Genomic DNA, 114,291 nt, shown 5'->3' with positions numbered 1-114,291 from the left:
GGTGGGCGGACGCGGCTTCGGCACGATGTTTGTCTTTTTATTAATGGCGGGAGAAATATACACGACCTTCACATTCCTCGGCGGAAGCGGATGGGCTTACGGAAAAGGAGGACCCGCCTTTTACATTATCGCCTACGGCTGCCTTGCCTACATTTTGTCATATTGGCTTCTGCCTGCCGTATGGACATACGCAAAAAAACACAAACTGATGTCACAATCTGATTTTTTTATTTCAAAATACAACAGCCCGCTCCTCGGCATTCTCGTATCGCTCGTCGGCATCGCGTCTCTCATCCCCTATCTCGTCCTTCAGCTGAAAGGGCTCGGTTTAATTGTTTCAGCAACGTCATACGGACAGATTCCGTCAGCAGCCGCAGTCTGGATCGGCGCTGTCTCCATCACGATTTATGTAATGATTTCAGGCATTCACGGTTCAGCGTGGATATCAGTCGTCAAAGATATTATGATTTTAGGCATCGTCCTGTATTTAGGCATTTATTTGCCCATTCATTACTACGGCGGGTTTACGGAGATGTTCAAACAAATCGACGCCGCAAAACCCGGATTCCTCACGCTTTCTGATACCGGGCAGAGCGTTTCGTGGTTCAGCTCAACCGTCCTGCTGACTGCCCTCGGCTTTTATATGTGGCCCCACACCTTTGCCGCGTCTTATTCGGCGGAGCATCCGCGGGTGTTTCGGAAAAACGCGATCATCATGCCTCTTTATCAGCTCGTCCTGCTGTTTGTCATCTTTACCGGATTTGCGGCGATTCTGCAGGTGCCCGGTTTAAAAGGGGCAGACACGGATCTTGCCCTATTAAAGCTGTCTGTGAAAACCTTTGATCCATGGTTTGTCGGACTGATCGGATCGGCGGGCATTCTGACGGCGCTCGTACCCGGCTCAATGATATTAATGGCCTCAAGCACGCTGTTCGCCAAAAATGTGTACAAAGCCATTCTGCCGGGCACGCCTGACGAAAAAGTCTCGCGGCTCGCAAAATACGCCGTACCCGTCATCGCTCTGATTTCCGTATATTTTACGCTGAAAGGCGGAAATACCATCGTCACTCTGCTTTTAATGGGCTACAGCCTTGTCACCCAGCTTTTCCCCGCGCTTTTATTCAGCCTGCCGAAGCGGCGGTTTATCACAAGCCACGGCGCTTTTGCCGGCATAACGGCGGGAGTCGGAACGGTGGCCTTCATCACGCTGACTGACTCAACCATCGGAACCCTCTTTCCGTTTCTTCCGCAGACCGTTAAAGATATGAATACAGGCATCATCGCGCTCGTTTTAAACACTGCCGTCATGTTTGCAGTCAGCGCCGCGGTCAGAAAAAAACAAATCAGTGCAGCCGAAAAAGCGGCTTAAATGGTAAGATAGCGGTAAGACACATGAAAGGGGAAAGCCGTATGATTATGACAACGACTGAAACCGTCGCCGGAAAACAGATTACTGAGGTAAAAGGCTTAGTGACAAGCAGCATCGTCCAGTCCCGTCACATCGGAAAAGACTTGCTCGCAGGCTTAAAATCTGTCGTCGGCGGCGAATTGAAAAGCTATACCGAGATGCTGGAAGACTCCAAAAAAGCGGTAAAAGAGCGGCTGATCAGAGAAGCGGAACAGCTCGGAGCCAACGCCATCGTCGGCCTGCGGTTCGAACTGACCGCCGGACAGAACACATCCGAATTAATCGGATACGGAACCGCCGTCACCGCCGAATCCATTTAAAAAAACAAGCCCTTTTAAGCGGCTTGTTTTTTTATTTTTCACAGGCAATATAGTCTTTATCACGGTCGAGTCTTTTATTTGCATCGTAAAGCGCTTTTGATACATACGGCTTGTACTTCGTTCTGCCGCCCTTGTTTTTCACTTTCGACGACCGGGCCACGCCGCCCTTATACACCTTATTCAGCGCCTTGCAGTTTTGATAGGTTTTCACCTTTGTTTTCGCTTCTGCCGTCTGCCCAGCTCCGTATGAACATCCGAATACCAGACCGAAAGACAAAAGCACAGCTGCCGTCTTTTTCATTCTCTATCAATCCCCTCTCTTGAGTCATGCGGTATTGCTGAACATATCATAGTTCAAATAATCTCCATTTTCAAGATAAATAGGAAAAAAGTTTTAATTTACACCCTGACACATTACTTTTATGGAATTTATTCCAAAACCTTTTATAATATGAATTGATAGCGCTATCTGACTATGATGATAGGAGGAGAAATGATGATGAAAAAAGGGATTCTTGCGGGTGTCCTCACCTCAGCCGTTCTATTCGGGGCTTGTGCGGCGGATATTCCCGGGGTAATCAGCCCCAATACGGCGGAAGCGGCGTCCCAGCTCAGCAAAGGAATCGGCGGAAGAGCCTACCTGAACAGTACGGGTTCTGTGCTCGTCACGAAAATTCAGCTTCCAAGCTCGATTCAGGTGTCAAACGGGACAGCCTATATTTACTCAGGATTCACCGGAGGCACAGAGGCCGATATCGGGCTTCAGTACAGTGAAACTTATCATGTATGGAAACCGATCATGAAAGTCGGTTCAAAGGGACAAAGCCAGGTCCGGTATCTGGAAGGAGAAAGCCAATTCACCTATACGAAAGGTTTCCGTCCCGGCAGCACCGTACAGCTGACCATTTACAAAAATATGAACGGCAATACCCGCGCCACATATTGGGGCACGAATAATGACGGATACACCGGCCGCATCATTTCAGAACTCGCCCAGACAAATGTAGGATCTATCACAAAATGGAAAGCGCTCGCCACTGTCGCGGTCACATCAGAGGATCAGCGCCCTTACATCAAATCAAACTTCTCAACAGCTTTTACAAACATCACGATCGACAATAAAGCAGTCACGCCTGTGATTGATACACAGGATTTTGCCAAATTGACGGTGTCAGGCAGCAGCGTCAGCATGTCTGTCGTCAAATAAAGAACCCGAACGCACGATTCCTGCATCGTGCGTTTCGTTATGTCAATATTGCCGCGGGTGAAAAATTGGAAACACGGCGGGTTTTCATGTACACTTTATGTAAACCATAAAAATGATTGACGTTCAGTCATTATTCATACAGGAGTAACATTTATGAACAGAGAAAAAAGGCTTGAATTAAAGAAAGTCGAACCGAAACATTTGCAGCAATTTAATCAGCTGCTCCGATATGTTTTCCAAGTAACGAACAGCAATCTGCATGAAGTGGGATGGAAGGAACCCGAAATCGCTTCCGCGAAACTCCCCGTATTGGAACAAGCGCATGTATTGGGCTGGTTTGACAATGACAAACTCGTTTCACAGGCAGCTGTTTACCCTTTCCAAGTCCGGATTTTTAATAAAACATTTGAAATGGGCGGCGTGACGGGGGTCGGAACATATCCCGAATACGCCAATATGGGATTAATGGCGAAACTGTTATACAAAGCATTAGTTGACATGCGTGAGCGCGGTCAGTCCGTATCCTATCTGTTCCCCTACTCTATCCCTTACTACAGAAGAAAAGGCTGGGAAATTATCAGTGACAAAATGACGTTTGAGGTAAAAGACTTTCAGCTCCCGAAAATGAGAACCGTTTTGGGCGAAGTGGAACGCGTCGATCCGGAACATGAGGTCATTAAAGAAGTATACAGCCGATTCGCTCATAAAAGCCATGCGGCCATGATCAGAAATGAACTAGCATGGGATGAATATTGGCGCTGGGATTTAGAAGATCTTACGGCTGCCGTGTATTATGATCAATCCAGACAGGCAAACGGTTATGTTCTTTACTGGATTGCAGATGAAGTTTTTCATATTAAAGAAATGGTATATGTAAATGAAGAAGCGCGCAGAGGCCTGTGGAACTTTATCTCGGCGCATTTCTCCATGGTGACAAAAGTCGTCGGCGACAATTATTCTAATGAGCCGATCGCCTTTCTGTTAGAAGATGCCGAAATTAAGGAGACGATTTCTCCTTATTTTATGGCCCGGATTGTCGATATTGAACAATTTATCAATCAGTATCCCTTTAAACCGCAAAAAGAGAAACGGACATGGTCTTTTACACTGGAAGATCCGCTGCTTGAATGGAATCAGGGAGTCTTTACCGCGGAGATTTCGCCTGAAGGAAAAGCCGTTTTAAGCCGGGGCGGTGATGCGGATGCCGCAAAGCTGGATATTCAGACGATGACGGCATTATTATTCGCATACCGGAAACCGGAATACCTTCACCGCACAGGCCGGATCGAATGCGCGCCGGACACATTGGAATTCATTGAGGATCTGCTGGAGACGCAAACCCCTTATTTCTCGGATTACTTTTAATAAAAAAAACAGCCCTGATCAGGGTTGTTTTTTTGTTTATTTCCGCCAAAACCCTGAACAGTCTGCCTTTTCCTTAATATTATACTGAATCATGCTTTCAAGCAGATCATATTGCACCGGATCAGTCCATTGAATTCTGAACAAACGGGAAGTGGCGCTGTAGCCGGCACGGGCGATGTCGTCGGCAAAATGCGCAATACCCGCTTCTTCGGGGGAAACACTTACATGATGCTTCGCTGCTGCAAAGCCGATAATAAACGTGCCATGATCAGTAAACATCGGCGTATTCCACTTGATCTGCGGTTTTAAAATCGGAAATTGACCAGCCGTCCACGACAAGATTTCCTCCATTCGCAGGCGATGATCGGGGTTGTCGATTCCTGATACATATTTTGCAAACACATCCATGGCAATCTCTCCTAAAATAAAATGCAATTACTCTTTACATCATCATAGCCAACAGACGGACACGATACAACTCTGCCCGGGCATGTCAATCGTAAAAAGCCCTTCCCAAAAAGGAAAGGGCCCGTCCCTTCACATCACAGCTTTCTCTAATATCTCTCCCCCAGCTCCCGCAAAATAAAGTCGTAGATCATTTTCGTCCGCTCTTCTTTCGGGTACAGCATGAATTCCTGCCGCTTCGGGATATGGCTGCCCATCCTGTCCTGAAAAGTGGTTCTGAGATAGGCGGTTCTGTAGACTTGGTTTTCAAAAGAATGGTAGGATACTTCCAGCTCCATCGTTTTGCCGTTTGAGAACGTGACCGCCGTGTCATCAAATGCGGTCGGCTGAAAATCTTTAACGTGCACGTGAGATATCCAGCCGCATTGAGGCCGTGCTGAAGAAAGTGTAGGGAATAAAAAGATGTGATTTGAAGGGTCCACCATAATCGGCGGCTTGTGAGAAATTTTAATCGCTTCATACGTTCCCGCTTTTCTCCCGGCATAGCTTGAGCCAAAGTAGCGGCAGCTTCTGTCAATGATGTGAATCGGCTTCATGCTGACATACAGAATGCAGTCTTTTTCAATGACCTTCGACCCCATTTTACCGTCTATTTCCTCAGGCAAAACAGCGATGGTTGAACGATTTACTTCGTAGCTTTCTAAGGGTGCGTGTGTTTTCTGGCACATAATGTGCAGCCTCCAATCCTTTTCTTGAAAATTTATACTAATAATCTATCATCTGTCATTGGAAAACGACAGGTTTTTTTTGAATATAGCTAAAAATCACCTTTTAAAGTTATAAATTAGTCTTAAATTACTACTTAAATATTATTTTTCTCTTTCATTTCACATCATTTATACATGGTTATTTTTCGTTTTTTCGTCAATTTGCAGGATATGTCGATATATTTCCAAGTATTAGTTGTCTAAAAATTATAAAAATTAATTGATTTTTCCGGCGGTTATCCATATACTATAAAAAAGGCATTGGGGGGATTCTTTATGAAAGAGAAAAAATCGTACACTGAGCTCATGAAGTCCCGCAACACGCAAAAAGCAAATGAATTCGATGTGACAATGGCCGATATTTACATTCAAATGGTGCTTGATGAATCCTTGTATAAACGCCGGATCGCCATGCTGACAGAGCAGATTAACAAAGCGCTTGATGATAAAAATAAAGAAGCGTTCCTTACGCTGTCCAAAGAATATGCCGCACTCAAACAGAGTGAATAAGCCAATCCATATGGATTGGCTTTTTTATATTATCCGTTTACGATGGTGCCGCCGTTCACATGTATCGTCTGGCCCGTGACATATGAGGAATCATCGCTTGCTAAGTATAAATAGCTCGGTGCCACTTCAACAGGCTGGCCCGGGCGCTGCATCGGCACGTCTGAGCCAAAGACTTCCACTTCCTTTGCCGAGAAGCTCGCCGGAATCAGCGGCGTCCATATCGGCCCCGGCGCCACTGCGTTTACCCGGATGCCCTGAGTGACAAGAGATTGGGAAAGAGACCTTGTAAACGTGACGATCGCCCCTTTTGTCGCTGAGTAGTCAATCAATGTTTTATGGCCCTTGTAGGCGGTAATGGAGGCCGTATTGATGATTGAACTTCCTTTTTTCAGATGGGGGAGCGCGGCTTTCGTTAAGTAAAACATTGAAAAAATATTCGTCTGAAACGTTCTAATGAGCTGGTGGCTCGTGATTTTCTCAATCCCCGGCTGTACGTGCTGCTCACCCGCATTGTTGACTAAGATGTCAATGGAAGGAAAGGCTTGGCCCGCCTGGCGGATGACATCGTTGCAAAAGGCTTCGTCGCCGACATCACCTGCGATCAGCAGACACTTTGCTCCCTCTTTTTCTACATATTGCTTCGTCTCTTCGGCATCCTGATGCTCATCAAAGTAAACGATGACCACATTTGCGCCTTCCTTCGCGAACAAAACGGATACGGCGCGTCCGATTCCGCTGTCCCCGCCCGTAATAATCGCAGTTTTTCCTTCAAGTTTTTTCGCCGCTTTCGGTTTGTCAAACACAGGGCGCGGGTCCATCACATATTCAAAGCCCGGCTGCCGGTTTTGATGCTGCGGCGGCAAGGTTTTCTTCTTCTGATTAGCCAATTTGATCACTCCTTTACATTAATTACTATATTATGAGTAATTTGAGCATCTTATACGAGTTTCATGTATGAATATAGACTTATTGGAAAAATTAAGAATATACAACAGAGGAGGTAATCTGAATTGACTTCTTTTTCAAACGAGGAACCTGCTTCCTATTGGAGAGCAACAGCTGATATTCCTTCCTTTCCCGCCCTGACTGAAGATACGGAATGCGACGTTGCGGTTATCGGCGGAGGAATTACGGGCCTGACAACGGCATACGAACTGACGAAAAGGGGGTTCCGTGTCGCTGTCATAGAAGCGGACCGGATATTAAACGGGACGACCGCAGGGACGACCGCTAAAATCACTGCCCAGCATGATTTTATCTATGCCGATCTTATTCAGCAGATCGGACTGACCAGCGCAAGGCTGTATTTCGAAGCCCATCTTCGCGCTATGGAAGATATGAAGCAGATCATCAAGGATCTTTCAATTGAATGCAGACTGACTGAACAAGACGCCTATATATACACCAATACGGAATCAGGCGTCAAAAAAATCCGCAGCGAGCAGGAAGCTTACACTAAGCTCGGCATTGAACACGAGCTTGTAAAAGAACTTCCCGTCCCCGTTGATTGCAGGCTCGGCCTCGCCATGAAGAATCAGGCGCAATTCCATCCGCTTTTATATGGCGCGGCGCTCGTGAAAGAGATGGTCAAAAACGGGGCGCAGATTTTTGAACAGACGGCGGCAATTGACATTAAAAAAGAACCGCGGCCGGAAGTGGTCACGAAAAACAGACACGGCATCAAGTGCAGCTACATTGTGTGCTCCTCCCACTTTCCTTTTTATGACGGCGGCGGGCTTTATGCCACGAGAATGTATGCCAGCAGATCCTATGCCCTGGCGGTAAAACCGAAACAAGCGTATCCCGGCGGTATGTTTCTCAGCATAGACGAGCCGTCCAGATCACTGCGCTATACAGAGCTGAACGGTGAAGAACTGGTGCTCGTCGGCGGCGAAAGCCACAAAACAGGCCAAGGAAACGAAATGTCTGAACATTATGAAGCGCTGAAACAATTTGCGGAAGATACAATCGGAGTCGAAAGCATCCCATATCATTGGTCTGCACAAGACCTCGTCACCATTGACAAAATTCCGTTCATCGGCCCGATCTCAGGCGGTGAAGAACATATTTTGGCGGCGACCGGTTTTAAAAAATGGGGCATGACAAGCTCAGCGCTCGCGGCGAAGCTTTTGGCTGATCACATCCAAAACAAAAAGAACCCGTTTTCCGGCCTGTTTATTCCGTCCCGCTTCCACGCAGATCCCGGACTGAAAAAGCTGATTTCCTATAATGCCGACGTAGCCAAACACCTTATCTCGGGCAAACTTGAGAGGCCGGACGCTTCACCTGAGGCTCTTCAGCCCGGAGAAGGAAAAATCGTAACGGTCAACGGCAAACGGGCCGGCGCCTACAAAGACGAAAAAGGCTGTCTGCATCTTGTTGATACGACATGCACCCATTTAGGCTGTGAGGTTTAATGGAATGATGGTGAACGGACGTGGGACTGCCCTTGTCACGGTTCCCGGTTCACACCTAACGGCAAGGTTGCCGAAGGCCCCGCCATCAAGCCGCTGAAACGCATCACCCAAGATTGACGAAACCATTCTGAACGAATGGTTTTATTTTTTTTCGCATTAAAATATTTTCATCAGATTCCTTCATTCAAGTTCCTTCCAAACCGATAAAAAGAAAAAGAGAATATCTGGGGGAACTTATATTGTTATTTAAAAAAGACCGCAAAAAAGAAACAGCTTATTTTTCAGAAGCCGATGGCAAAAAACGCATCGAGCTTTCAAATCAATATGCAGATGTCAAAAAGCAGCTGAAAATGGTCAGGCTGGGAAACGAAGAACTTCATGTGCTTGAAGAGCTGCAGCCTCTAATCAAAGAACATATCTCCACAATCGTCGATTCCTTTTACCGAAATCTGGATCACGAAAAATCGTTAATGACGATTATTAACGACCACAGCACAGTCGAGCGCTTGAAAAAAACATTACGGCGCCATATCCACGAGATGTTCGCCGGTACGATTGATGATGAATTCATTGAGAAAAGACAGCGCATCGCATCCATCCACTTGCGGATCGGCCTTGAACCGAAATGGTATATGGGAGCGTTTCAGGATCTGCTTCTGTCGATGATGAACATATATGAAGCATCAATCCCGGATTTGCATGAGCTGTTAAAAGCGATCAAAGCCACGACGAAAATACTGAATCTTGAACAGCAGCTCGTCCTTGAAGCGTTCCAGACCGAATATAACTGCCAGCGTGACGAACAAGAGGAAAAGAAAGCCCGTCTTCATCAAAAAATTCAGGAAACATCCGGATCGCTCGCTGATCTGTTTTCAGAAACGAGCAGAGCCGTACAGGAGCTCGTCGATAAATCCGAGGACATTTCCGAGGCGTCAAAAGCCGGCACCGTCACTTCCGTCCATGTGGAAGAAAAAAAATCGGCGGAAAAAAAGAGCTTGAAAGCCAGCAAAAGCAAATGAATAAAATCGACGCCAGCCTTCTGCAGATTGAAGAAGAAATGGATAAGCTGAATGACATTGCCCAGCAGATCGAAAAAATCTTCGGCATCGTGACGGGGATCGCCGAGCAAACGAATCTCCTGTCATTAAACGCCTCAATAGAATCCGCGAGAGCCGGAGAGCACGGCAAAGGCTTCGCCGTTGTCGCGACAGAGGTAAGAAAGCTTTCAGAGGATACGAAAAAAATCGTTTCCACCGTATCAGAGCTTGTGAACAATACCAATACGCAAATCAACATCGTCTCTAAACATATTAAAGATGTAAACGGACTCGTAGGTGAAACGAAAGAAAAAATGACGCAGATCAACCGTCTGTTTGATGACATCGTCCAAAGCATGAAAACGAGCAAAGACCAGACAGGTAAAATCGACGTTGATTTACAAGCCTTTCTCGGCGGCCTGCAAGAAGTCAGCCGCGCCGTTTCCCACGTTGCATCATCCGTTGATTCACTTGTTATCCTCACAGAAGAATAAAGTTAGACCGACCGGCCTTTTTCATAAAGGGCCGGTCTTTTTTATGTTAACTTAAAATATAATAAAGTTGACATATATAAAGACTCGCTTTATTGTATAAACATATTTTGATAAGCTGGAGGAATACATAATGAAATTAATAGAAATGATGCATATTGCCGTGTTTGCTGCCATTATGGGACTTTTGGGGCTGCTTCCGCCACTTTTCTTATCCTTTACGCCGGTTCCGATTACGCTCCAGACGATCGGTGTGCTTTTATCAGGAAGCATATTAAAACCGAAAGCGGCGTTTTTAAGCCAATTGCTGTTTTTGCTGATCGTGGCATGCGGAGCGCCTCTCCTTTCAGGGGGAAGAGGCGGGTTCGGGGTTTTTTTCGGGCCGAGCGCCGGATATCTCGTGGCATATCCGCTGGCGGCATTACTGCTGAGCCTCAGTATTCGGGGCCTTCGCTCAGCCAGCGTCCCCCATTTGTTTATCAGACAGTTTTTGTTCGGCGTGCTCCTGTTGTATGCTATCGGCATTCCCGTTCAGGCTGTTATGATGCACATTGACATCATGACTGCCGTAAAGCTCAGCCTCATCTATGTGCCCGGAGATCTGCTTAAAGCGGCCGCAGCCTCATTCGCAGCCGTAAGAATCAGAAAAACACTGCAAGCAAGCCGGCTTTTGCCTACGAAAGGAAGCTGATGAGACATCATGATTACATCAACATATTCAGATATAGCCGGACAAACGCCGGACAAAATCGCAATTCAGACAGAAACAGAACAGATAACCTATCAAACTTGGAATAGACTTATAAACCAGACCGCAAACTGGCTTGGCAGCCTTTCAGTTAAGCCGGAAAACATTGCGATTTTACTGCCGAACGGAATGCCTTTTTTACAGCTATTCGCAGGCGCGGCGCATGCCGGCTGCACGGCAATTCCGTTAGACCCCCGCTCGACAGCGGCGGAATTCGCAGATCAGCTGCACATCAGCAACACCGATGTCGTCATCGCTGACCGCCGGCTGAGCGGCAGGCTGGACGGCGTCAAAACGCCTGTTATCCTGTGGGATGAATGCAAACCTTTAATCGAGGCGGAGAAAGCGGAAGGCGCATTTATAAAAAACGCCGGCCTGCCCTTTTATACCGGGTTCACCTCGGGATCGACCGGAAAGCCGAAAGCCTTCACCCGCTCCCACCGTTCGTGGCTGGAGAGCTTTGCTTGTACGAAACGCGAATTCGGTATTTCCCCTAAAGACAAAGTGCTCGTACCGGGCACGATGCGCTCATCACACTTTTTGTACGGTGCCGTCAGCACTTTATTTATCGGGGGAACCGTCATCCTTCAAAGAAAATTCAATCCGGCCGGAATAAAAGACTGGCTGAGACAAGCTGATGTTTTATATACCGTCCCGACAATGACGGACGCCCTGCTCTCGGCCGAGGCGTTTCCTGATAAACCGCTCAAGGTAATTTCTTCCGGCGCGGACTGGCCCGCTTGGTCTAAACAAGCGCTGTCAGATCGCTATCCTCATTTGCTATTATACGATTTTTACGGAACGTCCGAGCTGAGTTTCGTGGCATTCTTATCGCCTGAAGACAGCGTGAGAAAGCCTGACGCGGCGGGCCGGCCGTTTGATAATGTTAAAATCGAAATCCGCCGTCCAGGAGGAGAACGCTGCCTGCCGGGCGAAACGGGGAAGATTTTTGTGAACAGCCCGATGAAATTTTCCGGATATATCAACGGCGCAAAGCCTGATGATTCCGGGTGGATGACGGTTGATGACATGGGGTATGTCGATAGTGAAGGCTATCTTTATATCGAAGGCCGTGAAAACGGGATGATCGTATCCGGCGGCCTGAATGTGTTCCCTGAAGAGATTGAACGTGTGCTCAACGGCTGTCCGGGTGTCAGAAAAGCGGCCGTAACCGGGGTTCCCGATGATTATTGGGGCAGTATCGCCGTTGCGGTGATCGATGGGCATGCAAATGTAAAGGACCTGAAGAAACGGTGCCGCAAACAGCTGGCGGCATATAAAATCCCGAAAAAATGGCTGTTTTCAGATATACCGGAAACAGCCGGCGGAAAGATCGCCCGTGCCGCCATACAAAAGCAGGCAAAGGACATGATGGAATGGAAGCTGTAATTACGGATGCGAAACGAACGATTTTCGCCCGGGAAAACGGCCTGTTAAAAGATTGTCTTCCTGAAAATTTAGCAGCTCCGCTGATCCGCTATTTGAGCCGGAACATGGCAGAAGACATTGATGAAGTTCTGATCGGAAATGCGACAGGCCGCGGCGGGAACCTCGCCCGGCTATCAGCCTTGACGGCCGGGCTTCCTTTGAGCGTGCCTGGGACGACCATCGACAGACAGTGCGGTTCCGGGCTGGACGCCATGAGAATCGCGTGCCATTTTGTAAAAGCCGGCGCGGGGAGCACGTACATCGCGGGAGGAGCGGAGAGCAGCAGCCGCTCCCCTTTTTCTTCCCGCGCGCGTTTTTCACCTGAACATATCGGCGATCCTGATATGGGCATAGCAGCCGAGTATACGGCACAGGCTTACGCAGTCACGAGAAAAATGCAGGACGAATATGCCCTCCTCAGCTATGAACGGAGCTTCAAAGCGCACGAAGACGGCCTGTACCGACAGGAAATCCTCCCGTGTCACGGATTCGCCGCTGACGAAAACATGCTGAAAAAGCGGAACATGGAACCTCTTATCGCCCGCGCCAAACCCGTCTTTCAGTCCGGCGGCTCTGTCACCGCCGCCAACAGCTGCGGCATTTCTGACGGGGCGGCGGCGGTTTGTGTAATGGAAGAACAAAAAGCGCGGTCCCTCGGTTTAAAACCGAAATTGCGTTTTATCGGAAGCACGGTAAGCGGCGTCCATCCGCATTATCCGTCAGCAGCTCCGGTTTATGCCGTCAAAAAGCTTTTGAAGGAGCAGAACCTGTCACCGGATGATATTGATATATACGAAATCAACGAGGCGTTTGCCGTCAAAATATGCGTCTTTTCACAACAGCTTCAAGTGCCATATTCTAAAATAAATGTCCGGGGCGGCGCTCTAGCCGTCGGGCATCCGTACGGGGCTTCCGGGGCGGCGCTTGTCTCCCGGCTTTTTTATGAAGCAAAAAGACGGCCGGATGCCCGCTACGCAGCAGCAGCGATCGGCAGCGGGGGCGGAGTCGGACTGGCGCTTCTCTTTGAAGTGTTAACGTAACGGCAGTATAATAGATGATATTGATAAAAAATGATCGGAGTGAACACATTATGACTGCCGTTTGTTTAGTAAGACATGGAGAGACTGATTGGAACGCCCAAAAAAAGCTTCAAGGCAAAACGGATATTCCGTTAAATGCGACGGGAGAGCGTCAGGCGAAAGAAACAGGAGAATACTTAAAGGTTTTCGAATGGGATGTCATCGTCTCAAGCCCGATGAAACGGGCCAGAAAAACAGCTGACATTATTAACGGATTTTTGAATCTTCCCGTTGTCGTCATGGAAGATTTCAGAGAACGGAACTACGGTGATGCGGAAGGAATGTCTTTACCGGAACGGTCAGAGTGCTACCCGGATAAAAACTACCCGAACATGGAGACCGCAGAGGAACTGACAGACAGAATGCTGGCCGGTTTAGTAAAAGTTCAGGAACGGTTTCCTGACCAAAAGGTACTGATCGTCGCTCACGGCGCAGCCATCCACGCCCTCTTGTCTGCCATTTCTGACGGTGACACCGACATACAAAATGCAAAGCTTGTCAATGCATGCCTGAGCAATATCGAACGGATTGAAAATAAGTGGCGCGTCAAAGATTACAATGTAAGCAGCCACCTTTCGGAATCATAATAAAAAGGCCCGCACTCAGTGTCGGGCCTTTTTGGCGAGCATTTTTTTCTGAAGATCATGTAATATGGCGTCCGCACCGTCAATACTCCGCCGCTCCGTCCAAACCGCCCTGTCCGCGCGGTAGACGCGTCCATTTTTCACGGCTGTCAGCTGTTTCCAGAGCAGATGTTTTTCGAGTTCTTTCTCTCCGCCCAACAGCACGATGTAATCAGGATCGATACGCAAAAGCTGCCCGGGCGTCATTTTAATATGATCGTTTTTCTTCCCGGAAGCTGTCTGGATTGCATATGTAAACCCCGTGAGCGCCAAAAGCCGGGACGTGAAAAACTGATCATTCTTTACGGAAATGCCGCCATTTGCAGCGTCGATTAATAAAATCGAGCCGCCTTCTGCATCCAGCTTTCTTTTGATTTCATTCAGGTTTTCTTCCTGAGCCGATAATTGTTTCTCGATGATGTCCTTTTTACCGACCGCTTTTTCAATGGTCAAGGCAGCGTCAACCGCATCCTGATAATCCGCATCTTCATTTTTCAAAGCGATTGTCGGAGCGATCTTCGTCAGCTTATTGTATATCCCTCTGTGCAGGCTAGAATCTGCAATGATGAGATCGGGTTTTAAAGAAGCGATCTTTTTCAGGTCGGGATGTGATCGGGTGCCGACAGACTTTGACGGGTCATCGGCCGCAGCCGCCGGCTTTATGCCGAGATCATGGAGGGTATCAATAAAGCCCGGATTCAATACGGCGACGCGCTGCGGGTGCGCTGCCACATGCGCGGTCCCGAGATCATGTCTGATGGCGGTCTCATGTTCCGGTTCTGAACATGCCGGTATGAAGAGGACGGATAAGATCAGCAGCATACTGAAAATCGGTTTCATCAGTTCCCCCTCTTTCGTTTTTCCGCAATTATATCATTGACAATATCAAAATCAATGATATTCATTATCATTATTTTTATAAAATGGTTTCACAGCTTTTCTCGGTCAAGAAAGCCAAAGACTGATTTCGCTTACGTTTCCATCAGTCTTCTGTATTCAACAAAAGATGACATTTATCCTATTTTTGGAACAACCCCCAAAAATGGAAACAAACCGTTCGACCCAGGAAACAAGCGAGTGATTGCTCCTGTGTACATTTACTCATGTCCATCCATCGGTTTTTTCCATTAAAATTTAAATATTTCGAGTTCCTACGAAACGAAAGAGAGATGATATACCTAAATAGAAATAAAATAAACTGAAAAAAATTGGGTCTACTAAAATATTATTCCATACTATACAATTAATCCACAGAATAATCTGTCTATTGGTTATTCTGCAAATGAAAAAAAGGAGAGGATAAAGAGTGAGAGGCAAAAAAGTATGGATCAGTTTGCTGTTTGCTTTAGCGTTAATCTTTACGATGGCGTTCGGCAGCACATCCTCTGCCCAGGCGGCAGGGAAATCAAACGGGGAAAAGAAATATATTGTCGGGTTTAAACAGACAATGAGCACGATGAGCGCCGCTAAGAAGAAAGATGTCATTTCTGAAAAAGGCGGGAAAGTGCAAAAGCAATTCAAATATGTAGACGCAGCTTCAGCTACATTAAACGAAAAAGCTGTAAAAGAATTGAAAAAAGACCCGAGCGTCGCTTACGTTGAAGAAGATCACGTAGCACATGCGTACGCGCAGTCCGTGCCTTACGGCGTATCACAAATTAAAGCCCCTGCTCTGCACTCTCAAGGCTACACTGGATCAAATGTTAAAGTAGCGGTTATCGACAGCGGTATCGATTCTTCTCATCCTGATTTAAAGGTAGCAGGCGGAGCCAGCATGGTTCCTTCTGAAACAAATCCTTTCCAAGACAACAACTCTCACGGAACTCACGTTGCCGGCACAGTTGCGGCTCTTAATAACTCAATCGGTGTATTAGGCGTTGCGCCAAGCGCATCACTTTACGCTGTAAAAGTTCTCGGTGCTGACGGTTCCGGCCAATACAGCTGGATCATTAACGGAATCGAGTGGGCGATCGCAAACAATATGGACGTTATTAACATGAGCCTCGGCGGACCTTCTGGTTCTGCTGCTTTAAAAGCGGCAGTTGATAAAGCCGTTGCATCCGGCGTCGTAGTCGTTGCGGCAGCCGGTAACGAAGGCACTTCCGGCAGCTCAAGCACAGTGGGCTACCCTGGTAAATACCCTTCTGTCATTGCAGTAGGCGCTGTTGACAGCAGCAACCAAAGAGCATCTTTCTCAAGCGTAGGACCTGAGCTTGATGTCATGGCACCTGGCGTATCTATCCAAAGCACGCTTCCTGGAAACAAATACGGGGCGTACAACGGTACGTCAATGGCATCTCCGCACGTTGCCGGAGCGGCTGCTTTGATTCTTTCTAAGCACCCGAACTGGACAAACACTCAAGTCCGCAGCAGTTTAGAAAACACCACTACAAAACTTGGTGATTCTTTCTACTATGGAAAAGGGCTGATCAACGTACAGGCGGCAGCTCAGTAAAACATAAAAAACCGGCGTCGGCCTTGGCCCCGCCGGCTTTTTATTATTTTTCTTCCTCCGCATGTTCAATCCGCTCCATAATCGACGGGTGGCTCCCTCTGAAAATTTTTACGAGAAACGGCGGGTTGACCCGACTCAGTCCCGTAACGGCCAAGTCCTGAAACGTCTCAATCGCCGCTTCCCGGTTTCCGGTCAGCTCAATGCCGTAACGGTCGGCGGCGTTTTCCTGATACCGGGAGACGGCATTCGTAATCGGATCAGAAGCAAAACTGAGCACGGATATAAGCAGCAATAACAGCGGGAGAGCGGCCAGATCTTCAGGCCCCTTTATATGAAGCATTCGGCCAAAGGATTTGGACATCCGCCTGTAAAGCTTGTCAATGATATAGAACCCAGCCAATGACAGCAGCAGATACCCGGCCAGTCCGATGTACACGTGCTTCATGACATAGTGCCCCATCTCATGCCCCATAATGAACAAAATTTCCTGATCCTTCAGTTTGTTAAGCGTCGTATCCCATAAAACGATGCGCTTATTCGAGCCGATGCCCGTCACATACGCATTCAGCGCATTCGTTTTCTCCGACATATTTACTTCATAAACATGGCTAGCCGGAATATCGGCCTTGTCGGCAAGCGACAAAATTTTGCTTTCAAGCTCCTTGTCTTTCAACGGATAGAAATCATTGTATAAAGGATCAATCACGACAGGCTGCAGGAAAAACAAAAACAGGGTGAACGGCACCGTAAGACACCAAGCGTAAAACCACCATTTTTTTGTATGCTTTGTGATCAGCCAGTAAAACACAAGCACACACACGGCGAACAGCGGAAAACTGATCCAGAAATCAATGACATGATCTCTGATCCAGCTGGCTGTTGTCTGCGTCGAAATATGATACGCAAGCGAAACCCGGTATCCGATCCACTCAAGCGGAAGCGAAGCCGCCGTAACGATGAGTGAAATCACAAATACGAAGCTCACGATTTGCAGTACCCGAAAGCGCACCGCTGCTTCCAGCCATTGTTTTATTTTTTTGGCAAGCCCCGTAATCAGCAGCAGAAAAAATAAAAACCAATCTAACGGCGCCCCGATGAAAAACAAAAAATCCTTTACATTTGAATAATTTTCAGCGGCTGCCAGGCGGCCCGGGTCCATAAACGAGGACGGATCAGCTTTCGTTCCCTTTACGGCCTCCGGGACGGCGGAGTCTCCTGTCATAAAGAAATACCAATAGAAAAAAAGGCCGTACAGCACATAGGCAAGTCCCGCTGCCGCTATCCATTTGCGCATGGAAGTCTCCCTCCTTACCCTTATGACTTACTCCTATTGTAAGCATAAATGCAAATAAATAGAACCAAGCCTCCAAAACGGATGTTAATCTTTTCACAACAGAAAAGAATGGAACAACAGGAAGCGGGAAAGACTAAAAGACGGAGTGATGAATATGAAAAAAATAATCGCGTTTATCGTAGTAATCGCCCTTTTGGTTATTGCTTTCTTCTATGTATACAGCCGGACCGGCGATGTATTTACATCAAGCAACGCAGATCTGATTATTCTGTCTGAGCACGGAAAAAAAGAAATTAAAATTAAAGACAGGCAGAATGTAAAAGATATGCTCGATATCTTGAACCAAGGAAAACAAGTCAAACTGACCAAAAGCGTGTCTCCCGATTACGACGGAACGGTCAAATACCATGAAGACCGTTTTGATTCATTCAGCATGTGGCTCGAAAGCGGCAATTATATGTTGTACAAGTATAAAAACACGTATTACAAACTGACCCGGCATGATACGAAGCTTGTGCAAAGCATTATTAAGGAAGAATCGCAGAGCTGACCGGATCAGTTCATGTAAAAGCGAAGCCCCCGGCTTCGCTTTTCGTCTGTCATTTCGGAAGCATGTCCCGTACCGCCCGTCTCAGCAGCTTCCCGGTCGCATTCTTCGGAATCTCCTCAAGAAAAATCACTTCCGCCGGACGCTTATATTTTGCCAAATGCTGCTCACAGTAATCAAAAACGGCCTGTTCTGTCAGTTCACCGTCCGCAGGCACAATATAAGCATGCACCGCTTCACCCGTTTTGGCGTCGGGAACGCCGATGACCACAGCTTCTTTAATCCCCTCATGGCTGTAGAGCACTTCTTCTACTTCGCGGGGATAGACGTTGTAACCGCCGACAAGAATCATATCTTTTTTTCTGTCGACAATATAAAAATAACCATCTTCGTCGCGTTTCGCCAAATCACCCGTGTACAGCCAGCCGTCCTTCAGCGCGTGCTCCGTCTCCTCGGGCATCTTGTAATAGCCCTTCATCACATTCGGCCCTTTCACGATCAATTCCCCCACTTGATGGTCAGGCAGTTCGCGACCGAGCGTATCAACGACTTTATTTTCGACATGCAAAATATTCGTCCCGATCGAGCCGGGCTTTCTCCCCCGGTCAAACGGATTGAAACAAGTAACCGGAGACGCTTCAGAAAGTCCGTATCCCTCCAGAATGGTGACGTCAAAGGTTTGTTCAAATGTCTGCAACAGAGCGACCGGCATGGAAGCGCCGCCTGAAATGCACAGTCTGACGGACGCAAAATCCTCCGCCTTGCCGTGCTCATATTGATACAGATAGTTATACATCGTCGGTACGCCTGCAAAAATGGTTGCCTGCCGGCGTTTAATCAGTTTAAAGACAGATGCCGGGCTGAACTGCGGTTCAATTAATACACACGCTCCGCTCATCAGAGGCGCATTCATACAAACGGTTAAACAAAAAACGTGAAACATCGGCAATGCGGCCACAATTTTATCTTTCTCATTCATTCCTAAGTATCCGGCGACATCATTTGCGTTGGAAAAAAGATTCTGATGGGTGAGCATGGCGCCTTTCGGTTTTCCCGTCGTCCCTGAGGTGTATAAAATGACGGCCGTATCATCTTTGGACAATACCGGATAGGTTCTGCTGCGCTCCGCCGGGCAGAGCATTTTTGTAAACGTTTTCATTTTTAAGCGCAATTGAGGGTCTTCTGTCGATGGAGCGTTCTCTGCGGTCTGACTGATGATGATATGCTCCAGCAGCGGCAGCGAGCCGTGCAGGCTTTCAAATACGGGAATTAAAAGATCAATGCCGGCGATCGCTTTGACATCGCCGTTTTTCAGCATATACGCGATTTCTGAAGGTGTGTATGCCGGATTAACAGGAATGACGACGACTCCCGCTTTCAACGCACCGAAAAACGCAATGACAAAATCAGGCGTATTTCCGAGAAGCAGCGCGAGATGATCCCCTTTTTTCAGTCCCCTGTCCTCCAATCCGTTTGCAAATGCTTCAATTTTACCTGCCAGCTCCTGATACGTCATGTACTGATCTTGAAACAGACAAGCTGGTTTTTCCGGTTTCTGCGATGCCGTTTCTTCCAATTTGGAAACCAGATTCATTTTCCCACCCCTTTAAAAATGTAATGAATGAATAGTCATTCATTTCTCCGGAATAAACGTTCACTTTCATTATAGAAAAATATAGAAAAACACTCAAGGGCAAAAAGCCCCGAGTGCCGTAAAACCGGAAATTATAATTGTTTCAGCGCTTCTCTGACCGGCGTGCTGCCCGCCGTCAGATCGAACGCTTTTTCATACGTATTCGGTTCATCAAGGGATGCGATAACCGTATTGGCGACATCGTCTCTTGAAATAGAGCCTCTTTCTAAATCGGCGGCAGCTTTAATATTGCCCGTGCCCGGATCATTTAATAACCCGCCGGGACGGATAATCGTATACGTCAAACCGCTCGCTTCAAGAATTTTGTCCGCGTAATGCTTTGCAACATAATACGGCTTCAATGCTTCATTCCAATTGGCGCGGTTATGAGCCTGAAGGGCGCTCACCATAATAAACCGCTTGATGCCGGCTTTCTTTGCCGCTTCTACCGCTTTCGCCGCTCCGTCAAGATCAATCAAAAGCGTTTTATCATGTCCGGTGCTTCCTCCTGATCCGGCGGTAAATACTATCGCGTCACAACCCTCAGCGGCTTTCGCGATATCTTCCGCACTTCCTTCCAGATCGGCAAGAACGGCTTCTGTACCCGCCGCTTGAAGCGCTTCTTTCTGCTCTTCTTTCCGGACCATCGCCCGCAAGGTATGCGTGCCGTCTTTTTGAAACAGCCCGGTCAGCCGCTGTCCGATCTGTCCGTTCGCTCCGATGAGAAATACTTTCATCATGATCCCTCCTTATTTATTATGGTTCTATCATTTCACAAGAACGGCCGCCCTTTCAAATCATGCGCCCGGCAAATGTTCTAATAAATCAGTTCAAGGAAATCTTCCATCTCTATTTTGCCGAAATACTGTTTCAGATCAATTCCGTCCAGCGCCTCTCTGATAGCGGTTCTGTCATATTGTTTTCCGGTCAGCGCCTGTTCGATTTCACTCACATCTTTCGCACCGAAGAAGTCCCCGAAAATTTTGCAGTCCTGAATGATTCCTTTTTTCACTTCAAGTCGCAGATCAATCGACCCGACTGGATAACGTTTGGAATGCTGAAGATTAAATGCCGGCGACCTGCCGAAATTCCAGTCCCAGTTTTGATAGCGCTCTTCAGAAATCTTCCGGATCGCTTTCCAGTCTTCATCGGTCAGCTTATATTCCGGCACTTCGGAAAGATCATTTGTATTAAAAATATGGTGAAGCAGGTGTTTTTTGAATTCATCAGCCGTCATTTTGTCATCAAGAAACTCGCTGATGTTGGCGACACGGCTTCTGATTGATTTAATGCCCTTTGATTCGATTTTGTCTTTTTTCACTTTCAGCGCTGATACAACATGGTCAATGGCCGAATCCAGCATTAATGTTCCGTGGCTGAAAATACGCCCTTTCGTCGAAAATTGAGCGTTGCCGGAAATTTTTCTGCCATCGGCGACGATATCGTTTCGGCCGCTTAATTCAGCTTCCACCCCGAGCTGGCGCAGCGCCTGAATGACGGGTTCGGTAAATTTTTTAAAATTGTGAAAGCTGTCTCCGTCATCTTTTGTGATAAAACTGAAATTCAGATTCCCGAGATCGTGATAAACCGCGCCGCCTCCTGACAGTCTGCGGACGACGATGATTCCGTTATCCTCTACGTATTTCGTATTGATTTCTTCTATTGTATTTTGATTCTTCCCGATGATAATCGACGGCTGATTGACATAAAACAGCAGGTATGTCTGTTCAGGGTCGAGATGCTTCACGCAATATTCTTCGATTGCGAGGTTGATCCTCGGGTCGGTTATGTTTTGGTTGTCAATAAATAACATGGTGCTCCTCCTTTATTTCTCCCACTTCAATCCGGAAGCCGCGATCTTCACTTTTCCCCCGAATACGGATTCCGCTTCTTCTTTCAGCTTTAGGTGCTCGCCGAAATGCGGCAGATGCGTGAGAATCAGTTCTCCCGCTCCGGCCTCCCGCGCGATACGTCCGGCTTCCGTGCTGTTCATATGGCCTGCCGGCGCGCCGTCTTGGTGCGCGTAAAAATTGCACTCGCAAATCAGCAGATCGGCATTTTCCGCAAACGGAATGAACGCGTCCTGATAGCTTGAATCAGCCGTATACACAACGGTTGCTGTACCGTCGGTAATACGCATCGCATAACAAGTGACCGGATGCACCGTCTTCAGAAAGGTAATGGTGAACGGCCCGGCAGAAAGCGGGCGGTCCGGCTGATAAGCCACTCCTTTTGTATGCGTTTTATATGTAAGACGCTCAAACTGTTCTATATCAGCATCATGCCCGTAAATCGGCAGCGCATCCGCCCCTTTTCCGAGAAAAGAGCCGACCTGCTTGGCAAATTGAAGCGGCCCGATATCAGCGATGTGATCATGGTGATAATGAGACAAAATGACGGCATCAAGCTCTTCTGCCGGAACATAGGCAAACAGCTTTGATAATACGGCGCTTCCGCAATCGACCAGAAGAGAATAACCGCCGGACTGAAACAGGTAGCCTGAAGTTGCTTCATTTGCGGCCGGAAACCCGCCGCAGCATCCAATAACTGTAACTTTCATATCGTCCTCCGAATGTTTAGGATAAAAAGACTCTTTCCTTCAATATACCTATTTTTCGTACAAATTGCATGTTTTAAACATTGTGTCAAAACAGCCGTTGATTTTCACAAACTGTTATAATACAATGTAAAGACAAAACAATGAAAGAGGGATGGGTATGTTGGATAAAATAACAGAATTTTTTAGAAATCTACCCGGTAAAAAGTGTGCGGAATGCGGCAAAGAAATAGCTGAACAGCATGAATGCTATGGAAATGTTTGTGACAATTGCTTGAAAATAAAGGATATGTAACAAAAGGGCGCTGCACATTCGAAGATGTGCGGCGCCTTTTTTTACGGCCGGTATCATACTTTCTGAATAGGGCGTTATTCACCATTATTAGCAATAATCTGTATGTTTTGAACAATTCAGTATTTTCAATCTATATTTTTCTATAGACGGATTGTTTTCTTTTCTATTATAATTTGTTCTAATAGCTATCTTTTTAGATACTTATTGCACTTTTTTCTTCGGGAGGTAATCTATGAAAAAATTACGTTTTGGATTAGCGACGCAAATTTTCGTCGGACTCATACTAGGGGTTGTAGTCGGTGTCATCTGGTATGGCAATCCCGCTGTTCCAACTTTTTTACAGCCTATTGGCGATTTGTTTTTACGCTTAATCAAAATGATAGTGATTCCAATTGTCGTCTCCAGCTTAATCATCGGCGTTGCCGGCGCGGGAAGCGGAAAACAGGTCGGAAAATTAGGCTTCAGAACGATTTTGTATTTTGAGATCATTACTACTTTTGCCATTATTCTCGGACTCGCTCTGGCGAATCTTTTTCAACCGGGGGCTGGCGTTAATATACATGAAGCTCAAAAAACAGATATCAGTCAATATGTTGAAACAGAAAAAGAACAAAGCGGTAAATCCGTAGCGGACACATTCCTGCATATTGTACCGACAAACTTCTTCCAGTCATTGGCTGAAGGAGATCTGCTTGCCATCATCTGCTTTACCGTGCTTTTTGCACTCGGCATCTCGGCAATCGGAGAAAAAGGAAAGCCTGTACTGGCCTTCTTTGAAGGTGTTTCTAATGCAATGTTCCACGTTGTGAACCTGGTCATGAAAGTTGCTCCGTTTGGCGTTTTTGCATTGATTGGTGTTACCGTTTCCAAATTTGGACTCAGTTCCCTGCTTTCACTCGGTAAACTGGTCGGTTTAGTATATGTAGCTCTGGCTTTCTTTCTCATTGTTGTATTCGGAATCGTCGGAAAGCTTGCTGGGGTTAACATTTTCAAATTCCTTGCCTATATGAAGGATGAAATTTTATTGGCGTTCAGTACGTCAAGCTCCGAAACTGTACTTCCCCGCGTTATGGAGAAAATGGAGAAAATCGGCTGTCCGAAAGGTATTGTTTCCTTTGTTGTGCCGATCGGATATACCTTTAACTTAGACGGTTCTGTGCTGTACCAATCTATCGCCGCTTTATTCCTCGCTCAGGTATACCACATTGACTTGTCCATTTGGCAGCAGCTTACCCTTGTGCTCGTCTTGATGGTCACTTCCAAAGGAATGGCTGCCGTGCCCGGGACTTCTTTCGTCGTCCTGCTTGCGACACTCGGCACAATCGGCGTTCCTGCAGAAGGTCTTGCATTCATCGCCGGTGTTGACCGGATTATGGACATGGCCCGTACGGTCGTCAATCTGACCGGAAACGCGCTGGCATCCGTTGTAATGTCAAAATGGGAAGGCCAGTATGATCCCGTTAAAGGCGCGAAGGTCATGAGCCTCGCCAAAACAGAACAAAACACCACCATTTCAGGTTAAACGAAAAACCTGCACGGAAATTATTCCGCGCAGGTTTTTTTATGCCATCGGAGACAGAACATACCGGTGCAAAAGCTTCGCCGTATTCAGAAGCGATAATTCGTGCGTGCGTTCAAAGGCGTGTGAAGCGTCAATTCCCGGGCCGATCAGTCCGTGGACAATGTCATGGCCCGAACGGATGGCTGCTGAGGCGTCAGAGCCGTAATACGGATAAATATCAAGCTGATAGTCAATGCCATAGCGCTCCGCAAGCCCGGCCAGATGTTTTCTGAGCTGATAATGGTACGGGCCGCTCGCATCCTTCACGCAAATGGAGACGGTATATTCATCCGTAGACTGGCCGTCGCCGATTGCTCCCATATCAACAGCCAAGTATTCGACAGTTTCAGGGGGAATGTTGGAATTGCCGCCGTAGCCGATTTCTTCATTATTAGAGATCAGAAAATGCGTTGTATATGGAAGGTCGATCTTCTCTTCAGTGATGCGGCGGATTAAATCCAGGAGCAGAGCCACACTCGCTTTGTCATCAAGATGACGGGACTTAATAAAACCGCTCGGCGTGATCTGCACGCGCGGGTCAAATGAGATGAAATCGCCGACTCTGATGCCGAGATCGGACGTCTCTTCTTTCGTCCGTACATGCTCATCAAGACGGACTTCCATATTCTCCTGATTCCGCTCTGCCTTGCCGGCATCCTTGTAGACGTGCACTGAAGTCTGATGCATTAAGATGGTGCCTGTATAGGTTTTGCCGGAAGAAGTTTGAATCTCGCAATATTCTCCTTCAATCGAGTTGTATCTAAAACCCCCGATCAAGTCGATCTTCAGCCTGCCGTCCGCCTTTATTTCCTTTACCATTGCGCCGAGCGTATCGACATGCGCCGTCAGCAGTCTGTGTTTCTTGTCATCACGGCCGGGAATTGTGACAAAAAGACCGCCTTTGCGGTTTCTGTAAGATGAGACGCCCCAGTCTTTTAAAAGACTTTCTGTATATGCGATAACCTCGTATGTATTGCCCGTCGGACTCGGAATCGACACCAGTTTCTTAATCAGTTCCATCGTATGTTTCATATTTTCCACAGGTCATTCCTCCTATCAATTTTATTCTTCTTAAAATATACTCTTTTGATCCACAACCCGTCCAATCTTTTCCTTCTCTTTTTTCATAAGATGAAGGGAGCATGGGAATAGGAGGGAAATGTATGATCAGCCGTAAACCGCACAAGCGGAAAAGGTGTCGTAATGATTGGTTTAAGGATTGGTTTGAAGATGATTGGTTTGATGAAGACTCCTTCTGGTGCTGTAAAAAAGAAGAAGAACCATGTAAAAAGAAAAAAGAAGAGGAACATTGTAAAAAGAAAAAAGAAAGAAAGCATCATCATTCATGCCGCCATCACTGCCGTCACTGCTGCCGTCATTGGTAATGTTTCACACAAACCCGTTTCACAAATAGATGTCTCATGCTCCCCAACCAGCGGATGCTGCTTGGGTTTTTTTATTAAAATTAGTACCAAGTAATAATATCTGGTGTTATAATCTGATTATAAAGGAGTGAATCATAATGTCAAAATCTAAAATTACAGCAATCGGTACATATGCTCCGGCACGCCGATTAACAAACGCGGATTTGGAGCGCATCGTCGATACATCTGATGAATGGATCGTCCAGCGCACCGGCATGAAGGAAAGACGCATTGCCGGCGAACATGAATTCACATCGGATTTATGTATTGAAGCGGTGAAAAACCTTGCAGAACGATACAGCGGAACCCTTAATGATGTCGATATGATCCTTGTGGCTACAACGACGGCGGACTATGCGTTTCCAAGCACAGCGGCACGCGTGCAGGCTTACTTCGGCTGGCCGCACACGGGGGCGCTTGATATAAACGCCACATGCGCCGGGCTCACTTACGGCCTTCAGCTCGCAGACGCATTAATTACCGCCGGAACTCATCAAAAAGTGATCGTGATTGCCGGTGAAACATTATCAAAAGTAACGGATTATACTGACAGGTCGACCTGTGTCCTGTTCGGAGACGCTGCTGGCGCCCTATTGGTGGAACGTGATGAAGCAGCTCCGGGCTTTTTGGCAGCCGTGCAAGGAACGGTCGGAAGCGGCGCGGACGTGCTGTATCGGACGGGACTGAGCGCTGAATTAAACGGCCAGCCGCTTAAGGGCGGAGGAAACATGGTGCAAAACGGCCGAGAAGTATATAAATGGGCGGTCAGAACTGTACCAGAGGAATTCAACGTCCTTTTAGAAAAAGCCGGCTTTTCAAAAGACGATCTGGATTGGTTCGTTCCTCACAGCGCCAACATGCGGATGATAGAATCAATCTGTGAAAAACTTCCCTTCCCGGCTGAACGGACACTGACAAGTGTTGAATATTACGGCAACACCTCATCTGTTTCTATTATTCTCGCTTTGGATGAAGCCGTGAAAGCGAAAAAGCTGTCGGAAGGCCAGACCCTGGTATTATTCGGGTTCGGCGGCGGATTGACGTATACCGGACTGTTGGTAAGATGGGGATTTTAATAAACAAAAGCATCACTCTCTATAATGAGAATGATGCTTTTTTCAGATTGATCAATAAAAAACCCGCAAGTCCGGCAAGTGAAACCAGGGCATCGTTTACGTGTAAATGTCATGCTGCCCGCTCCTATGCTGACAGGCGCTGTAACGGGGTTCATCTGTTCGGGACATTCCTCTTTAACGTGTTTAACCGTAAAAAGCCCTTTCGGAAGCCTGAACCTCTGTATCTTCTCTTTTGAATAAAAGAGGCCCTGAGCATTTGCTCAGAGCCTCTATTTCTTATGCTGTTATTTCTTCTTCCGCTTTGTGTTCTTTTTTGCTTTTTACCGTAAAGTACACGATGGTCAGTGTGATCATGACAACGGCGATGCCCAATAGAACCGATGCCTGCTGCCACATGTAGCCGTAATCGCCATTTGAAATGACGGCACGGAATCCGTTGATGCTGTAAGTCATCGGCAGTGCGCCGTGAATCACTTGATAGAATCCCGGCAGGAGTTCGAGCGGGAAGGTTCCTCCGCTTGCCCCGAGCTGGAGCACCAGAATGATGACAGCGATAAAGCGTCCCGGATTTCCCATCGTTGTCGCCAATAATTGAATCATGGACAAGAACGCGATGCTGGTAATCATCGTAAAGAGATAGAATCTCCAAGTGCTTTCCACATCAAGCCCGATTCCTTTTAACAGAACCGTTGCGACAATAACGGATTGAATCAGTCCGACAAGCAGAATGACGCTGAATTTGCTGAGGAACCATTCAAAACCGTTTCTCGGACGCCCTGAAGCTTCACTCAGAGGGAATACGACCGTCAGCATCAATCCGCCGACATATAAGCCCATAGAGAGAATATATGGCGTCAGTCCGGTACCGTAGTTAGGCACGGAATGAATCGCGTTATCGTCCGTTTTTACCGGATCGGCGATCATGCTGTACGTTTTGTCATCTGTCTTAATGTCTCCGGTTTGATCGGCCGCATCTTTCAGCTGGCTGGACAATTGTCCGGTACCGTCTAAAAGCTTGCTTAAACCGGTGCCGAGAGACGCTTGACCCTGCTCAATTTTGGATGAGCCGTCATGGATTTTGTTTTGCGCATCCAGCAGCTTCGTTAAGCCGCCTGACACTTGGCCGCTCCCTGACACTAGCGCTTCAGATCCTGATTTGAGCTGGCCGAACTTGCTGTTGTATTCGCCGATACCGGCCGTCAGTTTGTTTTGGCTTTCAAAAACTGTCTGTGCTCCGCTGTACAATTTATCAGTTCCCGCTGTCAGCTGGTTAATCGCGTCTTGTACCGCCGCTGCACCGTTATACAGTTTCGAAGTGGACTGAGGCAGTGCTTTCAGCTGATCAGCCTTCGCTTTTACATCTTGGAGCGCGCTTTTAATGACTGACATATCCGGAAGCTGAATATCTCCGCCGGACGGAAGCTGGCTGACGATATTGTCTAAATCCGGAAGGTCAGCTTTCGGAAGCTTCTCATTCAGAAGCTGAACAAGTTTTGCTTTTTGCTCATCCGTTAAGAAATCACTGTCCTGAATCACCTTTTTGACCGCGTTATCCCGGGCATCGAGGCTGTTTTTCAGATCAGAAAGCTTCTTCTTAAACTGCTGCAATTCCTTTTCAGTCTGTTCGAGCTGCCCAACGGCTTTTTCTATATCTGACAGGTTGACGGAATTGATGGCATCTTCAAATGCCGCCGCTTTTTGCGATACTTCCTGCGCCTTGCTGTTTAACACGCTTAAACCATTCGTTAAATCCGGAAGCTTTTGCTGGAGCTGCTTATGCCCGTCAAGGCTCGTTTTCAGCCCGCTGGCCACTTGGCCTCCGCCTGAAGCAATCTGTCCTGATTTGTCTTGAATTTCGGCGCTTGCGCTCTGGAGTTTTGCGATAGAGCTGTCAAGCGTTTGAATTCCGCTTGTCACTTTTGCTGCGCCGTCTGTAAGCTGCTGCGTTTTATCGCTGATGGTTGCGGTGCTTTCAGTGAGTTTCGCTAAATTTTCCTTCAGCTTGGCGCTGCCGTCTTTCGCGCTTTTTGTGCCATCGTCTATTTTCTTGGCGCCGCTGCTGGCTTTGCCGAGTCCTTTGGCAATATCTTTAAAGTTGTCAAAAATGACTTTTGCGTATTGCTCCGTCACTTCTTTCGACACTGAGGCTTTCAATTTATCGATCGCCTTTTCACCGATTGTCGCGCCGACATAGTTGGAACCGGCATTCGTATGATACTTCAGATCCAGCTTCTTCGGATTTTTATCCATTACCGTGCTGGCGTTTTTAGAAAAATCTTCAGGAATCTCGACCAATAAATAATATTTAGCATTTAATAAGTCCTTTAGCGATTGATCAAGATCGCTTGAAAAATGCCAATCAAAATTATCATTTTTCTTTAACTCTTTTACAAGATCGTCACCGATCTGAAGATGTTTCCCTTCGTAGTCTGCCCCTTTATCCTGGTTGACAACGACAACCGGCAGCTGATCCACCGTGCCGTACGGATCCCAGTACGCCTTCAAAAACACTCCGCTGTAGATCAGCGGAACGAATAATATGGCAATGATGGGGATTAACAGTTTCTTGCTCGTTACAATGTCTTTCCACTGGCTTTTTATTGTATTCAACCCTGTTGCCTCCTTCCGCAAACTGACTCATTTGACAAAACGGTCACGGCACCTAAAAAGTGAAGGATCATCTATTTAGATAATCCTTGACCGACATAGATTTCCAGCAATTCGGCGATCGTCTCTTTTTCAAGAGGCGGATGGTTTTTTTCCCAGTCAAATATCAGCGCGATGTAGAGTTTGAGCATCACAAAAGCGGTGAGCTCCGGATCGCACGGTTTAATGCTCCCGTTTTCAATGGCACATTCTATCTTTTCTTTAATGTATGACAGAATGGCCCGCTCCATTTTCGCAATGACATCCTGAACGGCAATTGTACCAATCTCGGCGTTCTCCTGAAAAATTTTAATAGTCAGCTGGTGTGTTTTTCTGAATTCCAAAATCGCGACCAGCGCCCGATGGACATTTTCATGAAATGAAAGCTCCGGTTTCATCGCTTCGTCAGCGTGTTCCTTCATTTCTCTTAAAATAGTGGTGAAAATATCATCAAACAGCTCTTCTTTGTTTTTGAAGAACGTGTAGATGGTTCCCTTCCCCACGTTTGCAAGCTTTGCCACCAGATCCATTGTCGTTGCTTTGTAGCCGAATTGCGTAAAAGATTTCGTTGCCGCTTCCAGAATGAGCTTTTTCCGATCGACGGACATGTTTCCCACCTCGTTAAATTGACCGTTTGAACGTTTTAGTCATTTTGTACATAAGATAACTTATCACAGTCGCGAAGAAGATTCAAATGTTTTTTCTCTATAATGGTGTTCCCTTGACAGAACGGGAACATGCAAAAAAAAACCCCCGTTTTAAGATAACGGAGGCTGGTACGTTTCAAATAAATAAGCCAGTGAATCATATACTGCGGCTTTTCCCTGGTCGATACAGTCGGGGATGCCCACCCCTTCAAAAGATGCGCCCGTCGCGTATACACCCGGATAGGAAGCTTTCAGCTCATCTCTGAACTCTTTGATGCGCTCTTTATGGCCGACATGGTACTGCGGCATGCTTTCGTTCCAGCGGGTGACACAGGTCATTTCCGGTTCGCCATTGATTTTCATTACTTTTTTCAAATCTTCCATTACGATTTTAATGATCTCGTTATCTGAAAGATCTACGATGGATTCATCTCCGGCCTTTCCAACGTACGCCCTGAGAAGCGTTTTGCCCTCCGGCGCCGCGTGCGGCCATTTTTTATTCGTCCATGTGCAGGCCGTGATGGAGAAATCGCTGTTTCTTGAGATAACGAATCCCGTACCTTCATGCTCCATCTTGACGGCTCCCTCCGGAAAACCTAAGGCGACGTTGGCAACGGACGTAGAATGCATGTCTTTGAGACATGACACCGCCGGCAAATCAGAAAGCATTTTCGCCGCGGCTTTATGCGGCGCTGTCACAATGCATCCTTCCGCATGCAGCACACTGCCGTTATCAAGCGTCACGGAATATCCCTTCTCCTCGCGGCCGATATGGGTAACTTTCGTGCCTTTCATCACCTTTGTCAGTGTAAGCTGCTTTTCCAGCTCCTCCACCAAAGTTTGAAGGCCTGTCGTCAGTGTTAAAAACTGGCCCTGCTTTTTGGCCGTCAGCTGCTGTCCCGAAGGCTGCGGACGCGATTTTTTCATGCCGAGAATCAGACTTCTGTGCTTTTGCTCAGTCTGATAGAATTGCGGAAACGTGGACATAAGGCTCAGCTTATCAATATCTCCGGCATAAATCCCAGACAACAGCGGTTCTATTAAATTCTCAACAACTTCGTCACCGACGCGTCTGCGGAAAAACTCACCCAGAGACTGATCTTCCTTCGGTTTGCTCGCAGGCAGGACAAAATCCAGCGCCGCCCGCGCTTTTCCGGGAACAGAAAATAAGCCGGTGGAGATGAACGGAGCGATTTTTGTCGGGATGCCCATCACCGCGCCCTTCGGCATCGGATGAAGCGTCTCGTTGACAAGCACGTAAGACTGGCCGGTCGCATTGTTGACGAGCAGATGCTCAAGCCCCAGATCCTTCACGAGCTGCGGAGCGCTTTTTTTCCTTTCCAAAAAAGAATCCGGCCCCCGCTCGATGATGTAGCCGTCTTTATGGGCCGTCTGAATTTTCCCGCCCGCTCGCGGGCCTGCTTCGATCAAAGTAATCTCAAGCGGCAGCTGTTTTTCCTTGATTTCTTTTTCCATGTAGAAGGCGGCGGCTAATCCCGTTATGCCGCCGCCGATGATGACCAGATGTTTTTTATCGCCACTCATTTTTATCGCCTTCTTTACCGTTTAATTCTACTTGTCCAGCTCTTTCAGCACGACCGCTGCAAGCGCGTCGATAAATTCAGGCTGTGCGTTCGGCATAGCCGGACGATAGTAGCTTGCGCCGACTTCATCGGTCACAGCTTTGCATTCGTAATCATTATCGTAAAGCACCTCTAAATGATCGGCAACGAAGCCTGCGGGCACATATACAAATGCTTTATAAGGATGCTTTTGATACAGCTCGCGCGTGAGATCCTGCACATCCGGCCCGAGCCACGGATCAGGGGTGTTCCCTTCGCTCTGCCAGCCGACTGCGTAATCGGTAATTCCGGCGCCTTCGGCTATCAGTTTTGCGGATTCCTCCAGCTGGTCAGGATACGGATCGCCGTATTCTTTAATTTTTTCAGGAAGGCTGTGCGCTGAGACGATCAGCATCGCATCATCCCGTTCTTCTTTCGGCATGGAGTCATACGTTTTCTTCACTTGGGTGACCCAATAATCAACGAATTTCGGTTCATCATACCAGCTCTCAACCGACTTGATGGTCAAGCCGCCGAGCTTGTCCGCTTCTTCTTTCGCGCGTTTGTTGTAAGACTTGACGCTGAATGTTGAAAAATGAGGGGCGAGCACAAGGCTGACAGCTTCTGTAATGCCGTCTTTATGCATCTCCGCCACCGCATCTTCAATAAACGGTTCAATATGTTTTAATCCGATGTACACTTTGAATGTTACATCATCCTGAATTTCATTTAAACGCTGTCCGAGCTTCTCCGCCTGCTCCTGCGTAATTTTTGCGAGTGGCGAAATGCCTCCGATCGCCTCATATCTGTCTTTTAAGTCTTGAAGCATATGCGGCTCCGGCTTTCTTCCGCGTCTGATATGTGTATAATAACGCTCTATGTCCTCTTCTTTGTAAGGCGTTCCGTAAGCCATGACAAGAAGTCCCATTTTCTTTTTGCTGCTCATTTTGTTAAACACCTCTTTTGATGGTCTGTCTATCTTGATTTTGACAGGAAAATCTCCTTATAACCAACGATCTGCTCAGGAAGATCGTTCCGTTTTTTTGGCTGCGGAGTATTCATGCACAAACGCCGTCAGCTTTTTCAGCGTATCCGGATTTACATCAGGGAATACGCCGTGTCCTAAATTGAAAATAAACCGGTCCGTTTTCATGCCCTGATCAAGTATCGCTTTCGCTTTTTCCTCGATGACTTCCCAAGGCGCAAGAAGAAGCGACGGATCAAGGTTGCCCTGAACCGTTTTTGTGATGCCTTGTTTTCTGGCGTCATCTATGCTGAGTCTCCAATCAAGACCGACAACGTCAAGAGGAAGGTCATGCCAATCTCCGGCCAGATGGCTTGCGCCTACGCCGAACATGATCAGCGGAACTTGTTCTGCTGAAAGCTCCCGGAAAATTCTGTCCATCACCGGTTTGATATACATCCGGTAATCTTCGCGGTTCAGCGCGCCGACCCATGAATCAAAAATCTGAATGGCTTTCGCGCCGGCGTTAATCTGCGCTTTCGCATAAACGATAATCATGTCCGCGAGCTTGTCCATCAGCATCTGCCACGCTTGCGGCATACTGTGCATAAACGCTTTTGTTTTGTTGTAATTTTTAGAAGGCCCGCCTTCAATCATATAACTGGCCAGCGTAAAAGGCGCTCCCGAAAAACCGATGAGCGGGACATTCAGCTGTTCGTTTACGAGTAATCGGATCGTTTCCAGCACGTAAGGAACATCCTGTTCGGGATTCAGTTCGCCGAGCTTGTCAATATCCGCAGCAGAGCGCACCGGCTGATCGATCACCGGCCCGATTCCGTTTTTAATTTCAACATCCACTCCGATATAAGGAAGCGGCGTCATAATATCTTTATATAAAATGGCAGCGTCCACTCCGTACTGCTCGACCGGGAGTCTTGTCACATACGCGCACAGCTCGGGCTGATGCGTAATTTCAACCAGGCCGTACTTTTCCTTCAGCTTGCGGTATTCCGGCTGCGACCTCCCCGCCTGTCTCATGTACCAGACAGGGACGTGACCCGCTTTTTCTCCCCGTGCCGCTTTTAAAAACGTATCATTAAACGCTTCTCGTTTACTCATCTGAATTTCCACCTTTCCTCCTGCAACCATACGTTCGTGTTCTTCGCCCATTACACTATACCTTGTTTTTTCAAAATGGTATAGAATTGAGGCTTAATGTTCAAAAAATCGCCGAATTCATTATTTAAGAAGAAAAAAGCTTCGGCTGAACGTATTCCGTTCCCTCTCCTTCTTGATTCGTCTGTGTATTATATGGAACGACCTTGTATGAAGCCCCTGAGAACAGATTGGCGTACGGAATGTCAAAGCTGCCTTTTCCTTTCACCGAATCCAGAAGCTTGTCTTTTCCGTCTTTCTTTTCATATATTCGGTAAACAACCCGATCATCCTTTTGAGCATCCCATTTTAATTGAATCGTAATCAATCCCATCGCCTTAAATGTATAACGGGCCGACAGGGACTTCACCGCCTTAAGCTCAATCGGACTGCCCAGTTCTTTCACATTTTCAGGCTTTTTGAATGTTTTGCCGCTTTCTTCCGCTTTTGTGACGATATCTTTAAAGAGCCGGACCGGGTACTGGCTTCCGCCTTTCAGGTAATGGGTTTTATCCGTTTTGTCATAGCCCATCCAAATGGCTCCCGTCAGTCCGGGAGTGTATCCCGCAAACCAGGCGTCCTTCGTGGCACCGGGGACGCCGGTAAATGACGTCGTGCCGGTTTTCCCCGCCATGTCGCCTTGATAGCTTCCTTGTGAAGCGGTTCCTTCTTTTACGACCTGCTGAAGCATTCTCGTCATATTCCATGCGGTCTGTCCGCTGAAGACGCGCGTTTTGCCGTTTTTAGGCCCGGATATCGTTTCTCCGTCTTCGTCCGTGATTTTCTCAATAAAAAATGGCTTCGTATACATTCCGTTCGCCGCAAAGGTATGATAAGCTCCGGCAAGCTGAAGCGGGGTGACGCCTTCTGACAGACCGCCAAGCGCAATCGCGAGCCCGTTGTCAGAAATGTTTATGCCGTTTTTATCAAGATACGATTTTCCCGTATCCACGCCGATCTGCTTCAATGTCCAGACAGCGGGCGCATTTATGCTGTATGTGATCGCGTCCTGCATCGTCACTTGCCCCTTGTACTGCCCGCCATAATTTTTCGGTTCATACCCGTCGTAAGACTGCAGTTTGTCTTGAAGAAGCGAATACGGTTTGAACTTGTCTTCCTGCATGGCGGGCCCGTATACGGCAAGCGGCTTAAACGTTGAGCCCGGCTGCCGCGGCGCAGTTACCCTGTTGTATCCTTTTGTCACGTAGTCGCGCCCGCCGACCGCCGCGCGGACGCCTCCGGTTTTATTATCAATAAAGACGGCGCTTCCCTCTGCCGCCTGATCCGTCCCCGGAAAATAGCCGTTTTCCCTCATTAGTGTGTATGCCGTTTTCTGCAGCTTGGAATCAAGCGAAGTCCGGATCGTATAGCCGCCTTGAAGAAGCTGTTCTCCTGACATCGAATAACGGGATTCCGCCTCCTTGATGACAAGATCGATATAACTGTCAAACCAAGGCGTTTCAGATGTTTTCTTGACATTAAGCCCCAATGTCCTGCCCTGGGCTCTGACGGCTTCTTTGGCGCTGATATAGCCTTGATCGTTCATCATGGAAAGAATCGTATCGCGCCGTTCTTTATTTTTGCCGGGATGCTGAATCGGCGAATAAAGGGATGGCGCCTTCGGTATGGCTGCCAGAACGGCGCCTTCTGCAACGGTTAAATCTTTTACTTCTTTATTAAAGTAGTAGTGAGACGCGGCTTGAATGCCGTAAACGCCATGGCCGAAATAGAGCTGGTTCAGGTACATTTCAAGCAGCTTATCCTTGCTGTAATCACGCTCAAGATTGATGGCAATGATGACTTCTTTTGTCTTGCGCAAAAATGTTTTATCATTAGTCAGAAAAATGTTTTTCGCCAGCTGCTGGGTGATCGTGCTTCCGCCCTCCACCTTGCCGCCTGCTAAAACATCCCGGAACACCGCCCGACCGACAGACTTCACATCAATGCCGTGATGTTCGTAAAACCGTTTATCTTCAACGGCGATAAACGCATCTCTCACATCTTCCGGAACCTCCTGAATGGATACCGGTTCGCGGTTTTCCGTATAAAGGCTCGCGATTTCATCACCGTTTTGATCGACGATTTTTGAAGATGCGTGCAGTATTAACTTCTTTTCATCGATGACATAATGGCCGAGAAATATAATGATAATGTATCCGATTAACGCGAGAAAAGCGGTTGCCGCTGCAATTACAGCCGGAATAAAGAATCTTTTTTTCTTTTTCAGCATAAGTCACCTCGCCTTTCTTAACTTGTAGTATGGGAAATATTGTTTCGATTTATGTCAGAATGAGTCGCCAATAGAAACTTATACCACTCTTTTGATATACTAGCAAGCAGGAGGTGGCTGATATGAAGGTTTATATTACATACGGGACAGCCGATTTTTTAAAGACGATTGCAAAGAAACACCCTGGTGAGAATATGGTGCTGATGCAAGGGGATGAAAATGCGATTTTAATCCATGAGACAAATGGAGAAACCGTTTTCCAGGCGCCCCATTCATATGAAAGCATCGACAGCGTCGGGGAAATCAAAAATCCGGGCTACGCCGTCCTCAACAACATCGCAGTTACCCAGGAAGGCCGGCCGCTGTTTGAAAATCGGTTTAAAAACCGAGCCGGCAAAGTGGAAAATGAACCCGGCTTTAAAGCCATCCGCGTATTAAGGCCGCTCGAAGGCGATACGTATGTCATCCTGACCCTGTGGGAAGAGGAAAAAGCCTTTCAGAACTGGCAGCAGTCAAACTCTTATCAGGAAGCTCATAAAAAACGCGGAACATCAGCAGGCATTGATACGACGTCCATTTTCTCCCGTCCATCTTATGTAACCGCTTATTACGCTATAGACTAAAACCGCCGGAGATTCTCCGGCTTTTTTTTGTCCCGATTTTCAGCTTCCTTCTTTGCACCTTCCGCCCGCCTATGAATAACCTGTAGCAATCCTATTTATAAACGGAGTGGTTCAATTGGGGATCGGCGTCTACTCGATACATCTGCTTTATGTTGCTTTTATCGCAGCCATTATCGTTTTTATGCTTCTCAGAAAAGATACAACCTTTATTTCACTTGCCGGTATTTTTGTGATTGCGCTATGGACGACGCATTCATTCTCCGCTTCGGTCAGCAGCCTGTTTCACAGCTTCACGTATGCCGCCGGGGAATTGCTGCCGACGATTTTTATTATTTGTTTTATCGTGGCGATGAGCGGCATTTTGACCAAAACAGGTATTAATGAAGCGATGATTTCTCCATTTGCGAAGCTGATGAAAGGGCCGGCTGTCGCGTATTGGGTCATCGGCGGACTGATGTTTGCCATTTCTCTTTTTTTCTGGCCGTCACCAGGGGTGGCGCTGATCGGCGCAGTGCTGCTTCCCGCAGCGATCCGGGCGGGTCTTTCTCCGATCGCCGCAGCAATGGCGATGAACCTGTTCGGCCATGGATTCGCTTTATCAGGTGATTACGTCATTCAGGCGGCGCCGAAATTGACAGCCGATGCCGCCGGAGTTCCTGTGGGCGATGTCATGCAGGCGAGTATTCCGCTCGTTTTGATCATGGGGATAACGACGACAGTCACCGCTTTTTTTCTCATCATGCGGGAACGAAAAAAAACGCAGGCCCCCCTCTCCTTTTACAGCTCCGGTTCTTTGGACACAAGTATGTATCTTCCGAAAAAACTCAGGGTCATCCTGGCGGTTTTCATTCCGATTGTTTTTCTTGCCGATATTATTTGCATGCTCGTATACCGCCTGCAAGGAAATGACGCGACGGCACTCGTCGGGGGGACTGCGATCGGCATCCTCCTGATCATTCATTTCATTGTTCATAAGCAGCGGCATTTAGAAAAGATCACTGAGTATTTTATCGGCGGTTTTCAATTCGGCTTTAAAGTATTCGGCCCCGTCATTCCGATCGCGGCTTTCTTTTATCTCGGTGACGCGGGGTTTAAAAGTATTTTGAACACCCCTCTGCCGCAGGGATCTGCGGGGATCGTCAATGACCTCGGGCTGGCGCTGTCCCATTCCTTTCCGATGTCCGGGGAATTCGCCGGCATCGCCCTCACCGCAGTCGGTGCGATTACAGGGCTTGACGGTTCAGGCTTTTCCGGGATATCTCTTGCAGGCTCGATGGCAAAACTATTTTCCGCCGCGCTTCATACGGACCCGGCCGTTTTAACGGCGCTGGGGCAGATTTCAGCGATCTGGGTCGGGGGCGGAACATTGGTCCCTTGGGCGCTTATCCCCGCTGCGGCTATTTGTAAAGTTGATCCGTTTGAGCTTGCCAGGAAAAACTTTATTCCGGTGGCGGCCGGACTTGTCGTCACAACGATCGCCGCCATCATCATTCTCCCTTAGCAAAAAGATTGAAATCTTCTGACATTTTCTATACAATCATGGGAAAAGCAGACGAGGGGGCATCGCTTTGACATTAACGGCACTTCAAAAAAGCTTATACGCCGAGCTTGACGGCCTGTATGAGGAAATGGTTGAAATCAGGCGTCACCTTCACATGAATCCCGAGCTTTCCTTTAAAGAGAAAAAAACACCGGCGTTCATCGCATCGTTTTATGAAAAACTCGGCGTTCCCATCCGGACGAATGTCGGAGGAAACGGAGTCACAGCCTATATTGAAGGCAGTGAACCGGGACCGGCTGTCGCGCTCAGGGCTGATTTTGACGCTTTGCCTATACAGGATGAAAAAGATGCGCCCTATGCTTCACAAATCCCCGGCGTCATGCACGCCTGCGGGCACGACGGCCATACGGCAGCTCTGCTTGCGGTCGGAAAAGTGCTTTCCCGCAACCGGGAAAGGGTCATTTGTGATGATCCACCAGCACGCCGAAGAATTATCTCCCGGCGGAGCAAAATCAATGATTGAAGACGGCTGCCTCGAACATGTCGACGCCATTTTCGGCACGCACCTTTGGGCGACTGAACCCGTCGGAACGGTTTTATGCCGCCCGGGCGCAGTGATGGCCGCCGCTGACGGATTTACGATTAAAGTCATCGGAAAAGGCGGTCACGGCGCGATCCCTCACGATACGAAGGACGCCGTTTTAATCGGCTCACAAATCGTCACCGCCCTTCAGCATATTGTGAGCCGGCGGGTAAACCCCATGCACCCGGCCGTCATCTCAGCCGGCTCGTTCGTCGCTGAAAATCCGTTTAATGCGATTGCGGATCACGCAGTCATAACCGGCACCGTCCGCTCGTTTGACGAAGAGGTGCGCAGCCTGCTCGAAGCAGAAATAGAAGCCGTCGTCAAAGGAATCTGCGCCATGCACTCCGCTTCTTATGAATATCGTTTCAAACGCGGCTACCCCGCTGTCGTGAATCACCCTGAGGAAGCGGCGCACGCGGCTGCTGCCGCAGCGGAAACAGACGGCGTCACAAAAGTCGTTGAAGGAGAGCCGCAGATGGCGGGAGAAGACTTTTCATATTATCTGCAGCATACGAAAGGCGCATTTTTCTTTACGGGCGCCGCTTTAGAAAATGCGGAATCTATTTATCCTCATCATCACCCGAAATTTGATTTTAATGAAAAAGCGATGCTGACGGCCGCCAAGGTGCTTATCGGCGCCGCGGTGAGCTACCGCCGCTAGGCATAAAAAAACAGCCGGTACATTACGTACCGGCTGCTGTAATTCTTAAATGAAAAACATGCCTTGCCGTCTCGCCTAGCTGTGACAGCAGTTTATAATTGGCCGCTCCGCCCACGGCTGCTCCGACGACCGGCAAAAGCTGAAACAATTTCACCACGTCCAGATAATCGCGGTATTCCTGCTGAAAAACTCTCCAATCGACATCATGCTTTTTTGAATCCCAATGTTCAATAATCGAGTATATGTGTTTCCGCCGTTCACCGCTTGAGAAAGCAAGCTGAAAAATAAACAGCAAAAACAATCGTTCATCTCTATCACTCACATCAAAGCCGTAAATGGAGGCAAGATCGAACAGGCATTTCATTTTAATCGACAACAGCAAAGGAAAATCAGCCATTCCTAAAAAAATTCCGCCAGCCCCCGTACCGATACCCTCGGCTGCCGCGACCTTCTGGTATGATGCGATGGTTTGTCTGGCCAGGGCATCTTTTTCTGAAAGGGTCATACCGTTTGTATCCCGATTGCTTTTTGCCAGATTTGAACCCGCCATTGTTGCTTCGGTCATTTTTTTGATGCTTTCTGTGATAACGGTATGAATTTTTTCGGGAATCCGCTCATTTATTTTCGCCTGCATTCCTTTAGAAAAACGTTCGAGCATCGAATCCTTACGCAAAAAACGCGCTTTCCATTGCAAGGCTTCATGTATCAGCTGCTGATCGCCGGTCATCTGCGTCTCCTTCTTTCGCTATAGGTTTCAAAAACCCGATTGATTACAGCTTGCCGTATTTTTTCAATCTGCCTCCCATATACGAAGGCATAATCACAAAGATCAGAACGGCTGAAGCGATAGCGGCATAAAGCGCCCCGCTGACTCCCGCGGCATAGGCCGACGCTGCCGTGAACAGCAATGCCTGCACGGTTAGCACCGATTTCATCAGGGAAAAGAAACTTTGCAGCTTCGCTTTCTGATTGACCGGGTAAAGCTCCTGTAAAGAAAGATGATGAAAATGCCCGAACAGCGGCAAAAGCTGTATCCCCGTAATAAAGACGGTAAATACGGTTAACGCCGCCGTTATCCACGGATTGGCGGAAACGAGCATAATTATCAGAATAAAAATAATCGTGAGCCTGACTTGAATGCCGAGATAATCATTTGAACGAAGAAAGGCCCGCGCATACATATATGAGAACGTTTTCCGCTGTTCAAACGGAATCATTCTGAGCAAGAAGTCGAGATACGCCCGGCGTTTTGCCTGTTTCTTCAGGTGAGGCACATCGGTAAACAGATTGGCGATTCTGTAAAACCGCTGCTTCCTTCTTAATTCATATTCAATATGAGCTTCCCATTTTAACGATTTATGTTTCGCGGCAGATGTGAAATACACATAAAGACCGGCCATCACAATGTAGACGGCGGCAGCGTACAGATAAAACGATTGCAAAATGAAGTATAAAAGCAGCATATTACAGATAAAGCGTATGATCGCATCCGTCATTTTCATGCTTCTGTCATTCATAAATGTCATCCGCCACTCCATGGCCTGATTCCATGCTTTTACCGCCAGCATCTGAATAAAAACGGCGGCATACGACGTAAGTGACGCTCCCGGGCTTACAGCGAAAAACAGAGGCATGCACACAAGCGACAGAGCGAAAAGCGGAAACAGCTGTGACAGATAGCTGTACTTGAATGAATGCTTAAAGTATGTCCCCATTTTCGGTTCAAGCGGCAGAAGGAACACGAGATCCGCTTCCTTTAACAGCGTCCGGACGTATGAGCCCGTCAGCACAAATGAAAAGAGCACCGCCATCACCCAAAATGACGGGAAATGATCGGGAATGTCTTTGACCCATTTGCTGTACCAGCTCGCCGCGCCGGCGATAAAAAAGATCAGCACAATGACGAGATGATCATTGAGCATATATTTCATATACATTCTTGTTTCCTTTATATGCTCCTCAAGCCGGGACTGCCAAATACTAGACATATTATTCATGGCCGGCGTCTTCCTTTGTCAATTCAATATACAAGTCATCAAGAGCGGCGTCTCTCATGCCGAACTGCTCTCTCAGTTCTTCCAGTGTGCCGCTTGCCCGCACTTCGCCGTTATGTAAAATGATGAAAGCGTCACAGTAGCGCTCTGCCGTAGCCAGTATATGCGTTGACATCAGGACGGTTGATCCGGCTTTTTTCGCGGCGTCCATCCGCTCTAATAAAGCATTGATCGCAAGCGGGTCAAGCCCGAGAAACGGCTCGTCAATGATATAAAGCGAAGGCTCTGCGAGAAATGCGCACATGATCATGACTTTCTGCTTCATCCCTTTGGAAAAGTGAGCGGGAAACCATTTCAGCCTTTTTTCCATTCTGAATTCCTTCAAAAGCGGAGGAAGCCTTTTTTCAAGCGTTTCTTTGGAAAGGCCGTACGCCATGGCCGTCAGCTCCAAATGCTCTTTGAGCGTCAGTTCTTCATACAGCACCGGTGTTTCGGGAATGTACGTAAATTGCGAACGGTAGCTTTCCTTATCCTCCGAAAACGTCTTGCCGTTCAGCTCGATTGAGCCTTTATGCGGGTCCATTAAACCGATAATATGCCGGATCGTCGTGCTTTTGCCCGCGCCGTTTAATCCGATGAGCCCGACGATTTGGTTCGGCTCAAGGGTGAATGAAACATTTTTTAAAACCGGGTTTCTCGTATAACCGCCGGTTAAGTCTTTTACCGATAGCAGAGACATAATTTCTCCCCTTCTGATTCGTTTTTCTTCATAGTACCAAAAATAAAGGCTGATTTGAAACGATTCCCTTTTTTTCTCACGTGAAAAGCGTGCATAGTTATCGTGATCTCGGACATCATAATGCGTGTAGAAGGAAACAGCTTTAATCAACTGAAAATGAGGTGTTTATAAAAGACGTCTTTGAACAGTTGGATGAAAATCAACATGTCCTATGCTTACAATTTCTTCACACACTGCTTTGATGATGTTCTTCAATCATGATGAAATAATCAAATGAGGTGTTTGTCCCAGGAATGATTAAGCAGACCCATAAGTCTTCATTTTAAAAACAAATGAGGTGCTTACAAAAGGCATATTAAATTTTCTGTGATAAAGCTCGTACTTCTGCATCAGGATGAACGCTCAGCCGTTCATCCTGTTTTTTGTTTTGGCCGTTTTTGTGGTAGGATGAGAATATACATATATTTCTTTTCAGGGAGGAAACCCATCTATGCACAAAGCGGACGATTGTATTTTCTGCAAAATCATTGCCGGTGACATTCCGTCTTCAAAAGTATACGAAAATGAACACGTCGTGGCGTTTCTTGATATCAGCCAGGTCACAAAAGGCCACACGCTCGTGATTCCGAAAACACATATTGAAAACGTGTACGAGTTTACGCCTGAGCTTTCTAAAGAATATTTTGAGGCGGTGCCGAAAATCGCGCGCGCCATCCGGGATGAATTCGAGCCGATCGGGCTGAATATTCTCAATAACAACGGTGAAAAAGCGGGCCAATCAGTGTTCCATTTTCACATGCACATCATTCCGCGTTACGGAAAAGGCGACGGCTTCGGAGCGGTCTGGAAGACACATGCCGAAGACTACACGCCTGACGATCTTCAGGAAATCGCTTCAACCGTCAGAAAACGGCTTGCCTCATCTTAAGGATGAGGTTTTTTTGCGTCTGAACATATATAAAACATAAAATTATATTTTTTTATATCAAAAAAATCAAAAAATTGTGATAGGATAATTGTATTATTTCTTACACTAAAGCGGAAAACAGGGAGAGATCGTAAACATGGAACGTACAACGAATTTCAATGCAGGACCCGCAGCCCTTCCACTGGATGTGCTGCAAAAAGCACAGAAAGAATTTGTCGACTTCAATAACACCGGCATGTCCGTCATGGAACTGTCCCACCGGAGCACGGAATATGATGCGGTGCATCAAAAAGCCAAAACCCTTCTGAAAGAACTGATGGATATTCCCGACGATTATGATATTTTATTTCTTCAAGGCGGAGCAAGCCTACAATTCTCAATGCTTCCGATGAACTTTTTAACACCGGAGAAGACGGCGCACTTCATCGTGACGGGCGCATGGTCTGAAAAAGCCCTCGCTGAGGCGAAACTGTTCGGAAACACATCCGTCACGGCAACAAGCGCAGATTCAAACCACAACCATATACCGGAAGCGGACCTCTCAGGGATCAAAGACGGCGCCTACTTGCATATTACGTCCAACAACACGATTTTCGGAACGCAATGGAAAGAATTCCCGAACTCACCCATCCCGCTCGTAGCCGACATGTCAAGCGACATCCTCAGCAGAAAAATTGATGTCAGCTCGTTTGATGTCATCTACGGCGGAGCCCAGAAAAACCTCGGGCCGTCCGGCGTTACGGTCGTCATCATGAAAAAATCTTGGCTTGAAAAAGAAAATACAAACGTTCCTAAAATTTTGAAATATTCCACTCACACGAAAGCCGATTCACTGTATAATACACCGCCTACATTTGCGATTTATATGCTGAGCCTCGTCCTTGAATGGCTGGCTGAAAATGGCGGTGTCGAAGCGGCTGAACGGCGCAACCGGGAAAAGGCGGATGTCCTGTACGGCACAATCGATGCGAGCGGCGGATTTTACGCGGGCCATGCCGAAAAAAACAGCCGTTCTCACATGAATGTCACGTTCACTCTCCGCGACAGCAGTCTGACGAAAAAATTCGTTGAAGAAGCGAAAGCGGCTAAAATGACCGGACTCGGCGGCCACCGCTCAGTCGGAGGCTGCAGGGCGTCTGTTTACAACGCCGTCAGCCTGGCTGATTGTGAAAAACTGGCTCAGTTTATGAGAAAGTTCCAGCAGGAAAACGAATAAATTTCTTCTAACATAACGGTTCCTTTGATATACTGTTTGCATATCAATTTTTCCGGCCATCGCAATAAATGACGAGCATATTATTGGATGGCGAAAAAGCTTAGCAGAGGAGAGCTTAGTATGAAAACAAAAGAATTAGTCATTATGGCCCTGTTTGCGGCAATCGGAGCGGTGCTTCACTCCATTATGCCGCCGGTATTATTCGGAATGAAACCCGATATGATGCTTGTGATGATGTTTATGGGCATTCTGTTATTTCCCCGTGTGCAGAACGTGCTGATGATCGGAATTGTAACGGGAATCATTTCCGCACTCACGACATCTTTTCCGGGCGGACAGCTTCCGAATATCATTGAAAAACCGGTAACGGCGTTTCTGTTTCTGGCGCTGGCGCTTTTGATAAAAAAGAGCGTGAAAACAGCGGCGGCTGCCGTCATTACGATAGCCGGCACCTTCATCTCCGGCGTGATCTTTCTGGCGCTGGCCCTTCTGATTGTCGGCCTGCCGGGCGGATTCACCGCATTGGTGCTCGCGGTCGTCCTTCCGGCGGCTGCGCTGAATGCGATCGCCATTGTCATTATGTATCCGATTGTGCAGACGATCTTAAGACGGTCCAATATGATTGAAACGGTGAAATAGCCGCATACTGAAACCTCTTCCGGCCGGAAGAGGTTTTTTAATGTGTTACAGCATGTTTTACACGAGAAGTTTTGTGAAAAAGATAAGGAACAATGCGAGGGCGGTTCCTGCTGAGCAGACAATGGCCTTTTGGCGGACGACCCGCTTCGGCGGATAAGAAGCGGCCTGACCGAGCAGTTTAAGGTAGTAAACGGCGCCCGCCGCGAAGACAAGAGCCATACAAGATAAAACAATCATGAAGACAGACAACCTTCTCCCTCCTTTTCCCTTAAAAAATATGCTAAAATAAAGCAAGCTATGTATAGAAGTTTATTCTTCTGAACAAAAATGATAAAAGTGACAAGAAAAAAACGGGGTGATTTCAAATGGCTGACGGACGTTCCCTTTTAAAAGGCCTTTTCGTAGGCGGATTGATCGGAGGCGCGGCGGTTTTGCTTTCGGCTCCTTCATCCGGAAAAGAGCTGCGGGGCAAAATCAAAGCGAATTGCAATTCAATTGAGGACACAATCAGACGGTTAAAAAGAGACGGAATGGCGCTTAAGGACCAGCTTGTCCAAACAGCGAAAGAAAGCGCCGAAGTCATTAAAGACGTAGGCGGAGAGCTTCAGACCAGCATTAAAAGGTGGCAGGAGGAAATCAAGCCGCACCAGCAGGATCTCCAAAAGGAAATCGCTGATATTGAAGAGAAAATCAGACAGCTGGAGAAAACCTTACAAAACTAATATCCTATACAACCAAAAAAAGTGCGGACATATTGCGTTCCGCACTTTTTTTGCGTGTTTAAAACCTTTCACAGCAATGGATTAAGAATTTATTATAAAATTCTTAAATTTTCATCTTTATTAATCTTTATTTTATTGGCATAATAGAGGGAAAGAAAAGGTGAAGCAGGTGATCTGTATTGAATCGTGTTGAACCGCCTTACGATCTAAAAGAAGCTTTAATCTATACCCAAAAAATGGCTCAGCTGTCCAAAGCGCTGTGGAAATCTATCGAAAAAGATTGGCAGAATTGGCTGAAACCGTACGACCTTAATATTAACGAGCATCATATATTATGGATTGCTTATCAGCTTAAAGGAGCTTCTATTTCAGAAATCGCCAAATTCGGCGTTATGCACGTATCAACTGCGTTTAATTTTTCAAAAAAACTTGAAGAACGCGGATATCTGAAATTTTCCAAGCGGCTGAATGACAAACGGAACACGTACATTCAGTTAACAGAAGAAGGGGAAAATGTATTCGAAAGTCTTCTTGAGGAGTTTGCCCCGTCGAGAAACGCGGTGTTTAAAGGTTCACAGCCGCTCTACCATTTATTCGGGAAGTTTCCGGAAATTGAAGAATTAACCTGTGTCATCCGCCACATTTACGGCGAAGATTTTATGGAGATATTTGAGAAATCATTGACAAACATAAACAATGATTTTGAAAGTGAAGACGGAAGTCTGAAGAAAAAAACGGGCGAATCGGCTGTCCATGAAACGGCTGAAGAACTGGAACCGATCAACAGTTAATCAAAGTGCTTCATAATCTCAATAAATTCTTCCATCAGCGCTGTATAAAGCCCCTGCTCATACAAAGCAAAAATCGTTTCATGAACATCTAATTTTTCGTTCAGCTGTCCCGCAAAAAGCGCAAGGAGTTTGTCGAACGTCACAAAGCCTTGCGCTTTTTGCGACTCCAGCTCGTCCTCCAATTCGCGGCAGATCCGCCCGACCTCTTCACCTTCCTCTTCGGTCAGCCCTTTTTCGATCATCATCGCATAAAAAGGGTACTTATCCATATCCACTGTTTTCACAAGCAATTGTATGTAATATTCTAACCGCCCGATACGCTGATCCATTGAATCCATCCGTTTCACTTCTTTCTATCTTTAATCTTATTTTAGCTGATAATGAATAGAGAAGAAAGCTTAAACCGTACATTTCCATGTTTCACCGCTCTCTTCTGATCTTCCCTTTCCGGGTTTATTTTTTTCTTTAAAAAAGGATTGATTTTTTCTCCTGAAGAGAGTAAATTATTTTGAGATTGTATTCCATCTTTGTACGGAAGGATGACTCTGATGAATTGCTGGAAAACCATTAATCTGATCAAAGATTATGGTGCGGTTCGTTTATTATTGACTGCTGTAGGTTTTATGATCCTGTTTTTTATATGCAACTTCTTGGCATTCGGGCTGCTGCGTCCGAATATCAGTTTAAGTGACGGGCATGTATTTGCTTTTTGCGTTCTGCTCGTCGTTACTTTATTTGTACATAAAGTCATACATGTCCTGCCGATGATCTGTAAAAAAAGAAAAAAGGAAATGAAAATGTACTTTTTGCGGATGCCGACATGGAAAGGCATACCAAAAACAACAATGCTGATTTCAACGATCAGCCCGTTTTTATTCATTACGCCGGTATTATTTTATGCCGGGCTGGCATTTCCGAGTCACGCCCATTACTTTTATATGATTTCGAGCATTCATGCGGGTTATTGCCTGCCTGATCTTCTGTTTGCGCTGCATCTGGTCAAAGCGCCCAAATCATGTCTGATTGACCAGGAATCCGACGGCTTTGATATTTTAGTAAAAAAAGTGCCGGAGTCTTGATGTCCGCTGATTTTTCAGCTTACATTCTATCTTTTTCAATAAATATTTGGTAATGTAATATGGGAGCAGTTCAGAGAGAGGGGGAATCTCCCATCATTTTATTCTATTTTATCGTGGCTGCCCTGTTTATTCTTTATTTCATAAACAGGCTCACAAATACATTATGCCTTGTCAGAGAGATTCCTGAAGACCGGCAGGATAAGGTATTCCGTTTTATTAATGTATCTATTTTAATTTTACTGATCTCTTCGTTCGTCGAGATCTCCTTTACTGTGTAAACAGGCAAAAAAATATGGCTGCCGGCGGATTAACGCGGACAGCCATATTTTTTTCTTAGTAAATCCAAGAAGCGCCGATGATGATCAATAAGATGAACAGAACAACCAACAATGCAAAACCGCCTGCAAATACTTCACCCATCTCCAAAAGCACCTCCTACAAAACGTTTTATTTTTCCAATTACATCATATGCAATTCACTTCAGAAACGATTAGGCGCTCGGGTAAGAAAATGGACCGCTTTAGAAAAAGCGATCCGGTCCGCTTAGCAAATGTAAGCTGCCCCTACAATAACAAGCAAAATGAACAGTACTACGAGCAGCGCAAAACCGTTTGAATATCCTCCGCCCATGGTTCATTACCTCCTTTTCATGATCAATATATTTGTATGTATCAGGAAAAAGTTTGACTAGACGAATGCCCTTTATTTAAAATCTTTTTACAGAAAGCCACAATATGTTATGATACGCATATGCAATTTAATTTGGATGATTAGGAGTGTTTAAAGGAATGAAGAAAATCGCGATAGCAGCTATTACGGCAACGAGCGTCCTCGCTCTCAGCGCATGCAGCAGCGGCGACAACGACGTGATTGCCAAGACGGATGCCGGCAATGTGACAAAAGGCGAGCTCTACACGAACATGAAAAAAACCGCGGGCGCAAGTGTGCTGACACAGCTCGTACAAGAAAAAGTATTAGCCAAAAAATACAAAGTATCGGATAAAGAAATTGATAACAAGCTGAAAGAGTACAAAACTCAGCTCGGCGACCAGTACAGCGCCCTTAAACAGCAGTACGGCGAAGATTACCTGAAAGATCAGGTGAAATACGAACTGCTTGCCCAAAAAGCGGCGAAAGACAACATCAAAGTCACTGACTCCGACACGAAAGAATATTACGACGGCTTAAAAGGTAAAATCCGTGCGAGCCACATCCTTGTCGCTGATAAAAAGACAGCTGACGAAGTGGAGAAAAAGCTGAAAAAAGGCGAGAAGTTTGAAACGCTTGCGAAAGAATACTCAACTGACAGCTCAAAAGACAACGGCGGCGACCTTGGCTGGTTCGATAAAAAATCAATGGATGAGACATTCAGCAAAGCTGCATTCGGCTTGAAAGTCGGACAAGTCAGCGATCCGGTCAAAACAAAATTCGGTTATCATATCATCAAAAAGACGGAAGAACGCGGCAAATATGATGACATGAAAAAAGAACTGAAAGAAGAAGTTCTTAAACAGAAGCTAAACGACAACTCAGCTGTACAGGCAGCGATTCAAAAAGTCATGAAGAAAGCTGACGTAAAAGTTGAAGACAAAGACTTAAAAGACACGTTTAACACTTCAGCTTCAACATCTTCTGAATCTAAATAAAAAAACTGTGCGGGCTCTCGGCGAGCCGCACAGTTTTTTTATGCGATGGAATGATTGGAGTTCTCTTCTGCATCCCCGTTTTCATTTTCGGGCGCCGCCATACGGCGCTCGCGTTCCTGCTCCATCCGTTCAATATACACTCTTCCTTCTTTTTCAATAAACGACTGGTCAAGCTTTTCCTCTTCTTTAGCTGTCGTGAAAAGCTTATAAGCGCTGAAAATAATCCCGATAATGCAGAGGTATACCCACCAAGGAAAAAATAGCACGTTGTTTTCCTCCCTTTTTCACCCAGAGTCTTTATTCTAAGCTATGCTTGATAAAGACAAGTTATGAGAGCTGAACGTAAAAAAGACCGATCGCAGAGGATCGGCCTTTTTTATCTTATTGATGGAAAGTCGGTTTGTAGAAAGAGCGGTTTTCAAGCGCAAATACACGCTCTGTGTACTCGCCCGGTTTCACCCGTTCCAGTGCTCTGTCCATCATGATCATTTTTGCATCCAGATTGTCAATGTAGTGCAGAATTTCCGCTTCTTTCACCATCGGCGGTTTCGGGCTTCCCCACTCCGCTTTTCCGTGATGGCTTAAAATCAAATGCTTCAGAATCAGCACTTCTTCAGCATCAATCTGAAGCTCTTCGGCTGCTTTTGAAAGCTCTGTCACCATGATTGAAATGTGTCCGAGCAGATTCCCTTCCACGGTGTACGTCGTGGAGACAGGGCCTGAAAGCTCTTTTACTTTGCCGAGATCATGCAAAATGACTCCCGCATACAGCAAATCCCGGTCAAGTGACGGATACAGATCGGCAATCGCTTTTGCCAAGTTCAGCATGGACACGACGTGATACGCGAGCCCTGAGACGAACTCATGGTGGTTTTTAGCCGCCGCCGGGTAATCCATAAAATCAGCGGCATATTTTTTGATCAAATGTCTTGTGATCCGCTGGATGTTTGGATTTTTCATTTCAAAAATATATTGCGTGACGGTCTCCATCATTTCATCTTTTGGAATCGGCGCCGTTTCCAGAAAATCATCAATGCTGACATTTTCATTCTCGGCGGCCGGCCGGATATTTCTCAGTTTAAGCTGGTTTCGACCGCGATAATGATGGACATCTCCGATTACCTTCACGATCGTCTGCGCCGCGTACGTGACTTCATCAGTCGGCTTGGCATCCCACAGCTTCGCTTCGATATCCCCGGATTGGTCCTGCAGCATTAATGTCAGAAACGGTTTTCCGTTGCTAGCGATTCCTTTAGTCGAAGATTTAATCAGAAAGTATTGATCGACCTGCTCGCCGACCTCGTGCAGCATAATACCTTTTGCCATTCTATTAAAAGCTCCCTCCATATCTTACATAATACCAGTATAGCACATACCTCTTTTTTGAAAATAAACTCTTTTATGACAGGAGCCGCATGACTTGCCCGCTGTGAAATGACCGGCTGACATGCTCATGGCAGGTGAAATAAAGAATCTGACGGCCGCCTTCTGAAAGCTGATTCAGCACATCAAACAGCCGCTGCAGCCGCTCCCTGTCAAAATGAACAAAACTGTCATCAAGTAAAAACGGAAGTGATACCGCAGATTCCCGTTCTGATGCAAGGGCAAAACGGATCGCCGCATAAAGCTGCTCGCATGCCGCCTGTGACAGCTCGCTTGCAGAAAAAACCGTGCCGTCTTTCTGCATGACCATAATGGAGTCATCAGCTTCAGAGAAATACAATTTCTGATAGCGTCCGTCCGTAAGCGGTCCGTACAATGCACCTGCGGTTTCCAACAGACGGGGAAGCGTGACTTTTTTATGCCGCTCCATTTTTTCTCTGATGATGTGTCTGACCGTCTGCAATGCGGCCCACTCTTTAGCTGTTTTTTTAACGCGTTCTTTCTGCATTTCTGTCTGCTGTTTTAAATCGGATACCAGCCCCGAGGACTCCAGCTGTTCTTGTTTCACCGTTAATAAAGCGATCTGCTCACGGAGATGGGCGATTTTTTCCTCAAGTGTTTCTTTCTCTTGTTCTTTCTGAACGGCTGTATGTTCAAGTTCGGGCACTGTGCGGCTCATGTACGGCTCCAGCTGTTTGCCGCCCTTGCCGGATAAGTGCGTTTTGATTTCGCACAGCTTCCTCTCTGTTTCCCGGCGGCTTTCATTCAGCCTGCCAAGTTCACAAAAGTGTTCACGGTTTTTTGCCCCTGCCTCTGTAAAAAGCTGTTTGACCTGCTGTTCGTAGTAATGAACTTCTTCGTTTAATTCACGGATTTGCTCTTGGGTATGCAGCAGGTCTGTTTCGAGCGCCTGTTTTCGTTTTGCATCTTCACGGGCCCGTTCTGCCTGCTGCAGCAAAAAGTGCAGCCTTTCTTTTACGGACAGCTCCCGGCCGTCTGAAGGACTCAGCTTTTTGACCCGTTCCTCAAATGCTCGTTGCAGTTTTTGCAGCCGCCCCGCTTCAATGGTCAGCTCATGCTTGGTAAGGATTTCTTTTTTGACATCTTTCATCACATGATATGCGTCGAGGAGATGGGACGGGCTGCCCGAAAACCCCAGTTCCTTCATAAAATGTTCCGTCTTTTTTTCAGAGGGCGCCATTTCGGCCTCCCATTCTTCATATTGGCGGATGACTCTTTCATATGCCGCTTCTTTCTGTTCAAGCACCGCTTGATCCGCAATCAGCTGCTGCCGATGCTGGCCGTCACGCCATAGCTCTTCCTGCAGAAGATCAGCCTCTTCTTTTGAGATCAGGGGCTTCTGCTTTTTGTGACCGGGCCGGCTTCTTTCAGACGGCAGCGCCTTTTGCATGCCAGTCAGCACGTACAGCATCAGAGCGCCGGTAAAAAGGGCGGCGGGCAGCCATTCCTTTAACATAACGAAAATCGCAATGAACAGAATGCCCGTACCGAGAAAGAGCTTTTTTTGTTTGGCGCGCTGTTTTTCCAGCTGCCGGAGATGAGCCTGCCATTCGTTTCCTTCAGTATCAGCCGTTTGTTTATATGCTTGTAAGGCGGCTTCTTTTTCTTTTCTGACAGCGGGTTCCAAGACGTTTTCTGCCGTCACGGCATGTTTTCGTTCAGCGTCTTCCAGCTCCAGCCGCGCTTGTTCAAATAGAGAGTCGAGCTGTGTTTTTCTTTCTCTGGCCTGTCCGGCGCTCTGAACGGCTTCTTGCAGCTGCCATTCATATTCATAATCGGTGTTCAGCGAAAGAATGTCGTCTTCCTCATGTCTGCCGAGCTGCTGTAATCCTGAAGAAACACGGGCTGATGTCTGCCGGATCTGTGATTGGATGGCGGCAAGCTGTTCGCCGCGTGATTCGTACATATGCTGCTCGCCGGAAAGCTCCTGCAGCTGCCGCTCTTTTTGTAACATGTCCTCATTTGGAGAGAGCAGATCAGCCTGCCGTTTGATTTCAGCCGCTTTTGCCCGAAGCCCCTCAAGCCGGGCCGCTTTCGGATGGAGATGCGATTCGTATTTTTCCAGCTGATGCATTCCGTCCTTCGGGAATTGCTCCGCTGCTTCCGGGTAAGAAGAAAGTTCGCTTTCCAGCGCTGTTTTTTTGTCCGCAAGCGGCTTTGCTTCTATCGCCGCTTTTACTGTTTTGATTTCTTCAGTTATATCTTTCAATTGCGCTTTGGCATCCTGCAAACGGCCGCCGGCGCTTTTTTTCTCTTCCAGGAGGCTGTGATAGCCCGCTTCCGCAGTTTCCGCCTGTTTGAGCTTGGCGCTGAGCCGCTTTAATGTATCCAATTCCTGATTTAAGCGGGGGTTCCGCCCGTTCGGCTTATACATTCTTTCAAGTTCTTTCGCCAGTCTGCCGTCAAGCTTCGCCGCCGCTTCAGACCCGAATAAGCTGGAAAACAGGAGAAACTCCCCGATTTTGTCTCGGTTAAAGGCTTGAATCTCCTGCAGTCCGAATACATCAAACGAATAGATCGCTTCGTACAGCGCACGATCTGTATCGGAAAGCAGCTGTTTGAGCCATTTTCCGTCCTTAATTTCGCCTGAAGCCGTGTACACTCTGACTTTTTCGGCAGCCCCTTTTGTCCGTTCGATTTTGACAGCACCGTAATCGTCATGATTCAGTTCCACAACGCCGCCGTAAACCCCGCCGGTTTTCGGTTCGTATTTTTTTGATTTCGGAAAACCGAACAGGACGCTTTTGATAAAGGACATCAATGTCGTTTTGCCCGCTTCATTTAATCCGTAGATGACTTGTACGGGGGAATCCGACAGCTGAAAGCTTCGATTGGAAAATTTTCCATACTGGTAAATATAGAGCGCCGTTATTTTCATCGCTGAAGCTCCTTCAGCTGTCGCTTTAAAACGGCTTGGGCCTGCCGCTTAATGTCCAGCACCTCTTCATCTGTAAATGAAGTCATCTGCCGCCGATATACGGGATGACGCTCGAGCGCTTCAAACCCACCACTCATGTCCGCGCATTGTTCTATGTCCTGAAGCAGCCCTTTAAAAAACGGATCGGGCGGGACGGTGTCTGTTTCATCCGTCCGATCCTCAATCGCAAGCGGCCAGACGAAACATTCCTCTTCGGCCTCTTCCTCCTGTAAAGCGGAAAGGAGCTCCTCTGCGATCCCTGCGGGCGCCTCCGTCCAAAAGCGGGGCGCCGCACCGCGGAGCACCAGCCTGATACATGCCGGGCGGCCCGCCGCACGCAAGCCTGAGAACGAATCCGTGGCGGCTTTCATAAGTGAGGTCATATGTTCAGCTCCGGAAATATCAAGGTCAATTTCCTCCCATAACACATCGTGCGCTTCTTTGAATTCCCAAGACATCTCACCGTTTGCCGCCCGGACGAGATAATATCCCTTAGGGCCGGTTTCTTTTAGATGGCGGGCTTGAATATTTCCGGGGTAAATGGCGGCGGGATGCTGAGCGGAAAGAACCTGCCGTTTATGAATGTGTCCGAGCGCCCAGTAATCCATGCCGCTCTTTTCAAGGTCTTCTTTCGTAAACGGGCAGTACGGATCATGTCCTTCCGCTCCTGATAACGTGCCGTGGAGCATGCCGATATGATAAGGCGCGCCGGTCATTTTCCGGTACCGGGCGGCCTGATTGGCCGTTACGCTTCTTTCCTGATAGCTGCATCCGTATATGCTTGCCGCAAGCTCTCCGTTTTTAAAGAAAGATTTTTCCTCCGGTGTATCCGAGGTGAATATATGTACATTTTCAGGCCATTCAATCGGTGTCCACTCACCGCCCAAATGATCATGGTTGCCGAATATGACGAACACTTGGATATCCGCTTCCTGCAATCTGGTAAACTGTTTTCTCAAAAACAGCTGGGCTTTTAAACTTCTGTTGGCTTCGTCAAACAGATCCCCCGAAAGCAGCACGAAATCGACCCGCTCCCCGAGCGCCCCGTCCGTAAGACGGCGGACGCTGTGAAATGTGCTTTCTTTAATACGCGCATATACCGGTTCAGGCAGATGCGAAATGCCGTAAAACGGGCTGTCCAGATGCAGGTCAGCGGCATGAATAAACGTCAGATCAGCCATCTCGCCCTCCCCTTTCTGTAGATTGAATTACCCTTTATTTTAGCATCGTTTTCATGCGAATGCACGTTCTGGATCATAAAAAAACAGCCCGGCTGTCTCGGGCTGTTTGGACTTATTTTTTGGAGATGCGCAGCGCTTGTTTGATCGCTTTGAATCCGCCGGCGTTTCCGTAAATCAAAACGCCGCCTTTGTAAATTTTCGCGCCGACCGTTGCAAAGATCACGATTGTGACCAGAGTCAGGGCGATTCCGGCCGCCGCCTGCCAAAACGGGATATCGAGCATCCCGACGCGTAAAAACATAATCATCGGCGTGAAAAACGGAATGTAAGATGTAACGGTAATAAAGCCCGCATCAGGATTGCCGAGGCCGAACATGGCGATCATAAAACCTGCCACGATTAAAAAAACCATTGGCTGAATCGTCTGCTGCACATCCTCTATCCGGCTGACAACACTGCCGAGAAACGCGGCAAGCGTCGCGTAAAGAAAATAGCCGAGCAGATAGAAAATGACGGCATAGACAATCGTCGAGACGGGAACATCCGTAAAATTGAGAAATGCACTGATCGGCGACGACTCATCATTTTGAGGGTTCAGCTTCAGTGAGAGAAAACCCGCCGCAAGCAGCACCGCAAACTGTGTGATCCCGACAAGCGCGATACCGAACAGTTTGGCAAACATCTGCTGAATCGGCGGCATGCTTGAAATTAAAATTTCCATGACCCGTGACGATTTTTCCGTCGCAACTTCCATCGCAATCATGCTTGCGTACATGATGACTGAAAAGTAGATGACAAACAGCATGATGTATACAAGCCCCATCACCTGACCGAGCTCTTCCTCAGATTTCGCCCCTTTTTCCAGCGCGTCTTTGCTGACTTCAGGCGGAGTGTAGAGGCTGCTGACTTTTTCTGCCGAAATGCCGAGCTTGGCGGTTTCAACAGCGGTCTTTGTCTGTGTTAAAGCCTGCTTGAGAAGTTTATACGCTGATTCATCAGAAATGGTCAGCGCCTTGTAGGCTCCTGTTATCGTTCCTTTTTGATCTTGTCTGATGATAAAAAGCCCGTCCCATTCACCATCTTTGACACGCTTTACGGCATCTTTTTCGGACTCCTTCGTCTGCATCGCCTGCAAATCATTGTCTGTATCCGCCGCTTTAAGCTGTTTTGCAAATGCCGGGTACAGCCCGCCCGTTTCATCAATCACCGCGATTTGCTGCTTGCCGTCATCCGATTGGAACACTGAAATGATCGATTGCAGGTTGGTCACCGCTAAAACTAATAAAACGGTAATGGCGGTCGAAATAATGAATGACTTTGTCGTAATTTTGTTTTTATATGTATGAAACAGCATAATCCAAAATTTATTCATAAACGGCCCCCACCTTTTCTATAAAAATATCATGCAGTGACGGCTCTTCCAATTCAAACTTCCGTATAAAACCTTTCCCTTGCAGCGCCTGAAAAATATCCTGAGACACCGGTTCATTCGCGACCTGCAGCCTGATCCCGTCATTTGTTTCCTTCCATTTCACGACACCTTCATGCGTTTTTAAAAAGCTGAGATCGTCATCTGAATGAACGGTGATATTTTTTTTGCCGAAAGACCGCTTAATGTCTTTCAGATTGCCTTGAACGACAGGTTTTCCCTTTTGGAGAATGCATAGATTCTCGCAAAGCTCTTCCACATGCTCCATTCGGTGGCTAGAAAAAACGATGGAAACGCCGCTGTTTTTTAAAGAAATAACGGCTTCTTTCAGCAGCTCGACATTCACCGGATCAAGGCCGCTGAAAGGTTCATCGAGAATCAGCAGCTCAGGCTTATGCAGGACAGCGGAAATGAACTGGATTTTCTGCTGGTTTCCTTTTGACAGCTCTTCGACTTTCTTATTCTTGTAATCTGTAATGCCGAACCGCTCAAGCCATGTGATGAGCTCTTTTTCCGCATCTTTTTTTCTCATTCCTTTTAATCTCGCAAGATAGACAAGCTGGTCACTCACTCTCACTTTCGGGTACAGCCCCCGCTCTTCCGGGAGATAGCCGATTTTTTCGCTGATAGAATAATTGACCGGCTGCCCTTTCCATCTGATATTTCCGTCAGTCAGGCTTAAAAGACCCAAAATCATCCGAAAGGTCGTCGTTTTTCCCGCGCCGTTTGCGCCGAGCAGCCCGAACATCTCCCTTTCAGGTATTTGCAGGTTCAAATTATCAACAGCGGTAAAGCTGCCGAATGTTTTCGTCACGTGTTCAATTGTAAGCACGAATCCAACTCCTTCCGCTACCCATTATATACTAATAATGGGTAAAAATTAATGGAGGATTTTAAATTCTTTATCAGAATATCATTCTATAAAGGAGGTGACGTGATGGGACAATTTGTATTGACCGCATTCCACGCATCGGGGGAAACACTGCTGAATGAACGGATCGAAGCAGAAAATGAGGCGGAGGCGAAAGCCGCCGGAGAGGCTTTATTAAAAGAAAAAAAGCTTGAGAACAATACTCATCGCTTGGTGAATGAAGCCGGAAAGCTGATTTTATTTCACAGATAACAGAAGCTTTCCGGCTTCTGTTTTTTACCGGTTAAACTGCGGCGTCCGCTTTTCTAAAAAGGCGCGGATGCCCTCTTTATGATCATCCGTTTTTCTCATATTTTCCTGGGCCTTTCGTTCAAGAGACAAAACATCTTTTAACCGGCTGATATGGAGGCTTTGATAGATAGCCTTCGTTTCAATCATTGCTGACAGCGGCGCATGTAGCAATCGGTCGATATACGGTTTTGCCCCCGCCGCAGGGTCACCGCTGAACAGCCCGTCGGCAAGCTTGAGCCGCACCGCTTTTTCAGCCGGCAATTTTTCACCACTCCAAATCAGCTTTTTCGCTTCGATCTCACCGACGCGTCTCATTAATAAGTAATGGCCTCCTCCGTCGGGAACCAGCCCGATGCCGATGAAATTCATCGCGAGGCGGGCGTTTTCTTCTGCGAGCACCACATCGGCGCACAGCGCAAAACTCAGCCCGAGCCCCGCCGCGGCCCCGTGGATGGCGGCTATCACAATTTTTTTCATATCATAGAGGGTCAGTGTAATGGATTCGATCATTTTCATGAGCCGTTCATATTCTCCTGAATCATGTTCCGACGTCATCATCTGAATATCACCGCCTGCGGAAAATCCCCTGCCTTCCCCCCTCAAAAGGACGATAAGCGCCTCACTGTCAGCTGCCATGACGCATGCATTCTCTAATTCCCGCAGCATTTGTTCATTCAGCGCATTGTAACTGTCAGGCCGGTTCAACACTATCTCTGCGATCTTTCCCTTTTCTTCATATCGAATATACTGCATGTTTACATCCCTCTTGTATCCGCTTACATTTTTTGTTCAAATAATATATTCCTTCCGCCGAAGCGAAACTCCTTTATTTTTCAAGGTCAACAGATACCGAAAAATGCATATCATTTGAAACTGAACATACATTTTTATATAGTGAAATTGGCACACAAGACACAAAGGGGGGAACGCCGATAATGAAATATGTGATACTCAGCTTTTTACTGAGCTTTTTTATGGTGCTGTTTCCCCCTTCGGATGTCGCCCTTCCTTCCCAATTGGTGACAGAAACAGACAGCCACGTTCAAATTTCGGTTTACCCGCAGGAGACGGACTCGGCAAAAACGCCGGCTCATACCAAAACCGCTCCGTACGGCCTGTCTAAAGGATACGACGTATTATCCCGGATGGTCACCCTGTTGTCTGTCAAACCTCTTGATCAATTTATTGATTCCACACTGGAAAGGACGTGCGCCATTCCGATACAATACCAGTCAAATTACCTCCGGCATCAGACAATCTCTCAATGCCAGTCTGTATTTACGGTTTAAAAACAGTATATTCCGGAGGGATTTTTTATGAATATTAAAGAAAACGATCTGCCCGGCATCGGAAAAAAATTCGAAATCGAAACGAGAAACCATGAAAAAATGACGATCATTATTCATGATGACGGCAGGCGGGAAATTTACAGATTTGATGACCGAGACCCCGATGAGCTTCTGGCAAGCATTTCACTTGATGATGCAGAAGCAAGGCAGATTGCCGCGATTATCGGCGGGATGGTGTACAAACCGCAGGCGCTTGAATCAATTGAAATGGCGTTCAGCGATCTGATCATCGAATGGTTCAAAGTTGAAAAAGGAGCAAAAGCGGCCGGGCGGACGCTCGGCGAACTGGATGTGCGCCAGAACTATGATGTGACGGTGATCGCCATCATTAAGCATAACCAGAAAAAGTTTTTAAACCCTGGCGCTGATTCGCTCCTTGAAGCAAACGATACACTCGTTCTCTCAGGCGAAAGAAAGCATCTGAAGAAACTGATCCAAGACTTCCTCACCAGAGACGGAGTGTGATCTGTTTATGGACCATCTCGTATTTGAAGTCGGTACGGCGCTAGTTCTTGTGGCCATTGCGAGTGTCATCGCCAATAAAATTAAATTTTCCATCATTCCCTTCCTGATCATTTTAGGGATGCTTGTCGGGCCGCACGCCCCCCAAGCGGGCATCATTGACCTGACGTTTATCGAAAGCCGGGAAGTTATTGAATTTTTTGGACGGATGGGCGTCCTGTTCCTCCTCTTTTACCTCGGACTTGAATTCTCGGTCGGAAAATTAGTGAAATCCGGTCGCTCCATCGCCGCCGGGGGAACGATTTATATTCTGATTAATTTCAGTTTAGGACTGATATACGGCTTTATCACGGGCTTTTCCTTTTTGGAAGTGCTTGTATTGGCCGGTGTTATCACGATATCATCAAGCGCCATTGTCGCAAAGGTGCTTGTCGACTTAAAACGCACGGCCAATCCGGAAACGGAGCTGATTCTCGGCATCATTATGTTTGAGGATATCTTTCTGGCGGTTTACTTATCCGTCGTTTCCGGACTTGTACTTGGAGACGCGACGTCTGTCGGGGGCGCGCTGCTGTCAATCGTGATCGCTTTCGGATACATGCTGCTGTTTTTCATTGCCGCGAGAAAATTGCCGCCTCTTCTGAACAAACTGCTGGATATCCGTTCAAACGAGGTATTTGTCATTGTCATTTTCGCCGCGCTCTTTTTCATCGCCGGCTTTTCCGAAACAATTCATGTCGCTGAAGCGATCGGCGCGCTCTTGCTCGGGCTCGTGTTTTCGGAGACAGCCCATTCTGACAGGATTGAACACCTTGTCGTGCCGTTCCGTGACTTTTTCGGAGCCATGTTTTTCTTCAGTTTCGGTCTGAGCATTGACCCGTTTTCACTGGGAGATGCGGTATGGCTTGCCCTCGGCGCCGTTCTGCTGACGATTGCCGGAAACTTTATCGCCGGCATGATTGCCGGGCGCCGGGCGGGGCTTTCTCATAAAGCATCGTCTAACATCGGGCTGACCATTGTCTCCCGCGGCGAATTCTCCATTATCGTTGCAAATCTCGGCATCGCCGGCGGCCTGTCCGCCTCACTCAAGCCGTTCGCCGCCTTATATGTGTTGATACTGGCCATTCTCGGCCCTTTGCTCACGAAAGAATCGAAGCGGATATATCTCCTGTTGAACAGTGTTTTCAAATGGAAAAAGCCTGAAAAGAAGCTGCAGAAATCATAAAAAAACTGACCTCTTTCTAAGGGGTCAGTTTTTTCGCGCGGGAAGAAATTGCTGAAAAGCTGTTTTTTTGTTAATGGAGAAATGCTCTCTTCCCAGAATCGTATTGATGATTTTTTGGTTTCTGTAAACAGACAGCTTCAAATTCGTAGCGCCCGTTCCGTGGGCATGATCAAGATTCGTTAACGTGAAAAAATGATGCCGCCTATCGTCCTTAAACACAAGACGGGAATCTGCCGTCACTTTAAACCGTTTCTCATCCTCCCATTCGATATCGGGAGAAATTGCCGTAAACCATTCCGGAATATGAGGTTTAAAGCCGGTCGCCAAAATTACTTTTTCTGAATCGGCCGTAAAGCTTTCATCCATCTGCCATTGATGAAAGCTCAGTACACAGCGCCCGTTTTGCTTTTCAATTTTTTCAAGCTCCGCCATCGGCTGAATATATACATCAGGCGAACCTCCGCTGATCGACCTGTGATACAGGGCGTCATAAATGGCGGCAAGTGTGTCAGAATCAATGCCGTGACGCAGTCCGTCCAGCTCCGGCAGTGTGTTCAGCCGTTCTTGAAAAGGCAGGCGGTTAAAATATTCCACATAATCGGGTGTAAACATTTCCTGCCCGAGCTTGGCGGTTTCTAATTCTCGAAATCCGGCGGAACGTGTCACCCATTGCAGCCGGCAGCGGCGGTATTGTTCATCTTGCAATAAATCAGAAAAAATCTCCGCTGCGCTCTGTCCGGAACCGACTACTGTGATTGATTCGGCGCCGGCGAGCTCATCTTTCCGAAACAAATATTCCGTGCTGACCATCGTGTCCTGACGCGCTTCGTCATCAATCTCTGCGGGAATAAGCGGCTCAGAACCCGTTCCCATAACGAAATGCTTCGTTTGATAGACACTGATGCTGCCGTCCTCGATGTTCTTAACGCTGACGTCATAATGCCCGCCGGCATTTTTCACGTCAATCACCTCTGAGCCGAAACGGCATGATTTGATTTCTGAAGCTGCCCAGCTTAAATAGTCATTAAACTCACGTCTTGGAATATCAAATTCATTAAACGTGTAAAACCGGTACAGCCGGTCATGCTCATGGAGAAAATTTAAAAACGTGTAGCGGCTTTTCGGATCAGCGAGCGTGACAAGATCCGCCAGAAACGCCACCTGTAAATCCGTTCCTTTAATTAACAGGCCCGGATGCCACGCAAATTCTTTCTTTTTATCGAAAAAAAGAGCGCTTGTTTCGGGTATATCCTCTAACAATGCGGCAAGGCCTAAATTAAACGGCCCGATTCCCGCTCCTATGACATCATACATATTGTACACCTCTTGCAAATAGCAGTCTGAATGGTCTTTTCCCGTTTTGACTGACGGATAAACATAAAAAAACGGCACGCTGATTCCGTGCCGTTTTTTTATTATAATGCAGATTTGACAAACATCTCATCTAAGTATTTTATTTTCTCTTCTGTATAATGCTCGAATCGGTCATTATATGATTTCGGGTCTTTCGGATTGGCGAAGTGCGTGATTTTTCCGGTTTCCGGATGAATGAATTTGCTTGCCGCGCCGCAGCCGATACCGATAATCGTCTGCACCTCTTCCATAATCATAATGTTGTAGATGCTTTCCTGACCCGGGAAGGAGTAGCCGACATTTTCAAGGTTCCCGAGAATATTTTTCTGCCGGTACAAGTAGTACGGCGTATAGCCGTGCTCTTTTGTCCAGCGCACGGCGTCATCCATCATCCGGGACACTTCCTGCCTGTCGGCAACCTTATACTTATGCTTGTTTCTCGTCATTTCTGACGCCCGTTTAAAAGAAAGCGTATGAACGGTCAAAGATTCAGGCATCAGCTTTTCCGTTTCATCAAGACTGTGCCTGAACTCTGCCGTCCCTTCTCCCGGCAGGCCGATAATCAAGTCCATGTTGATGTTATTCATGCCGTGTTTGCGGGAAAGATGGTATTTTTCGATGGTTTCTTCAACTGTATGGTGTCTGCCGATGGCCTTAAGCGTTTCGTTTTCATAAGATTGCGGATTGATGCTGATTCTGTCAATCTTATACTTATTTAAAACGGCAAGCTTTTCCTCCGTAATCGTGTCGGGTCGTCCCGCTTCAACGGTAATCTCCCTGATATTCTCTACATTCGGGAAAGAACGGACCATTTCTTCATATAAAAGGTCCATTTCCTCAGCCGTAATGCTTGTCGGCGTACCGCCGCCGAAATAAATGGTCGTCACTTTGATATCATGCTGTTTCAGCCATTCTCCGATTTTCTGCATTTCATAGTGAAGCCCCCATAAAAAGGAGCCGACTCTGCCTGCCTGTCCTTGGATGGCGTAAGCCGGAAACGTGCAGTAGGCGCATTTCGTCGGGCAGAACGGGATGCCGATATATATGCTGACTTCATCTTTGACCCGGTACAGATCGGGAACCGCGGCGAGCTGGCGGTCGACAATCTCCTGCATCAGATTGATTTTTTCATCATGTATCAGATAATCTTTTTTCAGATCGGCGTGCGCTTCTTCTTTTGTCAGGCCGCTTTGCAGCTTTTTATGAAGGAGTTTAGTAGGCCTGATGCCGGTTAAGATTCCCCATTTTTGTGTCATGCCCGTATGTGATTGGAGAAGATTTAAGTATACGTACGACAGCGTATTTTTCACCTGTTTAAATACTTCTTTTTCGCTCCAGCCGGCAAGAAGCGGTTTCGTGTGATGCTCCTTTTCGCCGGTTCCTTTGATTTCTCCCGATACTGACACGCTGTCTGCATCTTGAGAAATGGCAAGTGAAATGACGAGATCAGAAGGTTCCTCCGTTTCGCCGTACGCAAGAACACACTCTTCAAAAAATAAATTCGCGATATTCTGCAGCGGACGATGCAGCCTGTCATCCGTTATGCCGTCTATTTTTATTTGCAATGTGATCACCTTATTTTTCAGATTCAAAACTTTCTTTAGTGTACAGAAAGAACAGGCTAAAATCAATCCGCGAAAAAGCCGCAGACGGCGTTTCGTGTCTGCGGCTCTTCATTATGACCGTTTCATGTGGAACTTATCGAGAAAGCCTTTGCGGTGCTGCATGCGGAAGTATTCCTTAATCATATAGGCGACTCCCTGTTCATCATTTGACCTTGTCACCCAGTCCGCTTTTCTTTTTAATTCATTGGAGGAGTTCCCCATCGCGACACCGAGGCCGGCCAGCTCAATCATTGGCAGATCATCTTCCTGATGGCCGATGGCGACAACCTCTTCCATTGAAAGCCCAAGTTCAGCGGCGACCATCGAAAGTCCGCTTTCTTTTGACACCCCTTTAGGCACGATGTTCAGTTTTTCCTCATTGACGCGGATCACGTCCACGGCCGGGAATGCTTTCCCTATCGTATCCGTTATGTCAGCCTGCAATCCGTTTTCAGCATGCACCTCAATGACGGGCGCCGAAACCGGCTCATCAAGAAGCAGATCACTTAATGATTCGACAAACTGCACCGGGTAAAAAATCGGGTCAGACGGATGAATGATCGTTTTCCCAACCAGATTGGAGTTCACTTTCTTCTTGTTTCCGATCGAATATTTTTCGTGAAGAAGCCGGATATTGCATTGATAGCTTTCAAGCACCTGAACAATATTAAACGTATGATCTTCTGATATTTTCTTTACAAAAAACGGCTCATCTATTTTTTCGGAAATGTAGGCGCCGCTGTGGGTAACCAATTTTGCATTCAGCTTTAATATTTTCGCTACTTTTTGAGCGGAGCGAAAGTGGCGGTTTGTGACCAGTGTGACGTAAATTCCCTTTTTCTTGACGTATTCGATGGCATCCTTTGTCGTCTGATGCAGTTTGCCGTTGGAGCGAAGAAGCGCTCCGTCTATATTTAACGCCAGCATTTGTTTTGACACAGAGAAGTCCCCCTCCTTGATGACTGTACTTGTCATTAGGATATGACCCTGTCTCTTTGTTTAGAACAACCTTTTCCGAGCAGCAAAAAAGCCTGCCGTCAGCAGACTTTGAACTGTCGTTTTATTGGGATACGATCGATTTGCTGCCTTCTCCCCAATGTGTACTTCTATTTAAGAAATCTATCAGGAACCCCTTATTTGACCGTTGATGCGCTCGTTTCACTTACTCTCTGTTGCTACCCCTTAACATATCAGGCAGTATCGGCGACCGTATCCTTGGATCATCCTGTAAGTGTAGGCGCTTTCAAGGTTATTATCACACTTTTATTGTCAAAAGACAAGGGTTTTTTTAACTAAAAAAACCAGAAGAAATATCTATGCTGAATGTACGATAAAGCTCAAAAGGAACAGAAACCGCCATCACAAAGCCTTCAGCAAGCAGCATTCCTTGATTTTCAGTTGAATAAAAAAACCCCTCCATATCCGGGATGGAGGGGTCTGGAGCTTATTGCGGGTTTCCGTAAAGCTCTTCAAGAGGTTTCATGATAATTTTGTTTAACTCGCCGATCAGCATGCTAATGCGCTGTTCCGCTTCCATCAGCTGAGAAATCAAATCATGCTGCTGTACGAGAGCAACCGTTTTTTGCGCCTGCTCTACCTCTTCCTGAGTGATTTCTTCACCTGACATCTGTTTTTGCTGCAGCTGCAGCTGTACGTTGCGGAAATTATCAAACATGCGTTTTGCGGATTCATCTGCGTTTACCTGATCATAAAGCCCTCTCAGACGGCTGTATTCATCACTGTTTCGCAAAGCTTTTTCAAGATCATAAGCCGCATCATAAAAATTAACTGCCATAGTAACCGCTCCTTTCTTCCTTACAGACATACCACTCCACTATAACAGACTGCGGAGCGACTTTCATCCTCGGCGGGTGTTTCCCTTAGAAAAGAATGACAAACAAAGCCTGAATTGCTCCAATAACTCCGCCGAGCAGACCGCCTAAATACGTAATCATCTTAAATTCTCTCTTGGAAATCGACAGCACCATTTCCTCCAGCCGTTCAACCGGAAACTGATCGACCTGCTCTTTGACCACTTCCTCAAGCCGCAGGCGTTTCAGCACATCCTCCAAGTGAGCGGCAATACCGCCGAGCGCTGCATCAAGCAGCTTCGGCGCATACGTTCCCGTAATCTCTCTTTCATAACGGGAGATGATCTCACCGAGCCGGCTTTCAAAAAAGGGTGCGGTTTGAAGTGCGGCCAGACCCCGTTTTTTCAGGCTGAACAGCAGATCTTTCGCATTCCACTTTTCATCGGCCTCATAAAGTGTATAGGATTTGAGCTTGCCCCATTCTTGAGAAAGCAGATCAGCCAGAAGCTTTTTCGTTTCCTCATTGCGCAAAAACTTTAACAGCTCAGGCAGCACGCGTTCCGCCAGACTTGAATTGCCGAGGAACATCTGCACCATGCTGCCGAGCATCCCCCTGGCATTCAAAAAGTCGTCAATCATATTGCCGAGTCTGTCTTTTCCTTCTTCACTTTCAAAATAGTCAATGCTCCGCTTCAGGATATAATCAGCGGCCAGCGGGACTTTTTCATCCAGCTTTTTCTGCAGCTCATCAGGGAGCCAGTCTTTTATGGCGCGATGCTCATATTTCGCGTACAGTTCCGAAAGCTTTTCATCTGTAAAACGGTCAATCCATGCATCTGTTTTTTCCTGCGGATTCCGGATGCCTGCAGCGGCCAAGGCTTCCTGCACCGTCATCTCGGACGCGGCCATTTTTTGCGTGAATTGTTCGGCGAATCCAAGCGCCTGGTTTTTAACGGTATCTGACAAAAGCCGCTTTTTTATGCCTTCCGGAGTTAACAGGTGGTTCGTCACCATGAGCCCCATCTGTTTTGCCAATTCGTCCCGTCTTTTCGGGATCAGACCCGGAGTAAACGGAATCCGTTTCCCGAAGAGGTAATACGGGCGGTACGGACGAAATAACATCTGAATGGCAAGATGATTCGTCACCGCGCCGATCGCGGCTCCGATCACAATCATAAATAGAAACGTTCCTGCTATGCCCATTCCTTTTCTTCTGCCTCCATCTTATGTTCTTTTTTTCTAGATGATATATCTATTCGTATTATAGAGGCTGGCGTGAATGCGGGCAAATGAAGAACCTGAATTGTTGTTTGTCAGGAATAAGGCAAGATGCTGTTTCGTACTCTTTACAGTAGATCATCTTTTTATGCTGCGCTTGGCATGTTTATTGGATGGAAGGGCCGTTCCATCAGCGGCTTTTTGAATAAAGGGGGAGTAACAACATGACAACACTCGGTTTTATGTCCGTATCCCGCCGGCACGAAGAAGACTTCGCCGGTGAATTGGCTGAAAGGGCGCCAGAGTATAATGTGCGCTTTGCCCGCTTTACACCGTTTGATATCTCTCCGGATTCTTTACGAGTGAAAGCGCTCGTGTATCATCCGAAAAGCGGAAAATGGAACGAAACAGAAATTGATATTCCTGAATATATTTACGATCGCTGTTTTTACGGAAAATCCGCCGAGGCTCAAAAAGCCAAACCGATCGTCGAATGGCTGAAAAAATATCCGAAAACGGAATTTATCGGCCGCGGGCTTCCTGATAAATGGACGGTCACGAATGCGCTCCAGCAGCATCATCTGATCAGTCCCTATATTCCTGAAACGGCCGAAGTCAGCCGCTATGAAGAGGTGCAATCATACTTAGCGAAGGAAAAAGCATGTATACTTAAGCCCGCTTTCGGCGCGGGAGGAAGAGGCATCATCCTCCTTAAAACAGGCAAAAAATCAATTTCAGCCACTTACTATATCGGAAAAAATAAACAAACAAAAACGTTTTCAAACCACGTATCTTTTAAGTCGTGGTGCAAAAAAGTGCTGCAGCACCGCTATTTGCTTCAAGCCTACTTAAATATTCAGGATAAAGAACAGCACCCGTGCGACATCCGCATTTTCATGCGCAAAAATGAGTCAGGAGCTTGGGAAACGGTCGGAAAAGCGGTCAGAAGGGGTTATCAGAACGGTCTTTTATCTCATTTGCCGGGAAGATCCGAACCGATTAAATTTGACACGTGGTTTGAAGACATTCCGAAAAAGCAGCAGGCTGTATTATTGGATGATGTCTTTTCGATCACCCAGTCCGTCCCTTATTTCCTTGATGAGCAGTTCGGCCCGCTGTTTGAGCTGGGTCTCGATATTTGTTATGCCAAAGACGGGCGCATCTGGCTTTTGGATGTCAATTCAAAGCCCGGACGAAACGCCATTTTAAGCGTGGCTCCCGAGTCGAAAGAGGATTTGTATACCAGTCCGCTGAAACGCTTCAGAGATCTTCAGGCACAGGAAAGCAGGAAAGGAGCACTTCCGCGTGAATCATAAAGGGATGATTGTCGGCATCGATAAAAAAAGCAAAAACACGCTGTATCTCCCTTTTTCCATGAAACGGGAAGGGATGTTATCCGCTGCCTTCGGGACCAAGGTTGTCAAATGCCGTGTGGCCTTTTCTCAATCACTTGAAAAAAGCGCGCTCCTTTCTGAAGATTTGTTTGAGGAGCTGATGATACCGCATAAAAGCCGGGCTGATTTTCTCATTCACGGCCAGACGGTGCACATCGGACCGCTGATCGGCGTTTTCACAGCCGGTTTCACCTCATCAACGTCGCGCCCGTTAAGAGACCGCACATCCTTCTTTTCCAAGCTGCTCTCCCTGCATGAGCAGGCGAACGGATATTGTTTCGTTTTCGGGGCTCATCAGATCAATTGGGAAGAGGGCACCGTCCAAGCGCTGATTTATAAGGACAACAGCTGGAAACGGGCGCACGTCCCGCTTCCGAATGTCGTATATGACAGGCTCCCGAGCCGAAAAACGGAAGAAGTTCCGCTTTTACAGCAGACAAAACAAAGGCTGATGAATGACTATCAGATTCCTTGGTTTAATCCGCAATTCTTTAATAAATGGGACATTCATAAGCTTCTGGAAAAGAACAGCCTCACCGCTTCGCTCCTGCCCAAATCGGTCCTCCATCCGAATGCAGAAGCGATAGAGACGTTATGCGGCACGTTTAACACCGTATATATCAAACCTGCGGACGGCGCTCTCGGAACGGGAATTTACAAGCTGGAAAAAACAGATGCCGGCTTCTCTGTCAAACACACAAATGAGGAAAGAACGGTGTTGACGGCAAACTATTCAGACGCGGCATCCTTCATGAAAGCATTTGAAGAAAACAACGACCCGTCCGCTTTTTTAATTCAGCAAGGGATTGATCTGATCTGTCTGGATGGGCGTCCCGTCGATTTCAGGGTGCATACGAATAAAAATGCCGAGGGAAAATGGACAGTGACGGCCATCGCAGCAAAAATTTCCGGTAAAAACAGCATTACGACACATCTGGCAAACGGCGGTGAAGTCAGAACGTTAGCTGAATTATACGGCGATCCGAAAGAGAGAGTCGGCATGATCCGGAAGCTTTCGAAAGCCGCCTTGGCGGTCAGCCGTGTGTTAAATGAGCATATAGAAGGTTTTATCGGTGAAATCGGCTTTGACCTCGGCGTCGATGACACAGGGAAAGTTTGGATGTTCGAGGCCAATTCCCGCCCCGGACGCAGCATTTTCTCTCATCCGAAGCTGCGATCTGTCGATTACCTGACAAAACGGAGAAATTTTGAATATGCGTCATATTTATCAGAACGGTCCATTACCGCCCCGGAAAAACTTTGGCGGTGAGGCCGTCTTTTTTTCGTTTACCCGGGACAGGCACAGAACTATAAGCTACAATGAACAGGATCAACATTTCCCGATAAGGAGCGTGAACGTCATGATTTCGCACTTCAGCTGGAAACCGTTATTCAAAAAAGAGAAACTGCCCGGATGGCGGATTTCGTTTTACTGGCAGGGTACTCATTACGAAGGGATTTACCATAAGTCCGGAGACATTGAATGGGGACATACACATCCGGGGAAAGAAGAGCCGGCTCTTGTAAAAGAGCTGCATGAATTAATGCTTTATCACATCTATGACTGAAAGTTCAAGCTCAGCCGACAAAGGCTGGGCTTTTCTTTTTCTTCCGCTATTTACCACACCGTTTTCCGAATGAGATGCCGTTTGATTCACCATAATACGTAGTACAAAGCGGCAAACAGCATTGGGTGAAGCCGAGCTGGCAATGGTTTTCATTCCGGAAACCATCAGCTGGTGCAATTCCAGCAAACCCAACCATACTAATTTATAAAGGAGATCATACAAATGGCTAACAACAACTCTTCAAACCAACTATTAGTACCTGGCGCTGCTCAAGCAATCGACCAAATGAAATACGAAATTGCTTCTGAGTTCGGCGTAAACCTTGGCGGAGAAACAACTTCTCGTGCAAACGGTTCTGTCGGAGGAGAAATCACTAAACGTTTAGTATCTTTCGCGCAGCAGCACATGGGCGGACAAGGCATACAATAACTCAATAAATGGCTTGCAGAAGGCGCGGGATACCGCGTCTTCTTTTTATGCCGTCACCCTTTTTTCCTATTCCACATACCCTAGGAAAAAAGGAGGGAAAACATGTCATTCATTGCCTCAGTCAATTGGGAGCTGTTTCAGTTCGTAACTGTTTCTTTGGTCAATGAATATGTTGCCCACCATTTCCCCTTTATTCACAGGTATTCTTTTCCCCGCTGCTTTGAATGATATAATGAGCGGCGAGGAGGTTTTTTACATGAAAATCGCTTTACTCGGAGCAACGGGAAGAGTCGGACAGGCTTTTATAAAAGAAGCGCAGAAACACGGACACAGTGACATATTCGCTCTTGTCAGATCAGCTGAAACAGCCCTTCCCATTCCTGAAAAACATATCATAACAGGGAATGCGAGACGGCGGGAGGATGTCGACCGATTGATCTCCAAAGCGGACACAGTCGTGAGCTGTCTCGGCACGGATGGCGGCGATACCCTTTCAGCCGCTGTGATCCATATAATAGACAGCATGAAACGGCATCATGTTCAGCGTCTGATTACGATCGGCACTACGGGTATCCTTCAATCACGGCTCATGCCTGACAAATACCGTTTTGAATCGCCGGAATCAAAACGAAAAACAGCAAGAGCCGCAAAGGAACACGCCCGCGTATACGAGATGCTTCTGGGAGAGGATGTTGACTGGACGATCATCTGCCCCACCTACCTTCCTGACGGAGATGCTTCCGGCGTTTACCGGTTCGAACAGGATATCCTGCCTGAAGGCGGTTCGCGAATCACCGTCGGAGACACGGCGCATTTTCTGTACCGTGAGCTGTTGAATCCGCAGTTTGTCAGAAAACGGGTGGGACTGGCTTACTAATGAAAAAAGGGCGAATCTTTAGATTCACCCTTTCCGGTTACACCGCGGACTGCGCCGTTCCTTTCTGTAATTCATACATTTGATGGTACTGCCCCTTTTGCGCCATTAATTCGTCATGGCTTCCCTTTTCAATGATGCGCCCCTTTTCCAGCACGAGAATCTGGTCTGCGTGTCTGATCGTGGAAAGCCGATGGGCGATAATAAATGTTGTGCGCCCTTCTTGAACCACTTGCAGCGCTTTTTGAATGATTGCTTCTGTTTCGGTGTCAATGTGCGCCGTCGCCTCATCCAAAATTAAAATGGCCGGATCGAACGCGAGCGCCCTTGCAAAAGAAATCAGCTGACGCTGCCCTGAGGACAGTGTGCCGCCTTTTTCCGTGACGGGCTCCATGATGCCCTTCGGCAGGGATTGCAGAAGGCTTTCGGCGCCGACTTGGCGAAGCGCTTCTTCAGCTTGCTCGGGAGAAATACGCTGATCATCAAGGGTGACATTGGAGCCGATCGTGCCCGAGAAAAGATACGGGTCTTGCAGCACAATGCCCATATGCGACCTCAGCTCCTGTCTCGACATGCCGTAAATGCTTTTGCCGTCCAGCAGTATATCGCCTTTTTGGGCATCGTAAAAACGGAACAGAAGATTAAGGATGGAGCTTTTGCCGGATCCCGTATGGCCGACGAGGGCGACCGTCTCACCTTTTTCAGCTGTAAAGCTGATATGTTTCAGCACCTCTTCTCCCTTTCGATAACCAAAAGAAACATCGCGGAATTCCACAGTCCCTTCCGCCTTTTTGTGTGCGGGAGCGCCTGTTTCTTCCGTTTCCTCTTCCTGTAAAAGTTCAAATACCCTGCCCGCAGAAACACGAGCCAATTCAAGCTTCGAAAATTGGTTGACAATCCCTGTAACAGGCTGAAACAAACGGTTTAAATAATCAACAAACGCATATAACACGCCGATCGAAACAAATCCTGCCGCACTCAGACTAGCGCCTCCGAAATACCAGATCAATCCGACAAACGCAAGATTGCGAAGAACATTGACAAGACTGTGGGACATGAGGGAATTTAAGGACAGCATTTTGTTCTTGAAGCGGAAATGAGCTTCATTTAATTCTTCAAATTCCTTCATCGTTTCCTTCTCACGGCGGAACGCCTGAATAATCGGCATACCTTGAATGGACTCGTTCATTTTCGCATTGATGTCACTGTTAATTGAACGAATTTTTTGGTTGAAGACGGATGCGTATTTACGGTACACAACCGACCAGATTATTAAGATCGGAATAATCAGAAGGCAAACGGCGGCCAGCCTGACATCAAGCATAAACAGCGCCGTAAAAATGCCGAGCATGTAGACGCCGCTTGTGATAAACGTAGACAGCACCGTTACATATAAATCTCTGACCGCTTCTGTGTCATTCGTAATGCGGGCCACGACCTTTCCGGCGGGCAGATTATCAAAGTAGCGGATCGGCATTTTCTGAATGTGCGAAAATACATCCTGCCTCATGCGCTGTATGATCCGGTTTGCTCCCATCTGCAGCAGGTAATGCTGGCCGTAATGAAAGCACACGGAAAACATGAGCAGCCCCGCATATATGGCGGTCAAAGTCAGCAGTCCTTTTATTTCCGGCCGGTAAAATTGAAAAATTTCCTGTTTGGATAACGTAACGGCGGGATATGACCTGCTTTCCTTACCGTTTGATATCGTCAGCCGGCCGTCAGACACCGAACGGTTTCCGTCAAAACTGACGGGGCGGTCAACAAAATAGTAGGCCGCACCGACTTGATAAATGTGCACCTCTCCGGTTTTGTCCGCCCCCGGTTTGATCCGGTCTTCCCTGACATAATCATGCCCCCGGAACCTGACGGCGCCCGGATCGTCCGCAGAGGCTTTATACCATATTTTTTCAATGCCGAGAATATGATCGTCAATCATTTTTTTTCCGATAAACGGGCCGGTCAGCTCAGTGCCGACCGCAATAATAAGCAGAACGACCGCCCAAATCAGCAGTTTTTTATATTGAAGCGCGTAATTCCATAATCTTCTTCCGGTCTTCATGCGCTGGTCCCCCCTTCTTCAAGAGAGGACAGCTGCTGCCTCTCATATTGTTCCCGATACCAGCCGTTCTGCGCCAATAGCTCCTGATGTGTGCCTCTTTCAGACACCCGACTTTCGTCCATGACGAGAATGAGATCTGCGTGTTCAACCGCCGAGAGCCGGTGGGTGGTGATAATCGTTGTTTTATCCCGCCGTTTTTTACGGATGCTGTCAATAATGGCCGCTTCCGTTTTCGCGTCAACGGCGGAAAGCGAATCATCTAATATGAGGATGTCGGGATCTGTCAAAAGCGCTCTCGCAATTGAGATGCGCTGCTTTTGTCCGCCTGAGAGCGCTACGCCCTTCTCGCCGACAAGCGTCTCAAGCCCGTCGGAAAGCATGCCGATATCGTTTTCAAAATGCGCATCTTTCAGCGCGCTGCCGATTTCTTCTTCGCTTGCGTCCTGCCGTCCGTAAAGCAGATTTTCCTTTACCGTCTTTGAAAATAAAATATGATCCTGCGGCACATAGCCGACCCACCCGCGGAGCTGATCAAGCGGAATTTCCTGAATCGGTACGCCTGTGAACGTGATCGCCCCCGCACCGGGCGGATATTCACGCAAAAGCTGCTTAATGATCGTCGTCTTTCCGCTTCCCGTTTTCCCGACAATGCCGAGCGTCTGCCCTTTTTCTACGGAAAAAGAGACATCAGAAAGAGCCGGTCCCGCTCCGCTCGGATACGTAAAGGTCACTTGTTCAAAAACGAGACGCCCGGGCTCCTTGATACCTGCGGGATGCTTGGGCCCGATCACGTCAGGCTCATAAGAAAGCGTCTCATTGACACGATCCAAGGAGGCATTGCCGCGCTGCATGATATTGATTAATTCGCCGATCGCAAACATCGGCCAGATCATCATTCCGAGATACACGTTAAACGATACAAGCTCTCCCAGCGTCAGCCGGTTTTGAAAAACGAGATAGGCGCCGTAGCCGAGACCGATGAGGTAGCTGAGGCCGACGAGAAGTTTCACAGTCGGCTCAAAGAGAGAATCGATAAACGCCACCTTCATGTTTTTCTCATATACATCAGCCGTCATATCTCCGAATCGGCTGACATCATTTTTTTCCTGCACGAAAGCCCGAATGACCCGGACGCCGGATACCGACTCCAGCACCTTGTCATTTAATGATCCGAAAGCATCCTGCGCTTCCGTAAACCGCTCATGAATCTTTTTTCCGTACAGACTGACCGCAGCCGCCATAATCGGCAGCGGGATAATCGCGGCGAATGTCAGCTTCCAGCTGATGACAAACCCCATCGTTAAAAATATCGTCAGCATATACATCGTCGAATCAACGAGCGTTAAGACCCCGAAGCCCGTCGTCATACTGACGGCCTGCAAATCATTTGTCCCCCGCGCCATTAAATCGCCCGTCCTGTATTTCTCAAAAAACGGCGGTGACATGTGAAGAAGTTTTCCCATCAGCTTTGAACGGAGAATCTTCTCCATGACATTCGCTCCGCCGAAAAGCTGATACATCCAAAAATAAGACAGCAAGTAGACGGCTGCCGTTAAAGCGAGAAAAACACATATATAAAACAGCATCCCGCTTTTCGTAAACACACCCGCCTTCATATCGTCTATTGCGTTACCGAGAAGTTTAGGCGGAAACATTTCAATGACATTCACAATCAATAACAGAACAATCGCCGTCGTATAGCGCAGCCAATAGGCTTTAAAAAACCAAGCCAGCTTTTTTAATACAGTAAACAAATACCGTCATCCCCTTTCATTAGTCAGCCTCCCTCAAGCTTTTCCGGATTGTTGTACATTTTTTTCACTAATACCGCCACATGCATCACACCTGTCTTTCTTCATTTTTTTGTATAAAAAAAGACATGAAGCGTCAGCTCCATGCCTCTTATTATGATAAATAAGGTACAGACCCGCCTTTTATGCGCGACTGCACCGTTTTTAAGCAAATGTTCAGAAAACGGAAGGTGTATGGCAGTCACGCCGGTATTTAGCTGAAGCTGAGTTGACACGCTGTAATGTTGACATGATCCATACCTCCTTTTTCCTATATTCTTCCTTCATCATATAAATAAATCCTTTTATTGTCAATCCGGGTTTTAGCTTTTTTCCAAACGGGTATTGTTCTGCAAACCTTTTTTACTGAAAGGATGAGGCCGATGTTTCATGCGGACCGGTTGATTGCAGCTTTTGACGGAAGTGATGACAGTAAGAAAGCGCTACAAAAAGCCATAGACCTTTCAAAAACGTTTCACGCGGATTTAACGGTCGTGCATTCCCACAATGCAAAAGATACCCAGACGATTGTTGATCCTCCGAGGCCGGGAGCCGGGGCGACATATATCGGAGGCGGGATTGCAAGCGTTCCTGATCCGCTCCAAGCGGAAAGAATCTCCCCTGATCCCATGATTTATGAAGACCGCACGGAAGAAATCATTGCCGAAGCGAGAATGCTGATGAACGGCGCTGAGATTGACGGAGATATCGACATTTTAGAAGGTGATCCCGCTGACGCCATTATCGAGCATGCCGATCGCATATCGGCGGATTTGATCGTCATCGGAAGCCGAGACCGGAACAGGCTGAAAAAACTTTTATTCGGAAGCGTCAGTGAAAAGCTGTCGTCTAAATCCGATATTCCGGTGCTTATCGTAAAATGATCTTTCTGTGCAGCAGCTTTATAAAAAGCTGCTTTTTTTCTGTGTTCGTCCGTGCATGAAGACGATTTACATCTCCCGGCTGTTTCCTCTTTTTTTCGGCATTACAAAAAAGCTCGCCATGATCAAAAAATCGATGCACAATACGACGGACCAGCCCTTTAACAGGCCGCTGAGCGCTTCGGTCCGGGAAGCGTCGTGAATGAGAAATACCGTTCCGGCCAAAAGAATGCCGCCGATGATAAACGCTAATACATGCCTCCCCCATCCTTTTGCATAATGTTTGGCGTAATCCAGTCCGTACCGCTTAACTGGTTTTGCCCCTTCCTTTACCACATAATAACGGAAACGCTCATCCGCCCATTGAATCATGCTTTTTCCGAAGGCGACAGACACTCCGATGTAAACGGCGGCCAAAGCATGCGCCAAAGTCGCTGTCGCCCCTCTGTATAAATCAGCCGCAGCCGCAAGAAACAATACGGCATCCAAAAGAGGAATGAGAGCGAAAAAAAACATTCCGAGCTTTTGCCGCCTGAATAAATACCGCGCCGCCAATCCGCAGATGACAGCCGCCCAAAAAGCAGCCTCACAAATGACAATCAACCAAGCAACTGCGTTCAATCCGGTTCCCCCTTATCGTTTTCTAAAAAGCATTGTAACACCTCTTTTTATTTAATACAATCGTATTACAAAATTGCAAGAAAATTTTTTTCCTGTTACACTGGAACCATGCCTAAAATAATCGACCACGAAAAAAGAAGAAAACAAATAGCCGAAGCCACATGGCGGACGATTCTGGAACGGGGCATGGAAGGAGCGACAGTGAGAAACATCGCCCGGGAAGCGGGTCTTTCTTTAGGCGCGCTGAGGCACTATTTCACCACCCAGGACGAGCTTTTGGGGTACGCGATGACACTCGTAAAAGAAAAAGTTGCCGCCAGAATTAACGAAGTCGCCATGACAGATCTGCCGCCGAAAGAAAAAGCGGTGCGTCTGATGCTTGAAATCATCCCGACAGATGAAGAATCGATGGATGAAATGGAGGTATGGTTCGCTTTCACAGCTTACGCCAGACATAAGGGGGAAGAATTTCATCCCCAGCACGACGGGATCTTGGAATATATCCGGAGCCTGATTGACTGGCTGGATGAAAATAAGCATCTGAAACCAAATCTTGATAAAGAGATAGAAGCGGAGAAATTGTATGCCATCGCAGACGGATTGGCGCTGCATGCCATGCTTGAACCGAATCGTCTTTCAAAAGAGAAGATCTCCCGCGTGCTCATTCAGCATATCGAATCTCTTTTTATCTGACAGAAGCAAAAAGGCCGGATGTGTTTCCGGCCTTTTTTCCGCTTATGATTGAACTCCGATCTCCTGCTGAATGCGCGACTGAAATGCCTCCAGTATCGTTTTGGCTACAGGACCCGGCGCACCGCTGCCGACCGGTTTTCCGTCAAGGGTTACGATCGGGATTAGTTCAGACGTCGTTGACGAGATAAAAATTTCATCCGCGCCTCTGAGTTCGTCTTCAGTAAGGGGCTTCTCCCGCACCTCAATCCCGTTTTCTTTCATCAGTTCTAAAAGTTTTATTCTGGTAATGCCGTTTAAAATCAGCTCGTTTGCAGGATGCGTCCGAACGGTGCCGTTAATGACGGCGTATACATTGGATGAGGTTCCTTCCGTTACCGCCCCGTCTCTTATCAGCACTGCTTCATATGCGCCTGCTTCATATGCTTTTTGTTTGATCATCACATTATACAGTAAATTCAGACTCTTAATGTCACATCTCAGCCAGCGTTTGTCTTCCGCCGTTATGGCCTGCGCTCCGGCTTTTTGTTCATTTTCCGGTTTTTTCACTGAAAAGGTGTATGCCGTCGTCTGCGGCTCCAATCCCTTGTCATACTGGTGCTTTCGCGGCGCCTTCCCTCTCGTCGTCTGAATATAAACTCCGCCGTCAATGAGTTTGTTTTCCTGTACGAGCTTTTGCAGATCCCATTCTATGTCTTCTGCGGAGAACGGAAGGGCGATACCGATTTCTGCGGCGCTTCTGAAAAGACGGACGATATGCTCCCGCAGTCCGAATAAGGCGCCGTTATACACTCTGATGACTTCATACACACCGTCACCGAATTGATATCCGCGGTCCTCAATATCAACTGCCGCTTCCTCACGATCAATCAACTGGCCGTTTACTAATGCCTTCATGTAAACCCTCCTAATCGTTATCTGCCGTGATGTGCATTCTCAGCTGTTATTGTCAACTATTCTATCATATTGAACAAGCAAGCCGGCAGCGGAGTTTATTTTTTTCTTAAAATCTTATCATTCGACATATTTTCTATGTCTTTTCCAGTTTTGTTCCTGTATACTTGATTCGACATACATATGCTGTTAACTTATGGCACTTTGCAAGCCTCCGTTGTTACCAGCATTATGAAGAAATTTATGCTACTGGAGAGATTGTTATGCGCAAGACAAAAGAAGGTGCTTCCCCTTCTCTGTTTTCATTGGCTTTTAAACTTACGAGTTTAGCAGTTTTGTGCGGACTGCTTCTGGTAATCGTCATAATGGGTTATTCCGCTTCCGCCGCAAAAAACAAGCAGGTCACCGTGACCGCAAACGGACAGCTTCGAGACGAAACAGAAAGCCTGCGGCTGAAAAATGATTCTCCCGACGTCTTACTTAAACATTTGCAGAAAGAGCAAGACACAGGGAAAAAAACGGTATATTTAACCTTCGACGACGGGCCGTCTCCATATACTGAACAGCTGTTGAATGTATTGAAGGCAAATGGCGCAAAAGCCACTTTTTTTATGCTTGAACCGCGGATGAAAGCCTATAAGCATTCCGTGGAAAGAGCGAACCGGGAAGGAATCGCGCTCGGCCTGCATGGCGTGACGCACGATAATCATCTGTTTTATCAAACACCGACATCGCCGCTGAAAGAAATGCAGCAGGGACGCGATACGCTCCAGGCAATCACCGGAGTGAAAACGGATCTTGTCCGTACGCCTTACGGCAGCAAACCGTCATTGACAGACACCCAGATTAAGCATCTCGAAAAAGGCGGCTTCGTGTACTGGGACTGGACGATAGACAGCGAGGACTGGAAGTACAAGAATGCCCGGTACGTGCCGGAAGTGCTGAATCAGCTCGCATATTTGGAAAGTGTTCATACGAGCAGGCCGCATGTCATTTTAATGCACGATCTGCCTGCGACGGTGCATGCTTTGCCGAGCCTGATCCAAAAACTGAAAGCTCAGGGCTACTCATTTGACGTGCTGACGGATCAAATGATTCCCGTCCATGAATAAGAAAAGCCGGATCTGTATATGATCCGGCTTTTTTTATGTCGCGGCGCTGATCCGCTTTGCAAATTCACCGATCTTCTCATGAATGACAAGATCAAATAAATGGTCGCAATATGTCGGCTCAAGGTTAATGATCACCTGCTTCAAACCGGGAATCCGGCTCACATCCTCAGGGACAAACCTTGCCGGCGCCACCTCAAGCGAAGTGCCGATCACAAGAAGAAGATCAGCTTTATCAAGCTTTTCATAAAGGGTTTCAAAATGCTGAACAAGATCGCCGAACAGGACGACATCCGTCTTTAATACAGCGCCGCATACCGCATGATCTCCGGTCTCCGCCGTACATTCCGGCACTTCTTCCTTCAGCAGATGTGAAAGCCCGTAGCGCGCTCCGCAGCGGGGGCATGCGGCGGTCTGAATTGAACCGTGAAGCTCATAGACACTGCTGCTTCTCGCTTTTCTATGAAGCCCGTCAATATTCTGCGTGAAAATGTCTACCTGTTTTCCCCGCTTTTCAAGATCCGCCAAATACTTATGGCCGGCATTCGGTTCATAACTTCCGCTCATTTTCATCTGAAACAGCTGTTTGAATTTAGGCCAGAAGTCGCGCGGACGGCGTTCAAAGTATTCCCTGCTCATCGCTTCCATTCTGGAGGTGTCTTCGGTCCATATACCGCCCGCCGAACGAAAATCAGGAATGCCGGATTCCGTGCTCATGCCCGCTCCCGTCAGCACCATGATACGTTCAGCCTGATTGATCAATGTCATAACCGCTTCCACTCTTCCACCGCCTTTTTCTTTTTATCATATCATGAAAAAAGAACGGCGCCTGTTATGCCCGTTCTTTTTCTCCGGAATGACCATTGACTTGAACCGGTTCATCCTGATTTTTCTGTTTCACAAAAACCGTTTGGCCCGGATAGGCGAATTCCACGCCTTCCTCCGCAAAAAGATCAATAATCCGGCGGTTGATATCCTGCCGCACATCCAGACTTTCCGCCCAGACGATGGTCTTTGTGTAGAAGTTAAAAAACAGATTGTAATAGCTGTCTGCAAACACGTCAAAATGAACCATAATCGTATCATCATGTACGCCTTCATGTTCACGCAGCATTTCTCTGAGCCTGATGATGCACCGCTCTAAACGGTCAATCGGCGTCGCATAAGAGACACGAATGGAAAACGTAACCTGGCGCTTCGTCATTCTCGTCCAGTTTGTGATGGCTTCCATGGACAGCGTTGAATTGGGCACGGTGACAAGCGCCCCCTGCGCCGTGCGGAACCTTGTGCTTCTGAATGTAATATCTTCTACGCCCCCCGTCACAGACGACGTCTCGACCCAGTCGCCGATCGTAAACGGCTTCTCCGTAATGATGATGATACCGCCGAAAAAATTGCTGATCGTATCTTTAGCCGCGAGTGCGAAGGCCAGCCCGCCAAGTCCGAGTCCGGCCACGAACCCGTTTACATCATAATTAAATTCCTGCGCGATTACACTGACGCTGAGCGCGAGAATGACAAAGCGCAGCACCTTGGATAAAAACGGCGCCAAAATGTCATCCATATCAAGCTCAAAGCGCTGATTGACTTTATGAAATAAAAAGGAAGACGCGGATGTCAGATTGCAAAGCCCCCAGGCGATCAGCGCCACGATCAGGGAGCGGTACATTTTTTTGACAATATCCATCTGCCCGTCTAAAAACGGCGAATACTCAATCGCCAAAAACAGCCCCAGCGCCACGAAAAACCATCTGGCCGGCTTGTCAAACGCGATGGCAATCTGTTTGAATATGTCGGTTTTCGGTTTGTTCGCCAATTTATAAACAAGCTGAAAAAAGTATTTGACAAACAGCTTTCTCAAAATGAGAAAAGCCGCTAAAATTCCAATGCTGATACCGATCTGTGAAATATGGTCAAGAGTAAAAAAGCTCTGAAAATGTGTCATCATGGCATATGCTCCTTTGTCTTGTCGAAAATCCATTATACTAAAACATTCGGACATCAGCTTCTTTTAATGTCTTCAGGCAGCCTAAAAACCCTGGCAGCAGAACACAGCCGGGGTTTTCACAAAATTCGTTCATCTTTCAGCCAGATACAACAGGGGCAGGCACTATTTCTTCTTCGATTGTGTCTGTTTCAGGAGAGTCGCTTTTTGAATTTCAGCATCGGTTTCGGCTTTAATTCTTTCTTCCACTTTCAATCTCCCTTTTCCCATGATCTCGCCTCCTTTTTGCCATTATAAATCACCACTGCGGATTGTAAACCGAAAAAAGCACTATCTTCATTCCAAAAAAATCCTCTTTCGCACATTCACCAGTTTGAATCGCTGTGCATATATGAATTTGATATAATAACAGAAATGCCCTTGAGGGGAGCTGACAAGCTTGTATACCATCGCCCATCGCGGCGCATCCGGTAATGCGCCCGAAAATACATTTGCGGCATTTGATATCGCGGCCGAATTGAACGCTGATTTCATTGAGCTTGACGTCCAGCTCACAAAAGACGGACACATTGTCGTCATTCATGATGACAGAGTCGACAGGACAACGGACGGCTCCGGTTTTGTAAAAGATTACACGCTGAAGCAGCTGCAGTCTTTGGACGCCGGAAGCTGGTACGGAGCTGAGTTTAAAGGAGAGCGGATTCCCCTGCTCGAAGAGGTCTTGAAGCGCTATCATTCTAAAATCGGATTTTTAATTGAACTAAAAGGGCACGCTTCTCAAGTCGGTCTTGAAAAAGCAGTCGGCCAGCTGTTAAGCAAGTTTTCCTTTTCCATTTATCATATCGTTCAATCTTTCAGCCTCAAGTCGATTCAGATCTTTCATGACATGTATCCGTCCGTTCCGACTGCGATCATTGCCAGGCCCAGCTTTGGGATGTTTTCCAAAAGCCAGCTGACCGCCTACAAATCAGCCGCAAATTATGTCAATATTAAATACACCCGCCTGAATCGGTTCTTGATTTCCACCGCCCACAGACACGGCCTGAAAGTATTTGCATGGACGGTCAGAAACAAAAAGACGGCCGAAAAGCTGCAAATGATGGCAGTTGACGGCATTGTAACTGATTTTCCGGATTTTATTTCTAAGGATGGCTGATATGAAACAATACATCGCAATTTTTATCGGAGGGGCGCTTGGCGCTTTGCTCCGCTTTGAATTGAGCACGCACATTCACAGCAGTTCTTTCCCCGCGGCTACTTTCCTCGAAAACGCGGCGGGAAGCCTTTTACTTGGTCTTATCACGGGTTATTTTGTCATTCGGGCAAAGCGCCCTCTTCTAACCGCCTTTTTCGGAACCGGTTTTTGCGGAGGTTTCACGACGATGTCAACCTTCGCAAAAGAAACCGTCTTTTTGCTGCAATCGTCTCCCGCAGCTGCTTTTTGTTATGCTGCCGCGACATTATTCGCCGGCCTTGCCCTTGCGTATGCCGGCATTTTCTGCGGACGGCGGATTGCTCTCCGTTCAGCGGGAAAGGGGCATGAAACGTCATGACGATTGTTTTGATGCTTATCGCAGCGGGAATCGGAGCGGTATTGCGTTTTCTGCTGGGTCAAACCATTTCAGAAAGGACAAAAGGTTTTCCGATTCCGCTTGGAATGGCTGCGGTCAACCTGCTCGGCTCTTTCGGTCTCGGCATGTTCACCGGACTGGGTCTGGATAATCCTTCCGCCGGTATCATCATCGCGACAGGTTTTTTCGGTGCGTTTACGACCTTTTCCACCTTCAGTATTGAAGCCGTGCAGCTGATGATGAACAATCGCATAAAGGAAAGCCTGCTCTACATCGCAGTTTCAGCAGCCGGAAGCCTTTTGGCGTTCTGGTGCGGCCTCATTATCATATCCATTTAAAAAAACCTTGAGCTTATTTTTCGCTCAAGGTTGCGTTATGAAGCATGACCGCTTCAGGCACGGGCAGCGGGCGGTTTATTGTTTCCTGACCGCCAGTGCGGCCCTGTTCTTCTTTTACTTCAAGACGTTTAATAAACCGGCCGTCCATTTCTAATACGAGGACAGTGTATCCCCCGATCTGTATCGACTCACCCGAACAGATATCAATATTCCGCTTCAGCACAAGCCCGCCGATCGTGTCGACTTCCTCTTCAATCCCTGCGCCGAGCAGATGATTCACCTGATCGATGCGAACCTTTCCGTCCAGCACATAATGGCGTTCGGACAGCTTTTGAATCAGCGGCTGTTCGTCTTCATCAAATTCGTCTCTGATATCGCCGACGATTTCTTCAAGGATGTCTTCGGTCGTCACAAGACCGGACGTTCCGCCGTATTCATCAGATAATATCGCCAGATGAATACGCTCTCTCTGCATTTTTATCAGAAGATCGTGTATCGGAATCGTCTCGATGACTTCAATGACCGGACGGACGTAAGAGGCGATGGATACTTCCGCTTTTTCATCTTCTGTCATAAACAGCAGATCTGAAAAGAGATGCTTCGTATTGATCATGCCGATAACGCTGTCTTTGTCCCCGTCCGTTACGGGCCAGCGCGTATATTTATCTTTCAGCATCATATCAAGCATTTCCGGCACTGACATATCAGTTGAAACAGCGGCGATTTCTTTTCTCGGAATCATGATTTCCCTGGCGATCCGATTATCAAACTCAAAAATTTTATTCACAAATGTATATTCAGACGGATTGATTTCTCCGTTTTTTAAACTTTCTGACAGCAGGATCCGCAGCTCTTCTTCAGAGTGGGAGCCTTCATGCTCAGATACCGGCTTTAATCCGGGCAAACCGGTCAAAATTCTCGCGGAGCCGTTCAGCACCCAAATAAACGGGAACATGAACACGTAAAATAACCGAAGCGGCCCTGCAATCCATAACGTCAGCTTTTCCGCTTTTTGAATGGCAACCGTTTTAGGCGCAAGCTCACCGACGACGACATGTAAAAATGTAATCAGCCCGTACGCCGCGGCAAAAGCAATCACATGCTCAGCAGAATCCGGCAGTCCCATACCCCGAAACACAGGATGAAGCATCCGCTCAAATGCTGGCTCTCCCAGCACCCCGAGCCCGATGGATGTCAGTGTAATGCCGAGCTGCGAGGCGGATAAATACTCATCAAGATCCGTAATGATACGCTTTGCAAGCACTGCCCGTCTGTTCCCTTCTAGGATGAGCTGATCGATTCTGGATCTCCTCACTCTGACGATCGCAAATTCACTCGCCACGAAAAACGCCGTTAACGCAATGAGCACACCGATTAAAATCAAACTGTCAATATCGTCCATTTCACCTTATCCCTGATTGAAGGATAAGGACGTCACCTCCTGATTTCATCATTTTTTCTTAAGCGAGAGGAACGAAATGGGTGATTGACTATGCAGAGGGCCCCATCCTGCCACCTCCTAAGTCAAAGCATGATTATAATTTGTATATTTTATTGTATCACAACTCAATTCTTTCTTCATTTTCAGATTTTTTTATCATATAAAAAAACAGCCTTCAAAAAAGAAGACTGCCGTTATCTGCTTCGGAAATGATTTTCTAAACAAAGCGCCGTATTAATCCCTCCGAATCCCATGCTTAAGCTTAGCGCATGGTGTACGGTATGGGCGATCGGTTCGTCCGTCACCCACTGGAATGCGCCGTCGATCGGCTCCGTTAAGTTTCTGGTCGGATGAAGCTTGGATTCCCGCATTTGCAGGAGCGCCGCAATGATTTCTACCGTTCCGGCCGCACTCAGGCCGTGACCTGTAATCGATTTTGTCGCATTAATCCGTGCGTGCGACAGACCGCTTTCAGAAAGCGCCCGGCATTCAGTCTTATCTCCGATCGGCGAACCGGTGCCGTGCGGATTGATGTAATCGATCTCTTTCGCTGAAAGACCGGCCCGCTCCAGTGCCTGGCGGATCACCGTCATTTCACCCTCTGCTGAAGGATTCGGATTGCGGTTCGCATCGGAAGCCATGCCCCAGCCCTTTAAGCCGGCCCATGAACGCGCGCCCCTCTGTTCGGCAGATTCAGCGCGTTCCAGCACGATCGCCCCGCACGCTTCTCCGAATATAAACCCGTCCGTATGCCGGTCAAACGGGCGGCAAGCGGCTTCAGGACGTTCAGCGTATGTATCGGTGCCCATTGCTCCCAGTGAGCGGAGAGCGTGACACTCCATATACGACAGATCGGCCAGCGCCCCGATCACGATACAGCGGTCAAACAGGCCGCCATTGATTCCTTGAGCGGCCTGGATAACCGCCGCCTGACCGCTTGCCGACGCGCCGCCGACCGTAAAGGCCGGCCCTTTTATCCCGAATTGCTCCGTACAAAGCCCCGACAAATCACTATCCATAAAAGAAAGCCCGTACGTCGGATTCACAAATTGCGGCATTTCACCGTTTTTCTCAAAGACCTGCATCAGTTCGCGCTGCGTCGTATTTGAACCGCCGATGATCAGACCGGTGCGGCTGTGATCAGCGCCGTCTAATTGAGCGTCATGCCATGCCTCATATAAAGCGATAAGCGCCGCCTTTCCTGATAATGCGGCCCTTCGGTACAAGCGCTTCGACAGCGCATCAGGCGGCGTTAATCCGCTAAGCTCCGCGCCGATACACGAACTGCCTTTCTGCCGGCCGGGGCGTTTCATCACATCGAAGGCGTGCCGCCCATCCATAAGCGCATCAAGAAACGCCTCCTTGCCTTGTCCGACCGCGGTTAAGACCCCGATTCCTGTAATGCTGATGTCTGACGTGCCATCATTTCTCCTCGACATTTGACCGTTCTCCCATCTTTATGTATTGGAAGCTATGAAGAAAAATCTTGATACAGTGCTTTGAAAATGTCCCGCGACTGTCTGATCTGTTCTGAAGGCACGCTGAAAGATAATCGGAAATAGCCGCTTTTTCCAAATCCGCTGCCGGGTACGATCAATAGTTTATATTTCTGTGCGGCATGCATGCAGAAAGCCACCTCGTCTTCAATCGGTGATTTTGGAAAGACGAAAAAGCCTCCTTTCGGCATTTCAAATTCAAAGCCGGCTTCTGTGAGGATGTCCACCATAAGATCTCTCCGCTTTCGATAAGGTTCGGCGTCAATCGAAAGATCGTCCATTTTCGCTATTGCGCGCTGCATCATGACCGGTGCATTCACAAAGCCGAGCGTCCGGTTGCAGAAAACGAGCGCATCCGTCAGAAGGCCGCGCTCAGGTATTTGGGCGTCTGTTGCGATATACCCGAGCCTTTCCCCCGCAATGCCGAGATCTTTACTGAACGAACTGACTAAAATAACGCGGTGATACGCCTGAAACGGATTCGCCTGTTCTTCTCCGTAGATCAGCTGGCTGTACGGTTCATCAAACAAAATGAAGATGCTTTGCCCGTTCCGCTCCTCGGCTTCTTTTAATAAGGCGCCCAAATCATTAAGATTTTTCTGGTTCAGCACAGTCCCCGTCGGGTTATGCGGCGTATTGACGATCAGTCCTTTCGTACGGGGAGTGATCGCTTCTCTCACCGCTTCAATATCAATCTCAAATGAGTCAGTCAGCGGGCAGATGACGGGGCTGCCGCGGTAATTTTCAACATACGCTTTATATTCCGCGAAATAAGGTGAAAGAAGGATGACTTCTTCCCCCGGGTTCAGGATGCTCTTCAGCGCAACATTCAGCGCTCCGCCTGCCCCGACCGTCATGACTGTATGCCTGGCAGAAATCTCGGTCTGAAACCGCTCTGACAAAAAGCCTGCAACCTTCTCTCTCGCCTCCGGAAGCCCCTGGTTTTGTATGTATCCGTGCCTACCTGTTTCAGCCGCTTCGCAAAGCGCCTTTTTAAATGTTTCTGGCGGCTCCGCAACCGGATTTCCTATTGAAAAGTCAAACACCTTATCGGCGCCGAATTCTTTTTTCAGCCGCGCGCCTTCATCAAATAGTTTTCGTATCCAAGAGCCTTTCTCCAGATTTTCTGTCACTTCCCGTGATAAACCGGCCACTGTCATCTGTCCCTTCTGTCTTTTTCTTCCGTTTCTATTTACAATGATTATGAAAGATTTACATGGCGCAGTCAACGCTTTTTCCGGAAGCCTGCCCCCCGTTTCAGAGGAAAGACGGAAAACAATAAACTTGTGCAAACTCCCCTTCATATATTAAACTATTCTCATAACTATAACGTGATGGTTGGGGAGGGATTTAGATGGGGCTGAGACTTATCGCATCAGTGAATTAGCAGAGCTTGCCGGTGTAACGAAACGCACGGTGGATTACTATACAAACCTCGGGCTTTTGAAGCCTGACAGATCTTGCTCGAACTACCGTTACTACGATACACTTGCACTCAATCGATTACAGTTTATAGTCGCTTGTAAAAAGCAGCGATTGGCCCTGTCTGATATAAAAGACCGACTGGAAAACCAGTTTCCCTCTTCAGCCTTGCCTGACGATATTGGAAATCTGGCATCGGAAATTGATCATATGAATCAAAACATCTCCGGGATCCTGCATCGGTTTGAAAAGCTTGAACCAGAGGAGCGCGCCCAGCTGAAAAAAAGGCTGGCTCCTGAAAAGCTTGCAGTGCTTCAATCATTTATGCTGCTGTTAAGTTAAACCATTATCTTACTAACAGGAGGTGTTACCTTCATCTTCCCAAAAGGAGTGAAGGTTCTAATTGGACATTGTGAATTTGATTTTAGTCGCGGTTTTAATCGCGCTGACGGCATTTTTCGTAGCATCTGAGTTTGCGATAATCAGAATCAGAGGCTCACGGGTTGACCAGCTTATAGCAGAAGGAAATAAAGCCGCAATCGGTGTCAAAAAAGTGACCACGCATTTAGATGAGTATTTATCGGCGTGCCAGCTCGGCATAACATTGACTTCCATTGGTCTTGGTGTCTTAGGCGAATCAACGATTGAACGCTTGCTTCATCCGCTTTTCACAAAAATAAACGTACCAAGCTCACTATCGCACATTATTTCATTTATTCTCGCCTACGCGATCATTACGTTTTTACACGTGGTCGTCGGAGAATTAGCGCCGAAAACAGTCGCCATCCAAAAAGCGGAAGCCGTTTCGATGCTGTTTTCGAAACCGCTCATTTGGTTTTACCGCATCATGTTCCCGTTTATCTGGCTTCTGAACAACTCCGCCCGTCTTTTAACGAAGATGTTCGGTCTGGAGACGGTGTCTGAAAATGAGCTTGCCCATTCGGAAGAAGAGCTGCGCATCATTTTATCTGAAAGCTATAAAAGCGGTGAAATCAACCAGTCTGAATTTAAATATGTGAACAAAATCTTTGAATTTGACGACAGACTCGCAAAAGAAATTATGATTCCGCGTACGGAAATCGTCAGTCTGCCGCATGATATCAAAATCTCTGAAATGATGGAGATCATTCAGATTGAAAAATATACCCGGTACCCTGTCGAAGAGGGTGACAAAGATAATATTATCGGCGTCATTAACATTAAAGAAGTGCTGACCGCCTGCATCAGCGGCGAAGTATCAGTCGACTCGCCGATTACCGATTTTGTCAATCCGATCATCCATGTGATTGAGTCGGCACCGATTCACGACCTGCTTGTGAAAATGCAGAAGGAACGGGTTCATATGGCGATTCTGTCGGACGAATACGGCGGAACCGCGGGGCTTGTCACCGTTGAAGACATTATCGAAGAAATCGTCGGGGAAATCCGCGATGAATTTGATATAGATGAAATCAACGAAATCCGCAAACTCGGCGACGGCCATTACATGCTTGACGGTAAGGTTCTGATTGATCAAGTGAACGAACTGCTCGGCATCCATTTAGAAAATGACGAGGTCGACACCATCGGCGGCTGGTTCCTTACCCAGAAATACGATGTTGAACAATACGATTCGATTATCGAAGAAGGCTGCGAATTTATCATTAATGAAATTGAAGGCCACCACGTCGCATATATCGAAGTAAAGAAACTGGCGTTTGATGAACTGCTGGAAACCGCCGAACAAAAAGAAGCATAATAAAAAAGCTTGCGCGTCTGATACAGACGGCAAGCTTTTTTTGTTTATATTTGATCAAGTTTTTTCTCAAGCTCTTTAATTCTGGCATTCAGCTCTTCTGTCATGGCCGCAAGCCTCTCCTTCGGCGCAAGATCAGAAAAGTCCTCCAAAAAAATCGGCTCGCCGATGATAAGCCGCATTTTTCCCTTTTTAAACAGCTCTTTACCCGAAGACGGGCCTCTGTATGCGGCCGGAACGAGCGGCGCTTTCCCCATTTGGGCGATGGTCACGGCTCCTCTTTTCAGCGGGACGTCTTCTGATGTTCTCGTGCCGCTCGGAAAGATCCCGACAATCTGTCCTTCCTTCAGAAGCTTAATCGGCGTTTTAATGCTGCTCGGACCCGGATTTTCACGATCAACCGGGAATGCGTGAATCTTCTTCAAAAAACCCCCGATCCACTTTTTCTGAAACAGTTCTTTTTTGGCCATATAATGAATCTGATGAGGTAATATTCCGACACCGAGCGTGAGGACGTCCACCCAGCCCGCATGCGTGCACGCAATAACGAATCCTTTATCAGACGGAAGATTCTCCTTGTTGTACACTTTCACTCCCCCGCGCAGGGAAAGAATGGCTTTTATGGCATTTGCACAAAACTTATACATAACGCACTTCCTTTGTTGTAATGATCAAAAGTGTTCTCCCTCTATTATAACAATATTTTTTATTACCTGGTACTAATAATTATATTTTTCCTCTGCCGATCCCTATCTTTTATGACGGATTTTGGGTACTATAAAGAAATGGTGTTTGATTAGGTGAAAATGAATTTAAGCCGTTTGCATGGAACGTGCAACTTTAAACCTTTCTTATGCGTGTATAACAAGGAGAAAAGGCAGTGACGATCGATGAAATTTACCAAATGTATATGAATGATGTTTACCGGTTCCTGCTCTCCATGACAAAAGACAAGCATCTCGCTGAAGATTTGCTGCAGGAAACCTTTATGAGGGCATACATACACATTCACTCCTACGACCACAGCAAAGTAAAGCCATGGCTTTTTCAAGTGGCGAGAAATGCGTTTATAGATTATGTCAGAAAACATAAAAAGGAAGTGACCATTTCCGATGACTTAATTGGGAGCCTTTTTCAGACGGCTGTTCAAAGCCCGGCTCATCAGATTGAAATCAAGGAAGTGCTGACAGGGTATATGTCCGAACTTCCCGACAATTATCGGGAGGCCTTAACACTGTATTATTTAAAAGAACTGAATTACAAAGAAGCATCCCATATTATGAATATTTCAGAGGCTAATTTTAAAAGTGTTTTATTTCGTGCCAGACAGCGGCTGAAAGCACTTTATAATAGAGGTGTTAATGATGAATGAAGAATTTAAAAAGCGTTTTTACCAATACAAAAATGGAGAAATGAGCGACCGGGAAATGGCCGCCTTTGAAGAAGAGCTGGAAAAGCTGGAAGTCTATCAGGAATTGATTGAAAGTGAAATGCAGGACGACCGGGAATGGGAAGTCGGCATCAGTCCGGAAAAACAGAAGGCTATTTTATCATACGGAAAACGCAAATCGTATTTGCGGATTTCAGTTCTCGCCGTCATTTCCACTTTGATGATTTTGCCGCTTTGTACTTTGGGAAGCTACCTCTATTACGGTTTGGGAGGAAAAGAAAGCACAGGCAATCAATTAATGGAAACCGCGGCCGTGACAGTGGCGACCACAATGCCGAACGTCCTCGTCGATACCTCCGGACTGAAAAGCCAGGTGAAACTGTTTGGAATGAATACGGAATTTCCGCTGCAAAAGCAGATTGGCACAAAAACGAAATCCGTCGGCGGAGAACGGATTGAAATGTTTTTAGATACAGTCAAATCGCCTGCCGTTAACTACTATGATCTAGACGCGGCACAGGCAAAGCATTATTTCGCCCATCCTTCCGGCTTAAAGGAACGCACGATTGACAAAGCCGGACAGACATTAAAAAAATTGCCTGAAGGAAGCGTGGCGGAGGTCTATCTTTCTTATGACCGGGCCTATCCTTCTTCTCAAGTATATTCAACTTTTAAAAAATACGATGTGAAGTTTTTATGGAACGCGATCGAAACGGAGAAAAACCTGAAAGACAGTCCTTATGCCGATCCGTTAGGATTTCCCGGGAAAGATTCTAAGCTGGCTCCCTCTTTCGAAGCGCAGGGACAGACAGACCGAGAACAATTTATCAGCGCCCTTGAATTTATGTCCCATCATAAAAAATGGGCGCAGGTGATATCGAAACGCAAAGACATGAAACTGAGCAGCAGAATCGACTATGTTGAACATCACGGAATGAACGTATACGGCTCTGTCGTGACGGGGCCGACAAAAGAAATCGAACGTCTGCTGAAAAACAAAACAGTCAAAGCAGCAAACATCGGTGAGGTGGAATTATGGAATTGGTAAGAATCTTTAAAGAGCATAATGTTTTCGGCTGGATATCGGTCGGTACCGCGATTTTGTCGCTGCTGCTTTTGAATGTGGCGATCATCAGCAATGTGACATTCTATTCTTATCAGATGCTGCCGTTTGCGATGGCCGCCGTGCCGTTCGGCATCATTGAGCTGTTTATTAAAAAAGGACGGACCGGACCGGGACTGCTCGGTGTCATACTCAATCTGTTCGTCATTGTCTGCGTATATACGATCGTTGCGGTTGATACGAATCTGCAATTCGGTTTTTAAGCATAAAATAAAAACAGGCCCTTTTACGGGGCCTGTTTTTTTAAAATGAAAGAACGCCGGTTAAATGCAGCAATACGACAATGATAGCCAGCGGCACAAGATATTTCAGAAGGAAATACCACAGCTGAAAGAAACGGTAGCCGATGGCGGAGCCGCTTTTCATCTCGGCAAACAGCTCCTGCTTCGGTATTTTCAGCGGAATAAAGATTGATATTAATAAGGCGCCGAGCGGAATCAGCACATTGCTGACGGTGAAATCCGCAAGATCAAAAAACGTTTTTCCGAACAAATGAACATCACTGAGAACACCGTATGATAAACAGGACGGAATTCCGACTAAGAAAATGAGCAGACCGCTTGTCCAGGACAGCTTCTTTCTTTTCGTTTCATCCCCTTTCCCCACAGTCGCCACGATAATTTCCACCATAGAAAAGGCCGAAGTCAGCGCGGCAAAGAAAAAGACTGCGAGAAAGCTGATAAAAAACAGCGAGCCGAACGGCAGCCGGTCAAAAACAGCCGGCAGCACGGTAAACAGCAATGTCGGTCCTTCATCCGGTTTAAATCCGAACGAAAAAACCGCCGGAAAAATGGCCAGTCCCGCAAACAGCGTGACGAGCACATTCATGATAACAATTGAACCTGCCGAGCCCGGGAGGTTTTGGGTCTTCGGCAGATACGAACTGTACGTCACCATGACCGAAACGCCGAGCGTTAATGTAAAAAACGCCTGTCCCAAAGCATAGAGGATGGATTCCGGCGTCAAATCTTCAAAATGCGGAACCAGTAAAAATTTAATCCCCTCAACGGCATGATCAAGCGTGACAGAGCGCAGCACAAGCAACAGAAACAGCACGAATAAAATCGGCATCAGCACCGCACTGACACGTTCAATCCCTTTCTGCACGCCTTTTGCGACGACCGCAACCGTCATGATCATAAATACCAGCTGCGCGGCGAGAGTCTGGATCGGATTTTCAATGACCGTACCGAACACCGTACCGTACTGCTCCTGAGTGAGTCCTGATAAAGAACCGGTAACGGCTTTCAGCACATAGAGCAAAATCCATCCGCCGACAACACTGTAAAAAGACAAAACTAAAAAACAGGCCGCCACACCCACATAACCCGTGAGGTGCCATACCGACTTTGGCGCGGCTTGTTTGTAGGCATCAATCGCATTTGTCTGGCCCCGTCTTCCGAAAATAAATTCACCGAGCAAAAGCGGATAGCCTAAAAGTACGGTAAAGAGGACGAAGACAAGAAAAAAAGCGCCTCCTCCGTTCGTACCCGCTACGTAAGGGAACTTCCAAATGGCTCCCAGGCCGATCGCCGAACCGGCAGCGGCCATAATAAATCCTATTTTTGAGGCCCATTGAACCCTTTTTTGGTCAGACACGACTTTCCACTTCCCTTCCGCCCTATATTATCCCTTATTCGCTGCGATAACTTAAGCCCATTTCAATATGTTTCACTCTTCTGAAAAATAAAAGAAGCGGCTGATGCCGCTCCTTACAAATCCCCGTTTAATTTTGAATGCTTTCTCGAATATAAGAAATAAATCACCAAACCGATGATCAGCCAGATAAAGAAACGAAGTATGGTGGCGGCGCCAAGGTTAATTATTAAAAACACGCAGAACAGAATGGACAATGCCGGAATAAAGGGAACTCCCGGGCATTTAAACGCTCTCGGCAGATCGGGCTGTTTCTTTCTCAGCACGATAACCGCCACGGAAATCAGGACAAACGCGGCAAGCGTGCCGATGTTCACCAGCTTCGCCAGTTCATCAAGCGGGACGAGCGAGCCGAGCAATGCCGACAGAATACCGAATACCCATGTGACCACGTGCGGCGTTTTATGCTTCGGATGGACTTTCGAAAGCGCCCCCGGCACTAAACCGTCACGGGACATCGCAAACATCACCCTCGTCTGGCCGTACAGCATGACGAGCATCACCGTTGTCATTCCCAGCACCGCGCCGATATCAATAATGCCCGCCACCCAGTTCTGCCCGGCCATCTGCAGGACGAGAGAAACCGGGTGATCGACGCCTTCAAAGCGGGCAAACGGTACGACGCCCGTCATAATCGCCGATACGGTCACATACAGCACGGTGCAGACGATTAATGAAAAAATAATTCCTTTAGGCAGATCCTTCGCCGGATTTTTCGTTTCTTCAGCTGCGGAAGAGACGGCGTCAAAACCGATAAAGGAGAAGAAAACGAGCGCCGCGGCACTGAAAACACCGCCGAACCCCATCGGCATAAACGGCTGCCAGTTGTGCGGTTTGACATATACAGCCGCAACGGCGATAAACAATAAAACAACAAGAATTTTCAGAATTACCATAATATTATTGACCCGCTTTGATTCTTTAATGCCTAAGTAGAGGATAAATGTAATCGCAAGCACAATAACAAATGCGGGAAGATTAAAGAATGTGACCGTGCCTTTAATTGATCCCGGCGCGGCCGTTAATGCGGCGGGAAGATGAATGCCGAAGCCCGCCAAAAATGATTGAAAATAGCCGGACCAGCCGACCGAAACCGCACTGACAGCGAGCATATATTCCAATATTAAATCCCATCCGATGATAAAAGCGAGAAGTTCTCCCAATGTCGCATAAGTAAATGTATAGACGGAACCTGAAACCGGCACGCTTGAAGCAAATTCAGCATATGACAAAGCCGCGAATAAACACGCAAGAGCGGCTATAACAAATGAAATGGTCAGCCCCGGTCCCGCCGTGACCGCGCCTGTTCCGGTTAACACAAAAATTCCCGTTCCGATGATGGCCCCTATCCCCAGCAGGGTCAGATCAAAGGCTCCTAACTCCCTTTTCAGCGACTTTTCGCCGCCCGTTGCGGCAAGCAGTTCCTGAATGCTTTTCTTTCTGAATATGCTCCCCTTCATCTGCTTCACTCCTTGTATATCAATCTCTTATGTTAGAATATTCAGATAACAATGGCTGTAATGACTAAATTCTTATTTTTCGCATGAAATATTTCAGCACATCATTCCTTTCTCCTATACCATATTATAACGAAACATATAAAAATGAAAATAACTTTTTGAAAATTCTATATATTATTTTTATGATTTCTTAAAGCAAAACGGAACCCATAACGTCCCTTCATACAGCGGGTTCTCACGTATTACAATCTTTGAGTTCACGATTTGACTGACAGCTGCCGCATTATATTGATATGTATGTTCAAATAAAAATCCCGCACCTTTTAGCAGTGCGGGATAAGGCTTACGGATTATGTGGAAATAAATCTGCCGCCATTTACGTGAATGGTTTGACCTGTCATATAGGAAGATTCGTCTGAAGCCAAAAGCACGTAAGCTCCGGCGTGTTCCGCCGGCTGCCCCGGCCGTCCCATCGGGGTGTCCAGTCCATGGTTTTCTACCTTTTCTTCAGTAAATGTCGCGGGAATCAGCGCGGTCCAGATCGGGCCCGGCGCCACTGCATTAACCCTGATCCCCTGATCGGCCAATGACATCGCCATCGAACGTGTAAAGGAAACGATGCCGCCTTTCGTGCACGAATAGTCGATCAATGATGTATCGCCCTGATAAGCGGTAATAGACGTTGTATTAATGATGGCGCTCCCTCTTTTCAGATAGGGCAGCACAGCTTTTGTCATATGAAACATGGAAAACATGTTTGTGCGGAACGTCTTCTCCAGCTGTTCAGCCGTAATATCAAGGATCCCGTTTTGCGGATGCTGCTCAGCCGCATTATTAACAAGAATATCAATTTTCCCGTAGTGATCTAAGACTTGCCGGACTGCCTTCTGACAATGCGCTTCATCACCGACGTCTCCCGGAATTAACAGGCATTCGGCCTGGCATTCTTCCGCGCGCTTTTTCGTTCTCTCGGCATCGGCATGTTCGTCAAGATACAGGATGGCAAGATCCGCTCCCTCCTTCGCGTAAGCGATCGCAGCCGCCGCGCCGATGCCGCTGTCTCCGCCCGTGATGACGGCGACTTTTCCTTTTAATCTGTCCGACCCTTTTACATCCGGATCTTACAGAAGGGGCTTCGGGTCCATTTCCGACTCAATGCCGGGCTGGCGGTTTTGCACCTGCGGTTTTTGTCCTTCCGTTTGTCTGTCCATCGGATTCATATTCTCACACTCCTGCAATTGGTATTACTGAGACGATACCACGCAGTGCGGAGAGCTAAACGGACAAATATGCCAGGCTTAAAGCGGCTGAGCCGTTTCAGGTAAGGTGCCGGTGTATTTCGCAGACGGCCTGAAAATCATATTGTCAGCGGACTGTTCAAGTACATGGGCGCACCAGCCCGTCATTCGGCTTGCTGAAAAAGTCGGCGTAAACAACTCATTATCGACATCAATGGCCTGCATCACAGCCGCTGCGTAAAATTCCACATTTGTATACAGCTTCCGTCCCGGCTTATATTGCTCTAATAAGCGGATGGCTTCCTTCTCCACATAAAGCGCCAAGTCAAGCGACGGATCATTTCCCGCTACCTCTTCAGCCTTTATGCGCAGCGCTTCTGCCCGAGGGTCTTTTGTTTTGTACACTCTGTGGCCGAAGCCCATCAGGCGCTCTCCCCTCATAAGCTTCTGTGTCAAATAGGCTTCTGCGTTTTCTTTTTCGCCGATGTCTTCAAGCATTTTCGTGACACCTGAAGGCGCGCCTCCGTGCAGCGGCCCTTTCATCGTACCCAGTGCGGAAGTGACGGCAGACACTAAATCAGATTCAGTCGAAACGGTGACCCTCGCTGAAAAAGTCGATGTATTCATCCCGTGCTCCATCGCCAGAATCATATACGTCTCAAGCGCTTTCTTCTGAGCTGCGGACGGCTGCCTCCCGGTCAGCATGTACAAATAGTTTTCCACGTGGCCGTATCGTGCTTCAGGTGACAATGCTTTCAGCCCTTTTTTCCGACGATATCTGTACGCAATGATCGTCGGTGTGACGGCAATCAGTTTAATCGCTTCTTCCGGCTGGGGCGGATATGTAAATGAATCTGTGCCCAAACCTGAAATAGCCGTTCTCAGCACCGCCATGTCGTCCATCTCGTCCGGAAGCGTTTCCAATAAGCCGATGAGATGCTGCGGAAGCCCGCGCTCAGCTGCAAGTTCATCCTGAAACGCAAGCAATTGCCGCTCATCCGGAAGCGTTCCGTTTAAAATGAGATACGCCGCTTCTTCAAAACTGCATTGCAGCGCGATATCCTTTGCGTCATAGCCGCGATATATTAAATGCCCCTTTTCTCCGTCAATGTGGCTGATAGCCGTTTCTGCACAAGTAATTCCTTTCAATCCACGATAAATCAATTTCATTCCCCCTTATCCTCTTTCTGTTATTATAGTAAATATAATATTTAAAAAATAATGAATATTTTTAAGGGAATTAATTAAAACTTTTAATCAGAGGAGTGCATCTATGGATTTTAAATGGCTTCACACCTTCGTCACCGCAGCAAAATATGAGAATTTCAGAAAAACGGCGGAAACGCTTTTTTTATCTCAGCCGACCGTCACCGTTCACATAAAATTATTAGAGAAAGAAATCAGCTGTAAGCTGTTTCAGCGAAGCGGGAGAAAAATACAATTAACGGAAGAAGGAAAAGCATACGTGCCGTTTGCCATGAGGCTTTTGGAGGATTATGAAAACAGTATGGCGGAGCTGCACAGGGTGCGCCAGGGCTACTTCCACACGCTGACGCTCGCTGTTTCGCCTCTTATCGCCGACACCGTTCTTCCGTCTGTCATGAAGCGTTACACAGCGGACAATAAAGAGACTGAAATGATGGTCACCATTTACGAGTCGGAAGAAATCGCCTCCCAAATCAGAAACGGCTCAGCCGATATCGGGCTGAGCTGCTTAAAGGTGCAATCATCTTCCCTCACCTGCCGCCCCCTGTACAATGACCCCGTTGTGCTCGTCGCGCCCCCCGGCCGAAAATCAGGATCAGGGAAGGCGGCTGATGTGAAAGACCTGTTCGGACAATATCTGCTCCTGACCCATAACCATCCTGACTATTGGGATGATTTGCTCCGTCAGGTCAGAATACAATTCCCTTTCGTCAGAACGATGAAGGTGACACAGACGCATATTACGAAACGGTTTATTAAAGAGGGGCTGGGTGTCTCATTTCTGCCGCTGTCAGCTGTAAAGGCCGAACTCGCCGCAGGGAGCATGATTGAAATTCCATGCGAATTCGCCCAGATACCGAGCGCAGGCGCGTACGCCATCGCACTACATGAAAATGAAAAAAAGCAAACCTTTTTAGATTTTTTATCACATTTTCATTTTTAAGTGAAACAAATAGAGTTCTGTCCCGTCTAAATAAAAAAACCCGTTCTGATGAACGGGTTTCCCTGGCTGCTAGAATCTTTTCGCGCCCAGGTAGCGAGGCTTCCAGTAGCTGTTATTCAGGTCACTGGTTGTGACGCCGTCAGAACCGGCATGAATGAACTTGTTGTTTCCGATGTACACACCCATGTGTGAAGGGCCGGCCTGATATGTTGTAAAGAAGACGAAGTCCCCTTTCGACGGGCTGGACACGCTCTTCATTGAGCTCCAGTATCCCGCAGTGCTTGTTCTTCCGACACTCGTCTGTTTGTTCAGCAGGTACCAGATAAATCCGCTGCAGTCAAAGCCGGAAGTCGTTGTTCCGCCCCATACATACGGCGTGCCGATTAAAGATTGCGCATCAGAAACAAGCTTGTTTACATTCAGGCTCGTCTGTGCAGCGTTATGGTTAGATGAAGACTGATTTGATGAAGATCCCGTTGACGTTCCGGAGTTTGAACCGGAAGTTGATCCTTTTACTTTAAGAACTTGTCCGATGCGGATCAGGTCTGTTTTTAAACCGTTTAAACTTTTCAATTGGTTTACAGACATTTTATATTTATTCGCAATTTTCCAAAGGCTGTCGCCCTTTACGACTTTATATGTAGACGATGATGAATTGCTGCCAGAGCTTGAACCTGAAGATGATTTACCGTTGATTGACAGCGTCTGTCCGATGTAAATGATATCCGATTTTAATTTGTTCTCAGATTTAATGGAATTAATTGACGTTCCGTATTGATTTGAAAGTCCCCATAATGTATCGCCTTTTTTTACCTTAATCGTTTGCGCAGATGCCGCACCCGCAAACAAAGTCGTCCCTAAAACCACTGCCGTTGTTGCTGTAACAAGTTGCTTTTTCATGTTTTCCTCCCTGAATGATTCTATCTATTTTATAAGTCTCTTTTTTAAAGTTTTTATCTGTTTTCTATTATAAGGTTCAATTTCCACTAGAAATAGACTTGACTTCCCGTGACAAATTTCTTACTAATTCGTTTTTGAAAAAAGTTTTTAAGGGTATTAAATATTTCAATTTGATTTCAAACGTGACGAAAAACGAGCCGTTTTGTCATGTTTTTTTCCTGTGATCCTCGTTTTTTGGAAAAACAAAGAAATTCATTTTCCAAATTGACCCTTGTCAAAAAAATCCTCGTCTTTTTTGAAAAAGTGAATGATTTTCACCTTTTCCAGAAAACATAACCTTACATCGGAATTTACATTTCTAACAATGTTTCACCTGAAATTTACAGGAGGGACAGGCGCTCTTTACAAACATCCCCTACCATTAGACGTACAGACACGATTAAAGGAGGACGATTTGAGAATGAGTTTATTTAAACAGGTTCGATCAAAACTTCTGCCGGCGGCAGCCGTATCCGTGCTGACAGCCGGTCTGATTGCGGGTGCGGGGCTTCAGCACTCTGATCAGGCTGCGGCAAAAAAACAGCCTGAGAAAAACGAGATCAGAAACGTCATCTTCATGATCGGAGACGGAATGGGCGCGCCATACATGAACGCCTACCGTTCGGTCATTAACAAAGGAAAGCCTTCTGACGGCATGAAACTGACGGCATTTGACCCCAATCTTACCGGCATGATGATGACTTATCCTGACGATCCTGATTCCAATATCACCGATTCCGCGGCGGCCGGCACGGCAATGGCCACCGGCGTGAAAACGTATAACGCGGCGATCGGGGTCGATAAAAAAGGAAAGCGGGTAAAATCCGTCCTTGAAGAAGCGAAACAAAGAGGCAAATCAACTGGACTTGTCGCGACTTCAGAGATTGCCCACGCAACCCCTGCGGCATTCGGAGCCCATAACAAATCCAGAAAAAATATGGATGAAATCGCGAGCAGCTACTTTGATGACCGCATCAACGGACAACAGAAAGTGGATGTGCTCCTCGGAGGCGGCAAATCAAACTTTATCCGTAAAGACCGGAATATAACGAAGGATTTCAAAAAAGCGGGATACAGCTATGTTACATCAAAACAGGAGCTTAAAAAGGACCGCAATAAAAAGGTTCTCGGCCTGTTTGCCGATGGCGGACTCGACAAAGCGATCGACCGTTCAAACGCCGTCCCTTCATTAGAAGACATGACAACGGCAGCAATCGACAGACTGAACTCGAATAAAAAAGGGTTTTTCTTAATGGTCGAAGGCAGCCAAATTGACTGGGCCGGACATGACAACGATATAGTCGGCGCAATGAGCGAAATGAAGGATTTTGAAAAAGCGTATAAAGCAGCGATCGCATTTGCCAAAAAGGACAAACATACGCTTGTCATCGCTACGGCTGATCACACGACCGGCGGATTGACAATCGGAGCGAACAACGATAAAAACTGGCATGTTGAACCGGTTCTTGCAGCGAAAAAAACGCCGGCATTTATGGCTGACCAAATCAAAGCTGGCAAATCCGTATCTTCCGTGCTTGCGCGTTATACCGACCTGAAATGGTCAAAAGATGAAATCAAACAGATCGAAACGGCTGCAAAGCAGGATGCTGACAAGGGCGCCTACAAAGCGATCATTAAGCTCTTTAATGCAAAAACCAACAGCGGCTGGACAACCGGCGATCATACGGGCGAAGAAGTTCCCGTTTACGCATACGGTCCAGGAAAAGAATCATTTGCGGGGCTTTTAAACAACACGGATCAGGCCAAAAAGATCTTTCACATCTTAAAAAGCGGCAAATAAAAAAGGATGCGGGGTTTCCCCGCATCCCTTCTTCTTTTTTAGAGATATCTCCGATGCACTCCTTTTCCGTCATACGAGAACATCACTTCTTTATCTTCGAGAACTGATTCGATATGCACGCTCCTGCCCCACAGCTGGTACAGATACGGCAGCACTTTCTCCAAATATTTCAGATCAAGCTCAATTCCCTCATACCAATGTTTAATATAAAGCTCGTTATTCTTCAAATAATCTCCGTCATTGACGGTCAGATAAGGAAATCCCCCGTTCACCCGCATGTTCACGAGCTGGTCGCGCACAGCCTTCCATTCCTTGTCGATCACTTTATAGTCTCTGCCCTGCTTTTGGAATAAATACAAATCCTCGCGCAGCACAAGATCTTTCGTCAAATAATTGCGGATGAATGAAATATCCGATTCAATTTCCCTGACCTCAAACATTTTCTCCCTGCCGGAACCGGGCTTTACTCCTGTTTTTTTCATTTCTTCTGTCGGGTTGTCGTAGCGCTCTTCGATGTCTTCAAAAATTTTCAGCCCTAAATAATACGGATTGATTCCCGTTTTTGACGGCTGAATGACGCCTGCGTTCAGCTTCGCAAACTCGATCGCTTCATCCGAAGTCAGGTCAAGCTCTCGGATAATCCGCTGATGCCAATAGGATGCCCAGCCTTCGTTCATGATTTTCGTTTCCAGCTGCGGCCAGAAATACAGCATTTCTTCTCTCATCATCGTTAAAATATCACGCTGCCACGGTTCAAGCTCCCGCGAATGCTCTTCGATAAAAAGCAGAATATCTTTTTCCGGCCGGGGCGGGAACGGTTTTTTCCTTTTTTTCTTTTTAATCTGCTTCGGCTTATCCATATCCCATAAATCATCGTACGGCGATGACGCGGTTTCCTCTTCGTCCTCCTCCTCATCATCGACGCTCCACAGCAGCTTCGGCCTGACGAGCGACGGATCGATATGCTCCTGAATCGCCAGAATGGCATCTAAAAAGGACTCCACTTCTTTAATCCCGTGAATTCTTTCGTAATGCTTAATCCGCTCCGCTGTAGCCGCCATGCTCTCAACCATGTCCCGGTTCGTATTTTGAAAGCGGCAGTTATTTTTGAAAAAATCACAATGCGCAAGAACATGGGCGACAATTAATTTATTTTGGATCAGCGAATTGCTGTCCAGCAAAAAAGCGTAGCAAGGGTTGGAATTAATGACAAGTTCATAAATTTTGCTCAAACCGAGATCATAATGGAGTTTCATCTTGTGGAATTGTTTGCCGAAGCTCCAGTGGCTGAATCTCGTCGGCATGCCGTACGCCCCGAATGTATAAATAATCTCAGCCGGGCAAATTTCGTATCTCATCGGGTAGAAATCAAGGCCGAATCCCTTCGCAATGTCGGTTATTTCCTCAATTGCCCGCTGTAAACCTTTTGTCTCCTCCGCGTTCAACCGAATCCCCCCTACTTGGACTTATTTATAATGTATGACCCCTCCTCTCAAAAGATGAAATAACAGACGGGTTTCCGTCTGAAAACTTTCGGCACATCCGCCCCGTTTGCTTTATATGTAAGTGGGTAAAACACACACCACACCCTAAAAAAAAGAAAAAGGAGCGATTCTACTTGAACACAGCAGACATGCTTACCACGTATCTCAGCAAACTGCAATCTGATCATTGCACTGCTCGTCCTGCTTATCGGCTGGGGCATTGCGAAAATCATTGAAAAAGCCGTATACAAAGGCCTCCAAAAAACAAAAATCGACGACAGACTGTTCGCCGAAAAAAAGCCGGCGCGCTATTCCTCGGAAAAAGTCATCAGTAAAATCATTTATTTTATCGCATTAATTATCGTTTTTATTCTATTCTTTAACATTCTGCATCTGACAACCGTGGCTTCGCCTTTTGTCAGCATGCTGTCGGCGATAACGGCGGCTGTGCCGAGCGTTTTAAAAGCCGGTTTGATTCTGCTGTTGGGCTGGGCGGCCGCTTCGCTTTTCAGCTATCTCGTCAAAAAAGCGGGCATGAAACTGGCTGAACACGGCTGGCTCAGAAAATGGACCATGGTTTCTGAAGAAGCGGAGATGAGCAGATCCGTTACGGCCGCTTCACGAATCGTTTTTTATTTCGTCTTGCTCTTGTTCCTGCCGGGCGTTTTGTCCGCTCTCCAGATCAGCGGAGTATCAGAACCGTTTACAAATATGATCCAAAGCGTTTTGTCCTTTATACCAAAATTATTCGCCGCGGCGCTGATTGTATTAATCGGCTGGCTTGTTGCCCGTCTCGTCCGTGATATTGTCACAAACTTTCTGGCGAGTATCGGCACGGAAAGACTTGCCGCACGTATGGGGCTTTCTATTTATCTGAAAGATACAAGCCTGTCGGCAATCATCGGAACGATTGTCTACGTGCTGATTTTCATTCCGGTTGTCATTTCTGCGCTGGATCGGCTTGATGTAGCAGGCATTTCTGAACCGGCGTCCGCAATGCTGAACACGGTCTTCACAATGCTTCCTAACATCATCATCGGTATTGTGCTGATCATCGCCGGCATCTGGATCGGAAAATGGGTAAACAGCATTGTAACAGGACTCTTGCACCGGGCCGGCTTCGACTCACTTCTTGGAAAAATGGGCTTTGAACAGGCGGAGCGCCCGAAACTTACGCTTTCTCAGACGGTCGGCATGATTGCGCAGATCATCATCGTCCTGCTCTTTACGGCAGAGGCGCTGCAGCTTGTTCATCTCGAATTTCTCGTCGTCATCGCGACCGGCATTATCGCTTACCTGCCTAATGTTCTGGCCGCTGTATTTATTCTCGGAATCGGGCTTTTGGCCGGACAGCTCGTCAGCAGACTGCTTGTCGGCATGCTGAGCGGAAAAGAATTCAGATTCCTGGCGCCGCTTGCGAAATATACAATTATCACTCTCTCAATCTTTATGGCGCTAGATCAGCTCGGCGTCGCCGATACGATCGTAAATGCCGCGTTTATTCTCATTCTGGGCGGTTTTGCACTTGCCTTCGGACTTTCATTCGGTCTTGGGGGAAAAGAGTTTGCCTCCCGTTATCTCGCGAAATTGGATCGCAAAATCGAAAAACATCAATCGGCTTCTGACGATCGTAAGCCGCCGATGTCTTAATTCAAAAAAAACGTGTGCTCAGAAGGAGCGCACGTTTTTTGAGTTTGAGGGGCAAATTCCTTTTTTTTTATTTTGAATTCCTTTATGATAAAATGTAACAGAAGTAAAATCTCTTTTTTCGAGGTCATTCTATGAAATTAACGAATTACACTGATTATTCTTTACGCGTTTTGATTTTTTTGGCTTCCAGACCTTCCGAAGAACTTTCTAACATAAAAGAAATCGCAGACACGTATTCCATCTCTAAAAACCACCTTATGAAAGTGATTTACCGTCTCGGCCAGCTCGGGTATGTAGAAACGATCCGCGGCCGTGGAGGCGGTATCCGATTAGGAATGATACCGGAAGACATAAACATTGGTGAAGTCGTTCGAAATACAGAAGACGACTTTAACATCGTAGAATGCTTTGACTCCCAAAAAAATCTCTGTATCATATCTCCCGCCTGCAACTTAAAGAACCTGTTGTATGAAGCTCTCCAAGCTTATCTGGCCGTTTTAGACAAATATACGTTGAGGGATCTGGTCAAAAATAAAGAGGAGATTATGAGACTGCTCAGAAGCTGAAGGAATGTCCGCATTCCTTCTTTTTTTATGCCCGCATAAGAAAAAAGGACTAATTCTCTTAATATGATAAATGATTGCAGACAAGTGCCGATATAAAGATTATCATTACTGATATCCTCATCTTGCGGCTGCAACGAATGGGGATAGTAAAATCATCGCAGGAAAAGGGAGATTCACTATGAAAAAAAAGTTAGCGGTCGGTTTGACTGCATCTGCGATTGTCGGGTCTGCATTAGCTGTAACACCGGCAGAAGCACAAACGATTAAGGTCAAAAGCGGAGATTCATTATGGAAGCTTGCCCAAACCTACAATACAAGCGTGGATGCCATTACATCAGCGAATCATTTAAAATCCAGCGTGCTTTCCATCGGGCAGACGCTCACCATCCCTAACGGCAAATCAGATTCCGGAAGCTCATCGTCACCTTCAAAGAACAGCGGCACATCTAAAAGTGTGTATACGGTTAAAAGCGGAGACTCGCTCTGGCTGATCGCATCTGATTTTAAAATGTCCGTGCAGGAACTGAAAAAACTGAACGGTCTGACAAGCGACTTAATCCGCGCGGGACAGAAGCTGCAAGTGACAGGGAAAGTTTCCTCAAGCACCGACCAGACAAAAACCGTGCCGGGCAGCAGCTCAAACAGCAGCAAAAATCAGTCATCATCTTCCGGGACATATAAAGTCAAACTCGGCGATTCACTATGGAAGATCGCAAACAGCGTCCATATGACCATTGCGGAACTCAAAGTTTTAAACAACTTAAAAACGGATACGATCTACGTCAACCAAGTCTTGAAAACAAAAGGAACGTCTTCTTCGGGAAGTACGCCGCCAAAGGACAATTCAAACCAAAATCAAAACCAGACGCAAACGTCCTCTTACACAGTAAAAAGCGGCGATTCGCTCTGGAAAATCGCAAACGCATACAATATGACGGTTCAGCAAATCAGAAGTATCAATAAACTGACGTCAGACATGCTGCGGGTCGGACAAGTGCTTAAGCTGACAAAAACGTCATCTTCCGGTTCTTCGTCTCCGTCAACTCCTAACCAATCCGGAGATACAGGGAAAACCACTACATATACCGTGAAAAGCGGGGATTCTTTATGGGTGATCGCCCAAAAATTCAATGTAACCGCCCAGCAGATCCGCGAGAAAAACAATCTGAAAACAGATGTGCTTCAGATCGGACAGAAGCTGACGATTACCGGACAGCAGACAAACCCAACACCGAATCAGTCCGGCGGAACAGGCGGCACAGGTTCAACAAGCGCGAAGATTAATGTAATGATCGATGCCGCAAAAGCTCAACTGGGCGTACCGTATGTATGGGGCGGGACAACGCCGAGAGGCTTTGACTGCAGCGGCTTTATTTATTACGTTCTCAATAAGGTCACTTCCGTATCCAGACTTTCAGCCGCAGGCTACTGGAATACGATGACATCAGTAAGCCAGCCGGCGGTCGGTGACTTTGTCTTTTTCTCAACTTATAAAGCCGGCCCTTCCCACGTCGGCATTTATCTCGGAAACGGACAGTTTATTAATGCCAACGATTCGGGTGTCGTCATTTCCAGCATGAACAATTCCTATTGGAAACAGCGCTACCTCGGAGCGAAACGCTTCTTCTGATACAGACAAGCTGCATAGCCGCATCAGGCTGTGCAGCTTTTTTTTACAGTCTGAAAATATTAATGCTGATCACATGTTTTGTCACGGGATGAAAATACACTTCAGCACGGGATGAAAACGTATCTTTTTTTGTTTTTACCGTAACGCGAAACACGTCTTTCGTCTGTTCCCGGTTTACTTTCGTACGGCCCATGTATGAATAATCGGTAAGCTCGGCTCCCTCGTATTCACGTTCCAGCTGATTCCATGCGAGCTGCTCCCATTTTTCAACTGATGGATCAAGGTGTTCTGTATGTCCTTTTTCAGCGATCGAGGCGATGAGAATGCCGCAAAACAATAAGGCCAGCGCAAATGGAAGGGATTTCATTGTTATGTTCTCCTGAGTCGTTTTTAGTCAATCTTAGCGTGTCCAAAAAAGGGGCGGATATGCGGTTTTATTTTATGTCTCCCTCATATTGCTATACCGCAGTTATACGGCCACCAACTTTTCCCCCGTTGCATTCAGGCTTCGGCGGCATAAACTAACGGAGAACTTCTCATTGAAAGGAGAAGCGTAAGATGGATCATGCCGATTATGATAAAGCCTTGTATTACACACACCGATCCCAATGGGACAATTTGTTAATTTTGATGGTGCGTACGAAAGATGATTTGTTATCAAAGCGTATTGAGCACTTTCTGCACGCGTATCATTTCGAATATGATGATGCGGTGCTTGAAAAAGAGCTGTATTCCCTTCTCGGGTATATTGATCATGCGGCAGAACTCGCGTATGAAGATCAATTAGCCATGCTGACATAAAACAATCCCGGCGTTAAACGCCGGGATTTCCTGTGTTTATAAACATGTTCAGTTCTTCCATCATGTCTTTCAGGCTGACCGCCATATCCTCAGATACGGTCTGGCGCTCCATGTCAATGTGAATCGGATCTAAAATCAGCTGTTTCGGGATAACATTTGCATAGACGCCCCGCATGACTGTCCGCATATTCGCCAGCGCGTTCATGCCGCCTTTTCCTCCGCCCGCCGCGGCAATGATTGCCACCGGTTTATAGGTACAGTGTTCGCTGCTTAAAAAATCAATGGCGTTTTTTAACGCGCCGCTCATGCCGCTGTGATACTCGGGAGATAATAAGACGACGGCAGACGACTTTTTCACAAGCCGTCTCAGCTCTTGCACTGAGGGCAATTCATTCTGTTCTTCTTCACCGTTATATAGCGGCAGTCCGCTTTCGCTCAAATCAATAAAATCGGTATGAAACCGGTCTCTGATATAAGAAGCGGCAATTCTAGTCCGCCCGTTTTTTCTCGGGGTGCCGCTGATCACTAATATGCTCATTTATTTTACCGCCTTTCCAGAAACATTATATTTTACGGCATACAATGCCGCTTGCGTCCGATCGGAAAGATTCAGCTTTGACAGCAGGTTGGACACATGGGTCTTCACTGTTTTTTCAGAAATAAACAGAGATGCGGCAATTTCCTTATTGCTTTTCCCTTTGGCTATTTCTTGAAGAACATCTTTTTCACGAGGGGTCAGCTGATAATATTTTTCCTTATTCTGATCATCCTGAACCATATGATTGAGCACGTGAGGCACAATGTCCGCCGACAGCCGGTAACGTCCGGAATATACTTCACGAAGTGTTTTCACTAAGTCATCGGGCTGGGCGTCTTTCAGCTGATACGCTTTGGCGCCGGCTTTTAGAGCGGGAATGACATGCTCCCGGTCAGAATAGCTCGTCAACACGACTATGCTGATGTCAGGAAATCGTTCAGCCGCAATGTTTGCCGCTTCAATGCCATCCATATCAGGCATTGATAAGTCCATTAAAATGATGTCCGGCCCCGTCTTTTCAGCTTGCTGAAGCGCTTCAGCACCGGTAGACGCCTCACCGACAACTTCAATATCCTCCTGAGTGGCGAAGAAATAGCGTAGTCCTTTGCGGACAACGTGATGATCATCAGCGATCACAATTTTCATCAGTCAGACCCTCCTATCCCGAAAAACGGAAGCCGAACGGAGACAATCGTTCCGCCGCCAAGCTCAGATTGCAATGTAAAACGGGCTCCGATTGCTTCGGCGCGCGCTTTCATGCCGGCAATGCCGAGCGACGGCAGTCCCGCATGCGCATCAGTGCTGAAGCCGGCTCCATGGTCGCTAATGGTAAGCTCGGCGTAATCCGGCTTTTTAACGGCGGAAATGATAACCCGGTCCGTTCCCGCATGCTTTTTGCAGTTATTCAAAGCTTCCTGGGCGATCCGCCATAGCGCGTGTTCCTGTTCATCCGTAAGCTCCAGTTCGTCTTCCATGTCACAGACTGCTTCCAGACCGATGAGAGCGGCATAGCTTTTGATCGACGCATACAGCCCTTTCGTTAAGCTTTCCGGCCTCAGCTGCCAAATGAGCGCCCTCATTTCTGTTAACGCATCCTGAGAGAGCTCCTGGATGAACGTAATCATCTGCCGGAGCCGTTCATCATCTGTCAAGCTTTTAGCGGCTTTTGCCGTTAAGCTGACAGAAAACAGTATCTGATTGACGGAATCATGCAGCTCTTGCGCGAGTCTGCTTCGTTCCATCAACAGGGCGTTCTGCTGTTCAAATTCAGCCAGTTTCATCCGCTGGATCGCCGTTCCGATTTGAAACGCAACCGCTTCAAGAAGATGCAGTTCTTCTTCATTGAAAAATGTCTTTTCACTTGCAGCGACATTCAGTAAACCGAATTTCCGGCCGCCGTCTTCAAGGGGAACGGTCGCATGATGGGTAATGCCCTCCGTGTCGCGGCAGTTCGTCGTCTGTTCCGCAAATTCAATCCGTTTACAATTCATAATGTTTACAGCCTTGGTCAATCCTCCGTTGCTGAATTTGGTCAGACAATAGCAGTCCCCGCTGCACATTAATGCATTGTCCCGCTGACCGAGAGCCGGCGGTAAATAAGCGGATGCGGCGAGCGTATAGGATCCGTCCGGCTCAATCAGAAAAATCCATCCTGTCTGCAGCCCGGTCAGACTGAGCAGTTCGCGCAGGACTTTATCAAGCGCTCCTTTCATATCGTGGCTTTGGTTTAAGGTTTCCGCAATCGCTTTTAATGTTTTTAACGTTTCTACCGTCGTTTTCGTCAAACTCCCTCACTCCGGCCAATCAGAATTATCCATATTATATCAATTCTCATCTGTATATTCCTTTGTTTTCAGCATGATTTTTTCTCATACTTTCGGATGAGGCGTAAAAAAACCGCCGGATGTCGCTTCCGGCGGTTTGTAGTTTATTTCGTTTTTTCCACTATGCTGTCCACCGTTTTCATGACGGCGTCAGATAATGCTGCAAGACGCTGTTCGCTGTCTTGTAAAGAAGTGCCTTTCACTGCGAAATAGAACTTCACTTTCGGCTCCGTTCCTGATGGACGAAGGCAGAACCAAGAGCCGTCTTCAAGGAAATATTTCAGGACGTTTGACTTCGGAAGATCAATATCCTCTTCCCGATGACCGGCAAATACAGTCCGTTTTCCTGTTGAATAATCCTCAGCTTGCGTAATTTGTTTTCCGGCCATTTGCTTTGGCGGATCATTTCGGAATGAAGTCAGGATAGCGGAAATCTGTTCGGCTCCCTGTTTTCCTTTTAACGTCAATGACTTCAAGCCTTCACGATAATATCCGTATTCTTTAAAGATGGAGAGCAGCGCGTCATAAATCGACATGCCCTGCTTTTTATAAAAAGCGCATACTTCGACGGCTAACAGCGCAGCCTGGATTGCATCTTTGTCACGGGCGAAATCTCCGATTAAGTAGCCGTAGCTTTCTTCATACCCGAACTGGAATGTGTATTGGCCGGATTTTTCATATTCTTTGATCTTTTCACCGATAAATTTGAAGCCTGTTAACGTGTCAACCGTATCTAATCCGAACGATGAAGCGACGGCGCGGCCCAATTCGCTTGTGACAATCGTTTTCATGACAACGCCGTTTTCCGGAAGGGACCCTTGTTTTTTCTTCTCGGAAAGCAGATAGTGCAATAAAAGCGCCCCTGTCTGGTTCCCCGTCAGCACCGTATACTTGCCTTCACTGTTTTTCACGGCAATGCCGAGACGGTCGGCATCCGGGTCCGTAGCAACGAGAATATCGGCATTTTGTTCTTCTCCGAGCTTAATGGCATATTCGAATGCCGCGTGCTCTTCAGGGTTTGGCGATTTGACGGTTGAAAAATCCGAGTCCGGAAGCTCTTGTTCCTTTACGACAGTGACGTTTTTGTAACCGAGTGCTTCAAGACCCCGGCGTACCGGTTTATTCGCCGTGCCGTGCAGCGGAGTGAACACGACGCTGACGTCCACTTCTTCTGAAAGCTCAGGATGAACGGAGATGGAAGTCAGTTTTTCAGTATATGATTTATCAATTTCTTCACCGATAATCTTAATTAAACCTTTTTCCTTCAGCGCCTGTTCATCTTCAACTTGAATCGTTAATTCATTTTCTATGGCATTCACTTCAGCAATGACGATGTCCGCTTCTTTCGGCGGCAGCTGTGCGCCGTCATCGCCATACACTTTATATCCGTTATATTCAGGCGGGTTATGGCTGGCCGTCACGACGATACCCGCATAAGCGTTCAGCTTTCTCACCGCAAAAGAAAGCTCAGGCGTCGGGCGGAGCTCATCAAATACGTATGTTTGAATGCCTTGGGAAGCAAGGGTTTTGGCAGCTTCCATCGCAAACTCAGGGGATTTATGACGGGAGTCGTACGCGATCGCAACGCCTCTTTTTTTCGCGTCCTCGCCATGTTTGGCGATATACGCCGCAAGCCCGGCGGATGCTTTGCGGACCGTGTAAATGTTCATTCTGTTTGTGCCCGGTCCGATTTCTCCTCTCATGCCTCCTGTTCCGAACTCCAGATTTTTGTAGAAAAAGTCTTCCAGCAGCTGCTCGTTTCCTTCTGCGGCCGCCAATAATTTTTTCAATTCTGAATCTAAATGTTCGGCCTGATTCCAGCGTTCGTAACTCTTACTCCAACTCATGTTCGTCCTCCTATAATTTCAGCTTATGACCATATTTTAATATGAAGCGGCTGTCCGTGTCACTTGATAACTTAACTCAACGCTTTATGTAAAAAGAAGGGCTTATGCCTTTTCGGCACAGCCCTCCGATTATTATTGTTCGAGCGGAACAACCGCATCATGCAGCAGCGTGTTTAACCACTCGGTGTGTTTCGCTTTCGTTTCATCATCCCATTGGAATCGGTCGCTCATGTAATCAATCACAGCCGTTTTATACGTTTTCACCCATTTGATGTCGAAGAACAGTCTGCCCGTTCTGCGGACGAAGAAATCAGCAGGTGTCGCAGCCATCTCTTCTTCAATGCTGTAAGCCGCTTCCGCCAAAATGTGAACCGGGATCTGGCGTTTTGCCGCTTCGTCTTTCAGACCTTCAATGCGGTTGAAGACATTATCAACGTTAGAGCCGTATCTGATGGCTAACTGCTTAGCAGTTTCCTGTGATAAACCGATTTTCAAGCCGTCTTTTGTCTTTGCTTCCACAAATGACTCGAAGTTTTTAGAGCCGCCGACATGTCCTCCGGAAATCGGCATCGTCTTCGTTTTACAGCCGCCGAAGTCCTGGCCGCCTTCTTCTTTTAAACGGTCGCGGACAAGATCGACAATGTGCTCAGCCATTTTTCTGTAACCCGTCAGTTTTCCTCCGGCGATTGTAATCAGCCCGGATTGAGATGTCCAGATTTCATCTTTACGGGAGATCTCAGACGGATCTTTTCCTTCTTCGTGAATGAGCGGTCTGAGGCCGGCCCAGCTTGATTCAATATCGTCAGCCGTAATATTCAGTTCCGGGAACATATAATTGATAGAGCTGACGACATAATCACGATCCTGCACCGTCATGCGCGGATGCTCAAGCTTTTGTTTGTAAACCGTATCTGTCGTACCTACATATGTTTTTCCTTCACGCGGAATGGCGAACACCATCCGGCCGTCCGGCGTGTCAAAGTACACTGCCTGTTTAAGCGGGAATACGGATTGGTCGAATACAAGATGGACCCCTTTTGTATGCTGGAGATGCTTACCGTTTTTGCTGTGGTCTTTTTCTCTCAGCTGGTCAACCCACGGACCTGTCGCATTGACGATTTTTTTGGCGTAAATTTTGTATTCCTTGCCTGACAGCAAATCTTCAACTAAAACGCCGACAACTTTTCCTTTTTCATACAGCAGCTCTTTCACTTTAGAATAGTTGACAGGCTCTGCACCGAATTTAACGGCTTCTTTCATGACTTCAATCGTCAGTCTCGCATCGTCCGTGCGGTACTCTACATAGTAGCCTCCGCCTTTTAAGCCGTCTTTTTTGACAAGCGGCTCTTTCTGCAGTGTTTCTTTTGCAGACAGCATGCTTCTGCGCTCTGCTTTTTTCACCCCTGCTAAATAGTCATACACACGCAGACCGATGGAAGTAGAGAATGAACCGAATGTGCCTCCTTTATGGAACGGAAGCAGCATCCATTCCGGCGTCGTCACGTGCGGGCCGTTTTCGTACACAATGGCACGTTCCTTACCGACTTCAGCCACCATTTTAACTTCAAATTGCTTCAGATAACGCAAGCCGCCGTGGACAAGCTTTGTAGATCGGCTTGATGTGCCGGCCGCAAAATCCTGCATTTCGCTCAAAGCGACTTTCATTCCTCTTGAAGCAGCGTCAAGCGCCGTACCGGCACCTGTAATACCTCCGCCTATAATAAACAGATCGTATGTTTTTTTAGTCATGTCTTCCAGCATATGATCCCGTTCCAAACTTGAAAATTGGTGATTCATCATTACGTTTCCTCCTTGTTGTCACGGTATAGAAAAAGAGACCACAACAGCCAAAGCGCTGTCATCACTTTGGTGCTGTGGTCTCTCCTCATCTCAGGACCGTTCCTATTAACTTGTTTTCAGTATACCACAATTTTATCTTATTTAAAAGCCATAGCTGCATTTACTGCTTTTTTCCAGCCGCTGTACAATTCTTCGCGTTTTTCATCTTCCATTTCCGGTTTGAATTGCTTATCCAGATTCCATTGATCAGCGATTTCAGTGCTGTCCTTCCAATAGCCGACAGCAATTCCGGCTAAATACGCGGCACCGAGCGCCGTCGTTTCATTAATTTGCGGACGTTCGACCGGAACATCAAGCAAGTCGCTTTGGAACTGCATAAGGAAATTATTTTTTACCGCTCCGCCGTCAACACGCAATGTTTTCAAAGAGATGCCTGAATCAGCCTCCATGGCGTCAAGAACATCTTTCGTCTGATATGCGAGCGATTCAATCGTAGCCCGGATAAAATGCTCCTTCGTCGTTCCGCGTGTCAGGCCGAAGACTGAGCCGCGCACGTCACTGTCCCAGTACGGTGTGCCTAATCCGACAAAGGCGGGCACGACATAAACACCGTCAGTGGAATCCACACGCTCTGCGTATGTCTCGCTTTCTTTCGAATCCTGGAACATCCGCATGCCGTCTCTCAGCCATTGGATGGCAGAACCAGCGACAAAGATGCTTCCTTCCAGCGCATACTCAACTTTTCCGTCTAATCCCCAGGCAATTGTCGTCAGCAGGCCGTGCTCTGAAGTAATGGCTTTTTCACCGGTATTCATGAGCATAAAGCAGCCTGTGCCGTATGTGTTTTTCCCCATGCCTTCTTCAAAGCACGCCTGACCGAACAGCGCTGACTGCTGATCTCCGGCCGCTCCCGCAATCGGAATATTTTTACCGAAGAAATGATAATCAACCGTTTTCGCGTACACATGAGAAGACGGTTTCACTTCAGGCAGCATGGATTTCGGCACGCCTAAAATGTCAAGCAGTTCGTCATCCCATTTTAATTCATGAATATTAAACATCAGCGTTCTTGAGGCATTGGAATAATCCGTTACGTGTGCCGCGCCTCCGGACATTTTCCAGATGAGCCATGAATCAATCGTTCCAAACAGAAGATTTCCGTTTTCCGCTTTTTCCCGCGCGCCTTCTACATTATCAAGAATCCATTTGACTTTTGTTCCTGAAAAATAAGGGTCGATCAGAAGCCCCGTTTTTTGTCTGAATGTATCACTGTATCCTTTTTCACGAAGCTCTTCGCAAATGCCGGATGTTTGTCTGGACTGCCATACAATCGCATTGTATATCGGCTTTCCGGTGTCTTTATCCCATACGACCGTCGTTTCCCTTTGGTTCGTGATGCCGATTCCGGCAATTTGATCAGCGCTGATCCCGGACTCGGAGATAACAGTCGCGATAACGGCGAGCACCGTTCCCCAGATTTCGTTCGCATTGTGCTCCACCCAGCCCGGCTGAGGGAAATGCTGTGTGAATTCCTTTTGAGCGGAATGCACGATTTTTCCTTCTTTATTAAAAAGAATCGCTCTTGAGCTTGTTGTGCCTTGGTCAATTGATAAAATATAGGTCTCCATGATGCCGCTCTCCTTTTTAAATATATTTAGAATTTGATAATGTTTTCTGTGATTGAGATTTTTTGGTGTAAATATAGAGTATGAAAAGCACGATAACCATTATAACGCTTACAAACCAAAAGCTAGGTGTCACATTCCCTTTAAACGCGGCATTGTAAAATACGCCGCCGAACGCACCGCCCATGATCGGACCGAGAACGGGAATCCAGGCATATCTCCAATTTGACGGCCCTTTTTTCGGAATCGGCAGAAAGGCATGCGCGATTCTCGGCCCCAAATCCCGCGCAGGGTTGATCGCATACCCGGTCGTTCCTCCAAGAGAAATTCCGATGGCAACGATGAGAAATCCGACAATCAGCGGGTTCAGCCCTTTTGTAAATTCATTCGCTCCGATTGCCAAAATGCCGAGCACAAGCA

Annotated in this window: 113 protein-coding genes and 4 pseudogenes (2 of these 117 only partly in view); 56 read left to right on the top strand and 61 right to left on the bottom strand. The window is 47.1% G+C overall.

What is annotated here, in order from left to right:
* On the top strand, positions 1-1,369 hold the 3' portion of the coding sequence (locus ACW5MY_RS05535; protein ID WP_013351749.1) for a sodium:solute symporter family protein. Its footprint begins 101 nt before the window's first position; the window shows 1,369 of its 1,470 coding nt (coding positions 102-1,470); its start codon lies beyond the left edge, outside the window; it ends in the stop codon at positions 1,367-1,369.
* Between the two features lie 41 nt (positions 1,370-1,410).
* Complete coding sequence (locus ACW5MY_RS05530) at positions 1,411-1,728, top strand: YbjQ family protein (protein WP_003155166.1); 318 nt, start codon at positions 1,411-1,413, stop codon at positions 1,726-1,728.
* A 31-nt stretch (positions 1,729-1,759) separates the two neighbouring features.
* Here the strand turns inward: ACW5MY_RS05530 and ACW5MY_RS05525 are convergent, their stop codons facing one another.
* Positions 1,760-2,029, bottom strand: a complete 270-nt coding sequence (locus ACW5MY_RS05525; RefSeq protein WP_013351748.1) for an excalibur calcium-binding domain-containing protein — start codon at positions 2,027-2,029, stop codon at positions 1,760-1,762.
* A 195-nt stretch (positions 2,030-2,224) separates the two neighbouring features.
* Between ACW5MY_RS05525 and ACW5MY_RS05520 the strand changes: the two genes are divergently transcribed.
* Together ACW5MY_RS05520 and ACW5MY_RS05515 are read left to right on the top strand one after the other, a co-directional pair.
* Positions 2,225-2,935, top strand: a complete 711-nt coding sequence (locus tag ACW5MY_RS05520) for a YrpD family protein (protein WP_014470007.1) — start codon at positions 2,225-2,227, stop codon at positions 2,933-2,935.
* A 153-nt stretch (positions 2,936-3,088) separates the two neighbouring features.
* A complete protein-coding gene (locus tag ACW5MY_RS05515) occupies positions 3,089-4,300 on the top strand; it encodes a GNAT family N-acetyltransferase (protein ID WP_013351746.1) in 1,212 nt (403 codons plus the stop codon).
* Positions 4,301-4,336: 36 nt separating this feature from the next.
* Here the strand turns inward: ACW5MY_RS05515 and ACW5MY_RS05510 are convergent, their stop codons facing one another.
* Entirely contained in the window at positions 4,337-4,708 is a 372-nt protein-coding gene (locus ACW5MY_RS05510) for an iron chaperone (protein ID WP_013351745.1), read from the bottom strand.
* Between the two features lie 146 nt (positions 4,709-4,854).
* The gene (locus tag ACW5MY_RS05505; RefSeq protein WP_013351744.1) at positions 4,855-5,433 is read right to left on the bottom strand and encodes a competence protein ComK; all 579 of its coding nucleotides are present in this window, start codon (positions 5,431-5,433) and stop codon (positions 4,855-4,857) included.
* 315 nt (positions 5,434-5,748) lie between these two features.
* On the opposite strand from ACW5MY_RS05505, the gene ACW5MY_RS05500 reads away from it, so the two are divergent.
* A complete protein-coding gene (locus ACW5MY_RS05500; protein ID WP_013351743.1) occupies positions 5,749-5,982 on the top strand; it encodes an IDEAL domain-containing protein in 234 nt (77 codons plus the stop codon).
* A gap of 29 nt (positions 5,983-6,011) precedes the next feature.
* Here the strand turns inward: ACW5MY_RS05500 and ACW5MY_RS05495 are convergent, their stop codons facing one another.
* Positions 6,012-6,869, bottom strand: coding sequence for an SDR family oxidoreductase (locus ACW5MY_RS05495; protein ID WP_013351742.1), 858 nt, complete (start codon positions 6,867-6,869; stop codon positions 6,012-6,014).
* A gap of 123 nt (positions 6,870-6,992) precedes the next feature.
* Between ACW5MY_RS05495 and ACW5MY_RS05490 the strand changes: the two are divergent.
* The 7 genes and pseudogenes from ACW5MY_RS05490 to ACW5MY_RS05460 all read left to right on the top strand — a co-directional run bounded on the left by ACW5MY_RS05490 (position 6,993) and on the right by ACW5MY_RS05460 (position 13,769).
* Positions 6,993-8,516 (top strand): annotated as a pseudogene (locus ACW5MY_RS05490) (FAD-dependent oxidoreductase).
* Positions 8,517-8,638: 122 nt separating this feature from the next.
* On the top strand, positions 8,639-9,418 hold the full coding sequence (locus ACW5MY_RS05485; RefSeq protein ID WP_462061711.1) for a protoglobin domain-containing protein: 780 nt from the start codon (positions 8,639-8,641) through the stop codon (positions 9,416-9,418).
* Complete coding sequence (locus ACW5MY_RS05480; RefSeq protein ID WP_434534073.1) at positions 9,415-9,930, top strand: methyl-accepting chemotaxis protein; 516 nt, start codon at positions 9,415-9,417, stop codon at positions 9,928-9,930. The genes ACW5MY_RS05485 and ACW5MY_RS05480 overlap by 4 nt, the downstream gene beginning before the upstream one ends.
* Before the next feature lie 130 nt (positions 9,931-10,060).
* On the top strand, positions 10,061-10,618 hold the full coding sequence (locus tag ACW5MY_RS05475) for a biotin transporter BioY (protein WP_013351738.1): 558 nt from the start codon (positions 10,061-10,063) through the stop codon (positions 10,616-10,618).
* Between the two features lie 9 nt (positions 10,619-10,627).
* A complete protein-coding gene (locus ACW5MY_RS05470; protein ID WP_014470004.1) occupies positions 10,628-12,064 on the top strand; it encodes an acyl-CoA synthetase in 1,437 nt (478 codons plus the stop codon).
* Positions 12,052-13,143, top strand: coding sequence for an acetyl-CoA C-acyltransferase (locus ACW5MY_RS05465; RefSeq protein WP_013351736.1), 1,092 nt, complete (start codon positions 12,052-12,054; stop codon positions 13,141-13,143). The genes ACW5MY_RS05470 and ACW5MY_RS05465 overlap by 13 nt, the downstream gene beginning before the upstream one ends.
* A gap of 50 nt (positions 13,144-13,193) precedes the next feature.
* Positions 13,194-13,769 (top strand): histidine phosphatase family protein, encoded by a 576-nt coding sequence (locus tag ACW5MY_RS05460; protein ID WP_013351735.1) that lies wholly within the window; start codon positions 13,194-13,196, stop codon positions 13,767-13,769.
* Between the two features lie 15 nt (positions 13,770-13,784).
* Here the strand turns inward: ACW5MY_RS05460 and ACW5MY_RS05455 are convergent, their stop codons facing one another.
* Positions 13,785-14,645, bottom strand: a complete 861-nt coding sequence (locus ACW5MY_RS05455) for an ABC transporter substrate-binding protein (protein WP_013351734.1) — start codon at positions 14,643-14,645, stop codon at positions 13,785-13,787.
* A gap of 466 nt (positions 14,646-15,111) precedes the next feature.
* Here ACW5MY_RS05455 and ACW5MY_RS05450 point away from each other — a divergent pair, with 466 nt between their 5' ends.
* Positions 15,112-16,260 (top strand): S8 family peptidase, encoded by a 1,149-nt coding sequence (locus ACW5MY_RS05450; protein ID WP_013351733.1) that lies wholly within the window; start codon positions 15,112-15,114, stop codon positions 16,258-16,260.
* Between the two features lie 43 nt (positions 16,261-16,303).
* Here ACW5MY_RS05450 and ACW5MY_RS05445 read toward each other — a convergent pair whose 3' ends face one another.
* On the bottom strand, positions 16,304-17,554 hold the full coding sequence (locus tag ACW5MY_RS05445) for a M48 family metallopeptidase (protein WP_045507225.1): 1,251 nt from the start codon (positions 17,552-17,554) through the stop codon (positions 16,304-16,306).
* 154 nt (positions 17,555-17,708) lie between these two features.
* Between ACW5MY_RS05445 and ACW5MY_RS05440 the strand changes: the two genes are divergently transcribed.
* Positions 17,709-18,104: a hypothetical protein gene (locus ACW5MY_RS05440; protein ID WP_013351731.1), complete on the top strand. Its 396-nt coding sequence runs from the start codon at positions 17,709-17,711 to the stop codon at positions 18,102-18,104.
* Between the two features lie 49 nt (positions 18,105-18,153).
* Here the strand turns inward: ACW5MY_RS05440 and ACW5MY_RS05435 are convergent, their stop codons facing one another.
* The 4 genes from ACW5MY_RS05435 to ACW5MY_RS05420 form a co-directional block, all read right to left on the bottom strand.
* Complete coding sequence (locus tag ACW5MY_RS05435) at positions 18,154-19,695, bottom strand: fatty acid--CoA ligase family protein (RefSeq protein WP_289394259.1); 1,542 nt, start codon at positions 19,693-19,695, stop codon at positions 18,154-18,156.
* A 131-nt stretch (positions 19,696-19,826) separates the two neighbouring features.
* Positions 19,827-20,471: an SDR family oxidoreductase gene (locus ACW5MY_RS05430; RefSeq protein ID WP_014470001.1), complete on the bottom strand. Its 645-nt coding sequence runs from the start codon at positions 20,469-20,471 to the stop codon at positions 19,827-19,829.
* A gap of 80 nt (positions 20,472-20,551) precedes the next feature.
* Positions 20,552-21,547, bottom strand: coding sequence for a lipoate--protein ligase LplJ (lplJ, locus tag ACW5MY_RS05425; RefSeq protein ID WP_289394258.1), 996 nt, complete (start codon positions 21,545-21,547; stop codon positions 20,552-20,554).
* 12 nt (positions 21,548-21,559) lie between these two features.
* Positions 21,560-22,294: an MBL fold metallo-hydrolase gene (locus ACW5MY_RS05420; RefSeq protein WP_462061708.1), complete on the bottom strand. Its 735-nt coding sequence runs from the start codon at positions 22,292-22,294 to the stop codon at positions 21,560-21,562.
* A 157-nt stretch (positions 22,295-22,451) separates the two neighbouring features.
* On the opposite strand from ACW5MY_RS05420, the gene yhfH reads away from it, so the two are divergent.
* On the top strand, positions 22,452-22,586 hold the full coding sequence (gene yhfH / locus ACW5MY_RS05415) for a protein YhfH (protein ID WP_014470000.1): 135 nt from the start codon (positions 22,452-22,454) through the stop codon (positions 22,584-22,586).
* Between the two features lie 232 nt (positions 22,587-22,818).
* A complete protein-coding gene (locus tag ACW5MY_RS05410) occupies positions 22,819-24,108 on the top strand; it encodes a cation:dicarboxylate symporter family transporter (protein ID WP_013351726.1) in 1,290 nt (429 codons plus the stop codon).
* Between the two features lie 39 nt (positions 24,109-24,147).
* Here the strand turns inward: ACW5MY_RS05410 and ACW5MY_RS05405 are convergent, their stop codons facing one another.
* On the bottom strand, positions 24,148-25,179 hold the full coding sequence (locus ACW5MY_RS05405) for a M42 family metallopeptidase (RefSeq protein WP_014469999.1): 1,032 nt from the start codon (positions 25,177-25,179) through the stop codon (positions 24,148-24,150).
* 171 nt (positions 25,180-25,350) lie between these two features.
* Between ACW5MY_RS05405 and ACW5MY_RS05400 the strand changes: the two genes are divergently transcribed.
* Together ACW5MY_RS05400 and fabHB are read left to right on the top strand one after the other, a co-directional pair.
* On the top strand, positions 25,351-25,626 hold the full coding sequence (locus ACW5MY_RS05400) for a hypothetical protein (RefSeq protein ID WP_155758769.1): 276 nt from the start codon (positions 25,351-25,353) through the stop codon (positions 25,624-25,626).
* Between the two features lie 43 nt (positions 25,627-25,669).
* A complete protein-coding gene (fabHB, locus tag ACW5MY_RS05395; protein WP_013351724.1) occupies positions 25,670-26,647 on the top strand; it encodes a beta-ketoacyl-ACP synthase III FabHB in 978 nt (325 codons plus the stop codon).
* Between the two features lie 276 nt (positions 26,648-26,923).
* On the opposite strand, the gene ACW5MY_RS05390 is transcribed toward fabHB, so the two are convergent.
* The 6 genes from ACW5MY_RS05390 to ACW5MY_RS05365 all read right to left on the bottom strand — a co-directional run bounded on the left by ACW5MY_RS05390 (position 26,924) and on the right by ACW5MY_RS05365 (position 35,851).
* Positions 26,924-29,257, bottom strand: a complete 2,334-nt coding sequence (locus ACW5MY_RS05390; RefSeq protein ID WP_013351723.1) for a YhgE/Pip domain-containing protein — start codon at positions 29,255-29,257, stop codon at positions 26,924-26,926.
* Positions 29,258-29,328: 71 nt separating this feature from the next.
* Positions 29,329-29,901 carry a TetR/AcrR family transcriptional regulator gene (locus ACW5MY_RS05385; RefSeq protein WP_013351722.1) on the bottom strand — a complete coding sequence of 191 codons (573 nt, stop codon included), beginning with the start codon at positions 29,899-29,901 and terminating at the stop codon, positions 29,329-29,331.
* Positions 29,902-30,051: 150 nt separating this feature from the next.
* Positions 30,052-31,485, bottom strand: a complete 1,434-nt coding sequence (gene hemY / locus ACW5MY_RS05380; RefSeq protein ID WP_013351721.1) for a protoporphyrinogen oxidase — start codon at positions 31,483-31,485, stop codon at positions 30,052-30,054.
* A gap of 27 nt (positions 31,486-31,512) precedes the next feature.
* The gene (hemH, locus tag ACW5MY_RS05375) at positions 31,513-32,448 is read right to left on the bottom strand and encodes a ferrochelatase (RefSeq protein WP_013351720.1); all 936 of its coding nucleotides are present in this window, start codon (positions 32,446-32,448) and stop codon (positions 31,513-31,515) included.
* Between the two features lie 75 nt (positions 32,449-32,523).
* Positions 32,524-33,585 carry a uroporphyrinogen decarboxylase gene (gene hemE, locus ACW5MY_RS05370; protein ID WP_013351719.1) on the bottom strand — a complete coding sequence of 354 codons (1,062 nt, stop codon included), beginning with the start codon at positions 33,583-33,585 and terminating at the stop codon, positions 32,524-32,526.
* Positions 33,586-33,709: 124 nt separating this feature from the next.
* Positions 33,710-35,851 carry a transglycosylase domain-containing protein gene (locus ACW5MY_RS05365; RefSeq protein WP_013351718.1) on the bottom strand — a complete coding sequence of 714 codons (2,142 nt, stop codon included), beginning with the start codon at positions 35,849-35,851 and terminating at the stop codon, positions 33,710-33,712.
* A gap of 122 nt (positions 35,852-35,973) precedes the next feature.
* On the opposite strand from ACW5MY_RS05365, the gene hmoB reads away from it, so the two are divergent.
* From hmoB to ACW5MY_RS05350, 3 genes and pseudogenes are all read left to right on the top strand, one after another.
* Complete coding sequence (hmoB, locus tag ACW5MY_RS05360; protein ID WP_013351717.1) at positions 35,974-36,474, top strand: heme-degrading oxygenase HmoB; 501 nt, start codon at positions 35,974-35,976, stop codon at positions 36,472-36,474.
* A 115-nt stretch (positions 36,475-36,589) separates the two neighbouring features.
* Entirely contained in the window at positions 36,590-37,975 is a 1,386-nt protein-coding gene (locus ACW5MY_RS05355; protein ID WP_013351716.1) for a hypothetical protein, read from the top strand.
* A 127-nt stretch (positions 37,976-38,102) separates the two neighbouring features.
* Positions 38,103-39,222: pseudogene (locus ACW5MY_RS05350) on the top strand (amidohydrolase).
* Positions 39,223-39,244: 22 nt separating this feature from the next.
* Here ACW5MY_RS05350 and ACW5MY_RS05345 read toward each other — a convergent pair.
* From ACW5MY_RS05345 to ACW5MY_RS05335, 3 genes are read right to left on the bottom strand one after another with little or no spacing between them, the layout of a single operon-like run.
* On the bottom strand, positions 39,245-39,949 hold the full coding sequence (locus ACW5MY_RS05345; RefSeq protein ID WP_013351714.1) for an EcsC family protein: 705 nt from the start codon (positions 39,947-39,949) through the stop codon (positions 39,245-39,247).
* Positions 39,950-39,992: 43 nt separating this feature from the next.
* Positions 39,993-41,219, bottom strand: a complete 1,227-nt coding sequence (locus ACW5MY_RS05340) for an ABC transporter permease (RefSeq protein ID WP_013351713.1) — start codon at positions 41,217-41,219, stop codon at positions 39,993-39,995.
* The gene (locus ACW5MY_RS05335; protein WP_013351712.1) at positions 41,212-41,955 is read right to left on the bottom strand and encodes an ABC transporter ATP-binding protein; all 744 of its coding nucleotides are present in this window, start codon (positions 41,953-41,955) and stop codon (positions 41,212-41,214) included. The genes ACW5MY_RS05340 and ACW5MY_RS05335 overlap by 8 nt, the downstream gene beginning before the upstream one ends.
* Before the next feature lie 490 nt (positions 41,956-42,445).
* Here ACW5MY_RS05335 and ACW5MY_RS05330 point away from each other — a divergent pair, with 490 nt between their 5' ends.
* From ACW5MY_RS05330 to ACW5MY_RS05320, 3 genes are all read left to right on the top strand, one after another.
* The gene (locus tag ACW5MY_RS05330) at positions 42,446-42,883 is read left to right on the top strand and encodes an HIT family protein (protein ID WP_007409220.1); all 438 of its coding nucleotides are present in this window, start codon (positions 42,446-42,448) and stop codon (positions 42,881-42,883) included.
* A gap of 136 nt (positions 42,884-43,019) precedes the next feature.
* A complete protein-coding gene (gene serC, locus ACW5MY_RS05325) occupies positions 43,020-44,099 on the top strand; it encodes a 3-phosphoserine/phosphohydroxythreonine transaminase (RefSeq protein ID WP_013351711.1) in 1,080 nt (359 codons plus the stop codon).
* A gap of 120 nt (positions 44,100-44,219) precedes the next feature.
* Positions 44,220-44,738: a tryptophan transporter gene (locus ACW5MY_RS05320; RefSeq protein WP_013351710.1), complete on the top strand. Its 519-nt coding sequence runs from the start codon at positions 44,220-44,222 to the stop codon at positions 44,736-44,738.
* Between the two features lie 57 nt (positions 44,739-44,795).
* Here ACW5MY_RS05320 and ACW5MY_RS05315 read toward each other — a convergent pair whose 3' ends face one another.
* Positions 44,796-44,987 (bottom strand): hypothetical protein, encoded by a 192-nt coding sequence (locus ACW5MY_RS05315; protein ID WP_007409223.1) that lies wholly within the window; start codon positions 44,985-44,987, stop codon positions 44,796-44,798.
* A 116-nt stretch (positions 44,988-45,103) separates the two neighbouring features.
* Here ACW5MY_RS05315 and ACW5MY_RS05310 point away from each other — a divergent pair, with 116 nt between their 5' ends.
* Positions 45,104-45,460, top strand: coding sequence for a YtxH domain-containing protein (locus tag ACW5MY_RS05310; RefSeq protein ID WP_013351708.1), 357 nt, complete (start codon positions 45,104-45,106; stop codon positions 45,458-45,460).
* A gap of 179 nt (positions 45,461-45,639) precedes the next feature.
* A complete protein-coding gene (locus ACW5MY_RS05305) occupies positions 45,640-46,251 on the top strand; it encodes an HTH-type transcriptional regulator Hpr (RefSeq protein WP_013351707.1) in 612 nt (203 codons plus the stop codon).
* Here ACW5MY_RS05305 and ACW5MY_RS05300 read toward each other — a convergent pair.
* Positions 46,248-46,589, bottom strand: coding sequence for a YhaI family protein (locus tag ACW5MY_RS05300; protein WP_003155243.1), 342 nt, complete (start codon positions 46,587-46,589; stop codon positions 46,248-46,250). The two genes, ACW5MY_RS05305 and ACW5MY_RS05300, sit on opposite strands and share 4 nt — an antisense overlap.
* 210 nt (positions 46,590-46,799) lie before the next feature.
* Between ACW5MY_RS05300 and ACW5MY_RS05295 the strand changes: the two genes are divergently transcribed.
* A complete protein-coding gene (locus ACW5MY_RS05295; RefSeq protein WP_013351706.1) occupies positions 46,800-47,330 on the top strand; it encodes a DUF3267 domain-containing protein in 531 nt (176 codons plus the stop codon).
* Positions 47,331-47,389: 59 nt separating this feature from the next.
* The gene (locus tag ACW5MY_RS05290; protein ID WP_003155245.1) at positions 47,390-47,608 is read left to right on the top strand and encodes a hypothetical protein; all 219 of its coding nucleotides are present in this window, start codon (positions 47,390-47,392) and stop codon (positions 47,606-47,608) included.
* A 55-nt stretch (positions 47,609-47,663) separates the two neighbouring features.
* Here ACW5MY_RS05290 and yhzE2 read toward each other — a convergent pair whose 3' ends face one another.
* Together yhzE2 and ACW5MY_RS05280 are read right to left on the bottom strand one after the other, a co-directional pair.
* Positions 47,664-47,750 carry a sporulation protein YhzE2 gene (gene yhzE2 / locus ACW5MY_RS05285; protein ID WP_013351705.1) on the bottom strand — a complete coding sequence of 29 codons (87 nt, stop codon included), beginning with the start codon at positions 47,748-47,750 and terminating at the stop codon, positions 47,664-47,666.
* 123 nt (positions 47,751-47,873) lie between these two features.
* Positions 47,874-47,960, bottom strand: coding sequence for a YjcZ family sporulation protein (locus ACW5MY_RS05280; RefSeq protein WP_016938346.1), 87 nt, complete (start codon positions 47,958-47,960; stop codon positions 47,874-47,876).
* 158 nt (positions 47,961-48,118) lie between these two features.
* Between ACW5MY_RS05280 and ACW5MY_RS05275 the strand changes: the two genes are divergently transcribed.
* Positions 48,119-48,976, top strand: coding sequence for a peptidylprolyl isomerase (locus ACW5MY_RS05275; protein WP_014469996.1), 858 nt, complete (start codon positions 48,119-48,121; stop codon positions 48,974-48,976).
* A 38-nt stretch (positions 48,977-49,014) separates the two neighbouring features.
* On the opposite strand, the gene ACW5MY_RS05270 is transcribed toward ACW5MY_RS05275, so the two are convergent.
* The 6 genes from ACW5MY_RS05270 to ACW5MY_RS05245 all read right to left on the bottom strand — a co-directional run bounded on the left by ACW5MY_RS05270 (position 49,015) and on the right by ACW5MY_RS05245 (position 56,739).
* Positions 49,015-49,242: a sporulation YhaL family protein gene (locus tag ACW5MY_RS05270; RefSeq protein ID WP_013351703.1), complete on the bottom strand. Its 228-nt coding sequence runs from the start codon at positions 49,240-49,242 to the stop codon at positions 49,015-49,017.
* Positions 49,243-49,357: 115 nt separating this feature from the next.
* The gene (gene yhaM / locus ACW5MY_RS05265) at positions 49,358-50,302 is read right to left on the bottom strand and encodes a 3'-5' exoribonuclease YhaM (RefSeq protein ID WP_013351702.1); all 945 of its coding nucleotides are present in this window, start codon (positions 50,300-50,302) and stop codon (positions 49,358-49,360) included.
* 73 nt (positions 50,303-50,375) lie between these two features.
* A complete protein-coding gene (locus tag ACW5MY_RS05260) occupies positions 50,376-53,258 on the bottom strand; it encodes an ATP-binding protein (protein ID WP_013351701.1) in 2,883 nt (960 codons plus the stop codon).
* On the bottom strand, positions 53,255-54,478 hold the full coding sequence (locus ACW5MY_RS05255; RefSeq protein WP_014469993.1) for a metallophosphoesterase family protein: 1,224 nt from the start codon (positions 54,476-54,478) through the stop codon (positions 53,255-53,257). The genes ACW5MY_RS05260 and ACW5MY_RS05255 overlap by 4 nt, the downstream gene beginning before the upstream one ends.
* A gap of 112 nt (positions 54,479-54,590) precedes the next feature.
* A complete protein-coding gene (locus tag ACW5MY_RS05250; RefSeq protein ID WP_013351699.1) occupies positions 54,591-55,850 on the bottom strand; it encodes an ABC transporter permease in 1,260 nt (419 codons plus the stop codon).
* Entirely contained in the window at positions 55,843-56,739 is an 897-nt protein-coding gene (locus ACW5MY_RS05245) for an ABC transporter ATP-binding protein (RefSeq protein WP_013351698.1), read from the bottom strand. The genes ACW5MY_RS05250 and ACW5MY_RS05245 overlap by 8 nt, the downstream gene beginning before the upstream one ends.
* Before the next feature lie 105 nt (positions 56,740-56,844).
* Between ACW5MY_RS05245 and ACW5MY_RS05240 the strand changes: the two genes are divergently transcribed.
* Positions 56,845-57,030: a YhzD family protein gene (locus tag ACW5MY_RS05240; protein WP_014469992.1), complete on the top strand. Its 186-nt coding sequence runs from the start codon at positions 56,845-56,847 to the stop codon at positions 57,028-57,030.
* Between the two features lie 24 nt (positions 57,031-57,054).
* Here ACW5MY_RS05240 and ACW5MY_RS05235 read toward each other — a convergent pair whose 3' ends face one another.
* Positions 57,055-57,822, bottom strand: coding sequence for an enoyl-CoA hydratase (locus ACW5MY_RS05235; RefSeq protein ID WP_013351696.1), 768 nt, complete (start codon positions 57,820-57,822; stop codon positions 57,055-57,057).
* Positions 57,823-58,004: 182 nt separating this feature from the next.
* Between ACW5MY_RS05235 and ACW5MY_RS05230 the strand changes: the two genes are divergently transcribed.
* Genes ACW5MY_RS05230 through ACW5MY_RS05220 form a run of 3 tightly spaced genes read left to right on the top strand, consistent with a single transcriptional unit; the run spans position 58,005 to position 60,105 of the window.
* Entirely contained in the window at positions 58,005-58,358 is a 354-nt protein-coding gene (locus tag ACW5MY_RS05230; protein ID WP_013351695.1) for a hypothetical protein, read from the top strand.
* A gap of 27 nt (positions 58,359-58,385) precedes the next feature.
* Entirely contained in the window at positions 58,386-58,883 is a 498-nt protein-coding gene (locus ACW5MY_RS05225; RefSeq protein ID WP_013351694.1) for a cation:proton antiporter regulatory subunit, read from the top strand.
* Positions 58,884-58,890: 7 nt separating this feature from the next.
* Positions 58,891-60,105: a cation:proton antiporter gene (locus ACW5MY_RS05220; RefSeq protein ID WP_013351693.1), complete on the top strand. Its 1,215-nt coding sequence runs from the start codon at positions 58,891-58,893 to the stop codon at positions 60,103-60,105.
* 24 nt (positions 60,106-60,129) lie between these two features.
* Here ACW5MY_RS05220 and ACW5MY_RS05215 read toward each other — a convergent pair whose 3' ends face one another.
* The 5 genes from ACW5MY_RS05215 to ACW5MY_RS05195 all read right to left on the bottom strand — a co-directional run bounded on the left by ACW5MY_RS05215 (position 60,130) and on the right by ACW5MY_RS05195 (position 66,076).
* Positions 60,130-61,419 (bottom strand): lysine N(6)-hydroxylase/L-ornithine N(5)-oxygenase family protein, encoded by a 1,290-nt coding sequence (locus tag ACW5MY_RS05215; protein WP_013351692.1) that lies wholly within the window; start codon positions 61,417-61,419, stop codon positions 60,130-60,132.
* Positions 61,420-61,520: 101 nt separating this feature from the next.
* Entirely contained in the window at positions 61,521-63,023 is a 1,503-nt protein-coding gene (locus tag ACW5MY_RS05210) for a coproporphyrinogen III oxidase (protein ID WP_013351691.1), read from the bottom strand.
* 111 nt (positions 63,024-63,134) lie between these two features.
* Positions 63,135-64,001 (bottom strand): Cof-type HAD-IIB family hydrolase, encoded by an 867-nt coding sequence (locus ACW5MY_RS05205; RefSeq protein WP_014469988.1) that lies wholly within the window; start codon positions 63,999-64,001, stop codon positions 63,135-63,137.
* A 505-nt stretch (positions 64,002-64,506) separates the two neighbouring features.
* Positions 64,507-64,857 carry a YlbF/YmcA family competence regulator gene (locus ACW5MY_RS05200; RefSeq protein WP_041481637.1) on the bottom strand — a complete coding sequence of 117 codons (351 nt, stop codon included), beginning with the start codon at positions 64,855-64,857 and terminating at the stop codon, positions 64,507-64,509.
* An 85-nt stretch (positions 64,858-64,942) separates the two neighbouring features.
* Positions 64,943-66,076, bottom strand: a complete 1,134-nt coding sequence (locus tag ACW5MY_RS05195) for a DUF445 domain-containing protein (protein ID WP_013351688.1) — start codon at positions 66,074-66,076, stop codon at positions 64,943-64,945.
* Positions 66,077-66,315: 239 nt separating this feature from the next.
* Between ACW5MY_RS05195 and ACW5MY_RS05190 the strand changes: the two genes are divergently transcribed.
* From ACW5MY_RS05190 to ACW5MY_RS05165, 6 genes are all read left to right on the top strand, one after another.
* A complete protein-coding gene (locus tag ACW5MY_RS05190) occupies positions 66,316-67,407 on the top strand; it encodes a YheC/YheD family endospore coat-associated protein (protein WP_013351687.1) in 1,092 nt (363 codons plus the stop codon).
* Positions 67,397-68,755: a YheC/YheD family endospore coat-associated protein gene (locus ACW5MY_RS05185; RefSeq protein ID WP_014469985.1), complete on the top strand. Its 1,359-nt coding sequence runs from the start codon at positions 67,397-67,399 to the stop codon at positions 68,753-68,755. The genes ACW5MY_RS05190 and ACW5MY_RS05185 overlap by 11 nt, the downstream gene beginning before the upstream one ends.
* A gap of 82 nt (positions 68,756-68,837) precedes the next feature.
* Complete coding sequence (locus ACW5MY_RS05180) at positions 68,838-69,053, top strand: YheE family protein (RefSeq protein WP_012117190.1); 216 nt, start codon at positions 68,838-68,840, stop codon at positions 69,051-69,053.
* A 222-nt stretch (positions 69,054-69,275) separates the two neighbouring features.
* Complete coding sequence (locus ACW5MY_RS05175; protein WP_013351684.1) at positions 69,276-69,482, top strand: alpha/beta-type small acid-soluble spore protein; 207 nt, start codon at positions 69,276-69,278, stop codon at positions 69,480-69,482.
* Between the two features lie 102 nt (positions 69,483-69,584).
* Entirely contained in the window at positions 69,585-69,710 is a 126-nt protein-coding gene (locus ACW5MY_RS05170) for a hypothetical protein (protein ID WP_014469983.1), read from the top strand.
* A 28-nt stretch (positions 69,711-69,738) separates the two neighbouring features.
* Positions 69,739-70,359 (top strand): NAD(P)-dependent oxidoreductase, encoded by a 621-nt coding sequence (locus ACW5MY_RS05165; protein ID WP_013351683.1) that lies wholly within the window; start codon positions 69,739-69,741, stop codon positions 70,357-70,359.
* Between the two features lie 37 nt (positions 70,360-70,396).
* On the opposite strand, the gene ACW5MY_RS05160 is transcribed toward ACW5MY_RS05165, so the two are convergent.
* Entirely contained in the window at positions 70,397-72,418 is a 2,022-nt protein-coding gene (locus ACW5MY_RS05160; protein WP_013351682.1) for an ABC transporter ATP-binding protein, read from the bottom strand.
* Positions 72,415-74,172, bottom strand: a complete 1,758-nt coding sequence (locus ACW5MY_RS05155; RefSeq protein ID WP_013351681.1) for an ABC transporter ATP-binding protein — start codon at positions 74,170-74,172, stop codon at positions 72,415-72,417. The genes ACW5MY_RS05160 and ACW5MY_RS05155 overlap by 4 nt, the downstream gene beginning before the upstream one ends.
* A 419-nt stretch (positions 74,173-74,591) precedes the next feature.
* Between ACW5MY_RS05155 and ACW5MY_RS05150 the strand changes: the two genes are divergently transcribed.
* Positions 74,592-75,092 (top strand): universal stress protein, encoded by a 501-nt coding sequence (locus tag ACW5MY_RS05150; protein WP_013351680.1) that lies wholly within the window; start codon positions 74,592-74,594, stop codon positions 75,090-75,092.
* 66 nt (positions 75,093-75,158) lie between these two features.
* On the opposite strand, the gene ACW5MY_RS05145 is transcribed toward ACW5MY_RS05150, so the two are convergent.
* Positions 75,159-75,710 carry a hypothetical protein gene (locus ACW5MY_RS05145; RefSeq protein ID WP_013351679.1) on the bottom strand — a complete coding sequence of 184 codons (552 nt, stop codon included), beginning with the start codon at positions 75,708-75,710 and terminating at the stop codon, positions 75,159-75,161.
* A gap of 108 nt (positions 75,711-75,818) precedes the next feature.
* Here ACW5MY_RS05145 and ACW5MY_RS05140 point away from each other — a divergent pair, with 108 nt between their 5' ends.
* Complete coding sequence (locus ACW5MY_RS05140; protein ID WP_289394248.1) at positions 75,819-76,403, top strand: TetR/AcrR family transcriptional regulator; 585 nt, start codon at positions 75,819-75,821, stop codon at positions 76,401-76,403.
* Positions 76,404-76,445: 42 nt separating this feature from the next.
* Here the strand turns inward: ACW5MY_RS05140 and dat are convergent, their stop codons facing one another.
* Positions 76,446-77,297: a D-amino-acid transaminase gene (gene dat / locus ACW5MY_RS05135; RefSeq protein ID WP_013351677.1), complete on the bottom strand. Its 852-nt coding sequence runs from the start codon at positions 77,295-77,297 to the stop codon at positions 76,446-76,448.
* 260 nt (positions 77,298-77,557) lie between these two features.
* Between dat and ACW5MY_RS05130 the strand changes: the two genes are divergently transcribed.
* A complete protein-coding gene (locus tag ACW5MY_RS05130) occupies positions 77,558-78,406 on the top strand; it encodes a polysaccharide deacetylase family protein (RefSeq protein ID WP_013351676.1) in 849 nt (282 codons plus the stop codon).
* A 33-nt stretch (positions 78,407-78,439) separates the two neighbouring features.
* On the opposite strand, the gene ACW5MY_RS05125 is transcribed toward ACW5MY_RS05130, so the two are convergent.
* The 3 genes from ACW5MY_RS05125 to ACW5MY_RS05115 form a co-directional block, all read right to left on the bottom strand.
* Positions 78,440-79,171, bottom strand: a complete 732-nt coding sequence (locus ACW5MY_RS05125; protein WP_376745306.1) for an NAD-dependent protein deacylase — start codon at positions 79,169-79,171, stop codon at positions 78,440-78,442.
* A 64-nt stretch (positions 79,172-79,235) separates the two neighbouring features.
* Positions 79,236-80,351 carry a mechanosensitive ion channel family protein gene (locus tag ACW5MY_RS05120; protein ID WP_013351674.1) on the bottom strand — a complete coding sequence of 372 codons (1,116 nt, stop codon included), beginning with the start codon at positions 80,349-80,351 and terminating at the stop codon, positions 79,236-79,238.
* Between the two features lie 162 nt (positions 80,352-80,513).
* A complete protein-coding gene (locus ACW5MY_RS05115; protein ID WP_003155299.1) occupies positions 80,514-80,618 on the bottom strand; it encodes a YhdX family protein in 105 nt (34 codons plus the stop codon).
* A gap of 169 nt (positions 80,619-80,787) precedes the next feature.
* Here ACW5MY_RS05115 and ACW5MY_RS05110 point away from each other — a divergent pair, with 169 nt between their 5' ends.
* The 3 genes from ACW5MY_RS05110 to crcB are packed head-to-tail and all read left to right on the top strand — an operon-like array spanning position 80,788 to position 82,257.
* Positions 80,788-81,504, top strand: coding sequence for a glycerophosphodiester phosphodiesterase (locus ACW5MY_RS05110; protein ID WP_013351673.1), 717 nt, complete (start codon positions 80,788-80,790; stop codon positions 81,502-81,504).
* Position 81,505: 1 nt separating this feature from the next.
* Complete coding sequence (locus ACW5MY_RS05105; RefSeq protein WP_013351672.1) at positions 81,506-81,901, top strand: fluoride efflux transporter FluC; 396 nt, start codon at positions 81,506-81,508, stop codon at positions 81,899-81,901.
* Positions 81,898-82,257, top strand: coding sequence for a fluoride efflux transporter CrcB (crcB, locus tag ACW5MY_RS05100; protein WP_013351671.1), 360 nt, complete (start codon positions 81,898-81,900; stop codon positions 82,255-82,257). Before ACW5MY_RS05105 ends, crcB begins: the two co-directional genes overlap by 4 nt.
* Before the next feature lie 13 nt (positions 82,258-82,270).
* On the opposite strand, the gene ACW5MY_RS05095 is transcribed toward crcB, so the two are convergent.
* The 3 genes from ACW5MY_RS05095 to ACW5MY_RS05085 all read right to left on the bottom strand — a co-directional run bounded on the left by ACW5MY_RS05095 (position 82,271) and on the right by ACW5MY_RS05085 (position 86,354).
* The gene (locus ACW5MY_RS05095; RefSeq protein ID WP_289394247.1) at positions 82,271-83,659 is read right to left on the bottom strand and encodes a hemolysin family protein; all 1,389 of its coding nucleotides are present in this window, start codon (positions 83,657-83,659) and stop codon (positions 82,271-82,273) included.
* Between the two features lie 233 nt (positions 83,660-83,892).
* Positions 83,893-85,137 carry a beta-ketoacyl synthase N-terminal-like domain-containing protein gene (locus ACW5MY_RS05090; protein ID WP_289394246.1) on the bottom strand — a complete coding sequence of 415 codons (1,245 nt, stop codon included), beginning with the start codon at positions 85,135-85,137 and terminating at the stop codon, positions 83,893-83,895.
* Positions 85,138-85,169: 32 nt separating this feature from the next.
* Entirely contained in the window at positions 85,170-86,354 is a 1,185-nt protein-coding gene (locus ACW5MY_RS05085) for a pyridoxal phosphate-dependent aminotransferase (protein ID WP_038463195.1), read from the bottom strand.
* A 178-nt stretch (positions 86,355-86,532) separates the two neighbouring features.
* Here ACW5MY_RS05085 and ACW5MY_RS05080 point away from each other — a divergent pair, with 178 nt between their 5' ends.
* Both ACW5MY_RS05080 and ACW5MY_RS05075 read left to right on the top strand, forming a co-directional pair.
* The gene (locus ACW5MY_RS05080; protein WP_013351667.1) at positions 86,533-86,958 is read left to right on the top strand and encodes a MerR family transcriptional regulator; all 426 of its coding nucleotides are present in this window, start codon (positions 86,533-86,535) and stop codon (positions 86,956-86,958) included.
* A gap of 61 nt (positions 86,959-87,019) precedes the next feature.
* A complete protein-coding gene (locus ACW5MY_RS05075) occupies positions 87,020-88,354 on the top strand; it encodes a hemolysin family protein (RefSeq protein WP_013351666.1) in 1,335 nt (444 codons plus the stop codon).
* Positions 88,355-88,398: 44 nt separating this feature from the next.
* Here the strand turns inward: ACW5MY_RS05075 and ACW5MY_RS05070 are convergent, their stop codons facing one another.
* A complete protein-coding gene (locus tag ACW5MY_RS05070) occupies positions 88,399-88,998 on the bottom strand; it encodes a lysophospholipid acyltransferase family protein (protein ID WP_193351507.1) in 600 nt (199 codons plus the stop codon).
* Positions 88,999-89,231: 233 nt separating this feature from the next.
* On the opposite strand from ACW5MY_RS05070, the gene sigM reads away from it, so the two are divergent.
* From sigM to ACW5MY_RS05055, 3 genes are read left to right on the top strand one after another with little or no spacing between them, the layout of a single operon-like run.
* A complete protein-coding gene (gene sigM, locus ACW5MY_RS05065) occupies positions 89,232-89,723 on the top strand; it encodes an RNA polymerase sigma factor SigM (protein ID WP_003155312.1) in 492 nt (163 codons plus the stop codon).
* Complete coding sequence (locus tag ACW5MY_RS05060; protein WP_193351906.1) at positions 89,716-90,789, top strand: anti-sigma factor; 1,074 nt, start codon at positions 89,716-89,718, stop codon at positions 90,787-90,789. Before sigM ends, ACW5MY_RS05060 begins: the two co-directional genes overlap by 8 nt.
* Positions 90,777-91,067, top strand: a complete 291-nt coding sequence (locus ACW5MY_RS05055; RefSeq protein WP_003155315.1) for an anti-sigma-M factor — start codon at positions 90,777-90,779, stop codon at positions 91,065-91,067. The genes ACW5MY_RS05060 and ACW5MY_RS05055 overlap by 13 nt, the downstream gene beginning before the upstream one ends.
* A gap of 40 nt (positions 91,068-91,107) precedes the next feature.
* Here ACW5MY_RS05055 and ACW5MY_RS05050 read toward each other — a convergent pair whose 3' ends face one another.
* The 4 genes and pseudogenes from ACW5MY_RS05050 to ACW5MY_RS05035 all read right to left on the bottom strand — a co-directional run bounded on the left by ACW5MY_RS05050 (position 91,108) and on the right by ACW5MY_RS05035 (position 96,382).
* Entirely contained in the window at positions 91,108-92,463 is a 1,356-nt protein-coding gene (locus ACW5MY_RS05050; protein WP_013351663.1) for a sodium-dependent transporter, read from the bottom strand.
* 113 nt (positions 92,464-92,576) lie between these two features.
* Positions 92,577-93,980 carry an amino acid permease gene (locus tag ACW5MY_RS05045; RefSeq protein ID WP_013351662.1) on the bottom strand — a complete coding sequence of 468 codons (1,404 nt, stop codon included), beginning with the start codon at positions 93,978-93,980 and terminating at the stop codon, positions 92,577-92,579.
* Between the two features lie 350 nt (positions 93,981-94,330).
* Positions 94,331-95,200, bottom strand: a pseudogene (locus ACW5MY_RS05040) (SDR family oxidoreductase).
* A 78-nt stretch (positions 95,201-95,278) separates the two neighbouring features.
* Positions 95,279-96,382, bottom strand: a complete 1,104-nt coding sequence (locus ACW5MY_RS05035; protein WP_041481718.1) for a citrate synthase/methylcitrate synthase — start codon at positions 96,380-96,382, stop codon at positions 95,279-95,281.
* Positions 96,383-96,491: 109 nt separating this feature from the next.
* Here ACW5MY_RS05035 and ACW5MY_RS05030 point away from each other — a divergent pair, with 109 nt between their 5' ends.
* A complete protein-coding gene (locus tag ACW5MY_RS05030) occupies positions 96,492-97,367 on the top strand; it encodes a LysR family transcriptional regulator (protein ID WP_289394243.1) in 876 nt (291 codons plus the stop codon).
* 69 nt (positions 97,368-97,436) lie between these two features.
* Here ACW5MY_RS05030 and ACW5MY_RS05025 read toward each other — a convergent pair whose 3' ends face one another.
* A complete protein-coding gene (locus ACW5MY_RS05025; protein ID WP_013351658.1) occupies positions 97,437-98,267 on the bottom strand; it encodes a C40 family peptidase in 831 nt (276 codons plus the stop codon).
* A gap of 460 nt (positions 98,268-98,727) precedes the next feature.
* Between ACW5MY_RS05025 and ACW5MY_RS05020 the strand changes: the two genes are divergently transcribed.
* On the top strand, positions 98,728-100,107 hold the full coding sequence (locus tag ACW5MY_RS05020; protein ID WP_013351657.1) for an alkaline phosphatase: 1,380 nt from the start codon (positions 98,728-98,730) through the stop codon (positions 100,105-100,107).
* A 38-nt stretch (positions 100,108-100,145) separates the two neighbouring features.
* On the opposite strand, the gene ACW5MY_RS05015 is transcribed toward ACW5MY_RS05020, so the two are convergent.
* Positions 100,146-101,552, bottom strand: coding sequence for a SpoVR family protein (locus ACW5MY_RS05015; RefSeq protein ID WP_013351656.1), 1,407 nt, complete (start codon positions 101,550-101,552; stop codon positions 100,146-100,148).
* 173 nt (positions 101,553-101,725) lie between these two features.
* On the opposite strand from ACW5MY_RS05015, the pseudogene ACW5MY_RS05010 reads away from it, so the two are divergent.
* From ACW5MY_RS05010 to ACW5MY_RS05000, 3 genes and pseudogenes are all read left to right on the top strand, one after another.
* Positions 101,726-103,241, top strand: a pseudogene (locus tag ACW5MY_RS05010) (mechanosensitive ion channel).
* A 131-nt stretch (positions 103,242-103,372) separates the two neighbouring features.
* A complete protein-coding gene (gene nsrR, locus ACW5MY_RS05005; RefSeq protein ID WP_013351654.1) occupies positions 103,373-103,807 on the top strand; it encodes a nitric oxide-sensing transcriptional repressor NsrR in 435 nt (144 codons plus the stop codon).
* A 178-nt stretch (positions 103,808-103,985) separates the two neighbouring features.
* Positions 103,986-105,437 (top strand): C40 family peptidase, encoded by a 1,452-nt coding sequence (locus tag ACW5MY_RS05000; protein WP_013351653.1) that lies wholly within the window; start codon positions 103,986-103,988, stop codon positions 105,435-105,437.
* Positions 105,438-105,480: 43 nt separating this feature from the next.
* Here the strand turns inward: ACW5MY_RS05000 and ACW5MY_RS04995 are convergent, their stop codons facing one another.
* On the bottom strand, positions 105,481-105,804 hold the full coding sequence (locus ACW5MY_RS04995) for a DUF3889 domain-containing protein (protein ID WP_013351652.1): 324 nt from the start codon (positions 105,802-105,804) through the stop codon (positions 105,481-105,483).
* Between the two features lie 191 nt (positions 105,805-105,995).
* On the opposite strand from ACW5MY_RS04995, the gene ACW5MY_RS04990 reads away from it, so the two are divergent.
* The gene (locus tag ACW5MY_RS04990; RefSeq protein WP_013351651.1) at positions 105,996-106,238 is read left to right on the top strand and encodes a YhdB family protein; all 243 of its coding nucleotides are present in this window, start codon (positions 105,996-105,998) and stop codon (positions 106,236-106,238) included.
* Between the two features lie 13 nt (positions 106,239-106,251).
* Here ACW5MY_RS04990 and ACW5MY_RS04985 read toward each other — a convergent pair whose 3' ends face one another.
* The 7 genes from ACW5MY_RS04985 to ACW5MY_RS04955 all read right to left on the bottom strand — a co-directional run.
* Positions 106,252-106,776 carry an NADPH-dependent FMN reductase gene (locus tag ACW5MY_RS04985; protein WP_013351650.1) on the bottom strand — a complete coding sequence of 175 codons (525 nt, stop codon included), beginning with the start codon at positions 106,774-106,776 and terminating at the stop codon, positions 106,252-106,254.
* Entirely contained in the window at positions 106,777-107,421 is a 645-nt protein-coding gene (locus tag ACW5MY_RS04980; protein WP_013351649.1) for a response regulator, read from the bottom strand.
* Positions 107,421-108,560, bottom strand: coding sequence for a GAF domain-containing sensor histidine kinase (locus ACW5MY_RS04975; RefSeq protein WP_013351648.1), 1,140 nt, complete (start codon positions 108,558-108,560; stop codon positions 107,421-107,423). Before ACW5MY_RS04975 ends, ACW5MY_RS04980 begins: the two co-directional genes overlap by 1 nt.
* Before the next feature lie 143 nt (positions 108,561-108,703).
* On the bottom strand, positions 108,704-110,446 hold the full coding sequence (locus ACW5MY_RS04970; RefSeq protein ID WP_462061695.1) for a phospho-sugar mutase: 1,743 nt from the start codon (positions 110,444-110,446) through the stop codon (positions 108,704-108,706).
* A gap of 132 nt (positions 110,447-110,578) precedes the next feature.
* Positions 110,579-112,246: a glycerol-3-phosphate dehydrogenase gene (glpD, locus tag ACW5MY_RS04965; protein WP_013351646.1), complete on the bottom strand. Its 1,668-nt coding sequence runs from the start codon at positions 112,244-112,246 to the stop codon at positions 110,579-110,581.
* Between the two features lie 137 nt (positions 112,247-112,383).
* A complete protein-coding gene (gene glpK, locus ACW5MY_RS04960) occupies positions 112,384-113,874 on the bottom strand; it encodes a glycerol kinase GlpK (RefSeq protein WP_071347173.1) in 1,491 nt (496 codons plus the stop codon).
* A gap of 16 nt (positions 113,875-113,890) precedes the next feature.
* Positions 113,891-114,291, bottom strand: partial view of an MIP/aquaporin family protein gene (locus ACW5MY_RS04955; protein WP_118977602.1) — the end only. The gene runs 424 nt beyond the window's last position; the window shows 401 of its 825 coding nt (coding positions 425-825); its start codon lies off the right edge, out of view; its stop codon occupies positions 113,891-113,893.

It is taken from the genome of Bacillus sp. Bwzl_19, from assembly GCF_054900515.1.
This window is presented reverse-complemented; position numbering and strand designations above follow the sequence as displayed.

Coding starts and splice junctions, on each gene's coding strand:
- ACW5MY_RS05530 (WP_003155166.1), top strand. CDS start 1,411: ATGATTATGACAACGACTGAAACCGTCGCCGGAAAACAGATTACTGAG.
- ACW5MY_RS05525 (WP_013351748.1), bottom strand. CDS start 2,029: ATGAAAAAGACGGCAGCTGTGCTTTTGTCTTTCGGTCTGGTATTCGGA.
- ACW5MY_RS05520 (WP_014470007.1), top strand. CDS start 2,225: ATGATGAAAAAAGGGATTCTTGCGGGTGTCCTCACCTCAGCCGTTCTA.
- ACW5MY_RS05515 (WP_013351746.1), top strand. CDS start 3,089: ATGAACAGAGAAAAAAGGCTTGAATTAAAGAAAGTCGAACCGAAACAT.
- ACW5MY_RS05510 (WP_013351745.1), bottom strand. CDS start 4,708: ATGGATGTGTTTGCAAAATATGTATCAGGAATCGACAACCCCGATCAT.
- ACW5MY_RS05505 (WP_013351744.1), bottom strand. CDS start 5,433: ATGTGCCAGAAAACACACGCACCCTTAGAAAGCTACGAAGTAAATCGT.
- ACW5MY_RS05500 (WP_013351743.1), top strand. CDS start 5,749: ATGAAAGAGAAAAAATCGTACACTGAGCTCATGAAGTCCCGCAACACG.
- ACW5MY_RS05480 (WP_434534073.1), top strand. CDS start 9,415: ATGAATAAAATCGACGCCAGCCTTCTGCAGATTGAAGAAGAAATGGAT.
- ACW5MY_RS05475 (WP_013351738.1), top strand. CDS start 10,061: ATGAAATTAATAGAAATGATGCATATTGCCGTGTTTGCTGCCATTATG.
- ACW5MY_RS05470 (WP_014470004.1), top strand. CDS start 10,628: ATGATTACATCAACATATTCAGATATAGCCGGACAAACGCCGGACAAA.
- ACW5MY_RS05465 (WP_013351736.1), top strand. CDS start 12,052: ATGGAAGCTGTAATTACGGATGCGAAACGAACGATTTTCGCCCGGGAA.
- ACW5MY_RS05460 (WP_013351735.1), top strand. CDS start 13,194: ATGACTGCCGTTTGTTTAGTAAGACATGGAGAGACTGATTGGAACGCC.
- ACW5MY_RS05455 (WP_013351734.1), bottom strand. CDS start 14,645: ATGAAACCGATTTTCAGTATGCTGCTGATCTTATCCGTCCTCTTCATA.
- ACW5MY_RS05445 (WP_045507225.1), bottom strand. CDS start 17,554: ATGCGCAAATGGATAGCGGCAGCGGGACTTGCCTATGTGCTGTACGGC.
- ACW5MY_RS05440 (WP_013351731.1), top strand. CDS start 17,709: ATGAAAAAAATAATCGCGTTTATCGTAGTAATCGCCCTTTTGGTTATT.
- ACW5MY_RS05435 (WP_289394259.1), bottom strand. CDS start 19,695: ATGAATCTGGTTTCCAAATTGGAAGAAACGGCATCGCAGAAACCGGAA.
- ACW5MY_RS05430 (WP_014470001.1), bottom strand. CDS start 20,471: ATGAAAGTATTTCTCATCGGAGCGAACGGACAGATCGGACAGCGGCTG.
- lplJ (WP_289394258.1), bottom strand. CDS start 21,547: ATGTTATTTATTGACAACCAAAACATAACCGACCCGAGGATCAACCTC.
- ACW5MY_RS05420 (WP_462061708.1), bottom strand. CDS start 22,294: ATGAAAGTTACAGTTATTGGATGCTGCGGCGGGTTTCCGGCCGCAAAT.
- yhfH (WP_014470000.1), top strand. CDS start 22,452: ATGTTGGATAAAATAACAGAATTTTTTAGAAATCTACCCGGTAAAAAG.
- ACW5MY_RS05410 (WP_013351726.1), top strand. CDS start 22,819: ATGAAAAAATTACGTTTTGGATTAGCGACGCAAATTTTCGTCGGACTC.
- ACW5MY_RS05405 (WP_014469999.1), bottom strand. CDS start 25,179: ATGAAACATACGATGGAACTGATTAAGAAACTGGTGTCGATTCCGAGT.
- ACW5MY_RS05400 (WP_155758769.1), top strand. CDS start 25,351: ATGATTGGTTTAAGGATTGGTTTGAAGATGATTGGTTTGATGAAGACT.
- fabHB (WP_013351724.1), top strand. CDS start 25,670: ATGTCAAAATCTAAAATTACAGCAATCGGTACATATGCTCCGGCACGC.
- ACW5MY_RS05385 (WP_013351722.1), bottom strand. CDS start 29,901: ATGTCCGTCGATCGGAAAAAGCTCATTCTGGAAGCGGCAACGAAATCT.
- hemY (WP_013351721.1), bottom strand. CDS start 31,485: ATGAGTGGCGATAAAAAACATCTGGTCATCATCGGCGGCGGCATAACG.
- hemH (WP_013351720.1), bottom strand. CDS start 32,448: ATGAGCAGCAAAAAGAAAATGGGACTTCTTGTCATGGCTTACGGAACG.
- hemE (WP_013351719.1), bottom strand. CDS start 33,585: ATGAGTAAACGAGAAGCGTTTAATGATACGTTTTTAAAAGCGGCACGG.
- ACW5MY_RS05365 (WP_013351718.1), bottom strand. CDS start 35,851: ATGCTGAAAAAGAAAAAAAGATTCTTTATTCCGGCTGTAATTGCAGCG.
- hmoB (WP_013351717.1), top strand. CDS start 35,974: ATGAAGGTTTATATTACATACGGGACAGCCGATTTTTTAAAGACGATT.
- ACW5MY_RS05345 (WP_013351714.1), bottom strand. CDS start 39,949: ATGACCGGCGATCAGCAGCTGATACATGAAGCCTTGCAATGGAAAGCG.
- ACW5MY_RS05340 (WP_013351713.1), bottom strand. CDS start 41,219: ATGAATAATATGTCTAGTATTTGGCAGTCCCGGCTTGAGGAGCATATA.
- ACW5MY_RS05335 (WP_013351712.1), bottom strand. CDS start 41,955: ATGTCTCTGCTATCGGTAAAAGACTTAACCGGCGGTTATACGAGAAAC.
- ACW5MY_RS05330 (WP_007409220.1), top strand. CDS start 42,446: ATGCACAAAGCGGACGATTGTATTTTCTGCAAAATCATTGCCGGTGAC.
- serC (WP_013351711.1), top strand. CDS start 43,020: ATGGAACGTACAACGAATTTCAATGCAGGACCCGCAGCCCTTCCACTG.
- ACW5MY_RS05320 (WP_013351710.1), top strand. CDS start 44,220: ATGAAAACAAAAGAATTAGTCATTATGGCCCTGTTTGCGGCAATCGGA.
- ACW5MY_RS05310 (WP_013351708.1), top strand. CDS start 45,104: ATGGCTGACGGACGTTCCCTTTTAAAAGGCCTTTTCGTAGGCGGATTG.
- ACW5MY_RS05300 (WP_003155243.1), bottom strand. CDS start 46,589: ATGGATTCAATGGATCAGCGTATCGGGCGGTTAGAATATTACATACAA.
- ACW5MY_RS05295 (WP_013351706.1), top strand. CDS start 46,800: ATGAATTGCTGGAAAACCATTAATCTGATCAAAGATTATGGTGCGGTT.
- ACW5MY_RS05290 (WP_003155245.1), top strand. CDS start 47,390: ATGGGAGCAGTTCAGAGAGAGGGGGAATCTCCCATCATTTTATTCTAT.
- yhzE2 (WP_013351705.1), bottom strand. CDS start 47,750: ATGGGTGAAGTATTTGCAGGCGGTTTTGCATTGTTGGTTGTTCTGTTC.
- ACW5MY_RS05280 (WP_016938346.1), bottom strand. CDS start 47,960: ATGGGCGGAGGATATTCAAACGGTTTTGCGCTGCTCGTAGTACTGTTC.
- ACW5MY_RS05275 (WP_014469996.1), top strand. CDS start 48,119: ATGAAGAAAATCGCGATAGCAGCTATTACGGCAACGAGCGTCCTCGCT.
- yhaM (WP_013351702.1), bottom strand. CDS start 50,302: ATGGCAAAAGGTATTATGCTGCACGAGGTCGGCGAGCAGGTCGATCAA.
- ACW5MY_RS05260 (WP_013351701.1), bottom strand. CDS start 53,258: ATGAAAATAACGGCGCTCTATATTTACCAGTATGGAAAATTTTCCAAT.
- ACW5MY_RS05255 (WP_014469993.1), bottom strand. CDS start 54,478: ATGGCTGATCTGACGTTTATTCATGCCGCTGACCTGCATCTGGACAGC.
- ACW5MY_RS05250 (WP_013351699.1), bottom strand. CDS start 55,850: ATGAATAAATTTTGGATTATGCTGTTTCATACATATAAAAACAAAATT.
- ACW5MY_RS05240 (WP_014469992.1), top strand. CDS start 56,845: ATGGGACAATTTGTATTGACCGCATTCCACGCATCGGGGGAAACACTG.
- ACW5MY_RS05235 (WP_013351696.1), bottom strand. CDS start 57,822: ATGCAGTATATTCGATATGAAGAAAAGGGAAAGATCGCAGAGATAGTG.
- ACW5MY_RS05230 (WP_013351695.1), top strand. CDS start 58,005: ATGAAATATGTGATACTCAGCTTTTTACTGAGCTTTTTTATGGTGCTG.
- ACW5MY_RS05225 (WP_013351694.1), top strand. CDS start 58,386: ATGAATATTAAAGAAAACGATCTGCCCGGCATCGGAAAAAAATTCGAA.
- ACW5MY_RS05220 (WP_013351693.1), top strand. CDS start 58,891: ATGGACCATCTCGTATTTGAAGTCGGTACGGCGCTAGTTCTTGTGGCC.
- ACW5MY_RS05215 (WP_013351692.1), bottom strand. CDS start 61,419: ATGTATGATGTCATAGGAGCGGGAATCGGGCCGTTTAATTTAGGCCTT.
- ACW5MY_RS05200 (WP_041481637.1), bottom strand. CDS start 64,857: ATGGCAGTTAATTTTTATGATGCGGCTTATGATCTTGAAAAAGCTTTG.
- ACW5MY_RS05195 (WP_013351688.1), bottom strand. CDS start 66,076: ATGGGCATAGCAGGAACGTTTCTATTTATGATTGTGATCGGAGCCGCG.
- ACW5MY_RS05190 (WP_013351687.1), top strand. CDS start 66,316: ATGACAACACTCGGTTTTATGTCCGTATCCCGCCGGCACGAAGAAGAC.
- ACW5MY_RS05175 (WP_013351684.1), top strand. CDS start 69,276: ATGGCTAACAACAACTCTTCAAACCAACTATTAGTACCTGGCGCTGCT.
- ACW5MY_RS05170 (WP_014469983.1), top strand. CDS start 69,585: ATGTCATTCATTGCCTCAGTCAATTGGGAGCTGTTTCAGTTCGTAACT.
- ACW5MY_RS05165 (WP_013351683.1), top strand. CDS start 69,739: ATGAAAATCGCTTTACTCGGAGCAACGGGAAGAGTCGGACAGGCTTTT.
- ACW5MY_RS05160 (WP_013351682.1), bottom strand. CDS start 72,418: ATGAAGACCGGAAGAAGATTATGGAATTACGCGCTTCAATATAAAAAA.
- ACW5MY_RS05150 (WP_013351680.1), top strand. CDS start 74,592: ATGTTTCATGCGGACCGGTTGATTGCAGCTTTTGACGGAAGTGATGAC.
- ACW5MY_RS05140 (WP_289394248.1), top strand. CDS start 75,819: ATGCCTAAAATAATCGACCACGAAAAAAGAAGAAAACAAATAGCCGAA.
- dat (WP_013351677.1), bottom strand. CDS start 77,297: ATGAAGGCATTAGTAAACGGCCAGTTGATTGATCGTGAGGAAGCGGCA.
- ACW5MY_RS05130 (WP_013351676.1), top strand. CDS start 77,558: ATGCGCAAGACAAAAGAAGGTGCTTCCCCTTCTCTGTTTTCATTGGCT.
- ACW5MY_RS05125 (WP_376745306.1), bottom strand. CDS start 79,171: ATGACATTGATCAATCAGGCTGAACGTATCATGGTGCTGACGGGAGCG.
- ACW5MY_RS05120 (WP_013351674.1), bottom strand. CDS start 80,351: ATGATGACACATTTTCAGAGCTTTTTTACTCTTGACCATATTTCACAG.
- ACW5MY_RS05115 (WP_003155299.1), bottom strand. CDS start 80,618: ATGGGAAAAGGGAGATTGAAAGTGGAAGAAAGAATTAAAGCCGAAACC.
- ACW5MY_RS05105 (WP_013351672.1), top strand. CDS start 81,506: ATGAAACAATACATCGCAATTTTTATCGGAGGGGCGCTTGGCGCTTTG.
- crcB (WP_013351671.1), top strand. CDS start 81,898: ATGACGATTGTTTTGATGCTTATCGCAGCGGGAATCGGAGCGGTATTG.
- ACW5MY_RS05095 (WP_289394247.1), bottom strand. CDS start 83,659: ATGGACGATATTGACAGTTTGATTTTAATCGGTGTGCTCATTGCGTTA.
- ACW5MY_RS05090 (WP_289394246.1), bottom strand. CDS start 85,137: ATGTCGAGGAGAAATGATGGCACGTCAGACATCAGCATTACAGGAATC.
- ACW5MY_RS05085 (WP_038463195.1), bottom strand. CDS start 86,354: ATGACAGTGGCCGGTTTATCACGGGAAGTGACAGAAAATCTGGAGAAA.
- ACW5MY_RS05070 (WP_193351507.1), bottom strand. CDS start 88,998: ATGTATAAGTTTTGTGCAAATGCCATAAAAGCCATTCTTTCCCTGCGC.
- ACW5MY_RS05060 (WP_193351906.1), top strand. CDS start 89,716: ATGAATGAAGAATTTAAAAAGCGTTTTTACCAATACAAAAATGGAGAA.
- ACW5MY_RS05055 (WP_003155315.1), top strand. CDS start 90,777: ATGGAATTGGTAAGAATCTTTAAAGAGCATAATGTTTTCGGCTGGATA.
- ACW5MY_RS05045 (WP_013351662.1), bottom strand. CDS start 93,980: ATGAAGGGGAGCATATTCAGAAAGAAAAGCATTCAGGAACTGCTTGCC.
- ACW5MY_RS05030 (WP_289394243.1), top strand. CDS start 96,492: ATGGATTTTAAATGGCTTCACACCTTCGTCACCGCAGCAAAATATGAG.
- ACW5MY_RS05025 (WP_013351658.1), bottom strand. CDS start 98,267: ATGAAAAAGCAACTTGTTACAGCAACAACGGCAGTGGTTTTAGGGACG.
- ACW5MY_RS05020 (WP_013351657.1), top strand. CDS start 98,728: ATGAGTTTATTTAAACAGGTTCGATCAAAACTTCTGCCGGCGGCAGCC.
- nsrR (WP_013351654.1), top strand. CDS start 103,373: ATGAAATTAACGAATTACACTGATTATTCTTTACGCGTTTTGATTTTT.
- ACW5MY_RS05000 (WP_013351653.1), top strand. CDS start 103,986: ATGAAAAAAAAGTTAGCGGTCGGTTTGACTGCATCTGCGATTGTCGGG.
- ACW5MY_RS04995 (WP_013351652.1), bottom strand. CDS start 105,804: ATGAAATCCCTTCCATTTGCGCTGGCCTTATTGTTTTGCGGCATTCTC.
- ACW5MY_RS04990 (WP_013351651.1), top strand. CDS start 105,996: ATGGATCATGCCGATTATGATAAAGCCTTGTATTACACACACCGATCC.
- ACW5MY_RS04985 (WP_013351650.1), bottom strand. CDS start 106,776: ATGAGCATATTAGTGATCAGCGGCACCCCGAGAAAAAACGGGCGGACT.
- ACW5MY_RS04980 (WP_013351649.1), bottom strand. CDS start 107,421: ATGAAAATTGTGATCGCTGATGATCATCACGTTGTCCGCAAAGGACTA.
- ACW5MY_RS04970 (WP_462061695.1), bottom strand. CDS start 110,446: ATGAGTTGGAGTAAGAGTTACGAACGCTGGAATCAGGCCGAACATTTA.
- glpD (WP_013351646.1), bottom strand. CDS start 112,246: ATGATGAATCACCAATTTTCAAGTTTGGAACGGGATCATATGCTGGAA.
- glpK (WP_071347173.1), bottom strand. CDS start 113,874: ATGGAGACCTATATTTTATCAATTGACCAAGGCACAACAAGCTCAAGA.